The sequence below is a fragment of the Ruegeria sp. AH3 genome, from assembly GCF_056536265.1.
The window spans coordinates 54955-166878 of sequence record NZ_JBQFJL010000003.1; the positions used below are offsets into that span (position 1 = coordinate 54955).

General features: G+C 55.5%; 112 protein-coding genes and 3 pseudogenes (1 of these 115 only partly in view). 44 read left to right on the forward strand and 71 right to left on the reverse strand.

Annotated features, from left to right (window positions below; translation table 11 throughout):
* The 3 genes in view from ACR3EM_RS21605 to ACR3EM_RS21615 are tightly spaced (each overlapping or abutting the next) and all read right to left on the reverse strand, a layout consistent with a single transcriptional unit that may run on beyond the window.
* Window positions 1–89, reverse strand: partial view of a sensor histidine kinase gene (locus ACR3EM_RS21605; RefSeq protein WP_480473041.1) — the start only. The gene continues 1513 nt to the left of window position 1, outside the view; only the first 89 of its 1602 coding nucleotides appear in the window; the start codon lies at window positions 87–89; its stop codon lies off the left edge, out of view.
* On the reverse strand, window positions 86–877 hold the full coding sequence (locus ACR3EM_RS21610) for an ABC transporter permease (protein WP_480473043.1): 792 nt from the start codon (window positions 875–877) through the stop codon (window positions 86–88). The genes ACR3EM_RS21605 and ACR3EM_RS21610 overlap by 4 nt, the downstream gene beginning before the upstream one ends.
* Window positions 874–1620, reverse strand: a complete 747-nt coding sequence (locus ACR3EM_RS21615; RefSeq protein ID WP_480473045.1) for an ABC transporter ATP-binding protein — start codon at window positions 1618–1620, stop codon at window positions 874–876. The genes ACR3EM_RS21610 and ACR3EM_RS21615 overlap by 4 nt, the downstream gene beginning before the upstream one ends.
* A gap of 181 nt (window positions 1621–1801) precedes the next feature.
* Here ACR3EM_RS21615 and ACR3EM_RS21620 point away from each other — a divergent pair, with 181 nt between their 5' ends.
* The 4 genes from ACR3EM_RS21620 to ACR3EM_RS21635 all read left to right on the forward strand — a co-directional run bounded on the left by ACR3EM_RS21620 (window position 1802) and on the right by ACR3EM_RS21635 (window position 4279).
* Window positions 1802–2239 carry a thiosulfate oxidation carrier protein SoxY gene (locus ACR3EM_RS21620; protein WP_480473047.1) on the forward strand — a complete coding sequence of 146 codons (438 nt, stop codon included), beginning with the start codon at window positions 1802–1804 and terminating at the stop codon, window positions 2237–2239.
* A gap of 15 nt (window positions 2240–2254) precedes the next feature.
* Entirely contained in the window at window positions 2255–2584 is a 330-nt protein-coding gene (gene soxZ, locus ACR3EM_RS21625; protein WP_480473049.1) for a thiosulfate oxidation carrier complex protein SoxZ, read from the forward strand.
* Between the two features lie 78 nt (window positions 2585–2662).
* Complete coding sequence (locus ACR3EM_RS21630; protein WP_480473051.1) at window positions 2663–2986, forward strand: c-type cytochrome; 324 nt, start codon at window positions 2663–2665, stop codon at window positions 2984–2986.
* 24 nt (window positions 2987–3010) lie between these two features.
* The gene (locus ACR3EM_RS21635) at window positions 3011–4279 is read left to right on the forward strand and encodes an FCSD flavin-binding domain-containing protein (protein WP_480473053.1); all 1269 of its coding nucleotides are present in this window, start codon (window positions 3011–3013) and stop codon (window positions 4277–4279) included.
* Window positions 4280–4341: 62 nt separating this feature from the next.
* On the opposite strand, the gene ACR3EM_RS21640 is transcribed toward ACR3EM_RS21635, so the two are convergent.
* On the reverse strand, window positions 4342–4503 hold the full coding sequence (locus ACR3EM_RS21640) for a hypothetical protein (protein ID WP_480473349.1): 162 nt from the start codon (window positions 4501–4503) through the stop codon (window positions 4342–4344).
* 235 nt (window positions 4504–4738) lie between these two features.
* Here ACR3EM_RS21640 and ACR3EM_RS21645 point away from each other — a divergent pair, with 235 nt between their 5' ends.
* A complete protein-coding gene (locus ACR3EM_RS21645; RefSeq protein ID WP_480473336.1) occupies window positions 4739–5380 on the forward strand; it encodes an IS6 family transposase in 642 nt (213 codons plus the stop codon).
* Window positions 5381–5743: 363 nt separating this feature from the next.
* Here ACR3EM_RS21645 and ACR3EM_RS21650 read toward each other — a convergent pair whose 3' ends face one another.
* A complete protein-coding gene (locus tag ACR3EM_RS21650; RefSeq protein ID WP_480473055.1) occupies window positions 5744–6712 on the reverse strand; it encodes a DMT family transporter in 969 nt (322 codons plus the stop codon).
* A gap of 9 nt (window positions 6713–6721) precedes the next feature.
* Window positions 6722–7336, reverse strand: a complete 615-nt coding sequence (locus tag ACR3EM_RS21655) for a nitroreductase family protein (RefSeq protein ID WP_480473057.1) — start codon at window positions 7334–7336, stop codon at window positions 6722–6724.
* 156 nt (window positions 7337–7492) lie between these two features.
* Here ACR3EM_RS21655 and ACR3EM_RS21660 point away from each other — a divergent pair, with 156 nt between their 5' ends.
* A complete protein-coding gene (locus ACR3EM_RS21660; RefSeq protein WP_480473059.1) occupies window positions 7493–8374 on the forward strand; it encodes a LysR family transcriptional regulator in 882 nt (293 codons plus the stop codon).
* Window positions 8375–8536: 162 nt separating this feature from the next.
* Here the strand turns inward: ACR3EM_RS21660 and ACR3EM_RS21665 are convergent, their stop codons facing one another.
* The 3 genes and pseudogenes from ACR3EM_RS21665 to ACR3EM_RS21675 all read right to left on the reverse strand — a co-directional run.
* Entirely contained in the window at window positions 8537–9160 is a 624-nt protein-coding gene (locus tag ACR3EM_RS21665) for a LysE family translocator (RefSeq protein ID WP_480473061.1), read from the reverse strand.
* A 106-nt stretch (window positions 9161–9266) separates the two neighbouring features.
* Window positions 9267–9692 carry a hypothetical protein gene (locus ACR3EM_RS21670; protein WP_480473063.1) on the reverse strand — a complete coding sequence of 142 codons (426 nt, stop codon included), beginning with the start codon at window positions 9690–9692 and terminating at the stop codon, window positions 9267–9269.
* Window positions 9693–9716: 24 nt separating this feature from the next.
* Window positions 9717–9911 (reverse strand): annotated as a pseudogene (locus ACR3EM_RS21675) (TetR/AcrR family transcriptional regulator); the annotation flags it as partial.
* 182 nt (window positions 9912–10093) lie between these two features.
* Here ACR3EM_RS21675 and ACR3EM_RS21680 point away from each other — a divergent pair.
* Both ACR3EM_RS21680 and ACR3EM_RS21685 read left to right on the forward strand, forming a co-directional pair.
* Window positions 10094–10492 (forward strand): hypothetical protein, encoded by a 399-nt coding sequence (locus ACR3EM_RS21680; protein ID WP_480473065.1) that lies wholly within the window; start codon window positions 10094–10096, stop codon window positions 10490–10492.
* 201 nt (window positions 10493–10693) lie between these two features.
* Window positions 10694–11458, forward strand: a complete 765-nt coding sequence (locus tag ACR3EM_RS21685; protein ID WP_480473067.1) for an SDR family oxidoreductase — start codon at window positions 10694–10696, stop codon at window positions 11456–11458.
* A gap of 225 nt (window positions 11459–11683) precedes the next feature.
* On the opposite strand, the gene ACR3EM_RS21690 is transcribed toward ACR3EM_RS21685, so the two are convergent.
* Window positions 11684–12298 (reverse strand): LysE family translocator, encoded by a 615-nt coding sequence (locus ACR3EM_RS21690; RefSeq protein ID WP_480473069.1) that lies wholly within the window; start codon window positions 12296–12298, stop codon window positions 11684–11686.
* Between the two features lie 301 nt (window positions 12299–12599).
* On the opposite strand from ACR3EM_RS21690, the gene ACR3EM_RS21695 reads away from it, so the two are divergent.
* The gene (locus ACR3EM_RS21695; RefSeq protein ID WP_480473071.1) at window positions 12600–13379 is read left to right on the forward strand and encodes a VOC family protein; all 780 of its coding nucleotides are present in this window, start codon (window positions 12600–12602) and stop codon (window positions 13377–13379) included.
* Window positions 13380–14110: 731 nt separating this feature from the next.
* On the opposite strand, the gene ACR3EM_RS21700 is transcribed toward ACR3EM_RS21695, so the two are convergent.
* Window positions 14111–15202, reverse strand: a complete 1092-nt coding sequence (locus tag ACR3EM_RS21700) for an aminomethyl transferase family protein (RefSeq protein WP_480473073.1) — start codon at window positions 15200–15202, stop codon at window positions 14111–14113.
* A gap of 12 nt (window positions 15203–15214) precedes the next feature.
* The gene (locus ACR3EM_RS21705) at window positions 15215–16768 is read right to left on the reverse strand and encodes a trimethylamine methyltransferase family protein (protein ID WP_480473075.1); all 1554 of its coding nucleotides are present in this window, start codon (window positions 16766–16768) and stop codon (window positions 15215–15217) included.
* Between the two features lie 116 nt (window positions 16769–16884).
* On the opposite strand from ACR3EM_RS21705, the gene ACR3EM_RS21710 reads away from it, so the two are divergent.
* A complete protein-coding gene (locus ACR3EM_RS21710) occupies window positions 16885–17757 on the forward strand; it encodes a LysR substrate-binding domain-containing protein (RefSeq protein WP_480473077.1) in 873 nt (290 codons plus the stop codon).
* 72 nt (window positions 17758–17829) lie between these two features.
* Window positions 17830–18369 carry a dihydrofolate reductase family protein gene (locus ACR3EM_RS21715; protein WP_480473079.1) on the forward strand — a complete coding sequence of 180 codons (540 nt, stop codon included), beginning with the start codon at window positions 17830–17832 and terminating at the stop codon, window positions 18367–18369.
* Between the two features lie 425 nt (window positions 18370–18794).
* Here ACR3EM_RS21715 and ACR3EM_RS21720 read toward each other — a convergent pair whose 3' ends face one another.
* The 6 genes from ACR3EM_RS21720 to ACR3EM_RS21745 all read right to left on the reverse strand — a co-directional run bounded on the left by ACR3EM_RS21720 (window position 18795) and on the right by ACR3EM_RS21745 (window position 26134).
* Entirely contained in the window at window positions 18795–19265 is a 471-nt protein-coding gene (locus ACR3EM_RS21720; protein ID WP_480473081.1) for a hypothetical protein, read from the reverse strand.
* Between the two features lie 53 nt (window positions 19266–19318).
* A complete protein-coding gene (locus tag ACR3EM_RS21725; RefSeq protein ID WP_480473083.1) occupies window positions 19319–21718 on the reverse strand; it encodes a trimethylamine N-oxide demethylase in 2400 nt (799 codons plus the stop codon).
* Complete coding sequence (locus ACR3EM_RS21730) at window positions 21715–22086, reverse strand: cupin domain-containing protein (protein WP_480473085.1); 372 nt, start codon at window positions 22084–22086, stop codon at window positions 21715–21717. Before ACR3EM_RS21730 ends, ACR3EM_RS21725 begins: the two co-directional genes overlap by 4 nt.
* 1 nt (window position 22087) lies before the next feature.
* The gene (locus ACR3EM_RS21735) at window positions 22088–24070 is read right to left on the reverse strand and encodes an ABC transporter permease (RefSeq protein WP_480473087.1); all 1983 of its coding nucleotides are present in this window, start codon (window positions 24068–24070) and stop codon (window positions 22088–22090) included.
* Window positions 24070–25098, reverse strand: a complete 1029-nt coding sequence (locus ACR3EM_RS21740; RefSeq protein WP_480473089.1) for a quaternary amine ABC transporter ATP-binding protein — start codon at window positions 25096–25098, stop codon at window positions 24070–24072. Before ACR3EM_RS21740 ends, ACR3EM_RS21735 begins: the two co-directional genes overlap by 1 nt.
* Before the next feature lie 82 nt (window positions 25099–25180).
* Window positions 25181–26134: an ABC transporter substrate-binding protein gene (locus ACR3EM_RS21745; RefSeq protein ID WP_480473091.1), complete on the reverse strand. Its 954-nt coding sequence runs from the start codon at window positions 26132–26134 to the stop codon at window positions 25181–25183.
* A gap of 238 nt (window positions 26135–26372) precedes the next feature.
* Between ACR3EM_RS21745 and ACR3EM_RS21750 the strand changes: the two genes are divergently transcribed.
* The 5 genes from ACR3EM_RS21750 to ACR3EM_RS21770 all read left to right on the forward strand — a co-directional run bounded on the left by ACR3EM_RS21750 (window position 26373) and on the right by ACR3EM_RS21770 (window position 30962).
* Window positions 26373–27308 carry a LysR substrate-binding domain-containing protein gene (locus tag ACR3EM_RS21750; RefSeq protein ID WP_480473093.1) on the forward strand — a complete coding sequence of 312 codons (936 nt, stop codon included), beginning with the start codon at window positions 26373–26375 and terminating at the stop codon, window positions 27306–27308.
* Between the two features lie 174 nt (window positions 27309–27482).
* Window positions 27483–29159, forward strand: a complete 1677-nt coding sequence (locus ACR3EM_RS21755; RefSeq protein ID WP_480473095.1) for a formate--tetrahydrofolate ligase — start codon at window positions 27483–27485, stop codon at window positions 29157–29159.
* 93 nt (window positions 29160–29252) lie between these two features.
* A complete protein-coding gene (locus ACR3EM_RS21760) occupies window positions 29253–29522 on the forward strand; it encodes a chorismate mutase (RefSeq protein WP_480473097.1) in 270 nt (89 codons plus the stop codon).
* Between the two features lie 52 nt (window positions 29523–29574).
* Window positions 29575–30465, forward strand: a complete 891-nt coding sequence (folD, locus tag ACR3EM_RS21765; protein WP_480473099.1) for a bifunctional methylenetetrahydrofolate dehydrogenase/methenyltetrahydrofolate cyclohydrolase FolD — start codon at window positions 29575–29577, stop codon at window positions 30463–30465.
* Entirely contained in the window at window positions 30462–30962 is a 501-nt protein-coding gene (locus ACR3EM_RS21770; RefSeq protein ID WP_480473101.1) for a hypothetical protein, read from the forward strand. Before folD ends, ACR3EM_RS21770 begins: the two co-directional genes overlap by 4 nt.
* On the opposite strand, the gene ACR3EM_RS21775 is transcribed toward ACR3EM_RS21770, so the two are convergent.
* Window positions 30925–31770, reverse strand: coding sequence for an EamA family transporter (locus ACR3EM_RS21775; protein ID WP_480473103.1), 846 nt, complete (start codon window positions 31768–31770; stop codon window positions 30925–30927). The genes ACR3EM_RS21770 and ACR3EM_RS21775 overlap by 38 nt on opposite strands.
* A 141-nt stretch (window positions 31771–31911) precedes the next feature.
* On the opposite strand from ACR3EM_RS21775, the gene ACR3EM_RS21780 reads away from it, so the two are divergent.
* On the forward strand, window positions 31912–32346 hold the full coding sequence (locus ACR3EM_RS21780; protein WP_480473105.1) for a group II truncated hemoglobin: 435 nt from the start codon (window positions 31912–31914) through the stop codon (window positions 32344–32346).
* On the opposite strand, the gene ACR3EM_RS21785 is transcribed toward ACR3EM_RS21780, so the two are convergent.
* From ACR3EM_RS21785 to ACR3EM_RS21815, 7 genes are all read right to left on the reverse strand, one after another.
* On the reverse strand, window positions 32347–33057 hold the full coding sequence (locus tag ACR3EM_RS21785; RefSeq protein ID WP_480473107.1) for a type 1 glutamine amidotransferase: 711 nt from the start codon (window positions 33055–33057) through the stop codon (window positions 32347–32349). It lies immediately after the preceding gene.
* Between the two features lie 64 nt (window positions 33058–33121).
* Complete coding sequence (gene glnT, locus ACR3EM_RS21790; protein ID WP_480473109.1) at window positions 33122–34450, reverse strand: type III glutamate--ammonia ligase; 1329 nt, start codon at window positions 34448–34450, stop codon at window positions 33122–33124.
* Window positions 34451–34530: 80 nt separating this feature from the next.
* Window positions 34531–35859, reverse strand: a complete 1329-nt coding sequence (locus ACR3EM_RS21795; RefSeq protein WP_170694336.1) for an FMN-binding glutamate synthase family protein — start codon at window positions 35857–35859, stop codon at window positions 34531–34533.
* Between the two features lie 20 nt (window positions 35860–35879).
* On the reverse strand, window positions 35880–36563 hold the full coding sequence (locus ACR3EM_RS21800) for a protein GlxC (protein ID WP_480473111.1): 684 nt from the start codon (window positions 36561–36563) through the stop codon (window positions 35880–35882).
* A gap of 1 nt (window position 36564) precedes the next feature.
* The gene (locus ACR3EM_RS21805) at window positions 36565–37494 is read right to left on the reverse strand and encodes a class II glutamine amidotransferase (protein ID WP_170694317.1); all 930 of its coding nucleotides are present in this window, start codon (window positions 37492–37494) and stop codon (window positions 36565–36567) included.
* A 146-nt stretch (window positions 37495–37640) separates the two neighbouring features.
* Window positions 37641–37856, reverse strand: a complete 216-nt coding sequence (locus ACR3EM_RS21810; protein WP_010437786.1) for a hypothetical protein — start codon at window positions 37854–37856, stop codon at window positions 37641–37643.
* Between the two features lie 12 nt (window positions 37857–37868).
* The gene (locus ACR3EM_RS21815) at window positions 37869–39242 is read right to left on the reverse strand and encodes an ammonium transporter (RefSeq protein WP_480473113.1); all 1374 of its coding nucleotides are present in this window, start codon (window positions 39240–39242) and stop codon (window positions 37869–37871) included.
* Between the two features lie 341 nt (window positions 39243–39583).
* On the opposite strand from ACR3EM_RS21815, the gene ACR3EM_RS21820 reads away from it, so the two are divergent.
* Genes ACR3EM_RS21820 through ACR3EM_RS21840 form a run of 5 tightly spaced genes read left to right on the forward strand, consistent with a single transcriptional unit; the run spans window position 39584 to window position 43935 of the window.
* Entirely contained in the window at window positions 39584–40729 is a 1146-nt protein-coding gene (locus ACR3EM_RS21820) for an aminomethyl transferase family protein (RefSeq protein ID WP_480473115.1), read from the forward strand.
* Window positions 40730–40784: 55 nt separating this feature from the next.
* Window positions 40785–41381, forward strand: coding sequence for a dimethylamine monooxygenase subunit DmmA family protein (locus tag ACR3EM_RS21825; RefSeq protein ID WP_480473117.1), 597 nt, complete (start codon window positions 40785–40787; stop codon window positions 41379–41381).
* Window positions 41378–42340 carry a PDR/VanB family oxidoreductase gene (locus ACR3EM_RS21830; protein WP_480473119.1) on the forward strand — a complete coding sequence of 321 codons (963 nt, stop codon included), beginning with the start codon at window positions 41378–41380 and terminating at the stop codon, window positions 42338–42340. The genes ACR3EM_RS21825 and ACR3EM_RS21830 overlap by 4 nt, the downstream gene beginning before the upstream one ends.
* A 12-nt stretch (window positions 42341–42352) precedes the next feature.
* Window positions 42353–43420: a heme-dependent oxidative N-demethylase family protein gene (locus ACR3EM_RS21835; protein WP_353013980.1), complete on the forward strand. Its 1068-nt coding sequence runs from the start codon at window positions 42353–42355 to the stop codon at window positions 43418–43420.
* A gap of 17 nt (window positions 43421–43437) precedes the next feature.
* Window positions 43438–43935 (forward strand): GNAT family N-acetyltransferase, encoded by a 498-nt coding sequence (locus ACR3EM_RS21840; RefSeq protein ID WP_480473121.1) that lies wholly within the window; start codon window positions 43438–43440, stop codon window positions 43933–43935.
* Here the strand turns inward: ACR3EM_RS21840 and ACR3EM_RS21845 are convergent.
* Both ACR3EM_RS21845 and ACR3EM_RS21850 read right to left on the reverse strand, forming a co-directional pair.
* Complete coding sequence (locus tag ACR3EM_RS21845; RefSeq protein ID WP_480473340.1) at window positions 43913–44542, reverse strand: helix-turn-helix domain-containing protein; 630 nt, start codon at window positions 44540–44542, stop codon at window positions 43913–43915. The genes ACR3EM_RS21840 and ACR3EM_RS21845 overlap by 23 nt on opposite strands.
* 31 nt (window positions 44543–44573) lie before the next feature.
* Window positions 44574–44759 (reverse strand): hypothetical protein, encoded by a 186-nt coding sequence (locus ACR3EM_RS21850; RefSeq protein WP_170712893.1) that lies wholly within the window; start codon window positions 44757–44759, stop codon window positions 44574–44576.
* Between the two features lie 58 nt (window positions 44760–44817).
* Between ACR3EM_RS21850 and ACR3EM_RS21855 the strand changes: the two genes are divergently transcribed.
* Window positions 44818–45687 carry a GlxA family transcriptional regulator gene (locus ACR3EM_RS21855; protein WP_480473342.1) on the forward strand — a complete coding sequence of 290 codons (870 nt, stop codon included), beginning with the start codon at window positions 44818–44820 and terminating at the stop codon, window positions 45685–45687.
* A 9-nt stretch (window positions 45688–45696) separates the two neighbouring features.
* On the opposite strand, the gene ACR3EM_RS21860 is transcribed toward ACR3EM_RS21855, so the two are convergent.
* The 12 genes from ACR3EM_RS21860 to ACR3EM_RS21915 form a co-directional block, all read right to left on the reverse strand.
* Complete coding sequence (locus ACR3EM_RS21860) at window positions 45697–46257, reverse strand: sarcosine oxidase subunit gamma (protein WP_480473123.1); 561 nt, start codon at window positions 46255–46257, stop codon at window positions 45697–45699.
* Entirely contained in the window at window positions 46250–49195 is a 2946-nt protein-coding gene (locus ACR3EM_RS21865; protein ID WP_480473125.1) for a sarcosine oxidase subunit alpha family protein, read from the reverse strand. Before ACR3EM_RS21865 ends, ACR3EM_RS21860 begins: the two co-directional genes overlap by 8 nt.
* A complete protein-coding gene (locus tag ACR3EM_RS21870) occupies window positions 49192–49479 on the reverse strand; it encodes a sarcosine oxidase subunit delta (RefSeq protein ID WP_480473127.1) in 288 nt (95 codons plus the stop codon). The genes ACR3EM_RS21865 and ACR3EM_RS21870 overlap by 4 nt, the downstream gene beginning before the upstream one ends.
* Before the next feature lie 13 nt (window positions 49480–49492).
* Entirely contained in the window at window positions 49493–50743 is a 1251-nt protein-coding gene (locus ACR3EM_RS21875; protein ID WP_480473129.1) for a sarcosine oxidase subunit beta family protein, read from the reverse strand.
* Between the two features lie 109 nt (window positions 50744–50852).
* Entirely contained in the window at window positions 50853–52136 is a 1284-nt protein-coding gene (locus tag ACR3EM_RS21880) for a glycerate kinase type-2 family protein (protein ID WP_480473131.1), read from the reverse strand.
* 7 nt (window positions 52137–52143) lie between these two features.
* Window positions 52144–53121, reverse strand: a complete 978-nt coding sequence (locus ACR3EM_RS21885) for an HpcH/HpaI aldolase/citrate lyase family protein (RefSeq protein ID WP_480473133.1) — start codon at window positions 53119–53121, stop codon at window positions 52144–52146.
* A gap of 18 nt (window positions 53122–53139) precedes the next feature.
* On the reverse strand, window positions 53140–54435 hold the full coding sequence (glyA, locus tag ACR3EM_RS21890) for a serine hydroxymethyltransferase (RefSeq protein ID WP_480473135.1): 1296 nt from the start codon (window positions 54433–54435) through the stop codon (window positions 53140–53142).
* A 21-nt stretch (window positions 54436–54456) separates the two neighbouring features.
* Window positions 54457–57087 (reverse strand): phosphoenolpyruvate carboxylase, encoded by a 2631-nt coding sequence (locus ACR3EM_RS21895; protein ID WP_480473137.1) that lies wholly within the window; start codon window positions 57085–57087, stop codon window positions 54457–54459.
* The gene (locus ACR3EM_RS21900; RefSeq protein WP_480473139.1) at window positions 57087–58058 is read right to left on the reverse strand and encodes a 2-hydroxyacid dehydrogenase; all 972 of its coding nucleotides are present in this window, start codon (window positions 58056–58058) and stop codon (window positions 57087–57089) included. The genes ACR3EM_RS21895 and ACR3EM_RS21900 overlap by 1 nt, the downstream gene beginning before the upstream one ends.
* On the reverse strand, window positions 58058–58948 hold the full coding sequence (sucD, locus tag ACR3EM_RS21905) for a succinate--CoA ligase subunit alpha (RefSeq protein WP_480473141.1): 891 nt from the start codon (window positions 58946–58948) through the stop codon (window positions 58058–58060). Before sucD ends, ACR3EM_RS21900 begins: the two co-directional genes overlap by 1 nt.
* Window positions 58948–60144 carry a malate--CoA ligase subunit beta gene (locus ACR3EM_RS21910; protein ID WP_480473143.1) on the reverse strand — a complete coding sequence of 399 codons (1197 nt, stop codon included), beginning with the start codon at window positions 60142–60144 and terminating at the stop codon, window positions 58948–58950. Before ACR3EM_RS21910 ends, sucD begins: the two co-directional genes overlap by 1 nt.
* 28 nt (window positions 60145–60172) lie before the next feature.
* On the reverse strand, window positions 60173–61414 hold the full coding sequence (locus ACR3EM_RS21915) for a pyridoxal-phosphate-dependent aminotransferase family protein (RefSeq protein ID WP_480473145.1): 1242 nt from the start codon (window positions 61412–61414) through the stop codon (window positions 60173–60175).
* A gap of 218 nt (window positions 61415–61632) precedes the next feature.
* Here ACR3EM_RS21915 and ACR3EM_RS21920 point away from each other — a divergent pair, with 218 nt between their 5' ends.
* Window positions 61633–62262, forward strand: coding sequence for a response regulator transcription factor (locus ACR3EM_RS21920; RefSeq protein ID WP_480473147.1), 630 nt, complete (start codon window positions 61633–61635; stop codon window positions 62260–62262).
* Between the two features lie 137 nt (window positions 62263–62399).
* On the opposite strand, the pseudogene ACR3EM_RS21925 reads toward ACR3EM_RS21920, so the two are convergent.
* Window positions 62400–63760 (reverse strand): annotated as a pseudogene (locus ACR3EM_RS21925) (ISNCY family transposase).
* A 247-nt stretch (window positions 63761–64007) separates the two neighbouring features.
* Between ACR3EM_RS21925 and ACR3EM_RS21930 the strand changes: the two are divergent.
* From ACR3EM_RS21930 to ACR3EM_RS21940, 3 genes are all read left to right on the forward strand, one after another.
* Complete coding sequence (locus ACR3EM_RS21930; RefSeq protein WP_480473149.1) at window positions 64008–64709, forward strand: IS6 family transposase; 702 nt, start codon at window positions 64008–64010, stop codon at window positions 64707–64709.
* Between the two features lie 54 nt (window positions 64710–64763).
* Window positions 64764–65063 carry a hypothetical protein gene (locus tag ACR3EM_RS21935; protein WP_480473151.1) on the forward strand — a complete coding sequence of 100 codons (300 nt, stop codon included), beginning with the start codon at window positions 64764–64766 and terminating at the stop codon, window positions 65061–65063.
* Between the two features lie 295 nt (window positions 65064–65358).
* Complete coding sequence (locus ACR3EM_RS21940; RefSeq protein WP_480473153.1) at window positions 65359–67101, forward strand: adenylate/guanylate cyclase domain-containing protein; 1743 nt, start codon at window positions 65359–65361, stop codon at window positions 67099–67101.
* A gap of 1 nt (window position 67102) precedes the next feature.
* On the opposite strand, the gene ACR3EM_RS21945 is transcribed toward ACR3EM_RS21940, so the two are convergent.
* A complete protein-coding gene (locus ACR3EM_RS21945; protein ID WP_480473155.1) occupies window positions 67103–67327 on the reverse strand; it encodes a hypothetical protein in 225 nt (74 codons plus the stop codon).
* A 102-nt stretch (window positions 67328–67429) separates the two neighbouring features.
* On the opposite strand from ACR3EM_RS21945, the gene ACR3EM_RS21950 reads away from it, so the two are divergent.
* Window positions 67430–68326 (forward strand): LysR substrate-binding domain-containing protein, encoded by an 897-nt coding sequence (locus tag ACR3EM_RS21950; RefSeq protein ID WP_480473157.1) that lies wholly within the window; start codon window positions 67430–67432, stop codon window positions 68324–68326.
* 211 nt (window positions 68327–68537) lie between these two features.
* On the opposite strand, the gene ACR3EM_RS21955 is transcribed toward ACR3EM_RS21950, so the two are convergent.
* Window positions 68538–69005, reverse strand: a complete 468-nt coding sequence (locus tag ACR3EM_RS21955) for a hypothetical protein (protein ID WP_480473159.1) — start codon at window positions 69003–69005, stop codon at window positions 68538–68540.
* Between the two features lie 71 nt (window positions 69006–69076).
* Between ACR3EM_RS21955 and ACR3EM_RS21960 the strand changes: the two genes are divergently transcribed.
* Complete coding sequence (locus ACR3EM_RS21960; protein WP_480473161.1) at window positions 69077–69550, forward strand: DUF6714 family protein; 474 nt, start codon at window positions 69077–69079, stop codon at window positions 69548–69550.
* A 237-nt stretch (window positions 69551–69787) separates the two neighbouring features.
* Here the strand turns inward: ACR3EM_RS21960 and ACR3EM_RS21965 are convergent, their stop codons facing one another.
* Window positions 69788–70066: a DUF4242 domain-containing protein gene (locus ACR3EM_RS21965; protein WP_480473163.1), complete on the reverse strand. Its 279-nt coding sequence runs from the start codon at window positions 70064–70066 to the stop codon at window positions 69788–69790.
* A 101-nt stretch (window positions 70067–70167) separates the two neighbouring features.
* Here ACR3EM_RS21965 and ACR3EM_RS21970 point away from each other — a divergent pair, with 101 nt between their 5' ends.
* Entirely contained in the window at window positions 70168–71151 is a 984-nt protein-coding gene (locus tag ACR3EM_RS21970; RefSeq protein WP_480473165.1) for a LysR substrate-binding domain-containing protein, read from the forward strand.
* A gap of 302 nt (window positions 71152–71453) precedes the next feature.
* On the opposite strand, the gene ACR3EM_RS21975 is transcribed toward ACR3EM_RS21970, so the two are convergent.
* The 6 genes from ACR3EM_RS21975 to ACR3EM_RS22000 all read right to left on the reverse strand — a co-directional run bounded on the left by ACR3EM_RS21975 (window position 71454) and on the right by ACR3EM_RS22000 (window position 78025).
* Window positions 71454–73223: an adenylate/guanylate cyclase domain-containing protein gene (locus tag ACR3EM_RS21975; protein ID WP_480473167.1), complete on the reverse strand. Its 1770-nt coding sequence runs from the start codon at window positions 73221–73223 to the stop codon at window positions 71454–71456.
* 271 nt (window positions 73224–73494) lie between these two features.
* Window positions 73495–74880, reverse strand: coding sequence for a cytochrome-c peroxidase (locus ACR3EM_RS21980; protein ID WP_480473169.1), 1386 nt, complete (start codon window positions 74878–74880; stop codon window positions 73495–73497).
* Between the two features lie 140 nt (window positions 74881–75020).
* Window positions 75021–75338 carry a hypothetical protein gene (locus ACR3EM_RS21985; protein WP_480473171.1) on the reverse strand — a complete coding sequence of 106 codons (318 nt, stop codon included), beginning with the start codon at window positions 75336–75338 and terminating at the stop codon, window positions 75021–75023.
* A 27-nt stretch (window positions 75339–75365) separates the two neighbouring features.
* Entirely contained in the window at window positions 75366–75974 is a 609-nt protein-coding gene (locus ACR3EM_RS21990) for a GNAT family N-acetyltransferase (protein ID WP_480473173.1), read from the reverse strand.
* A 61-nt stretch (window positions 75975–76035) separates the two neighbouring features.
* Window positions 76036–76713: a hypothetical protein gene (locus ACR3EM_RS21995; RefSeq protein ID WP_480473175.1), complete on the reverse strand. Its 678-nt coding sequence runs from the start codon at window positions 76711–76713 to the stop codon at window positions 76036–76038.
* 322 nt (window positions 76714–77035) lie between these two features.
* Window positions 77036–78025 (reverse strand): homocysteine S-methyltransferase family protein, encoded by a 990-nt coding sequence (locus ACR3EM_RS22000; protein ID WP_480473177.1) that lies wholly within the window; start codon window positions 78023–78025, stop codon window positions 77036–77038.
* 149 nt (window positions 78026–78174) lie between these two features.
* On the opposite strand from ACR3EM_RS22000, the gene ACR3EM_RS22005 reads away from it, so the two are divergent.
* Window positions 78175–79761 (forward strand): winged helix-turn-helix domain-containing protein, encoded by a 1587-nt coding sequence (locus ACR3EM_RS22005; protein WP_480473179.1) that lies wholly within the window; start codon window positions 78175–78177, stop codon window positions 79759–79761.
* Here ACR3EM_RS22005 and ACR3EM_RS22010 read toward each other — a convergent pair.
* Complete coding sequence (locus ACR3EM_RS22010; RefSeq protein WP_480473181.1) at window positions 79703–80731, reverse strand: MFS transporter; 1029 nt, start codon at window positions 80729–80731, stop codon at window positions 79703–79705. The genes ACR3EM_RS22005 and ACR3EM_RS22010 overlap by 59 nt on opposite strands.
* A 308-nt stretch (window positions 80732–81039) precedes the next feature.
* Complete coding sequence (locus ACR3EM_RS22015; RefSeq protein WP_480473183.1) at window positions 81040–81933, reverse strand: LysR family transcriptional regulator; 894 nt, start codon at window positions 81931–81933, stop codon at window positions 81040–81042.
* Between the two features lie 229 nt (window positions 81934–82162).
* On the opposite strand from ACR3EM_RS22015, the gene ACR3EM_RS22020 reads away from it, so the two are divergent.
* Window positions 82163–82453 carry a DUF1330 domain-containing protein gene (locus tag ACR3EM_RS22020; RefSeq protein ID WP_480473185.1) on the forward strand — a complete coding sequence of 97 codons (291 nt, stop codon included), beginning with the start codon at window positions 82163–82165 and terminating at the stop codon, window positions 82451–82453.
* Between the two features lie 53 nt (window positions 82454–82506).
* Window positions 82507–83346, forward strand: coding sequence for an MOSC domain-containing protein (locus ACR3EM_RS22025; RefSeq protein WP_480473187.1), 840 nt, complete (start codon window positions 82507–82509; stop codon window positions 83344–83346).
* Between the two features lie 205 nt (window positions 83347–83551).
* On the opposite strand, the gene ACR3EM_RS22030 is transcribed toward ACR3EM_RS22025, so the two are convergent.
* Together ACR3EM_RS22030 and ACR3EM_RS22035 are read right to left on the reverse strand one after the other, a co-directional pair.
* Window positions 83552–83848 carry an AzlD domain-containing protein gene (locus ACR3EM_RS22030; RefSeq protein WP_480473189.1) on the reverse strand — a complete coding sequence of 99 codons (297 nt, stop codon included), beginning with the start codon at window positions 83846–83848 and terminating at the stop codon, window positions 83552–83554.
* Complete coding sequence (locus ACR3EM_RS22035) at window positions 83845–84525, reverse strand: AzlC family ABC transporter permease (protein ID WP_480473191.1); 681 nt, start codon at window positions 84523–84525, stop codon at window positions 83845–83847. Before ACR3EM_RS22035 ends, ACR3EM_RS22030 begins: the two co-directional genes overlap by 4 nt.
* Before the next feature lie 266 nt (window positions 84526–84791).
* Here ACR3EM_RS22035 and ACR3EM_RS22040 point away from each other — a divergent pair, with 266 nt between their 5' ends.
* Complete coding sequence (locus ACR3EM_RS22040) at window positions 84792–85244, forward strand: Lrp/AsnC family transcriptional regulator (protein WP_480473193.1); 453 nt, start codon at window positions 84792–84794, stop codon at window positions 85242–85244.
* Between the two features lie 258 nt (window positions 85245–85502).
* Here ACR3EM_RS22040 and ACR3EM_RS22045 read toward each other — a convergent pair whose 3' ends face one another.
* From ACR3EM_RS22045 to ACR3EM_RS22080, 8 genes are all read right to left on the reverse strand, one after another.
* A complete protein-coding gene (locus tag ACR3EM_RS22045) occupies window positions 85503–85790 on the reverse strand; it encodes a hypothetical protein (RefSeq protein ID WP_480473194.1) in 288 nt (95 codons plus the stop codon).
* Window positions 85791–85911: 121 nt separating this feature from the next.
* Window positions 85912–86862, reverse strand: coding sequence for a DMT family transporter (locus ACR3EM_RS22050; RefSeq protein WP_480473196.1), 951 nt, complete (start codon window positions 86860–86862; stop codon window positions 85912–85914).
* Window positions 86863–86990: 128 nt separating this feature from the next.
* Window positions 86991–87734, reverse strand: coding sequence for an alpha/beta fold hydrolase (locus tag ACR3EM_RS22055; protein ID WP_480473198.1), 744 nt, complete (start codon window positions 87732–87734; stop codon window positions 86991–86993).
* A 211-nt stretch (window positions 87735–87945) separates the two neighbouring features.
* On the reverse strand, window positions 87946–88482 hold the full coding sequence (locus ACR3EM_RS22060; protein WP_480473200.1) for an AAA family ATPase: 537 nt from the start codon (window positions 88480–88482) through the stop codon (window positions 87946–87948).
* A 31-nt stretch (window positions 88483–88513) separates the two neighbouring features.
* Window positions 88514–88894, reverse strand: coding sequence for a GFA family protein (locus ACR3EM_RS22065; protein ID WP_480473202.1), 381 nt, complete (start codon window positions 88892–88894; stop codon window positions 88514–88516).
* On the reverse strand, window positions 88887–89456 hold the full coding sequence (locus tag ACR3EM_RS22070) for a DUF2087 domain-containing protein (RefSeq protein ID WP_480473204.1): 570 nt from the start codon (window positions 89454–89456) through the stop codon (window positions 88887–88889). The genes ACR3EM_RS22065 and ACR3EM_RS22070 overlap by 8 nt, the downstream gene beginning before the upstream one ends.
* Before the next feature lie 228 nt (window positions 89457–89684).
* Complete coding sequence (locus tag ACR3EM_RS22075; RefSeq protein WP_480473206.1) at window positions 89685–90101, reverse strand: VOC family protein; 417 nt, start codon at window positions 90099–90101, stop codon at window positions 89685–89687.
* Window positions 90102–90172: 71 nt separating this feature from the next.
* On the reverse strand, window positions 90173–91423 hold the full coding sequence (locus ACR3EM_RS22080) for an MFS transporter (RefSeq protein ID WP_480473208.1): 1251 nt from the start codon (window positions 91421–91423) through the stop codon (window positions 90173–90175).
* 119 nt (window positions 91424–91542) lie between these two features.
* Here ACR3EM_RS22080 and ACR3EM_RS22085 point away from each other — a divergent pair, with 119 nt between their 5' ends.
* Window positions 91543–92307: an AraC family transcriptional regulator gene (locus ACR3EM_RS22085; RefSeq protein ID WP_480473210.1), complete on the forward strand. Its 765-nt coding sequence runs from the start codon at window positions 91543–91545 to the stop codon at window positions 92305–92307.
* Between the two features lie 310 nt (window positions 92308–92617).
* Complete coding sequence (locus ACR3EM_RS22090) at window positions 92618–94801, forward strand: esterase-like activity of phytase family protein (protein WP_480473212.1); 2184 nt, start codon at window positions 92618–92620, stop codon at window positions 94799–94801.
* A 415-nt stretch (window positions 94802–95216) separates the two neighbouring features.
* Here ACR3EM_RS22090 and ACR3EM_RS22095 read toward each other — a convergent pair whose 3' ends face one another.
* The 5 genes from ACR3EM_RS22095 to ACR3EM_RS22115 all read right to left on the reverse strand — a co-directional run bounded on the left by ACR3EM_RS22095 (window position 95217) and on the right by ACR3EM_RS22115 (window position 101030).
* Window positions 95217–95816, reverse strand: coding sequence for an outer membrane protein (locus ACR3EM_RS22095; RefSeq protein WP_480473214.1), 600 nt, complete (start codon window positions 95814–95816; stop codon window positions 95217–95219).
* A gap of 223 nt (window positions 95817–96039) precedes the next feature.
* Window positions 96040–97284 carry a DUF3179 domain-containing (seleno)protein gene (locus ACR3EM_RS22100; protein WP_171724059.1) on the reverse strand — a complete coding sequence of 415 codons (1245 nt, stop codon included), beginning with the start codon at window positions 97282–97284 and terminating at the stop codon, window positions 96040–96042.
* A 59-nt stretch (window positions 97285–97343) separates the two neighbouring features.
* The gene (locus tag ACR3EM_RS22105; RefSeq protein ID WP_171724060.1) at window positions 97344–99011 is read right to left on the reverse strand and encodes a sulfatase-like hydrolase/transferase; all 1668 of its coding nucleotides are present in this window, start codon (window positions 99009–99011) and stop codon (window positions 97344–97346) included.
* A gap of 101 nt (window positions 99012–99112) precedes the next feature.
* Window positions 99113–100750, reverse strand: a complete 1638-nt coding sequence (locus ACR3EM_RS22110; RefSeq protein WP_480473216.1) for a sulfatase-like hydrolase/transferase — start codon at window positions 100748–100750, stop codon at window positions 99113–99115.
* 1 nt (window position 100751) lies between these two features.
* Window positions 100752–101030, reverse strand: coding sequence for a hypothetical protein (locus ACR3EM_RS22115; RefSeq protein WP_480473218.1), 279 nt, complete (start codon window positions 101028–101030; stop codon window positions 100752–100754).
* A gap of 122 nt (window positions 101031–101152) precedes the next feature.
* Between ACR3EM_RS22115 and ACR3EM_RS22120 the strand changes: the two genes are divergently transcribed.
* From ACR3EM_RS22120 to ACR3EM_RS22135, 4 genes are all read left to right on the forward strand, one after another.
* The gene (locus ACR3EM_RS22120; protein WP_480473220.1) at window positions 101153–102469 is read left to right on the forward strand and encodes a tetratricopeptide repeat protein; all 1317 of its coding nucleotides are present in this window, start codon (window positions 101153–101155) and stop codon (window positions 102467–102469) included.
* Window positions 102470–102753: 284 nt separating this feature from the next.
* Complete coding sequence (locus ACR3EM_RS22125; RefSeq protein ID WP_480473222.1) at window positions 102754–103350, forward strand: DUF6088 family protein; 597 nt, start codon at window positions 102754–102756, stop codon at window positions 103348–103350.
* A 2-nt stretch (window positions 103351–103352) separates the two neighbouring features.
* Entirely contained in the window at window positions 103353–103997 is a 645-nt protein-coding gene (locus ACR3EM_RS22130; RefSeq protein ID WP_480473224.1) for a nucleotidyl transferase AbiEii/AbiGii toxin family protein, read from the forward strand.
* The gene (locus tag ACR3EM_RS22135) at window positions 103879–104556 is read left to right on the forward strand and encodes an IS6 family transposase (protein WP_480473345.1); all 678 of its coding nucleotides are present in this window, start codon (window positions 103879–103881) and stop codon (window positions 104554–104556) included. The genes ACR3EM_RS22130 and ACR3EM_RS22135 overlap by 119 nt, the downstream gene beginning before the upstream one ends.
* Window positions 104557–104585: 29 nt before the next feature.
* On the opposite strand, the gene ACR3EM_RS22140 is transcribed toward ACR3EM_RS22135, so the two are convergent.
* From ACR3EM_RS22140 to ACR3EM_RS22150, 3 genes are read right to left on the reverse strand one after another with little or no spacing between them, the layout of a single operon-like run.
* Complete coding sequence (locus ACR3EM_RS22140) at window positions 104586–104975, reverse strand: hypothetical protein (RefSeq protein ID WP_480473226.1); 390 nt, start codon at window positions 104973–104975, stop codon at window positions 104586–104588.
* A 40-nt stretch (window positions 104976–105015) separates the two neighbouring features.
* Window positions 105016–106026 carry a DUF1254 domain-containing protein gene (locus ACR3EM_RS22145; protein ID WP_480473228.1) on the reverse strand — a complete coding sequence of 337 codons (1011 nt, stop codon included), beginning with the start codon at window positions 106024–106026 and terminating at the stop codon, window positions 105016–105018.
* A 17-nt stretch (window positions 106027–106043) separates the two neighbouring features.
* Window positions 106044–107099, reverse strand: a complete 1056-nt coding sequence (locus ACR3EM_RS22150) for a DUF1214 domain-containing protein (protein WP_480473230.1) — start codon at window positions 107097–107099, stop codon at window positions 106044–106046.
* Between the two features lie 477 nt (window positions 107100–107576).
* Between ACR3EM_RS22150 and ACR3EM_RS22155 the strand changes: the two genes are divergently transcribed.
* The 3 genes from ACR3EM_RS22155 (at window position 107577) to ACR3EM_RS22165 (ending at window position 110894) form a co-directional block, all read left to right on the forward strand.
* Window positions 107577–108650: an AraC family transcriptional regulator gene (locus ACR3EM_RS22155; RefSeq protein WP_480473232.1), complete on the forward strand. Its 1074-nt coding sequence runs from the start codon at window positions 107577–107579 to the stop codon at window positions 108648–108650.
* Window positions 108651–108795: 145 nt separating this feature from the next.
* Entirely contained in the window at window positions 108796–109464 is a 669-nt protein-coding gene (locus ACR3EM_RS22160; protein ID WP_480473234.1) for an outer membrane protein, read from the forward strand.
* Between the two features lie 254 nt (window positions 109465–109718).
* Window positions 109719–110894, forward strand: coding sequence for an alpha/beta hydrolase (locus ACR3EM_RS22165; protein ID WP_480473236.1), 1176 nt, complete (start codon window positions 109719–109721; stop codon window positions 110892–110894).
* Between the two features lie 347 nt (window positions 110895–111241).
* Here the strand turns inward: ACR3EM_RS22165 and ACR3EM_RS22170 are convergent, their stop codons facing one another.
* Window positions 111242–111565 (reverse strand): hypothetical protein, encoded by a 324-nt coding sequence (locus ACR3EM_RS22170; protein WP_480473238.1) that lies wholly within the window; start codon window positions 111563–111565, stop codon window positions 111242–111244.
* Window positions 111566–111600: 35 nt separating this feature from the next.
* On the opposite strand from ACR3EM_RS22170, the pseudogene ACR3EM_RS22175 reads away from it, so the two are divergent.
* A pseudogene (locus tag ACR3EM_RS22175) lies at window positions 111601–111786 on the forward strand (integrase); the annotation flags it as partial.
* Window positions 111787–111924 lie beyond the last annotated feature (138 nt).

Consider the following 111924-nt stretch of genomic DNA (forward strand, 5'->3'; position numbering starts at 1 on the left):
AGGGTTCCCGATCCCAAAACCACGGCGCCAATCCCCAGACGGGTTTTCAGCAACAGGCTGCGATGGGTGGTTTTGGCCGGTCCCGTCATAACTTCCGCTTCATCAAGCCGCGTGCGGGGTCATATCCCCAGACAGCGATCAGGCACAGAATGGCGGTCGATGTCAGCACCCAAAGCAATGCGCCCCAGTTGATCTGCAGGTAAAGCAGAAACCGGATCAGCTCGACCACGTGGGTGAACGGATTCAGCGCGCAGATATCGCGCAAAAGCGGTGAGCTTTCGGCCATTTTCCAAAGCGGATAAAGCGCGGAGGACAGAAAGAACATCGGGAAGATGACAAAATTCATTACGCCGGCAAAGTTCTCTAGCTGTTTGATGAAACTGGACAGCACCAGCCCCAGCGCGCCCAGCATGAGCCCGCCCAGTATGAGGCCGGGCAAGACCGCAATGTAACCGGGCAGGGGCAGGACGATACCGAAAAGCGCGGCCAGCGCCAGAAAGGTATAGACCTGTAGAATTGAGATTGCCGTTGATCCCAGCAGGCGGCAGAACAACAGCCACCAGCGCGGGAAAGAACTGGTCAGCAACAGGCGCATCGACCCCATCTCGCGGTCATAAACAAGGCTGAGCGAGCTTTGCATGCCGTTGAACAGCAGAACCATCGCACACAGGCCGGGGACGATATAGGTCTCGTAGGTGATGTAGGTCTGATAGGGCGGGATTATCGAAAGCCCCAGTGCGGCGCGGAAGCCTGCGGCAAAGATCAGCAGCCACACCATGGGCCGGACCAGCGCGGCCAGAAAGCGTTCGCGCTGATGGATGAAGCGCAGAAATTCGCGCCCGATGATCGCGCGCGCGACGCCCCAGAACCCGCTCATGCCGGAACCTCGGTCTGCGACAGGAACCAGTCGGACAGGGTCGCTTGTCCGCGCAGGTTGCCCGTTTGCCCTGCGGCCAGAATGCGGCCGCGATGCAAGACCAGCAATTGGTCGTCGTCGCGTACCTCATCGGTCAGGTGGGTCGCCCAAAGAACACACAGACCCTGCGCCGCCAGATCGTGAACCTGATCGGTAATGGATTGCCGGGCCGCTGCGTCCAGGCCGACCGTTGGTTCATCCAGCAACAAGACGTCGGGATCATGCAGCAGGGCACGGGCCAGTTCCATCCGGCGGCGATGCCCGCCATTCAGGGCCCGGACCTTTTCATCGGCCCGCTCGCGCATGTTCAGACGGTCCAGCGCGGCGTCGATGCGTGCAGGCACCTCGGCTCGGGGCAATCCGTGAAGTGCCGCAAAATAGCTCATGTTCTGGCGCACCGTCAGGCTGAGGTCGAGGGTCGGTTGTTGAAACACCACACCCAGCCGCGCCAAAGCCTTGCGCGGCGCCCGGCGCAGGTTGTGGCCCGCTACGCTGATCTCGCCCTGAGGGGCGACCAGCAGGCGGGTCAGCAGCGAGACCAGCGTCGATTTTCCGGCCCCGTTCGGACCCAGAAGCGCGCAAAAAGTACCGGGCATCACATCAAAGGAGACTGCGTCCAGCGCAGTCTTTGCGCCGTAAAGAAAGCTCAGATCGTGGACGGCGAGGCCGGGGCTGGCCCCCTCTGGTGACTTTGCATGCGGCATCTAACCCTCGGTCCTGACTTTGTAATCTGAACAGCAGCTTGCATGTTCGCCGCGGTTTTCTCAACTGCACATGCGGGGGCAGAACCACGACTTAAGTATGCGAAGGCTCACGAACTTGTTATGTAGGGGCAGAGCGGCGTCAGGGCTAATATCTCTGACGTATCAGACAGAAAGGCCCGCCATGACCCTGACCCGGCGCGACGCGATGCAGGTAAGCCTTTGGGCTTTGCTGTGCCTTGCTGAACCGGTCAGGGCGCAACAGATGGTCGCTGTGCCGGCTTCTGCAACGCTGGAGGACCTTATCGCAGCTTTTGCAGGCGACGGGCCGATTGAGGACAACGGCGTGGTCCTGACCTTGCCCGCTGTCGCCGAAGACGGCTATCGGGTTTCCGTTTCCATCGACGCGCTCGGCGCGCAGGATGTTCTGCTGGTTGCACCCGGCAACCCGGTTCTGCCGGTGCTCAAGGCCACGTTCGGCCCTCTGGCGGGGTCCCAGACGATTTCAACCCGGATGCGTCTGGCCCAGACACAGGACGTTCTGGCCCTTGCGCGTATGCCGGATGGCGATGTGCACCGTGGCCATCAACCGGTCTCGGTCGTCGTTGGCGGTTGCGCCTGAGCGCGGGAGGGGACCATGGCGTCAGGTGTCAAAACCCGCATAAAACTGCCCAAAGCGGCCCGGGCGGGCGAGGTAATTACGATCAAGACACTGATCACCCACCGTATGGAATCCGGCCAACGTGTCGACCCGGATGGCGACCCCATTCCGCGTTCGATCATTCATCGGTTCCTGTGCACGTTCGAAGGCGAAACCGTTATCGACCTTGAGATCGGGCCCGGCATTTCGACAAACCCGTTCTTCGAGTTTCAGGCCCTCGTTCCCGGCCCGGGTGTGTTTACCTTCGCTTGGTATGACGACGATGGCGCGATCTACACCGACAACCGCGCAATCACGGTGGTTTAGAAATGCCGACGAAAGTGTCGGTTCTGATAAAGGCCTGAATTTGCAAGCGTTGGGTGTTGCTGGGGTTTTGGGATGGAGATGAAATACCTCAACCTGCTTATCTGCGGATCTGTTCTGCATTTGCCCGGTCTTGCTGTATTGGCCGAGGGCACAGTCGCGGCGGGGGAGGCCGATCTGGAATTGGGCGCGTATCTGTCGGCGGAATGCGTGACCTGCCATCAGAACACCGGGCAAACCGATGGAATTCCGAAGATTTCGGGGATGAACCCGAAGGACTTCGTGGCGGCCATGCTGGCCTACAAACAGGACGAACGCGAGCATCCCATCATGCAGATGATGGCCGGGCGGCTGAGCAACGACGAAATAGCGGCGCTGGCCGCGTATTTTGGAGCGATTGATTAACGACGCAGAGTGGGAGGGAGACCAATGACATTGGATCGGCGTAAATTTCTGGGCACTGGTGTCGCCGCCACGGGCGTATTGTCGGCCCCTGCCGTGCTGTCAGAGGGCAGCGGAAAGCCCCGCGTGGTTGTGATCGGCGGCGGGGCCGGCGGTGCAACTGCGGCGCGCTATATCGCCAAAGACAGCGAAGGTGCGATTTCGGTCACGCTGATCGAGCCTTCGAAGGTCTATTTCAGCTGTTTCTTTTCCAACCTTTATATCGGCGGCCTGAACGCGATCGACGATATCGGTCACACCTACGGGGCGCTTGCCGCCAATTACGGGATCAACGTGATCCATGACTGGGCCATCGGTGTGGATCGCGCCGAAAAAACAGTGGCGCTGGCCGGGCGCGCGGTTCTTCCCTACGACAAGCTGATCATCGCTCCGGGCATTGATTTTGTTGAAGGCGCAGTGGAAGGATGGGATGTTTCTGCGCAGAACAGGATGCCTCATGCTTATAAGGCGGGATCGCAGTCCGAGCTTTTGCGCGCGCAGATTGAAAACATGCCCCAAGGCGGCATTTACGCAATGGTCGCGCCGCCCAATCCCTACCGTTGTCCGCCCGGACCGTATGAGCGTATTTCGATGGTGGCCCATGTGCTGAAAACCATCAACCCCAGCGCCAAGATCGTTATTGCGGACCCAAAACCGAAATTCTCGAAAATGGCGTTGTTCGAAGAGGGCTGGGCCACGCATTATCCGGGCATGATCGACTGGATCGGAGAAGATTTCGGCGGCGGTAATGTCTCGGTCGATCCGGACCAGATGACACTGACGATTGATGGCGAAGAAATTGCCGTGAACGTCTGCAACGTCATCCCCGCGATGAAAGCAGGGCATATCGCCGAACTCGCAGGCGTGACCGAGGGCAGATGGGCCCCGGTGAACGCGGCTGATATGTCATCAAAGCTTGATCCGGATGTTTATGTTCTGGGCGATGCCAGCCAACAGGGCGACATGCCGAAATCCGGGTTTTCGGCAAATTCGCAGGCGAAGGTGTGCGCCAATGCGGCCCGCGGGGCTTTGACCGGCTCACGGGTTTTTCCGCCCCGCTACGCCAACACATGCTGGTCGCTGATCGCGGTCAATGACGGGGTCAAGGTAGGGGCGACCTATGAAGCGACCGAAGAGAAAATAGCACGCGTCGATGGCTTCATCAGTCAAACCGGAGAATCTGCCGAAACACGTCAGTTAACGTACGAGGAATCGGTTAACTGGTATGCTGCGATCTCAGAGGACATGTTTCACTAGCTGGCTTTGTCGCAGAATTTCGACCCTTTTCAATCGTGTAGGGATGCGATATTGGGGCGCAATCACAGGGCGGGGGTCTGGCGGAAGCGGTCCCCTTTCTGAATGACTTCGATCTTGTAGCCATCGGGATCGGTGGCGAAGAAGAACCGGGCGACAAGCGCTCCTCCGGGGGCGAAGTCGACAAGGTCGCAGACGTAATGTTCCTTTGATGGGTTCTGTCGCAAGGTTCTCGTGCAATATTTTGCGAAAATGAACTGTTTACACGATTGCTGTGGAGCTAAGCGGCCAGTTCTGCCAATTGGCGAAACGGACAGACTCCGGGCATGAACTGACGGCTCTGTTGCAAACTTTTGACTGTTGACGCCCATAAGTGCGTCGAGTGAATGGAAATCGAAATAATGAAGTCGAAAGTTTGTTTTTATGATCTCTTTCAAAGGCGCGCGGTAACCGAAAGATGTAATCCTCTTCGCTGTGTTCTTCTATGTCCGATACGGTGTGTCATATCGCGATCTAGAAGAGATCATGCATGAGCGAGGCGTTGCAGTGGATCACACGACGCTGAATCGCTGGGTGACGCGGTATGCAGGCGCAATCGCTGAAGCGGCGCGTCGTCGAAAGGGACCGTGCGACCGCTCCTGGAGAATGGACGAGACTTACATCAAGGTGAAAGGCAATTGGGTCTATCTCTATCGGGCCGTCGACAAGCAAGGCAAGACGCTTGATTTTATGCTTTCCCAGCGTCGAAACAAACCCGCGGCCACCATGTTCTTCGCCCGAATGCTGGAGGTCAACGGCCTTCCGAGAAAGATTGTCATCGACAAAAGTGGAGCTAACACCGCTGGCCTCAAAGCCATCAACAAGATGCTGAAAGGTTTTGGTTGCCCGGTCCCAATTGAAATGGTCAGGCGGAAATACTTGAACAACATCGTGGAACAGGACCATCGTTTCATCAAAAGACGAACCCGCCCGATGCTCGGCTTCAAGTCTTTTGCTTCGGCATCAGCGACTCTGGCGGGCATCGAGGTTGCGCACATGATCCGTAAAGGTCAGTTCACGCCCGGACTCCGTCCGTTTCGTCAATTCGCAGAACTGGCTGCCTAACTTTGGTATAATCGCCAAGACAATTTGGCGCGTTCAGAACTTTGCAACAGAGCCCCAATCAGGGCTGTCGCAATTGCGATCCAGATCAAAACAGCTGGGTCGAACAGAGTATAGGGCTCGAAAGTTGCGACCTGAGGGCTATTGGGATCAACAAACCATCGGACATGCGCTTGTGCCGCCATCGGGGCCATCAGCAGGCCCAATAACCCAACAAAGCCAAATGTTGGGAAATTTGGTTTCTTCCGGTCAGGACAGGTCGGACACTGGTGGGCGGGCCGCTGGATCGTGGCAAAAAGACGATGTTGAACACTTGGCATTTCGCGATCCTTTCGTTTCCCAGGAAAGCAGTTGATTTCGATTGGCTTAACTCGGCGCGGCAGGCCGAATGTCCCGTCTCATATACCCGAACCATCGGGTGAAGTCCGACTGGAGGATGACTGTAGCTGCGATCGCCATCAATATACCAGGCCAGGTTGCCAGGGGTGGCAGGGTATTTCCCGCAAACAATCCGATCACAAGCACCAAAGTCGGATTGAGGAATGTGTAGGACATCACACGGGTTGGGCCGATTTGCGTTGTGCTCCACTGAAATAGGAAAAAAGTTACAATAGTGGTAAAGACGGACAAATAGGTGATACCTGCCAGTGTGCCGATCGGTATCTCTGCCCAGGACACACTGCCAAGACTGGGCAATGACACTAACAAAAGCCAGATCGATCCAGTGGCCAATATCCAGAAGGTCATCCGGGCCATAGGCTCGCCATTGTGCAGGACTTTGACTAGTGTGGTATATCCAGCGAGCGCAATTGTGCCTGCAAGAAACAGGAGATCTCCCGCTCCGGTTTCAAGTGCCATAAATGCGGAGAGATCACCCCGGAAAATCACCCAAATTGCGCCAATCGCGCCGAGGGGAAGCGCAATTCGTGCGCTTCGTGTTATCCGTTCTCGCAACAGGATCGTTGTGATGCCTGCGGTAATGACGGGACTTATCGAAAAGATTGCCGCCGTGTTCAGCGGTGTAGTCATTTTCAGAGATGCAAACATGCACCAAAAGAACGTGACCAGCAGAAGGCTGAGCAGACTGTAGCGCAATAGGTCGCGCAGGCTGGGACGGACGATGCCGAAGCGCCACGCCACCAGCGGAGCGAATAGCAGTGTCGCAAGGGCGAACCGCACAAAGGTCAGCACAACACTATCCAGACTGTCTGTGATGGCGGAAACTACCGGAAACGACGTGGCCACCAAGAACGTCGCTACCAGCATCAAGCCGTGGACATGCAGATCAGCTCTGACTACCGTTGGTTTAACTAATGCGTTTGGGTCGAATGACATAGCAACCTCCTATTCTGCTGCGAATGCGGTAAAGCTGGCGGGGTAGGGGCCAGGGTAGGAGATCTGCTCAAGCGGGTACCGGTTGCTCGGCACCTCGCGCACACGCAGATCGTGCGGAAGGCGACTGGTCTCGGCGGCACGGCCGATAGTGATCCCGACCTCAAGTCGAAACCGGTCTGGCAAACCCAAAACTGTGGTCGCGTGTTCAAAATCGAGGCCCGCCATGGCATGGGCGGCATATCCGAGAGCAGTTGCCTGAAGCGCGATTTGCATCCAGGCGGACCCAGCATCGAAGCTGTGGTATTTCGAGATCATCTCGGGCCGATTTTCTTCGGCGGGCATCACCTTGTCCGAGATCAGAAAGATCAGTGCCGACGCAGATCCGGCCCATTGCCGGTTTTCTGCGTCCAGCACCGACAGGAAATCCGTCCAATGTTTGTCGGTGCGATGGGCATACAGAAATCGCCAGGGCTGGACGTTGAATGCCGAGGGTGCCCAACGGCCTGCTTCAAGGATGGTCAGAAGATCGGCATTGGGCATGGGTTTTGCTTCATATGCGCGTGGGGACCAGCGATCCAGGAAGAGCGGTTCGATTGGATGGTGGGCGGTTCTGAATGTTTGCATTTCGGGACTCCTAGTCATCTACTCGGACGTTCTGTCCTGCCGTGGATGCGTGGCCAAAATCGCCTACGCAGCTTGATGCCCTATGAAATACAGTGATGCATGAAAGTAGAGAATACGGCTATCGATGAACTCTTACTTCACTTACAGTAAATAATCATGGACCGTATGACCGCCCTTACCGTGTTTCGAACCGTGGTCGAGCTTGGCAGTTTCGCAGCTGCGGCGCGCAAGCTGAACTTGTCCCCTGCTTCGATCAGTAAGAATGTCGTTGAGTTGGAGGGGCATCTTTCGGCGCGTCTGATCAATCGCACGACCCGACGCATGAGTCTGACCGAGGCCGGCACGCTGTATTTCGAGCGTGTCGTGCAAGTCCTGGATGATTTGAATGAGGCCGACGCAACACTTCAGGCCATTCAGGATACGCCATCGGGCGTTTTGCGTGTGAGCGCACCAGTTACGGTGACGCTGATCGGCCTGTCGGAAAAAATCCCGAAGTTTCTCAACCGATATCCCGAACTGACGCTGGACCTGAGGTTGGATGACCGGCGGGTCAACCTGGTTGAAGAAGGGTTTGATATTGCCCTGCGCGGGAGTGACGATCTTGAAGATTCGGGACTGATTGCGCGAAAGCTGATGATCATGGATCACGTCGTCTGCGCGGCACCATCTTACTTCGAACAGCACGGTCGTCTAACCCGGCCCGAGGATCTGGCGCTGCACAATTGCGTCCAGTTCACCTTGTCGGACCATGCCGTTCAATGGACTTTCATACAGGGCAGGCGAACTGTCAAAGTCCCCGTTCGGGGCCGCTACAAGGTGTCCTCCAGCCTTGCGGTCCGGGATGCTTTGCGTGCCGGGTTCGGTCTGAGTCTTGTTCCACGTATGTATGTCGCTGAAGATCTGGCCGCAGGAAGGCTGTGCACGGCTCTGGAAGACTGGACGCCGAACGAGACGGGCCTTTACGCTGTCTACCCGTCCCGACGCTACGTGATGTCGAAGGTTCGGGTGTTTCTCGATTTTCTTGTTGAAGAACTTTAGGGATAGATGCGCCCGCATCTGGACGGCCTTCTTTTGGTCGTATCCCAATGGTCTTCGTGATTGCAGCGAATGGCCGCAAAGCGGGCTACAGGCGTTATAGTTGGCGACAGATCGCACCTATCAGTTTTCTAACCGCGTCTCTAATAACCCATAGACTTATGGCTACTTCGACGCTGATGCGAGCGCCGCTCCTATTCCGACAAACGCGCCACCGGTGATCCTGTTGAACCACCGTCCGCTTCGGGCAAGCCAGGGCGCAATGCGCTGCGCAAATCCTGCCAGTAGAAGCTCATAGACAACCTCAACGAGTACGAACGTTCCGCCAAATACAGCGAGCTGTAGCAGGAAGGGCGATCCCGCGACCATGAACTGTGGAAGGAACGCAGCAAAGAACAAGAGGCCCTTTGGGTTAGAAACGGCGACGAGGAATCCCTGCTGGAACATCCTGTAGGTTCCAAGATCATTCGTTCTTGTCAAACTGGTCGCTGCACCAAAATCGGGGGGTGCGGAGCGCCAAACCCGAATACCAAGATAGACGAGATATGCGGCACCGATCCATTTTGCGACGAGAAAAGCGCGCTCCGATGCAGCGAGCAAGGTGCCAAAGCCAGCCAGAGAAATTGCGATCAGAAGGAAGAACCCAAGCGCTCCGCCCAAAACGGTGGAAACAGTCGGGCGGAAGCCATAGCAGGCCCCATGTGTCAGCGACAACAACCCATTTGGACCAGGGGTCAGGGACAATCCAACCGCAGCAGCCAAATAAACCAGCCATAGTTCGTACGTCATTTCATGCCTCCAAATCCGCCAAAGTGTCCTTGTTCTAACCAATCGACTCGCGCAACCGGTGTCCTTGGCGTTTGATTCACCAATACACGCTGGAATGTGCCTGAGTTCATTTTTCGTCCTCTCGCTTGAGCAAGCCCCGCAAAAAAATTCTTGCATGGTCTTGCTTGAATTTTTCCACATTCATGGGATCAATTTCGCTGAAAATCAGGCTCCAGATACCTGCAAATATTGCTGGCGCAATAATGGTTCGCGGATCCAAAGCTGAAGCCTGTTGGCTGAGCACGCCACTCTCCACCCCGGCGCTGATCAGGCGGCGCAAGGTCGCTTCACCTTTTGAAAAAATCTCACGATGGTAGAAGGCAACAATGTCTGAGTGATTGTGACCTTCGGCCACCATGACCTTAAAAATGTAGCGCGCGTCACCCGCGACAAGCTGATCGTATAACCGGTCGATGACCTTCTCAAAGAGTTCCTCATAGGGCCCTTCAAACTCGACGATAGCCTGAGCCGCTTCGTCAAGTGCGCGTTCCATGGTGTCGCGCGCCACTGACTCAAAGATGTCCATCTTGGAATTGAAGTATAGATATACCGTTGTCCGGGAAATCCCGGCACGACGCGCAATTCCCTGAAAAGTGCTCCCCGCAAGACCCTTTTCACGAAGTTCTTCCAGTGCAGCCTGGCATATCTCACCGGGTCGGTGCTCTTTCCGACGACGGTGCTTGGTTTTTGCTGTGTGTTCCGAAATCTCAATTACCTCCTATTGCCAACTACAAGTTACTGACGTAAGTGTCATTAAAAATCTGAACAGCGTGTATTGTCGTCAATTTGGGCTAGCTGGAACTTCCAGGATGCCCGGAGTTGCATCACGCAATCAGTGCAGCAGGGCATGGTGAGGTCTTTGGCTTTGTCATCCCTCTAGGTAGGAAACGAATTATGTCGGTTCTCAACATTCAACGCATGCTTGCGGGTGTTTTTCTGGGACTGGGTGGTTGGGCACTGATCTTCCCCGGTACTGTCGAGCAGCTTGTTTTCAAACCAAATTACTTTGTGGGTAACGAAACGAGCCGACTATTGTTGGCGTGCTTTGGTGCACAAGCTGTTCTGGCAGGCACCATCATGGCCCTTGCGCGGTTTACGCCTACCACCTTCCTGGTATTTGGATTGGTGGGCTCGATCCCGTTCTTCATCTTCAACTATTATTTTGTCTTTGTAGTTGAGATGTTCACCCATTGGATGCTGCTCGACTTTGTTGGCAACGTGTCGATTTTTGCCTTGTGTATGTATGGATACTGGAAGTCGCTACAGGAGGTGCGCCGGTCCCACTCACACTGATCTGACCTAATGGTATCGGGGATTTCGACGAGCCACTTAGGAGACCAAATACCTATCGAGATGTGCTGAAAGCATGAGTGCAATCGAGTGCAGCATGACGATGAGCCTGGAATACTGGTAGTCTGGAGCAGGCGCGCCTGACCGGCCTAAGTACAAATGATCGGAAGAAACATGCCCAGATTGCACAGTAAGACAGCCATTGTGACAGGTGGTGCGCGCGGCATTGGAGCCGCAATTGCTCGTGCTTTTTGTGACGAGGGAGCGAAGGTCATCCTGACCGACAAGGACGTCGATCTTGGTCAAAAGACGGCCGAAGAAATAGGCGCGGAGTTCGCAAAACTGGACGTGTCTTCCGAGATGGACTGGGAGGCTATCGAAGCACAAATTCCAGTTCTGGATGTGCTTGTGAACAACGCGGGTATCACCGGATTTGAAGGATCCTTAGACGGACAACCTCCTGCACATGATCCCGAGAACGCAACACTTTCAGACTGGCGAGCGGTTCATGCGACCAACAGTGACGGGACGTTTCTAGGATGCCGTTACGCTATTCGCGCCATGCGCCCAGCGAAAACCGGATCTATCATCAATATCTCTTCACGCTCTGGCATCATCGGTGTGCCTATGGCGGCAGCATATGCCGCTTCAAAGGCTGCTATCCGAAATCACACGAAATCGGTCGCACTGTATTGTGCAAGTCAGGGCCTTGCCATCCGCTGCAATTCTATCCATCCGGCGGCAATCAAGACGCCAATGTGGGAGCCACTGTTAGGCGAAGGTGCAGACCGCGCAAAACGAGAAGCAGCAATCGTTGCTGATACTCCGATGCGGCGATTTGGAGAAGCGTCAGAAGTAGCTGCACTGGCTGTTATGCTTGCATCCGACGAAGCCCCTTACATGACCGGAGCTGAGCTTAACATTGATGGAGGTATCCTTGCAGGGTCTGTGGCCATTCCTGACGAGTGAAGGCAGGAAGGAGTTAGCGCAATCGAGCGGTAATCTGGACTTTTTTAGCACGGAGGCGCAGGTGGGCTTTGGTATTGCTGCGACGGATAGGCATGCTGGCAGCTAGACCAGTGTCCGGTTCGGATCACCAACAAGCGCTGACCAGCGAAGCAGAGAATGACACCTCTGAACCCATGCTAATCTCTAGACAAGGCAAAGCAACTGACTTCTGTTCCAAAGATTCGTTTACCGATCAACACGGGCCAAAGCGAGACCGATACCCGACCCAACAAAAAGAACACCAGTTAGCCTGTGACGCCATCGTCCGAGCTTAACTATTGCAGGTCGCGCCATCTGCGCAGAAGCGGCCCACACAAGATCACCGAGCATGATGATGGCTACATAGATCACGGCGGTAAAAAGCAAAGCAGAAGAACCTGATCCGATAGCCACAAACTGAGGCAGGAATGCCGCGTTGAATATTAAGGTCTTTGGATTGATCGTGGCGAGTAGGAGACCCTGCCAGAAGAGTGCTGTCAGCGGCTCACGGCTGGCACTTTGTTTATCCAGGTCCGCGACGCCCTGACACCATACGGTCACGCCGAGATAGACCAGATAAGCCACTCCGATCCATTTCAGCCAAAGAAATGCGAAAGCAGCAAACTCAAGGAGCGCGGCCAGTCCAAGGACGACGATTAAAAGCTGCAAAGCCACGCCAATAGTTGTGCCAAACACTGTCATTGCGCCGAAGCGAAATCCGTAAGCCAGTGTGTTTGCAACAATCAATGCTACGTTCGGCCCAGGAATAGCGACCAGGAGAGCGGTAGCTCCAACCAGTGCGAATATCAGACTCGGCTCCATCGAACATTCCTTGTTTGAGAGCAGCTTTAGCGGTCATTATCCAATGGCCAACTTCAACCCGAAAAGCTGGAACTGCAAAGCACGGAATATTAGGCTTGGATCGGGTCGCGAGCAACAAAGAACACAAAAAGCGGCGAAGGGCTGTTGAAGGTTAATCCCACAGAAAGCCAGGCCGCAGTGAATGGGGGCTTTCCATTAGTAGCATGGGTTTCAGAAACACGCGATCACGGCTGTTGACTTGGGTCAAATCGACCGCAGGCCAGTACTGTATTATTTGCGGGGATCATAGGAGCTCACCGCCATGACATGTAACCAGGTCGGCCGATTCGTTTGGCATGATCTCTTCACGGGCGACCGATCACGCTCAATGGACTTCTATCGAGACCTTGCCTCCTGGAGCTTTTTGACCGAGCACGCGATGGATTTTGCCTGGGGCGGCGGAGAGAAGGACTTTGTGCTCGCCTTAGCACAAGAAGAGGTTGGCGCAGGCATTGCCGAGACACCGCAACACTACGACGACGGGTGGATCGCCTATGTAGAGGTCGAAGATGTAGATCAATCCGCGTCGTCAGTTGAGAAACTCGGTGGAACCGTTGAGAGACCGCCATTCGAAGTGCCGGGCGTTGGTCGCAACTGTCTTTTGAGGGACCCTTTAGGAGCCTTGGTTGGTATCTGCCAGTCCCGACACTCCTATCCGGTGCAGGAGCGGCAATTTGGAATAGACGGGTATCTATCGAGTTCCGCAGATTTCCCTGGTGAATTCTATTCGGAGTTGTTCGGATGGGTTTCCGGGTACGACAGCGAACTACAACGAACAACCACCATTTCGCTACTGTCCGGCGATGAAATTGCCGAGCAGTTGCGCGGGTTGCCTCAGGAACAAGAAGATGCCTACTGGATTCCGAGCATCAAAGTTGAAGATGTCACCGCCGCCTGTCGTGACGTGGAACGATTGGGTGGAAAACTGGCCAAGATCGACACGAATGATCCGGATCACACACGCTGTCGGGTCTTTTACGATCCGAATGGTGCGCTATTCTTTCTTGTTAACGCATCACTCCGGACACGGAACGATCATTAAGAGCAAGGGCTGAAAGCTACCCTTGCTTGATCGATTCCTTAAAAAGGGAACCTATGGTGCGAAGGAGGCGGGTGTTCAGCCTCCGGTGGAAGGCCGACGTCCTTCCTCAGGTGAGCCGGCAGCTCGGCTTTTCTGAATAGAACAGGCTGTTCTGCGCTTGGTCGCCGGGCGAAGATAGCCGCTAGCCTTAGTAGGAGGCCACGCGACCGGTTGATTGGAATGTAAAGTGATAAGCTTGGCATTGTTCTCTCCATGAAATGTTGGAAAGCCGCCACATGAGGAAAACACAAAAAAAGGCCGCTCACGAGGCGGCCTTCAGATCGGAAACCTGTCAGACCGCTTTAACGGGCTACTGCGCCTGCCGCGCGAAGCATTGAGGTCTGACAATTCAGCATATCTGATCTCTCCTGTATCAGGGTTTCCGGTTCGTCCAGTTACCAGAGGAGCGGTCTTAATTCAACAACCCATACATGTATTGGTCGAATTCCGCCTGGTTGGGAGAACGTACTTTCGTTCGGAGTAAACCACGCATTGCTCTGTTTGCATCCAGTGGCGACGGCGGCGACATTTGTCATTCTTCAAATTCTGCGTTCGCAGCGAATGGCATGTGTTGATTGCAAGCGCCGCAGTTTGACTAAAAGTAATGGGTTGGTTTGCGCCGACGGACGACATTGGCACTAATTAGGAACGGCCCTCATGGGCCGGCTCTACAGCAACTAGCAACGATCCCTTTATTCGCGGGTGCGCAGTTTCTGTGGATCGTAGATAGGGCTTGCTGCGATGGTTGCTTTTGTGTTCAGGCCGTCGCCTGAGACTGCCAGTGTTGTTCCAACGGCCAGTCCTGGAACAACATGCGCAAGTGCAAGGGATTTTCCCATTCGGTGTGAATAGCAGGGGCTGTTGATCACGCCGACAGGTTCACCATCCAGTGACAGCGTTTCACCACCGGCCACAATGTCGGGGTGATTTATATCCAGGCACACATTGTTTACTTTTTCGGCCCCTTTTGCCGCCACGACGGCCGCTTTTCCGCGATAATCGGCCTTGGTTGTGCTGACGGTGAAGCCGAGGCCGACCTCCCATGGGGTATTCTCTGCGGTCATGTCATAGCCGTAAAACAACAGCCCGGCTTCGATACGTACTTTGTCCAGAGCAGTAAAGGAACATGGCATGACGCCCTCCTGCACGAGCTTGTCCCAGATACCCGTTATCACTGTCCCTTCCGCGAAAATCTCGTAGCCGCGTTCGCCGGAGTAACCCGTGCGCGAGATGCGGCAGGGATAACCAAATAGTTTCGCAGGCGCGTGTTCGAAATAAGCCAGTTCGGCCAGGTCGATATCCGTGTGGGCATTCAGGATCTCCAGAGAAGCAGGCCCCTGCACTGAAAGGTCATGCAGATCGTCGGTAAAGTCGATCTGAACGTCACGCCCTGCCGCCGAGGCTTCCAGCAGCGCCATGGTATCGCCGGAGCCGTGCACGATCATCCATTCGTTGCCACCATTGTTCGACACGATCGCATCGTCGGCGATCCCGCCGTCATCGTTCAGAACGCACAGGTAGACAGCATTGCCCGGTCCGACTTTGGTCAGATCGCGCGTGGTCAGATGATCCAGCACCACCTGGGCATCGAGGCCTCGAACGAACACTTTCTTCAGGGGAGACATGTCGAACATACCGGCCCGTTCTCGGACCGCATTGTGCTCATCATTGGGATTGGTGTTATAGGTCCAGGCCGTACCCATGCCGTTCCAGTCCTCCAACCCGGAGCCAAGCGCGGTGTGGCGCGATGCAAGGGCGGATGTGCGGCTAAGTTCTTCGGTCATGGGTCTTCCTTTCTAGTACCATTCGTCCGGCATCCGTGCTTTGCGTTCAGACACGAAGTCTTCAAGCGTTGCTTTTGTGCTGGGGTTCATGTCGGGCTGTTGATAGTCGTCCAACATCTGGCGCCACCGCGTCTTGGCGCGTTGGTCTGACGTGAGCGCGCCGTTCTCCGTCCAGGTCTCGAAAGGGCCGGCATCCGGGATTTGCGGTTCAAAATTCGCCGATCTGTAGTGGCGCAGCGTGTGGCTGGTGGAGAGGAAATTCTCGCCCGGGCCGGTTTCGAGATAGGCATCGCGGCCAAAGGCTTCATCGCCCGTGTCAAAACCCTGCAACAGTTTCAGCATCGCGCCGCAGTGATCTACGTCCATGATGAACTTCTCGTAGGACATGACCAATCCACCTTCGAGCCAGCCCGCCGCATGCCAGACTTGATGCGCGCCGGACAGAAGGGTGGACCACATGGCCCCCGTACTGTCCTGCATCGCTTGCCCGTCCGGAGCGTTGGACGCGGTGATTTGCCCGCCGCCCGAGCGCACCGGAACGCCAAGTCTATGCCCCAGTTGCGACAGCGCCATGGTGACCATGTTGGCTTCCGCCGACCCAAAGGTCAGCGCGCCCGTGCGCAGGTTCATGCTGGAATGAAACGACCCCATGACCACCGGGCACCCGGGCCGGACAAGCTGTGCCAGGGCGATGCCGACCATGGCTTCGGCGAGCGTTTGGGCTGCCACTGCCGCAGGAGAGAGCGGCCCCATGGCCCCAGCGAAAATCGCTGGAGAGACGCACGCGCATTGGTTTGCTTTGGCATAGATGCGGAGCGCGGAGGACATGGTGTCATCGAACACCAGCGGAGAGTTGACGTTGATATTGGCCTGCATCACGGCGTTGCGTTCCATAAAGTCGCGTCCAAAGACCAACCGCGCCATGTCGATGCTGTCTTGTGCGCGTTCTGGCGCAGTGACGGACCCCATAAAAGGTTTGGTCGTCAGGGTGAGGTGCGCCAGCAACATGTCCAAATGCCGCTTATTCACGGGCACATCCGTTGGTTCGACCACCGTGCCGCCGGAATGATGCAGGGCAGGGGAACTGTATGTGAGTTTTACAAAGTTGTGGAAGTCTTCGAGCGTCGCGTATCGCCTTCCATTGCTCAGATCGCTAACAAAGGGAGACCCGTAACCCGGCATCAGAACAATATTGTCGCCACCAAGGGTCACGGTTCTGGCCGGATCCCGGCTGTGCAATTTGAACTCCAACGGGGCCGTTGAGCAAAGTGCGCGCGCATGTCCGGGCTCAAACCTGACTCGCTCACCATCGACTTGGGCACCGGACGCGGCAAACAATTCGAGCGCCACATGATCGCCCCGGAATTCGACGCCTATCTTTGTAAGAATCCAATCCGCCTGGTCTTCGATCCTTGCCAAGGCCGCGTCATTTAGCAATTCGTATGCAGGTATCTTTCGCGTCGAGAACGGAGCGCCTGGAGAAATCGTGTCACCACATGAGGGTCGATCACGACGGAAGCGGCTGCGGCGCACTGCCGGTTTCGAGATGTCCGTGGTGGTGTTCAAAGCACCCAAACGCGAAACTCCGTTTCATTTGTTCCCTGAAATGATTGGCGTTTTTTGCCCAGTTGGAAATCGAAATTTTCTGGCCATCGCGTTCAAAAATTTTGTACTAGTTTGGTATGCGCCGACACTTTCGCCATCATGACCTGCTTAGGTTGTTCGCCGAGATTGCCCGGCATTCCAGTTTCTCAGACGCTGCCGCAGCGCTGAACATGACCAAGGGTGCGATTAGCTATCAGATCAAGACGCTTGAAGCTGATCTGGGGATGGCCCTGTTCCGCCGCACTACACGCGGCGTTACTTTGACGGATGAAGGGGTGAAGCTTCTGGCGGCTTGCCAGACCCGTTATCAGGAAATCGAAGCTGATATTCTGGAGATTAAGGGGCGCGTATCGCGATCCCTGATTGTTGGAGTGTCGACCTATTTCGCGGCGCGGTGGCTGTCCCCACGTCTGATGACCTTTATGCAACGCCACCCGGATGTGCAGCTGCGCATTCAGCCGATGATCGAATTCTCTGATCACGAGATGCCGGATGTTGATCTGGCGATCAGATGGGGAAACGGCGAGTTCAGTCACGGCAGTGTGACGCCCTTCATGCCGATGCCGCCCTATCCCGTAGGAAACGCCTCCACAGCCCAAATGGTTGAGGAATTGGGAATGGACGAGGCCATATCAAGACTCACCTTGCTCAGAGATCGCGATGACAGCAACGCCTGGTCCGATTGGCTGACCGCCGCACATCTGCCCCAGCAATCGCGGCAGGATGTGTTGATCGTTCCTGACCCCAATGTCCGGGTGCAAGCCGTCATCGACGGGCAGGGGATTGCCTTGATGGATGACCTTGTGTCGGCTGATTTGGAGGCCCAACGGCTATTCCGGTTGTCCGAAATTGAGCTGCCCAACTACGGGTACTTTCTGGTTAAGCCGAACGGTACCGTTGCAACGGAGGCCGTGGCTGCATTCTCGGCCTGGCTGAGAGTCCAATCCTGACCACATTCGACTTGAACGTCACTGACTCTATATTTGTACACCAGATAAATTAAGTCTCGCGGAGAAACCGATATGACAACCGGACACATCATGATGGCCATGAGCCTCGACGGTTTCGTTGCAAGAAAAGACCATTCGCTCGATTGGCTGAACAAGCAGCGCTCTGAAAACGAAGACCACGGGTTCATCAAGTTTATGAACAGCGTGGATACTCTTGTTATGGGGACCGGATCACTGCGAACTGTCCTTGGATTTGATGAATGGCCATATGAGAAACCTGTCGTGGTACTCAGCCGGTCCATGACGAAACAGGACATACCTGAGCATCTACACGACAAAATTGAGTTCTCCACTGCTAGCCCCGAAGAGTTATGGGGGATATTTCACCAGCGCGGTTACAAACGCGTATATGTCGATGGCGGTGCGATCATTCGGTCGTTCCTTCAGGCCGGATTTGTACAAGACATGAAGATAACTGTGGTTCCTATACTACTGGGCGATGGCATTCGCACTTTCGGTGAAATGAACGGCGATGTTGATCTTGAACTGATCTCTGCCACTACCTTTCCATCGGGTATGGTCGATCTGGTTTACGAAGTGAAAAGTGCATGACCAAAACACCGACTGTCGGGTGACCAAAAGTCAGAGGAACGTCTGTCGAAACAGCTTATCCTGCAAACTGCCCTGCCCATTGTTCAAAAGCAGGGAGCCGATGCGCTTTCGTTTCGGCTATTGGCGGGTAAGCTAAAGGTCACGCCGATGGCGGTAGCTTACCATTCTTGCAGCAAGCGTAAGCTGCTGGCCGACCTGGTTGAATTAGCCTTTGCGAACACGCTTCAGGGCATCGTTGACGAAGGAGCAAGCGCGAAAGCGCGGAGCATATTAAGTGCCTACTATCTTCGGGCCATGTAGAAAGCGAACCTGCTGGGCGCAGTTCTGGATGATATCACTCTCATCAGCAAAGACCTGATGGACGCCACAGTTAAACTGCGGGCGTGCACGCAGGAAATCGACGATGGTGACGAGAACGATGTACTTTATTTGTGGTTTACAAAACCCATTCCAACTAAAGTTTGGTTTTGCTGGCTCTTGTCCTTCTTCGACACGCGGTATGTGCCCCGCTCTGTGATCAGTTCCCGAAAGTTGTAGCTGTCGGGGTGGTTCGCAGGGTCGGAAACTGAAGGGCTACTACCTTCGCGACAACTTATGACTTCAAGCCAAGCGTCGCGAAAAAATAGGTCAGCGCTATCGTTTCGATACGAAAATGACCAAAAGCATGAAATGCCCCTGGTGCCAACCAAGCCCACAAAGGTTTCACAGATTGCGCCTTCGGGAGCGGCAGCAGTGGTTTCGTAGCTTTCCAGCATAGTAATCCGATCACATTCGTCCGCCAAACCGGGTGTTGAACACAACGCCAGTAAAGCGACCATGGTGATTTGAAAGAACGGCAATCTGAAAATGCCCGTTTTGGACAGAATCTCAAAGTCGAATGACGAGTACTTTCTCAAGGCTGGCAAAGATCGGACATGATGAACTCGAATGTCGTCACCGTACTTAGCTGCTATTCTGCAGCGTCCGGAACCGTCGCCTCTGCGTATATACCTTTCACACGTTCCTTTGTCGGATCAAAATGCGGGAATGGAACGATCTTGGCTTTCAACCGTTTTTGCTGCCCGTCCAACTGCCCAATTTCAATGTCTGACCCAATGGTGGCATGGGTAACCGAAACCCGGCCCAATGCGATTACTTTGCCAAGAACGGGTGATTTCATTGCGCTGGTAATCTCGCCAACCTGCGCTTTTCCAACGCGCACGCAATCGCCCGGCGAGGGAACAGTGCCGCCTTCGATCTCGAAACCAACCAGTTTGCGGTGCGGGTGTGTCTTGCGTTCCTCGATCGCAGCCCGTCCAATGAAATCGTCGGTTTTTGACTTCAGCGGTACAGTAAAGCCAATGCCTGCCTCAAACGGGTCCGTCTGATCGTCGAATTCCGACCCAGCAAAGATCAATCCACCTTCGATCCGCAACATGTCGAGTGCCGCAAGCCCGAGCGGTGCGATGCCATATTTCTCACCGACGTCCCAAACGCGATCAAAGATTTCCGACGCGTCTTTGGGGTGGCAGAAGATTTCGTATCCAAGTTCACCGGAATAACCGGTCCGGGATATAACCACTGACGTCCCCTGCACATCGCCCACACGTGCGACAGTAAACCGGAACCATAGCAGTTCTTCGATCGTTGGTTGCTGAGGTGGCGTCCAGAAGATCTTGGAAAGAATGTCGCGGCCGTGACGCCCCTGCACCGCGATGTTGTGCAACTGGTCCGTCGAGTTACGCACCCAGACATTCATATTGCGTTTGAGCGCCTGTTCCTGCAGCCACAATCCGCTGGTGTCATTCCCGCCAATCCAGCGAAAGTTTGTTTCACCCAAACGATAGACGGTGCCATCGTCAATCATCCCGCCGTGTTCATAGCACATGGCCGTATAGACGACCTGACCAACACTCAGCTTTTTCATGTTGCGAGTCACACAAAGTTGCATCAGCTCTTCTGCGTCAGGCCCGACAACCTCGTATTTCCGCAGGGGGCTTAGGTCCATGACCGCGACCTTGTCCCGACAGGCCCAGTATTCAGCAATGGCACCATGATTGGTCATCGTGTTGGGCAGCCAATAGCCATTGTATTCTATGAAATCACGGGAGTGCCGTGCAAAGCAGTCGTGAAATGCTGTTTTCTTGGTTTCTTCCACATCCGCCTCCGCAGATTTTCTGTAGCCATAGGATCGCTTGAAATCCTCGGTCGCCTTGTAGGTTCGCACCTGAATATCTGTTGGATTCCAACCATTTGCCGGATCAATGTCGCAGGGGCAGCCGGTGCTGACGCAGACCAGATCCGTCAGTGCGCGCAGCAGCACGAAATCACCGGGCCGCGACCACGGGTCATCCATGCCTATTGCGTTGGTCTCGTCCAGCATTGTGTTGAAGAAGAAGTTGATCGCCGGCCAACCTCCGCGCGGCTTGATACCATACTGATCCAGATCCTTGTTGATATTGTCCGAACAATTCACGTGACCGGGATAGCCAAGGTCTTCGTAATACCGCGCGGTACAGGCAAGGCCGAACGTGTCGTGCCGTCCGCATGTATCCTGCACGATCTCAACCAGCGGTTCCTGATCCACTGACCAGTATTTCGAGAATATACCTGGTTGCGGATACAAGCTGCCCATCAGGCTGCGCGTTGTGGTGGGATCAATCTCGCGTTCGATCCCCTGATCTAATGCACGACGGCTGAACGCCTGAAAGTCTGAGCATTCGCGGCCCCTGATATCCACGATCTGGATGAACTCTCCGGCTTTGACCTCATAAGATTTGGCATTGCCAGGCTGAATGTTGATGTCTCTGAGAGGGTCGGCCAACGGATCGGGCGGGCCCACGTCCGGTTTTTCCAAGCCGGGAGCGGCACGCTGAATGTACAGGATAATGTCGGTCGGTGGGTTGTTGTCTTCCGGTCGCATCGCTTCACCGGGGGCAGAGACGATCAGAAGACCGTCGCATTCCGCCACGAAGTGCGCCATGTCACCGGGGCGTGATCCATCCGAGAAAGCCCTGATCGCATCCCCGCGTCCGATGTCGAAACCTGCAACCTCTAAGGCGCGCAACACTTTCTTGCCCGAAGCCGAGCCATTCGCCAGAGTTGCAATCAGCCCTTCTGGTCGACCGTGCCCCTGCACGCCAAGCATGGCAGCGTCCGAGCTTCGATCGGGGGCAAAGAATACCATCTCGGACGGTTGCATCCCATCGCGATCCAGCAAAGTGATCTTGTCGCCCTTCGACACCGGAACCGCACGCGACCCGGCTCCAGGGACGGGATGGCGTTCCGTTCCATGAGGCAGGATCGGAAGGCCGGGGGCCAGAACCCCGCTGCGTTCATACGGTACCTCAAAAACCGGCTTCACATTCATATTACACCTTCCTGAATGGATTCGGTTGCACCGCGGTGCGTCACCACCAAAAGGCATCCCGATTTGGTGTGTGAAAAATGGCTGGAACCTGCGGCAAGACTTACGAAGTCACCGCTGCGATAGCTGAATCCATCGTGATCGGTCAGGTCACCCTCAAGGACAAAGAACTCTTCCGGGCCATGATGGACATGCGGGTTCGAGCGCGTGCCTGGCTCCATTTTCATCAGATAGCTGCCTTGCCCGGTATCCTGGTCAAAGCTGACATTCTTCCACCAAACTTGTTCGTCGGGCAGGTCTGTCATCTGCATCCTGACAAAGCCGTTGTCGTCGAAACGGGCAACACTGCGTCTGTTTTTTAGCTGTGCCATCTCAGTCGAGCCCCAGTCGCTTTTTACGTTTTTCCGCCCAGCTGCTGATGGCCATGTCAAAGGTCAGCGCCATCAGCGACACGTTCAGGCCAAGGACAAAGTTTTTGCCCAACTCGGTACCTGCCAGCGTGCGTTGCAATTCCTGTCCCAGGTCCTGTGTGCCGATGAAGGCCGCGATGATGACCATGAAAAAGGCAAACATGATCGCCTGATTAAATCCGACGGCCATTGTTGGCAGCGCCAGCGGAAATTGAACCGACATCAGCTTTTGGCGCCGCGTGGACCCGGACATGTCCGCCGCTTCTGTCATTTCCGGGGGCACGCTGCTGAGGCCAATAATGGTGTACCGGATCAATGGCACAGCGGCGAAGATCAGGATCGAGAACACGACGGCCACATCATTGACGCCGAACAGCATGATTGCTGGGATCAGATAGATGAAACTGGGGAAAGTCTGAGCGGTGTCGCAGGCTAAAAGGATGCTCTTGGACCAGCGGGTGGATCGGGCCGCGACAACTCCCAGGGGGATACCGATCAGTGTCGCCAGCGCGACCGCCGAAATCACCGTGTAGAGCGTGATAACGGAGCGATCCCACCAGCCCGAGAAAGCCACGATCGTAAAGAAGACTGCAGCATAGATGCCGGGGCGGCGTCCGCCGATCCAATAGGCAAAGGCAACGACCAGCAGGATGAAGGCGGGGGTAGGGATCGCCAGCAACGTGTCTCGGAACGGGATCAGAACCTTGACGTTCAGGAACCAGCGCAACCATTCGGTCGTTCCCTTGATGGCATCAATCGCCAGAATCGACTTTATTACCACGTCAATTTCCTTGCCTTGGCTCAGGTGCTGCTTGCGGCCAACTTCGGCAAGGATCGGGAAGACCTGCGAGAGCAGGATAAACCCGACAAACAGACCCAGCGCGACCAGCGAGATCTGGTGCCGCTTCCACCATGGGGTGCCGCGTTCGAAATGAACGGGCTGTTTGACGACCCAAGCCTTTGACATCCGATCGAGCATGACCGCCAGAAGAACGATGGTCACACCAATCTCAAAAGAACGCCCGAGTTTGAAACTGCCCATCATCGCTAACAGCTTGGCGCCAAGGCCGGGCATGCCGATGAATGCGGTCAGCACCACCATGGCCAGACACAACATGATCACTTGGTTAACTCCAACCAAAATCTCGGTGCGCGCGGCGGGAACATAGACATGTCGCAGCATCTGCCAGCGGGTGCAGCCCGACATCTGACCCGCTTCGATCACTTCGGGACTGACCTTTTTAAGGCCCAGTGTTGTCATCAGGATCATCGGCGGGATGGCGAAGGTAATCGTTGCCACGGCACCGGCTGTTGGCCCGACTTTGAAGAAGATCACCGCAGGCAGCAGGTAAGTAAAGAAGGGCAAGGTTTGCAACACGGACAAGATGGGCTTCAGTATCCGCTCGAACCAGCCGTATTTCCACGCGGCGATACCCAGAACCAGACCCAGCAGGAACGCCAAGGGTGCCGCGACAACAATCACGGACATGGTTTGCATGGCGATTTTCCACTGTCCGATTGCGGCTGTCCAGATGAAGGTGCCCGCACCAAGGGCTGCCAACTTCCATCCCCCGACGGCATAACCGACAACAGCTGCAACAGCTGCAATCGCAGACCATGGGATTGGTCCCAGATTAGGCCAGCGGCGCTTGCCTTCCAAAAGGTTGGCCGATGTGTCCAACAAAAACTCCAGCGGGCCTTCGGCGATGAAGCGAGTCACATAGATCAGGCCAAGGTCGTTCTGGATGAAGTTGAAGATCGCATCCAGAAGCTGTGCTGTGGGTGGGATGGCCGCTTCGGGAATGCGGTTCAGCCATTCGGGCAAAACACCGACGACCTTGACAAGGATCAGTGCAAAGGCCACGGCCAGCAATGCCGTAAGCACGCGGGTACGCCCCCATGGCTTGTGCGAGGCCTCGTGCAGATCAGTGGATAGCGTCGCCATCATTCGGCTCCGAGCAAGACATTCAAAGCGGCGTCGCGTTCCAGAACACCGGTGACAATGCCCTTGTCATCGGCAACCGGCAGAAGGATGCGGTTGTCATTAACGAGAACCCGCGCCAATTCGTGGATGGTCGAGCCGCCATTGACGGGCGCTCCTTCAAGAGCATGTCCATTGATCGGTTTCGCCAGCCCTTTTGCGTGTACGACACGGGCTTTGTCGATGTCTTCGGTAAATTTTGCCACGTATTCGGTGGCCGGGTTCATGACGATCTGATCAGGTGTATCGCATTGTTCAACCGCACCGTTGCGCATGATTGCGATGCGATCTGCGAGGCGTAGCGCTTCGTCGAAATCGTGAGTAATAAAGACGATGGTCTTACCCAGCATCTCTTGCAGCCGCAGGAATTCATCCTGCATTTCGCGGCGGATCAATGGATCAAGGGCCGAGAACGGCTCGTCCAGAAACCAGATATCCGGCTCAATCGCCAAGGACCGGGCGATGCCGACCCGCTGCTGTTGCCCACCGCTAAGCTCGCGTGGGAAGTATTCTTCGCGGCCCTCAAGCCCGACCAGCTTGATGACTTCCAGTGCACGTTCACGGCGGTCATGGCGATCCTGACCGCGCATTTCCAGCGGGAAGGCCACGTTATCCAGGACCGTGCGGTGCGGCAGCAGGCCGAAGGACTGGAATACCATGCCCATCTTGTTGCGTCGCAATTCGATCAGGTCACGCTCGCTCAGGCCCATGATATCCTGACCATCAACCTTGATCGTACCGCCGGTGATGTCGTGCAGGCGCGAGAAGCACCGCACCAGAGTTGATTTGCCTGATCCGGATAGTCCCATGATGACCAGCATTTCGCCCCGGCCAACCTCAATCGAGACGTCCTTGACCCCGGCGATGTAGCCATCTGCGCGAATCTCGTCGAAGCTACGGCCAGCCGGCATGGAATTCAGATAGCTCTCGGGCGAAGGTCCAAATAATTTCCAGACATTTTGGGCTGAGATTACAGGCGCTGTGGCGGACATGGCTGCCTTTCTTTCTTGTTAAGCACGGCCTTGCTCCAATGAGGTCAGTAAGGCCGCGCCAGTTTCGTTGCGTGTGACCGGATTATCCGCTGCAGGCGCTGATCCAGGGATCAACAACAGCGCGGTTCGCATCCAGCCATTCGGCTGCTGCTTCTTCCGGTTCCAGCTCGTCCGTATCGACCAGCTTGGCCATCTCCGCGATCTGCGGATTGGTGAAGGAAATTTCAGTCAATACACAGTAGGCAGCGGGCCATTTGTCTTTCATACCATCCCAAGCGGCCTTTTTCAGGTAACCGGTAGCCGGATTGCCGCAATCATACAGCGCATCCGGGTTCGGACCTTTGGATGGGTCTTTGTCGCATCCATCTTCCCAGGCCGGAAACTCGACAAACTCACCGGGCCAGACGGCTTCGGCGAAGTTGGGTGTCCAGTTGAAGACCAGAACCGGTTTCTTGTCCGCCTCTGCGGCGCCGATCTCGGCCCATAGGGCTGCAGCCGAACCCGCGTTGATCACGGTGAAATTCAGATCGAGCGCTTCGGCACGCTCTTTACCATGTTTCAACCAGTCTACCGGACCGTCCAGATATCGGCCTTTGTCGCCGGTTTCGGCTGTCGCAAACAGATGCGCACAATCGTTCAATGCTTCCCAGTCCGGCAGGCCGGGGCAGGACTCTTTGGTCCACATTGGATACCACCAGTCCTCGCGGGTGACAGCATCGTGGTCGCCCGCATCATGCAGACCGCCCTTTTCCAGAGCCGCGCGGAAGGATGCGCCAAATGCGCCTTCCCAGACTTCCATCTCAAGCGTGACGTCGCCCAGACGCACCGATTCATAGACCGCCTGACTGTCGGTCGTGACGTATTCGACATTATCGCCGATCTCTTCGAGTAGTTGGCCTGTTACGTAAGACATCACGATCTGGCTGGACCAGTTGTGAATTGGGATGACGATCGGGTCGCTGCTGTCTTCTGCGATCGCACCGGTGCCCGCTACCGCTGCCAAGGTTGCAGCAGAAAGTAGGTTTGAAAGTTTCATGATTGCTCCCTGAGTGACGTTCGATTTTTGGATTGTGGGCTCTTCCGGCCCCGAATTTGCGTATTCTGCCTAAATTTGCGCGAAACGCAGAACAGAAATTTGAGAGGCGTTGCCCATAAAATCTTGAGGCTAATCCGGTTTTTTACTATCTTAACAGTCAGTTGCCTAATCGTTTTCAGCCGACGCGGGCAAATGCTCTTTGATTGCAATCAGCTTTAGATTGGGACTCCGCCGTCAGATGCCGAAGAAAGCACCAGTTACCGGGAAGGTTCTTCCGCCGCTCGACTACCTTTTGGCTTTTGAAGCGGCCGCCAAGGCCCAGAGCTTTGCGCAGGCCAGCAAGGTGCTCAACATTTCAGAAACGGCAATCAGTCGCAAAGTGCGTCTATTGGAACAACATTATGACGTGCCCTTGTTTGTCAGAGGCCATCGGTCGGTCTCGTTGACGCAGCAAGGTGCCATATTGTTGGCAACCGTGGAAAAATCACTGGATCTAATGCGGGAGGTCAGCCGGGATATGCTGGCCAAACATCAGGCCAACACGGTTTCGATCTCTGCGACCAACTCCGTTGCCTCGCTCTGGTTGATGCCGCAGCTACGCAAATTCAACAAATCCAATGGCCGCATCCGTATATCGCTGGTGTCTTCGGACAGCGACGCAGAGTGCCTGTCTGATTCTATGGATCTGACGATATTGCGCGGGGAAGGGGATTGGCCCGGATATGAGGCGCAGCTTTTGTTCGGGGAAACCGTTTTCCCGGTATGTAGCCCTGATTATCTCAAAAGTAATCCGAAGGCGGCAGTACTATCCGCGCTGCCGGAATTGGATCTGATTGAGGTGACCAGCAGCCACGCAGAATGGATGACTTGGCATACCTGGCTTGGCAGCAATGAAATTTCTACCTCATTGATGGAACGCGCTGTGGCCTTCAACACCTATCCTCTCTCTATACAAGCAGCTGTTGATGGTTTGGGCGTCGCACTGGGTTGGGCCCATCTTGTTGACCCCCTGCTTGAAAGCGGTGCGTTGGTCAGACCAATCCAGGACATATCGGTGCGAACACAGTCGGGATATTTTCTTCTGAAGAGCCCAACGCAAAAATCATTTCCCGAGCGACGTATCGTCGAGGATTGGTTGTTAGGGCTCAGCGCAGGGCGCAAACGTTACGCGTGATCCGATGGTGCCATCGCGCGATAATTGTTCTTTCCTTCAATGTCTCTGAAATTCAAAGGTTGACCGAAGGGAAAAAATATTTACCGTAATGAAAGTATCTGATTCCGCCCCGGGTCGCATATGCGGACGGGTCTGAATTCGTTCGGCCTACTTTTGCAGGGAGTCCAAAGCCCAATGAGCTACAAATCCGACATTGAGATTGCCCGCGAGGCGAACAAAAAACCGATTCAGGAAATCGGCGCGAAGCTGGGTATCTCCAGCGATGATCTGCTGCCTTACGGCCATGACAAGGCAAAGGTCAGCCAGGACTTCATCAACTCGGTCCAGGGCCGCGAAGACGGCAAGCTGATCCTGGTTACCGCGATCAACCCGACCCCTGCGGGTGAAGGTAAAACCACCACCACCGTGGGTCTGGGCGACGGCCTGAACCGCATCGGCAAGAACGCGATGATCTGTATCCGCGAAGCTTCGCTTGGCCCGAACTTCGGCATGAAGGGCGGCGCTGCAGGTGGCGGTTACGCGCAGGTTGTTCCGATGGAGGAAATGAACCTGCACTTCACAGGTGACTTCCACGCTATCACCTCGGCCCACTCGCTGCTATCGGCGATGATCGACAACCACATCTACTGGGGCAACGAGCAGGAAATCGACACCCGCCGCGTTGCATGGCGCCGCGTGGTCGACATGAATGACCGCGCTCTACGTCAAATCACTGCCAGCTTGGGTGGTGTATCTAACGGCTTCCCGCGTGAGGCAGGTTTTGACATCACTGTGGCGTCCGAAGTCATGGCAATCCTCTGCTTGGCAAACGACTTGAAAGATCTGGAAAAGCGTCTGGGCGATATCATCGTTGCTTACCGCCGCGACAAGACACCGGTTTACTGCCGCGACATCAAGGCCGAAGGCGCAATGACCGTGCTGCTGAAAGATGCTATGCAGCCGAACCTGGTGCAGACACTGGAAAATAACCCAGCCTTCGTGCATGGCGGTCCTTTTGCGAACATCGCGCATGGCTGTAACTCGGTCATCGCGACCAAGACCGCGCTGAAAGTAGCCGACTATGTCGTGACCGAAGCTGGCTTTGGTGCTGATCTCGGTGCTGAGAAGTTCATGAACATCAAGTGCCGCAAGGCAGGCATCGCTCCATCGGCTGTTGTTCTGGTTGCCACTGTGCGTGCGATGAAAATGAATGGCGGCGTGGCCAAGGCTGATCTGGGCGCTGAGAATGTTGATGCGGTCAAATCGGGCTGTGCGAACCTGGGTCGCCACATCGAGAACGTCAAATCCTTCGGTGTTCCGGTTGTCGTTGCGATCAACCACTTCGTCACCGATACCGATGACGAAGTTCAGGCGGTCAAGGACTACTGTGGCGAGCATGGCGTAGAAGCGATCCTGTCGCGTCACTGGGAGCTGGGCTCGGATGGCTCTGCGCCTCTGGCCGAAAAAGTTGTCGAAATCGTCGAAAATGGTGCCGCGAACTTCTCGCCGATCTACCCCGACGAAATGCCGCTGTTCGCGAAGATCGAAACCATCGCCAAGCGTATCTATCGTGCCGACGAAGTTCTGGCCGACAACAAGATCCGCAATCAGCTGCGCGAATGGGAAGAAGCCGGATATGGCAACCTGCCGGTCTGCATGGCGAAAACGCAGTACTCGTTCTCGACCGACCCGACTCTGCGCGGCGCACCCACCGGTCACTCGGTTCCGGTGCGTGAGGTCCGCCTGAGCGCCGGTGCCGGTTTCATCGTGGTTGTCTGCGGTGAGATCATGACCATGCCCGGACTGCCGCGCAAACCTGCAGCCGAAACCATCTGCCTTAACGACGCAGGTGAGATCGAGGGCTTGTTCTAAGCCCCCAAATAAGACATCTCGTGGTCCGGGGAATTCCCGGGCCATGAGGAGACCACGATACCCACTCTGGCACCTCCAAAAGACTGCAATTCGATGCAGGAGTTGCGGGCTCAGATAGACCAGTTGGACCGCCAACTGATCGAGATGCTGGTGACGCGCGCAGGTTACATCGATCGCGCATCTGAACTGAAGCCGAACGCGGGTCTGCCCGCCCGTATCCCCGAGCGGGTCGAAGAGGTGGTGCGAAAGGTGCGCGCGGCTTCGGATGGGGCGGGAATGGACCCGGATTTGGCCGAACAGCTGTGGCGTATTTTGATTGACTGGTCGATTGCACGGGAAGAGCGTGTGCTTGGCCCCGACTGAAGACCCGGGCGCTTTCGGCGCCCGATCCGTTTTTGAAAGAAGGGATCAAAGGATGGTAGCGCAGGTTATCGACGGTAAGGCTTTTGCGGCCAAGGTTCGCGCTCAGGTGGCCGATCAGGTGGCAAAGCTGAAGGAAGAAAACGGTATCACGCCTGGTTTGGCTGTGGTGCTGGTGGGTGAAGACCCGGCGAGCCAGGTTTATGTCCGCTCGAAGGGAAAGATGACCGTTGAAGTCGGCATGAACTCTTATGAGCATAAGTTAGATGCCGACACCTCGGAAGAGGACCTGCTGGCCCTGATCGACAAACTGAACAACGACCCTGCCGTCCACGGCATTCTTGTACAGCTGCCGCTGCCGAAGCATCTGAACGAGGATCTGGTGATCAATTCGATCGACCCGGCCAAGGATGTCGATGGGTTCCACATCTCGAACGTGGGCTTGCTGGGCACTGGCCAGAAGTCGATGGTCCCCTGTACTCCTCTGGGCTGTCTGATGATGCTGCGCGACTACCACGGCTCGCTGTCGGGCATGGATGCGGTTGTCATTGGTCGTTCGAACATCGTGGGCAAACCGATGGCGCAGCTGCTGCTGGGTGACAGCTGCACTGTGACCATCGCGCATAGCCGCACCAAGGACCTGCCGGATGTGGTTCGCCGTGCCGATATCGTCGTGGCGGCTGTCGGACGGCCCGAGATGGTGCCGGGCGACTGGATCAAGGAAGGTGCGACCGTGATTGATGTCGGCATCAACCGCATTGAGCGCGACGGCAAGAACAAGCTGGTCGGCGATGTCGATTATGCCAGCGCCGACGAACGCGCGGGCGCGATCACCCCGGTTCCGGGCGGCGTGGGTCCGATGACGATCGCCTGCCTCCTCGCGAACACACTCACTGCATGCTGTCGCGCTAACAAACTCCCAGAATTTGAAGGCCTAACAGCGTGAGCCTCGCTGCTGGCGCTTCAACCGGCAGAATGTCTGCCTGCGCCAGCGCGCACCAATATTGGTATAATGCGGGCCGTGCCGCGCGCATGGTGATCGTGTCCATTGGTCATTCGGCGTCGAATGCTGCGCGCGTCCGCGCGTTGGTAGCCCGCGCGGCACAAACTGGCATGGCGTTGGATCAGCAATTCTGGGGCAAGGATATGTCGCAGGATAAGTGCCGAACTCAGGTCAAGCAATTGAACGCGGCGGTGGATGTATATGCTGTCTTGTTGCTGCCTGACGCGCCTACACATATTGATATTCTCAACCTGCGAAGTGAATTGCAGGGACACAAAGATCTCAGTCGACCTGGCGCATGGCATCATCCCGGACCAGTTCGCCCGGGCGAAGTTGATTGCGTGTTATACAGCGCGATTGTGGCCCATCAGGCTCATGGTATTGCAATGGGCAAGCGGATGCTCAAATCGCAAGATAGCCAATTCCGAAAAAAGCTATGAGGCAACCAAGCCATTGAGAGATTGACATTTTCTCTCTCAGGATCGCCCAGGCCAGGACAACCGTCAATAACCCGAAGATCGAGGCCGCGACGGATGCATATTGGGCATTGGGCAACCCCCCGGCAGATACGACGCACAAAAGCGCCACCGCGTCGAGCGTGCCCATCAGGCACAACAGGGGAAGGGCCCGCGTGCCCGGCCAAAGCGACTTGCGGGATGCAAGGGCAATTGCGGCCAGGACCGGGATGGCGGTCAAGCGTCCAATCAGCGAAACGGTGAACTCATTACCAAGTTCGGCTGCATATTGTCCCAAAGCGAATGTCGCAGCAAACCCAATTGCAGCAAGAATTGAAAAGGCAATTGTCGGCCTGGCTGCAGGATATTCTGCTCCGTCACCCTTGGATCGTGCTGAGACAATGGACACGCCGACACCAATGGCGATGATTGCCAGCCAATGCCATATGCTGACTTCGGAACCGCGCCATATTGCAAGGGTGACTGACAAAACGGGATAGCTGGCGACAAGCGGGGCGACCAGACGTACAGGCCCGCGCTGAAACGCAGCATACATGCTGAGGCCAGCCAGCAGGTAAAAGCCGCCCGACGCAACTGCATAGGACACTGCCTCGACGGGCATGGGGGCAAACCCGGACCAGATCGCCACAAGTCCGAACTGAAGCACAGCCCCGGCAACCAGCACGGCCATCAACGCGGCGATGACGCTCACGGACTGGCTGACATATCGCACGGCAAGATCGTGAAAGCCCCAACATAATGCGGCCAGCAGACCCAGTACAAGGGCGCTCATCCGGTCGCCTCATGTATCTGGTCATGCCCACACATTACGTGCCCATCTTGCGATATCAACCGCGCCAACATGTCACTGGTGATAAACTTATTTTCCTGTTATGCAATATTTATTGACGGCTACAACTCGGGAAAGAGACGTATGTCATCTGCATTGGATCAAATCGGCGGTGAAGATCGACTTCGGGCTCTGGTCGAACGGTTCTACGACCGCATGGAGACCGATCCGGCCGTACATTCATTGCACAGGTTGCATTTTCGCGGACACGGGTTGTCTCATACGAGACAGGCACAGTTTGAATTTCTGAGCGGGTTCCTGGGCGGTCGGGCCTATTATCGTGAGCGATTTGGTCATATGGACCTGCGTGAAATTCATGCGCATGTGCCGATACGCGAGGCCGATGCCGAGCTTTGGCTGGATACGTTTGACGCCGCGTTGGCGGATTGCGGAATGGACGGTCCGGTGGTGGACAAAATGCGCAAAACTCTGCGCCGTGCCGCGTTGATGCTGGTCAACGATGTCCCAGACTGGAGAGTCGAAGCCGACAGCGGAAAGAACCTTGAGGTTCGTGGCTGATCAGATCTGTCGCAATCTGTCATAGAGGCTGGATGTGATCTTGAATTGTTCCGCAGCAATATTGTCGCTATCAGAGATCATCGTCTGCACCGCGTCTGCGGACCCAAGCCAATTCACAGCGCATTGATGATTTGCCGGATCGGTCATCCACGATTGGATCGTGCCCTGAACAAGTTCGGGGTGAAACTGCACGCCCCAGGCGCTATCTGAGACCCGCAAAGCCTGTACTGCGCAAGCATCAGATTGCGCCAGAACCGATGAGTTGGGCGGTAGGTCAATGGCCTCAACCCCATGCCATTGTAGCACCCGGAATTGATCGGGCAGGGGCTCGAACAGCGGATCACTGCGCGTGTTGTCAGTCAAATTAATAAAAAGCACACCGATCTCAGGCTTCTGCATAGGTACACATTTCCCTCCTAACGCATCAACCAGAAGTTGGTGGCCTAGACATATCCCAAAGTACGGTCGCTTGAGGTCTTGAATCCAGGTCCTGATCGCTTGTTTTTCGGGCACGAGCCACGGGTGCGCCTCGGTTTCCCAGACGTCCATCGGGCCGCCCAGAACCAGAAGCAAATCAAAATCGTCGAGTTGCGGGATTGGTTGGCCATCATACAGATGCACGACTTTGGCCGTATCACCGCATGATGAAATGTGCTCCAGAAACGCTCCGGGACCTTCGCCCGATGAATGCTGGAAAATAAGCACATTCATTGGGCGCCGGCCTCCATCCGAGCGTCGGTATTGGGGCTGCAGCGGTTTGCAGCCCCAAGGTTTCTTAGATATCGAGCGTGTGGTCTTTTTCCCAGCGCGAGAAATGGCTGACGAAGGAATTCCATTCCTGGTGTTTCATTTTGAGGAATGCGCTTGAGAATTCCTGACCCATCATGGCTTTCAGCTCGGTATCGTTGTCATATTCGCGCAACCCGTCGAGCATGTTCAGCGGTAGTTTGGGGGCGTCAGTGACGGTATGGCCTTCGGCATACATATCGATGTCCCAGCGACGTCCCGGATCGGCCTTGGAGCGGATGCCGGACAGACCTGCAGCGATAATGACCGCCTGCAGCAGATAGGGGTTGGTGGCCCCGTCGGCCAGGCGCAGCTCAAACCGGCCAGGTCCCGGAACTCGGACCATGTGAGTGCGGTTGTTGCCGGTCCATGTCACGGTATTGGGGGCCCAGGTCGCGCCCGACATTGTACGCGGAGCGTTGATGCGCTTGTAACTGTTCACTGTCGGGTTGGTGATCGCCGCAAGCGCGCTTGCATGTTTCATGATACCGCCAAGGAAGTACTTGCCCAGTTCGCCAAGTCCCACCTCGCCGGTCGGACCGTCGCCTTCGCCGGCAAAGACGTTGGTTTTGGCGTCCGCTCCGGGTGCATCCCAGACCGAGATATGAGCATGGCAGCCATTACCGGTCAGCCCTTCGACAGGCTTCGGCATGAAGGTGGCCCGCAGCCCATGCTTTTCGGCCACTGACTTGGTCATGAACTTGAAGAACGAGTGCTTGTCGGCGGTTTTCAGAACGTCATCGAACTCCCAGTTCATTTCGAACTGGCCATTGGCGTCTTCGTGGTCGTTCTGATAGGGCCCCCAACCGAGTTCCAGCATATAATCGCAGATCTCACGCACCACATCATAGCGGCGCATCACCGCCTGCTGGTCATAGCAGGGCTTTTCGGCGGTATCGAACGGATCACTGATCTGCTCACCATCGGGGGTCAATAGGAAAAACTCTGCCTCGATTCCGGTTTTGACATGCATCCCCATCTCGGCGGCCTCGCTAATCAAGCGGCGCAGCACATTTCGTGGGGCTTGGGCGACATCCTTGCCTTCCATGACGCAGTTGCCTGCAACCCAGGCGACTTCAGGCTTCCATGGTAGCTGAATAACCGATGACGGGTCCGGCACCGCCAGCATGTCAGGATGCGCGGGGGTCATATCCAGCCAGGTGGCGAACCCGGCAAAACCTGCGCCGTCTTCCTGCATCTCGGCAATCGCCTGCGCGGGCACCAGCTTGGCCCGCTGCCCACCGAACAGGTCGGTGAACGAGATCATGAAGTATTTGACGCCTTTTTCTTTTGCGAAAGCTGCGAGATCTGTCGTCACGATGGCTTTCCTTTCCCTGTTGAATTTTTAATTTCCAAAGCAAAAACGCGGCCCCCGTTAAGGAGCCGCGCAGTATCAGTTCAGAACCCTTCCTTGCCCGGGTACCAGCTTGTCCCGGCCAACGGGACACGCGCCATTGCGGCGGCCTCCATCGTCAGAGCACACAAATCCTCGGGTTCAAGGTTGTGGAGGTGATTATGACCACAGGCACGCGCGATGGTCTGCGCCTCAAGCGTCATTACCTTGAGATAGTTGCGCAGACGGCGTCCGGCCTCGACCGGGTTCAGACGGGCCGCCAAGTCGGGATCCTGTGTGGTGATACCTGCGGGGTCCTGACCTTCGTGCCAGTCGTCGTAGGCCCCGGTGGTGGTGCCCAACTTTTGGTACTCGGATTCCCATTTCGGGTCGTTGTCACCAAGCGCCACGAGCGCGGCGGTGCCAATGGCCACTGCGTCGGCGCCTAGGGCCATCGCCTTTGCCACATCGGCCCCGGTGCGGATGCCGCCCGAGATCACCAATTGCACCTCGCGATGCACGCCCAAATCCTGCAGCGCTTGCACGGCAGGGCGAATGCAGGACAGCGTCGGTAGACCTACATGCTCGATGAACACGTCCTGCGTCGCGGCAGTGCCGCCTTGCATACCGTCCATCACCACCACATCGGCACCGGCCTTTACCGCCAGTGCCGTATCATAATAGGGGCGGGTCGCGCCAACCTTGACATAGATGGGCACCTGCCAGCCGGTAATCTCGCGCAGTTCGAGGATCTTGATTTCCAGATCATCCGGGCCGGTCCAGTCGGGATGGCGACAGGCCGAGCGCTGGTCGATGCCTTTGGGTAGGGTTCGCATTTCCGCGACGCGGTCGCTGATCTTCTGACCCAGCAACATGCCACCACCGCCGGGTTTTGCGCCCTGACCAACAACGACCTCAATCGCGTCGGCCTTGCGCAGATCATCGGGATTCATCCCATAGCGCGAGGGCAGATACTGATAGACCAGTTTGCTGGAATGGCCGCGTTCCTCGGGCGTCATGCCGCCGTCGCCGGTGGTGGTCGACGTGCCCGCCGCTGATGCGCCGCGGCCAAGGGCCTCTTTCGCAGGGCCGGACAGAGCGCCAAAGCTCATACCCGCAATGGTGATCGGAATGTCCAGTTCAATCGGCTTTTTTGCAAAGCGCGTGCCCAACGTTACCGAGGTGTCGCAGCGCTCGCGGTAACCTTCGAGCGGATAGCGACTGATGCTGGCGCCCAGAAACAACAGATCATCGAAATGCGGTACCTTGCGTTTGGCGCCGCCACCGCGGATATCATAAATACCGGTGGCCGCAGCGCGGCGGATTTCCGCATTGATCGGATTGGTGAATGTCGCCGACTGAATCGGCAGGGTGCGGGGGATCTGATCGTCCATGTCTTTCATACCCTTGTTCCTCAGTAAGCAGCGGCGTTGTCGACGTCGAAGTTATAAAGCTGACGGGCGGAACCGTAGCGTTTGAATTCTTCGGGGCTGGCATTCGCGCCCGCGCGGTCCAGCAGGTCCTTCAGGATATCCAGATGCTCGGGGCGCATCTCTTTCTCGATGCAATCGGCGCCCAGGCTCTTGACCGAGCCGCGCACGAACAGCTGCGCCTCATAAAGCGAGTCTCCTAGCGCATCACCCGCATCACCGCAGACCACAAGATTACCGGCCTGCGCCATGAAGGCCGACATATGACCGATATTACCATGCACCACGATGTCGATGCCTTTCATCGAGATGCCGCAACGCGAGCTGGCATTGCCCTTGATGACCAGCAAACCGCCATGGCCGGTGGCGCCAGCATATTGGCTGGCGTCGCCTTCGACAACGACCTGACCGGACATCATATTCTCGGCTACGCCGGGCCCGACCGAGCCTTCGACCTTGACCGTCGCCTGTTGGTTCATTCCCGCGCAGTAATAACCAGTTGAGCCCTTGACCGTCACTTCGATAGGCGCATCCAGCCCGACGGCAATCGCGTGGCTGCCTTTGGGGTTCACGACTTCCCAATGGGTCTGGTTGGTCTCGGTGGATTGCGACTGCAAGGTGGCGTTCAACCGACGAAGGCCGTCTGCTTCAAGATCATAAGTTTGCATGTTATGCGGCCTTTTCGTTGGTCGAGGGGCTGTCATTGTGGGACCAGAAGTAAACCGTCGCTGGCTCCGGCTCCCAGACGCGGGCCTCTTCGATACCCGGCAGGTTCACCAGCGCCCGGTATTCGCTGCCAAAGGCCACGTATTGATCGGTTTCGGCCATCACCGCAGGCTTACAGGCGATCGGATCGCGGACCACGCCGAACCCATCCTTGGTGCCGACGACAAAGGTGAAGAAGCCATCCAGATCCTCAAGGCTGCTTTCCAGCGCCTCACCCAAGGTGGCCCCGTTCATCATCTTCCAGGTCAGATAGGCGGCTCCAACCTCGGTATCATTCTCAGTTTGGATCACTACACCTTCACGGCGCAGTTTGCGGCGCAATGAATTGTGGTTCGACAGCGAGCCGTTATGAACCAGACACTGATCTGGCCCAGTGTTGAACGGGTGCGCGCCCATCGTCGTCACGGCAGACTCTGTAGCCATGCGAGTGTGGCCAATGCCATGTGTGCCGCTCATACTGCTGATGTCAAAGCGCGCGGCCACGTCTTTGGGGAGGCCTACTTCCTTGTAGATCTCCAGCATCTCACCCCGGCTCATGATCCGGACTGAAGGCCGGATTTCTGCCAACGCGACCCGTGCCGCTTCAAACTGCCCGGCCGGAACGTCCAGCACAGTGTGCGTGTCATTATCAGTCTGGCTTACCACCACGCCCAAGTGCTGCCCCAGCTCTTCGGCTAGACCGGCAAAGTCGTCCTTGGGATTGGGCGACTGCAGTGTCACCTTGGTCTTACCACCTGATTCCTCGCCATAAATCGCTATACCCGCGCTGTCGGGGCCGCGATCCGTCATCGTGATCAGCATGTCTGTCAGCATATTGCCCAGTTGGGGCGCAAGAGACTGGTCTTTGAGGAATAATCCAACAATTCCGCACATGGCTGGCAGATCTCCTTGTGTGTTTCGCTATGATTCTACGGTACCAACAATTCAAACGGATATCAATAATCACAGGAAATAAATTTTCCTGAGAGGCAATGGACAAGAAATTAGATTTATGCCCATTGCCAGCTTTCAAAGCCGGATCAGTATCGTTCCAGCTGTGCTTTCACTTTTTCTTCGTCGCCAGTGTGGCGGGCCTTCTCGAGGTGTTCACCTTCTCGGACAAATTGGATGCGATGCCAGCCGATCCAGAATACGACGCCCACGATGACCATAAGGACTTCGTAACCTTGGAAGGGATAGATCGGTCCGACTTCGGCCAGATCAACAGCCCAGCTTGTATATCCATTAGTAGACATTCTTTTTCTCCCTTACTCAGCGGCTACGCCACGGGCAGCCAATTCTTCTTTGTCGGCTGCAATGATCGCGGCTTTGGCGTCTTCATAGGCATGGTGTTCAGCGTAATCGAGGCCCTGAAGTTCGACTTCTTCCGGAATTCGAAGCACACCTGCGGCCGACTGGATTTTTGCAAGAATCCAACCTGGCAAGAAGCCAAGAACAAAGAACATGATGACAGCACCTGTGATCTGACCGACCGGGTTAATCGTCGCGTAACCTTCATATGGCGAAGAAGGCACGCCCCACAGGACAAAGCCAGAAATCACCAGGCCAACGAATCCTGCATAACCATGCACGGCAACGGCACCAACGGCATCATCCAGCTTGAACCGACGCTCGACCCAATAGTGCAACTTGTACACGATCACGACACCGATCGCGGCGATGATCATTGCCTGCACCGGGTGATAAAGATCGTTACCCGCAGATGCAGTGATAATACCGGCCAGTCCGCCCGAGAACGTCCAAAACGCGTCACCTTTGGAAACAACATACGCTGCCATCAACCCGCCAGACAGAGACATCAGGAAGTTGAAGGTAATCGCGGACAGCGTGGTCGGCGCCAGATAGATGTTGGTCGCGGTCCACGTAACACCCGTTATCTGACCGTCGATTGCCTCCGGAGATATCGCCGGAACATTGCATGCGGCATAGAAGCCCCAGAAACCAGTGTAGATCAGGAATATCCCGATGGTCAGCAGCCATGGGTTATGCGGCGGAATGTCCCGCGGCGTACCGTCTTTGGCAAATTTGCCTAGGCGGGGACCCAGAACCATGATCACCCCTAATGCGTAACCACCTGCGATAGCATGAATAACCCCGGAAGCATAAGCATCGTGGTACCCAAGAACGCGCACCATCCAACCGCCGTAGTGCCAACCCCACGCAGCGTCGATGATCCACCAGACTGAACCAATCATCACGGCATGGACCCACAAGGCCGAAGATCTAATCCGCTCGATCACAGAGCCAGATACAATCGAGGCTGCCGTCCACGAGAACAGCAGGAATGCCGCCCAGAAGACGCCGGTGATTCTGTCACCCAGATTGGTCGCCATGGTGTCGGCCCATGGCAGATTTGCAGCGCCCGCTTCGGTATCCAAACCACCCCAGAACGGAAAGTTTGGAAAGGCCCAGTAAATCCACCATCCAAAGAAGAAGAACGTGACCGTCACCAGTGGGATGATCATGATGTTTTTCATCAATGTGTGCATATGGTTACGAGCCCGGCTGGCGCCGACCTCGTACATGCAAAAGCCCACATGGATGAGGAACATGAAAACGACCGTTACCCAGTAGTAGAACTCGGTAAAGACCGTCGTGAGTGCATTTAGATTACCATCCACTTCGTAGTCTCCCTGTTGTTGCAGCAGGAGGTCTTTCTGCGAAGAATTTCCTGCTGGGAATAATTGTGCACTCAGGGGACAATTTCATTCGCGACCTGTCAATAGATATGTGGGGCAAACATCTTTGAGGCCAGTAATTCGCGCATGTTTCTTAATGCCAAATAAGTGGCTATGGCATTGATAAATAATCACTTATGAAACACTCGCGCACCCTACCCAGGGTGCAAAAATTGCAGGCAAATATTCCCAACAGGAAAAAAATCTGCACAGAGGTGTTGATTTTCGATCCGACTTCGGCCTCAATATGGTCAACAAAAAGCAATCAACGGGAGAGCTGAACAATGGCCATTCTTTGGAGGACGTCCGCCCTTGCGCAGCGCCATGCCGAGATCGGCGGCGAGCTGGAAGACTGGAACGGTATGGGAACCGCGTGGTTCTATGACCACAGCCCGGAACGCGCCAAAGCAGATTACGAAGCGATCCGCACCAAGGCAGGGCTGATGGATGTGTCAGGTCTGAAGAAGGTTCATGTGGTCGGCGAAGATGCGGCTTATGTCATTGACCGAGTCACTACGCGGAATGTGGAAAAAATCATGCCGGGCCGGTCGACTTATGCTTCGATCCTGAATTCCGAAGGTAAGTTTGTCGACGATTGCATCATCTACCGCCTGTCGGTGAACACCTGGCTTGTCGTACACGGCACCGGAACGGGGATGGAACAGCTGACATCGGTAGCCGCCGGTAAGAATTGTTCCGTCATTTTTGACGATGACTTGCACGACATGTCGTTGCAGGGACCGGTGGCAGTGGATTTCCTGGCCAAACACATTCCGGGAATTCGGGAACTGGCCTATTTTGGCATCATGCAGACCAAGCTCTATGGCTGCCCCGTGATGATCTCGCGGACCGGTTATACCGGTGAACGTGGGTACGAGATTTTCTGCCAGGCCAAGCACGCGGTGCACTTGTGGGACAACATTCTGGCTGAGGGTAAGGACATGGGCATTGTTCCGGTCCAGTTCTCGACGCTCGATTTGCTGCGCACCGAAAGCTATCTGCTGTTTTATCCCGGGGACAACTCGGAAACCTATCCATTCGACGACGAAACCTGCGGCGATACCCTGTGGGAACTGGGTCTAGAATTCACAGTTTCTCCGGGCAAGACCGGATTTATCGGCGCTGAGAACCACTATTCCTCGCAAGGCAAAGAGCGGTTCAAGATCTATGGTGTCAAACTGGATGGCACCACCCCGGCGGATGAGGGTGCTGACCTGCTGCAAAACGGTGAAAAGGTCGGTGTTGTCACCTTTGGCATGTATTCCGAAATCAATGGGCACAATGTGGGTATCGCACGGATGCCGGTCGCCTGTGCCTCGCCCGGCACCGAGCTGACAGTGCGCAACGGCGATGGGACAGAAATAGCGGCGACTGCGGAAGAGATGCCGTTCTACGATCAGGACAAATCGATCAGAACCGCAAAAGGCTGAGTTTCAGGGGGCGCTACGGACACACCGTGGCGCCCTTTTCCTATTTGAGGGCACAATGTCAAAGTTCGAATTTCCCAAGTCAATCGCAAGCCGCCCGGTCTGGGGCACGCTAGAGGTTCGCTCAGGTGAACATCATCTAATGATCGCCGAGGCCGAAGGGGCCGAAGCCGTTCTTGACATAGCGACACCTGATCTGATGGCTAAAACCCACCTGATCTACATCCCGAAAGGCGCGGATTATTCGGAAAAGCTGCAGGCGCTGAACCCTGCACAATTCTACGAAGGTCCGTCTTATGCAGCCGCGCTGCATCGTATTCGCCGCGTGTTGGAGGACGCGCATATGGGGTTGCAGGTCTATCTGACCGGTACCGAGGGCATGATGGGGCAGGCCATGAACGAGGTGATGGCTGTCGGTCTTCCGCATACTGCGATTCAGACCGAACATCGCGGCTCGGTCGCGCGCCGGATGCAATGCGTGCATTGCAAAGGCGTCACAGAAGATGTCGAGGTCGATCCGTTTATCTGCGCGCACTGTGGGCTAAATCTGTTTGTACGCGACCACTATTCCCGCCGTCTTGCCGCTTATCAGGGTGTCCGCGTTGATGCCGAGGACCATGGTAATGTGCCTGAGCCGAAGGGGATTTACGAATGAGTGGTGCCGAGAAAATTCAGGTCAAAGTGACCGAAATCACCCCATTGAACGAATTGGTGACGCGATTCCGGTTCGAACGCGTTGATGGTGGTCAGTTGCCGACCTTTTCGGGCGGAGCGCATACGGTTGTCGAAATGCAGGTCGGTGGTATCACGCGGCTTAACCCGTATTCCCTGATGTCCGACCCGTTTGATCAGTCGTCTTATACCGTCTCGGTCCGGCGCGACGATCAGGGCAGGGGTGGCTCGTTGTTCATGCACCGCCAGGTCAAACTGGGCGATGAAATGACCATTAGCTATCCGGTCAACCTGTTCTCGCTTGATCTGCGGGCCCGCAAGCACCTGTTTCTGGCCGGTGGCATCGGTATCACCCCGTTTCTGGCGCAGATCAAACAGCTAGAACTTCTGCACGGTCATTGGGAACTGCATTATGCGTGCCGTAACAATGCGTTGGCATCTTATGCCGATCAACTGACAGACAGGCATCCAAACGAAACACATCTGTACTATGACGACCAAAATCAACAGATCGATCTGAAAAACCTGCTGAGCGGGCAGCCTTTGGGCACGCATGTCTATGTCTGCGGCCCCAAAGGCATGATCGATTGGGTGCGCGAAACTGCTGCCGCCGAAGGCTGGCCCGAGGATTGCGTGCATTATGAAGAGTTTCTGGCCCCGCAGCCCGGCAAACCGTTCGAAGCGCGCTTGGCGACATCGGACAAGGTCATTCATGTGGGTGAGAACGAAAGCCTGCTGGAAGCCATAGAACGCGAAGGCGTGGATGCACCCTATCTGTGCCGCGGCGGGGCCTGTGGCCAATGCGAAACCGTTGTGCTGGATCACGACGGCAATTTCGTTCATCGCGATCATTGGCTGACTGACGAAGAAAAAGCCGCAGGCAAGAAGATCATGCCCTGCGTATCGCGCTTCGAGGGCAAGTCCCTCGTGCTGGACCGCTGAGAGGAGGCCCACATGACCATTCAATTCAACGACGAGTCCTTCCGTGACGACTATACGTTCCACAACTCGGAATGGGCGATCAAACGCTTTCCTTTCCCGTTTCACGAAGACAGTTACATGTATTCCGTCAACATGGAACAGCACCGGGGCGGACCCGAGGGCTCGGTTTATGAAATGCGGTTCGATGTAGACGAACACTATGTATCCGAGATGAAAGACCGGGCCATCGTTCTGGATCAGGACCCTCTGCGCTGTCAGTCCCTGCCACACATGACATTGGCGGGTTGGGACCTGCTCGAGCTGATCATGGTCAGCAAGTCAGAGGATTATCCCGACCTGTTCGAATTGCACCGCAACGGCAATCAGTGGCGTTGGATCAACAAGCCACTGGGCATTGATCACAGTTTCACCTTCATGGATGAAACCACGCTGCCGTACGGGCCGATGGAATATATCACGCGTCAGGCACAGGGTGATTTCGCGGTGCTGGATCAGCGGGACGAGATGCTGTGGATGGACGCCGGGATGGTAACGACCCAAGCCGATTGGAGCCTGGATTTCGACATCGGCATGAACTTTTTCGAATGGCATGCGCCAGTTCCGAAAGCCCATGAGATGGGAATTTTCAAGCGCGCACTGAAATTCCTGCTGAACATTCAGCAAGGGGCTCCGGCGCGTCGTCTGAACTGGACGATGACGGTGAATCCATTGCTGGATACCAGCCCGGAGAACTATCACAAATGGGGTATTCAGAAGACAACGTTGACGCCTGAGAACATCGCTCACAAGCAGCATCTTCGGGTTGAGCTACAGACCTTCTTCCGGTTGCCACGGTCAAACGCGCTGGTATTTCCGATTCGCTGTTATCTGTGCAGTTTTCAGGATCTGATGACGGTACCGAAATGGGGTCGCCGCCTGCATCGTGTTATCCGCGATCTTCCGGTTGAGTTGGCCACCTACAAAGGGTTTATCGACAACCGTCCAATGATGCTGGACTACCTCAGCCAGTTTGACGACGGTCTTCCAACCTCACCGGGTGTATGGCCGGATCTGGAAACGGAACCGCCTTTGTCAAAGTAACGGGTATCGCGGCGGTCATGACTGGTCCGGACAAGACAATTTGGCAGGTACTCGGCAACGACTCAGCTTTGTATGACGTATTAGCCTTACTGCGTTCTTCGTTCCGATACATGGATGGCCGGATCGACCCGCCGTCCTCCGTTCATCGGCTGACCGTGGAGGGTATGCAGGCACATTGTCATGCCGGAGGTGAGATTTGGGCTATTGGCCGTCCGCTAACTGGCTGCATGTTCCTTATGCCAAAGTCTGGCAGGCTGTATATGGGAAAACTGGCGGTGCACGAGCGGATGCGCGGGCAGGGCCAGTGTTCGGTGATGGTAGACCACGCCGTACGTCGGGCCGCGGCCCTTGAATTGTCCGAGCTGGAGCTGGAAACCCGTGTCGAACTTACTGAAAATCATCGCGTGTTTTCACGCCTTGGTTTCACGATCGTAAGTATGGGAACGCACGAAGGTTACGACAAACCCACTGATTTCCTGATGCGCAAGCCAGTCAATTTGTCTGCGGATAGCTAATCACAGAAATGTATCTTGCCGGCAGGCTGACCAGTTTCTCTGGTCCATGCGGGGCATCCGCGTCAAAGAATAGGGTATCGCCGGGCTTCAATGGATAATTCTTATCTCCGTGGCGATAATCGACTTCGCCCTCCAACATGTAAATTGTTTCAATCCCACCGTGCTGGAACGTCGGAAAGACATCGGATTCTGCGGTAAGCGTGATCAAATACGGCTCGACAATCACACCGGACCCGTTAGCGCCGATATGACCCAAAAGATTGTATTGATGATTGGCGCGGGTTCCTTCGCGCTCAAGCTCTACACCCTCGCCCGCTTTTGTGTGAACGGCTTCCCGGCGTTCCTCGAACTGGCGGAAGAAGCTGGTCAGGGGAACCGAAAGTGCGTCGGCGAGTAATTGCAGCGTCGTCAGAGAGGGCGACGTGTTGCCGTTCTCTATCTTCGACAACATGCCAATTGATAATCCTGTCAGTTGGGCCAGTTCAGCGACGGTGATGTTTTGCTGTTTACGAAAGGCTCGGACCTCGCGGCCGATTGCTACTTCGAGCACCTTTTCACGTTCACTCGTTCGAACGGAATGCGGATCCTGAGTCAGATTTCCCACCATTTCTGTGTCGCGTTTTTTCAATGTTTCGCCTTCAATGTCTTGCTACACTTGTCCGAACCAACGGTGCAAGCAGCTGCGCCGTTTCAGCCAATCCAATTCGGGCTATCATAGCACCTATTTTTCCTGATAGTAAAATAATCATGCTGGTAGAAAAATGTAACGAGATTGGATTCTTGTTGTTCGACGGATTTCCGATGGCCTGCTTGACTTCGGTCATTGAACCTTTGAGAGCGGCAAATGAGATAGCGGGACAAGAGGCATTTTGCTGGTCATTGGTGACAGAAGACGGGGGCAAAGTCAGATCTAGCGCCAATGTCCGGTTCGAGGCCGAGCGCGACCTGTCCGACTGCCAGTCGATTGATATTCTATTCCTGCTCAGCAGCCCGACTTCAAAGTTTCAGAACCCGACTCAGGGTGATGGAGCATTACGCATGTTTGCGCGTCACGGAACCATTCTGGGCGGGATCAGCGCGGGCGTGTTTCCGCTGGTCCGCTCAGGCGTCATGAATGGTCATCCGGTGTCGGTTCACTGGTGCTACGAGGCGGCCTTTGAGGCCGAGTTTCCGGACATGGACGCCCGGCGCGAGGTTATTGTAACGGATAACTCACGCTACACCGCGGCGGGGGCCGCGGCCGCGTTCGATCTGGCGCTGCACCTGATCGAGTATCGTCTGGGTGGTGATGTCGCGCATGAGGTGGCCTGCTGGTTCCAGCACCCATTGATGCGGGGCGAAGGCGTGCGCCAACAGGTTCCAGACACCAGCAGGCCCGACACAGGTGAAAAGCTGCCGCCACTTGTGGCAAAATGCGTTGAGCTATACGCCAGCCGGATTGGCGATCCGTTGTCGATTGCCGAACTGTCAAAGCAGGCCGGTGTCACGCCGCGCCAAATCGAACGCGCCTTCAAACAGGCGACAGGTCAAAGCCCCAGCCACTATTTCCGCGCCATGCGCATGAAAGCGGCACGTCAGATGGTTGTCTATACCAAAGACCCCATTGCCGACATCGCAGCCGCTATCGGCTTTAGCTCGGTCACACCATTGGTGACACATTACCGATCTGCCTTCGGGCTAAGCCCCAGCGAAGACCGCCGCCGCATCAACCGCTTCCGAGTCGAAGACAACGCACCGCTGCCTTCAAGCTGAGCGAGACGCTCAAAGAGCGGATTTCATCGCTACCACAATCGCATGATGCATAGACCCTGCCGAAGAACGGGGACCATAAAGGCTGAACAATGCGGTGGACCTGCACAGAACGAAGCACCCGAGATGATGGATCGAAGTACGGGCCGTCTCGCCCGCACCCATCTTGCGGCAATCCAGATTACATAGCAGCTCCAGAACCGCCAGAATGTCTGCGCCCTCCAGATCGAACCGGGTCCAGGCATCGGTCTGTTCTGAAACGGACGCGGTGTCGCCGACACAGTCTTTCGTCTGATGCGCCAGTTCTTCATGAGTATCGAACGGGGCTTCGACCATCCACTGATCCGGTCCGGTCCAGAATGCCGAGACAACGTCACCACCGAACTTACCAACATCGGGTGCTGACGCACCGATTAGTCTTGCAAGCGCTTTGCGGGCTTCTGCTTCGAGGCCAGCGCGCGCGGCGACCGAGGCCAACGCAACACCAGGCACCTCGGTACATGTGACGGTTCCAACCGTATCGACATGGGGCTCAGATCCGCCCAAGGCGGTTATTGCAACAAGATCATGCACGAAGCCGTTCTCCCTCAGGGTCGACAAAATGAGCCGAGACAATCTCGACCTCGACGGTCAGATCGGTCAGCGGCGAGACAAGGCGCATTTTCTCGCCCTGACGGTCACCACCATTCTTCAGAAAGCCCAGGCCGATGTGACTATCCAGCGAAGGCGAGAACGCGGCCGACGTAACATAGCCCTGATCATGCGCGGCATCGACCGGGCCGGATGCATCCATGAGATGCGCGCCAGCGGTGATTTTGTCCGCGCTGTTCACGGGTTTGACGCCGACCATGTTCAACGCATCAGCCTCGTTCAGCCCCTCACGTTCGGACAGGGTCGAACCGATACTATCTTTCTTCTTGGACACCATCCGGCCCATGCCAAGGTTCAGCGCTGTGGTGGTCCCGTTGAGTTCATTCCCTGCGGCGTGCCCTTTTTCGATCCGCATGACGCCGAGAGCCTCGGTGCCGTATGGAACTACATCGAACTCTTCACCGTCCTGCATCAGACGCCGCATCAACGCATCGCCATAGCGCGAGGGAACCGCAATTTCGAACGCCAGCTCGCCCGAGAACGAAATCCGGAACAGACGCGCCCGCAGGCCACCGCAAACGGTGATATTCGCGCAGGCCATGAACGGAAAACCTTCATTCGAAATGTCAAATTCCGGGTCCACGATCTTCTGCAGCAGTTTGCGCGAGTTGGGACCAGCAACGGCATATTGCGCCCAGGCTTCGGTGGTCGAGATTAGTTGGACGTCCATGTCAGGGAACAGGCACTGCCGGACGAACTCCATATGATGATAGACTTTGACCGCATTGGCCGTGGTCGTTGTCACCACGAAATGATCCTCGGCCAGACGTCCGGCGGTGCCGTCATCCATGGCGATCCCGTCTTCGCGCAGCATCAGGCCATAGCGGGTTTTGCCCACAGCCAGTTTGGCAAAGCCATTGCAGTAGATGCGGTTCAGGAAGTCCGCAGCTTCGGTGCCTTGCACGTCGATTTTTCCAAGCGTCGTACAGTCGCACACGCCGACCGAGGCGCGGGTTTGTCGCACTTCGCGGTCGACGGATTCACGCCAATGCGTCTCGCCGGGCAGGGGAAACCACTGGGCGCGCAACCAGTTGCCAACCTCAACAAAGACCGCGCCCCGTTCCTTGGCCCAATAATGTGAAGGTGTGAGGCGGGTTGGATGGAATTCCTGCCCTTTCATGCGCCCGGCAAGCGTGCCGATAGGCACCGGTGTATAGGGTGGGCGGAAGATTGTCGTTCCCGTCTTGGGGATGGATTTACCGGCCAATTCCGCCATGATCGCCAGACCGCCCATATTCGAAGTCTTGCCCTGATCGGTTGCCATGCCCAGCGTGGTATAGCGTTTCAGGTGTTCGACCGATCGGAACCCTTCCTGATGGCTGAGCTTCACATCCTTGACCGTCACATCGTTCTGTTGATCCAGCCATGCGCGCGCGCAGCCCGGAACATACCAATACGGCGTTTGCGAGACTGGAGCATCCTCGGCCTTGGGTAAGTTGGGCAGCGCGCCGCTGAGTTCCAGCGCTTCAGCCGCCGCCTGGGCACCGGATTGCAACGCGCCATGGGTCGACATCGTTCCGTTTGCAGCACCCGCGACCGCAAGGCCAGGCGGTAGGTCTGCGCCGGGAACGAAGGCCGCTAGATCCTCGTTCCAGATCGGGCGTCCCCGCTGATGGCAGGTCAGATGCACGTTCGGGTTCCAGCCGCCGGACACGCCAAGCGCACCGCAGTCCAATGTGCGCTTAGACCCGTCGGCCAGTTTGACCTCGACAAAGCTCAGACCCAGACGGCCCTTGGTATCAACGACCTGAGCACCTGCGAGCACTTCGTATTCGTAGTTGATCGGCGCATCCGGTCGAACATCCACCACAGCCGCGATCTTGACGCCCTTGGAATGCAGATCGGCGGCGGTCCGATGGCCGTCGTCATTGTTGGTAAAGATCGCAACACGCTGCGCTGCCGTGGATGCGAACCGGTTGGCATAAGTCCGCAACGCGCTGGCCAGTATGACACCGGGGCGGTCGTTGTTTTCGAATGCGATGGGTCGTTCGGTCGCGCCTGCACACAGTAGGGCGCGTTTGGAATAGATACGCCACAGGATTTGCCGGGGCTTGCCCGAAGGCAAGTTGGCTAGGTGGTCGCCAGTACGTTCAACCGCGCCATAAATGCCGTGATCAAAGGCCCCGATGACAGTTGTACGCGGCATCAGGCGGACGTTCGGCATTGCGGACAATTCAGCTACCGTCTGCGCAACCCATTCATCCGCAGGGCCGTCGTTCAGCGAGAAGGTCTCACTGTTCAACCGCCCGCCAAGCGCGAAATCCTCGTCAGCCAGGATAACGTCCGACCCGGCCCGGCCAGCGGTCAAGGCGGCAGCCAAACCGGACGGACCGGCGCCAATGATCAGCAGGTCACAATGCCTGAACCCCTTGTCGTATTCGTCCGGGTCCTCTTGCATCGAAAGCGAGCCCAGACCGGCGGCGCGGCGGATCATCGGCTCGTACAACTTTTCCCAGAACGCAGCCGGCCACATAAAGGTCTTGTAATAAAAACCAGCCGACAGGAAATTCGAAAACCTGTCATTGATTGCCAGCGCGTCGAACTTCAGGCTGGGCCAACGGTTTTGCGATCGGGCCTCAAGCCCGTCAAACATCTCGATCGTTGTGGCGCGGGTGTTGGGCTCCTGACGGTTGCCCGAGCGCAGTTCGACGATCGCATTGGGTTCTTCCGATCCGGCGGTCAGCACACCGCGGGGGCGGTGATACTTGAACGACCGCCCCATCAGGCGTACGCCATTGGCCAGCAGGGCCGAGGCCAGTGTATCGCCAGGATGAGCAGCGTAGCTGCGGTTGTCGAACTTGAAATTCAGGGTTTTGGTGCGGTCGATCTGACCGCCGCTCAGCCGGTTGTCTTGAGTCATTTTGAACGTCCCTTTGCCCGGGCCACGTCTCGGGCCAATTCCACGCCTGTGATCTCATGCGTCACGGTATTGCGTGTCACGACCAGCCAAGACCGGTCACCGCCTTCGTGAAACCACAGCTCGCGATGCAGACCGGCGGGATTGTCGCGCAGATAGGCATAATCGTGAAACGCCGTCACCGCATCGTCGCCCTGCCAGTCGGGGCGGTCAATCAGCGACGCGTCGCCCAGATAGACAAATTCGGAACTGTCACGCGGGCCCAGCAAGGGATGATGGATGATCATGGTGCTGGTCCTCTCAGTGCAGGTTGGGCTGATTGCCCATGCCTTTTTCGTCAATCATGTGCCCGGTGCGGAACCGGTCAAAGCGATAGGCGGTTGCGGTCGGGTGTGGCGCATCACGCGCTAGAAGATGCGCAAAGCAATAGCCTGAGGCCGGGGTTGCCTTGAACCCGCCATAGCACCAGCCGCCGTTGAAATAGAGCCCGTCAATTCCGGTCCGGTCGATTATGGGCGAACCATCCATCGACATGTCCATAATGCCGCCCCACATCCGCAGCAGACGCGCCCGGCCGATCATCGGCATCAGCGCCATGCCGCCTTCGCAGACATCCTCGACCACTGGCAGATTGCCGCGCTGTGCGTAGGAGTTATACCCGTCCAGATCGCCGCCAAAGACCAGTCCGCCTTTGTCGGACTGGCTGACATAGAAATGCCCCGCGCCAAAGGTGATGACACCGGGTAGAACCGGTTTCAGACCTTCCGAGACAAAGGCCTGCAAGACATGGCTTTCGATCGGCAGGCGCATCCCCGCCATGCCCATCAACCGCCCCGAATTGCCTGCAACGGCACAGCCGACCTTGCCCGCGCCGATAAACCCTTTCGAGGTCTCGACACCCAGACATGTGCCGTCTTCGATCCGAAACCCGGTCACTTCGCAGTTCTGGATGATATCGACGCCGAAACTGTTGGCTGAGCGCGCATATCCCCAGGCCACGGCATCGTGACGCACGGTGCCGCCGCGCCGCTGCGCCAGACCACCTTTGATCGGGAACCGCGCATCGTTGAAATTCAGAAACGGATATTCCCGGCGTACCTGATCGGCATCCAGCAATTCGGCATCCGCGCCGTTCAAGATCATCGCATTGCCCCGCCGGGTAAAGGCGTCACGCTGTGCATCCGAATGGATCAGGTTGATGATTCCACGCTGGCTAACCATCGCGTTGTAGTTAACGTCCTGTTCCAGACCTTCCCACAGTTTCAGCGAAAACTCGTAGAACGGTTCATTCCCATCCAGCAGATAGTTTGAGCGGATGATCGTCGTGTTGCGCCCCACATTGCCGCCACCGATCCAGCCCTTTTCGATCACCGCGACCTTTCGGTGCCCATAAATCTTGGCAAGATAATGCGCCGTCGCCAAACCATGACCACCGCCGCCTATAATCACTATGTCATAATGCGGCTTGGGTTCTGGGTCGCGCCACGCCGGTTTCCAGCCTTTGTGGCCGGTAAGCGCCTCTTTGATGACTTTGAAGCCAGAATATCGCATGGATCGGACCTTTTTCGCCAGATTCCACGCAAATCATCTGAATTGATACTCTCAAATCCGACATCGATAGCTTTAAATCAGACCTGAAGGCCGGCGAATTCACAACGCCTTACGTGTCAGTACCAAGCAGCAAGACCTGGATGTCCGCAACATTGGTCCCGGTCGCGCCGGTTATCAGAAGGTCACCTGACAACGTCAGCGCCTTGTGACTGTCGTTGTTTGCCAAAAGGGCGGCAGGGTCATGCCCCGAAGCGCGGATTCGGCCGAACGTCCCAGCATCCACAATCGCACCAGCCGCCGGGGTGGGGCCATCGCGCCCATCCGTGCCGCCGCTGAGGAATACCCAGTTGCCGGGTATTGATCGTCCCTCCGCCAGTTGGGCCACCCGCAGTGCCAATTCCTGATTGCGCCCTCCGTGCCCGGAGCCTTGCAAACGCACAGTAGTCTCACCACCAAACAGCAGAGCGACTGGACGCTCAACAGTTGCGGACGGGATTGCTTGCAAAATCTTGTCTGCGGCATCTGACACGTCACCGATCAACGCGTCAGACGCAATTTCGGCGCGGCAGGTCTGCGATGCACATGCATGTGCCGCTTCAAGGCTGATCGTGTTCGATCCGATCAGGTGATTGGTTGCCTCAGGCGCTATGGCCTGTTTAGGAGTGCTTTGTTCCAGATGGGCGCGGGCAGATTTTGGTAACCGATGCCAGATACCGGCCTCGATGCAGGTTCTGCGGGCGTCGGCGCGGCTTCCGATTGGAAGGGCGGTCGGTCCGCTGGCAACAGCGCGCAGATCATCTCCGATCACATCCGACAGGATATAGGCCGTGACCGGGGCAGGCGAGCCGTGTCGCAAGAACCCTCCGCCCTTAACTCGGCTCAGGTGCTGACGCACAAGATTCATCCGCACGATGTCGAGCCCGGAGGACAGCAAAACCTCGTTGACCATGATTTTGTCTGACAGGGTCAACCCTTTGACAGGCGCGGGAACCAAGGCCGATCCCCCGCCCGAGATCAGCGCAATGATCTGATCTTCCTCACGTGCTGCCTTGAGCAGTGCGATGATCTGTCTCCCGGCTTTCAGTCCTCGTTCGTCCGGGACGGGGTGCGCGCAATTCAATACGGTCGCTCCGTCCACATCGGTCTGGTTTTCGGCATGTGTCACGGCTAGGGCGATGTGGTCGCCCTGAACATGTAGCAATGCCTCTGCCATCATGGCAGGCGCAGCTTTTCCAACAGCGATAAGGATGCTGCGCCCGCCCTGTTTTGGTGCGGGAAGCGGTGCCGTTCGCAATTGTCTGCGCAGCGAATCTGCCGGATCTGCGGCGGTGACCGCCGCAGCGAAGATGGCTGCGGCGCTATCCCACAGATTTATTGAGGATTGCCCGGTCATAGTTCGCTCATGCGGCAGCGATCTGACCCGCCTTTTCGACCAATACTTCCGCCTGACGGATCGAGGCATAGTCAATCAGGCGACCATCCAAAGACACGGCGCCTTTGCCGGACGCTTCGGCCTCGGCCATTGCTACAAGAATGCGCTGAGCCTTGTTCACTTCGGCATCCGAAGGAGACATAACCTCGTTCGCCAACGCAATCTGGCTGGGGTGAATTGCCCATTTGCCTTCACATCCCAGAACAGCCGCCCGCTTGGCCGCCGCGCGATAGCCGTCGGGGTCCTGAAAATCACCAAAGGGGCCATCAATCGGGCGAAGGCCATTGGCACGGGCTGCAACAACCATTCGGGCCAGCGCATAGTGCCACATGTCGCCCCAATGGGACAGGCGGCCACCGTCCGCATCTGCGTCGGTCAGAACGGAATAGTCAGGGTTCACGCCACCGATGATGGTCGTCCGCGCCCGGGTCGAGGCTGCATAATCCGCAACACCAAAATGCAGACTTTCATTTCGTTTCGAGGCCGCAGCGATTTCGCTGACATTCTGCATCCCCAGCGCGGTTTCGATGATGTGTTCGAACCCGATACGCTTCTTGTAGCCCTTGGCGTCCTCGATCTGGGTCACCAGCATGTCTACCGCATAAACATCAGCTGCAGTGCCGACCTTGGGAATCATGATGAGGTCCAGCCGCTCTCCGGCCTGTTCGACCACTTCCACCACATCGCGATACATGTAATGGGTATCAAGCCCGTTGATCCGCACCGACATGGTCTTGTTGCACCAGTCAATATCGTTCAGTGCCTGAATGATGTTCTTACGGGCCTGTTCCTTTTCGTCAGGTGCGACGGCATCTTCGAGATCAAGGAAGATGACATCCACGTCCGATTGTGCGGCCTTTTCGAACATGCCGGGCTGGCTGCCCGGTACGGCCAATTCGCTGCGGTTCAGGCGGGCAGGGGCTTGGTCAATGGAATGAAAGCTCATGGGTTAGGGTCCTTCGTCTTACAGGTTCGGGTAGATTGGGAATCTGGCGCAGAGGTCGGCGACCTCGGCTTTGACCTTTGCCTCGACGGCGGCGTTGCCGTCTTCACCATTGGCGGCCAGACCGTCGACAACTTCGATGATCCAGTCAGCGATCTGGCGGAACTCGGTCTCGCCAAAGCCGCGGGTGGTCCCGGCGGGGGAGCCCAGGCGGATGCCCGAGGTGATGGTCGGCTTCTCGGGATCAAACGGCACGCCATTCTTGTTGCAGGTGATATGCGCCCGGCCCAAAGCCTTTTCGGTCGCGTTGCCCTTGACGCCTTTGGGGCGCAGGTCGACCAGCACCACATGGGTGTCGGTGCCGTGGGTCACAGTGTCCAGTCCGCCCTTGATCAGCTGATCCGACAGCGCCTGTGCGTTGGTCACGACCTGCTTGATATAGTCCTTGAACTCGGGGCGCAGCGCCTCGCCAAAGGCCACTGCCTTGCCGGCGATCACATGCATCAGCGGGCCGCCCTGAATGCCGGGGAAGATCGCCGAGTTCACTTTCTTAGCGATATCTTCATCATTGGTCAGGATCATACCCCCACGCGGACCGCGCAGGGTCTTGTGGGTGGTGGTCGTCGCCACATGCGCATGCGGGAAGGGCGAGGGGTGTTCGCCCGCCGCCACCAGACCGGCGAAATGCGCCATGTCCACGTGCAGATAGGCACCGACCATATCGGCAATCTCGCGCATGCGGGCAAAGTCGATCTGGCGCGGGATGGCCGAGCCGCCCGCGATGATCAGCTTGGGGTTACGTTCCTTCGCCAGCGCCTCGACCTGATCATAATCCAGCATGTTGTCCTGCTTGCGGACGCCGTACTGTACCGCGTGGAACCACTTGCCCGACTGGTTGGGCTTTGCGCCGTGGGTCAGGTGGCCACCTGCGTCAAGCGACATGCCCAGAATGGTGTCGCCGGGCTGGATCAGCGCCTGAAACACACCCTGGTTGGCCTGGCTCCCTGAGTTGGGCTGAACGTTGGCGAACTCACAGCCGAACAGCTGCTTGGCGCGGTCAATCGCCAGATCCTCGGCGATATCGACGAACTGGCAACCGCCATAGTAGCGGCGACCGGAATAGCCCTCGGCGTATTTGTTGGTCATCACCGAGCCCTGCGCCTCCATCACGGCGGCAGAGACGATGTTTTCCGAGGCGATCAGCTCGATCTCGTCGCGCTGACGGCCCAGCTCGGACGTGATCGAACCAAACAGCTCGGGGTCACGATCCGCTAGGGACTGGGTGAAGAAACCTTGGGTGCGTTGCGGGGCGTTCACGTTGAAACCTCCTGAAAAGGGTTAGCCGGTCCAGCCGAGGCCAGCGGAAATGGCATTCATGGATTGCAGCAAAGGCACAGGAACCGATCCTGCCTGCGGCTCGCTTCGGGCCTTTCGCAGCAGCTCGACTTGCAGCGCGTGAATGCGGGCCAGTTCGGCCCGTTTACGATCAAACCGCTCGCACAGACGAGGAAAACGGTGACCGATGGCCTGACCGCCGGTCAGAAACTGCACTGCGCTGCAGGCACTGTCGTATTCCACTTTGATAGCACGCGAGATGCGTTGGCGAGTCTCCGCATCGGGGACCAATTCGCCGTATTGTGCGGCGATATCCATATCCGCCTGATAGAGCGATTTTTCCATCTCATCGACGGCGAGGCGGAACAGGCGAGAGTCATTAAACATGTCCTGCAGCACTTCATCACCGCGCGCGCCACGGAATTTACGAAAGCTGGTCATAGCGGCGCCAAACCCGTACCAACCGGTGATCAGGTGACGGTTCTGCGACCATGCAAAAACCCATGGTATGGCCCGTAGGTCATCCAGACTGGCAGCACCGAACCGGCGGGTCGGGCGGGAGCCGATTTTCAGGCGGGCAAGTTCTTCGACTGGGCTGGCTTGCTGGAAATAGTCCAGAAAGCCCGGCATCTGAAGAAGCGAGACATAGGCCATCTGAGACAGTTCCGACAGGGCATCCAGCGCGTCGTCGAACTCGGGCCGGGCAGGGGTTTGGCCGGGGTTGGCTGTATGGCGCAGCGTGCTTGAAAGCAGCAATTCCAGATGCGCCGCAGCCGTACCGCGGTTGGCATATTTGGTCGAAACAACCTCGCCCTGTTCGGTCACGCGCAACCGCCCAGCAATTGTTCCACTGGGTTGCGCGGCGATGGCGCGTCCGGTAGGTGCGCCACCCCGGCTGACCGAGCCGCCGCGACCATGGAAAAATGTGGCCTTGAAGCCTTGAGAGGCCAGTGCCGACACGATCCGGCGTTGGGCACGCTCAAGTTCCCATGTTGAGCAGAAATAGCCGCCATCCTTACCGCTGTCCGAATATCCCAGCATAACCTCGATCACGTTACCGTCGGTTTTGAGGCTGCGGCGGGCAAGCGGAACGCCCAGAACACCCAGCAGGATCGCCGGGGCGTTGCGCAGATCGGCAATCGTCTCAAACAGCGGAACCACCGAAATATCCAGTGTTTCGGACCCGAACCCGGCATAACGGGCCAGCAGGTAGACGCCGAGAATATCATCGGCAGAACGGGTCATGGACAGGATGAACGGGCCGATTGCCTTGGGATCTGGCCCTGATCGCACGCTGTGGACCAGCGCCAGAAGGGCGAGCAATTCCTGTGCCAGATCGCTCAGTGCGTCGCGGCTTTGATAAGGCAGGTTCTGATCCGCCAGTTCGGTTCGCAAACGGGCAGACCATTCGGCCGTGCCATAGTCTGGAGCCTGGCTGGATTGTGACCAGATTTCGGCCAGAACATCGGTTGTGACGGTCGAATTCTGACGGATATCCAACGTTGTGGTTCGGAACCCAAAAACCGTCGCAGCTCGGCGCAGGGGGCGGATATGTCGTCGCGCCAGAATATCGGCATTGACCGCGCATAATGCGTTATCAAGCGCATCAAGATCGCTCACGAATTGTGAGATGTGATCATAGCCGCCATCTGTTAACCGATGGCGAATGGCATTTAGAGCTTGCCGAAACGGTTCGTTCCGATTGCGGCCAGCGTCCGGAAACCGGTCGATTATTTCTTGTATTCGCGCCCTGTTGAGCTCGGGCAGCGGCAATATGAGTGCACTTATACTTAACCTGCTTGCAGCCCGATCAAGGGCCTGACGGTAAAGGTCAAGAACCGTTTCACGCCCGCGTTGCAAGGCCAGCGCGGTCATCTCGGTCGTGACATTCGGATTGCCGTCCCGATCACCGCCGATCCAGCTGTGAAAGCGGATATCGGGTGTTTCGTTCAGTGTCTGGCCCAGCACATGCAGGCAGGCCTGATCAAATCGATCCATTACCTGCGGGACGGCGTCAAAGATTGCATCCCGGAAGAATTGCAACCCCCATTCGATTTCATCGTGCAGGCTTGGGCGTGTCAGGCGAAGTTCACCCGTCAGCCACAGAAGATCGACTTCACCCTCCAGGCCATTCAGCAATTCGGCGCGTTCGGTCGGGGTCCAGCGTTGGGTTTCAAGACCGACGAGGTTGCGGTAAATCCGACGGTGGATTTCCAGTACAGTGACCCGTTTGGCCTCGGTCGGATGCGCGGTCAGGGTGGGACCGACACTCAGATCAGCGGTCAGCTTTTCCGTCTGGCGATCCGTCAGGGACAGGTCAGACAATACCTCGGCGAATCCGCCCTCGACCGCTTCTGCCCCGCTTTGGGTCTCGATCAGGCGACGGTCCCGGACTTCTGCGTTTTCATCAATGATGCGCAACAGTTGGAACCAGATCGACAGGGCTTGTAAGTATGGCGTTGCTTCAGGCCCGGTGGGGATGGGTTGCAACGGCGTGGCCTCGGCCCAGGCCGCCACGTGGGGCGCCCGTTTCAGCAAAATGTTCCGCCACAACACCCGTAATTCCGAGCGCAACCCTTCGGCGTAGTTTGAGGGGACTTGGGTGGGCGGAGTATTTCGGGCCAGCGCTTGCATCAGATCACCTGATCCCGCGGAGTGCGGCCCGCAAAAAAATCGCCGAGATTGTCGAGGACGCGGAACCCCATGGCTTCGCGGGATTCGCGCGTGGCGCTGCCCAGATGGGGCAACATCACCAGACTGTCGCATTGCAACAGGTCGGGGCTGATGCGGGGTTCGCCATCGAATACATCCAGCGCGGCCCCTCCGATCGTGTCGAACATCAACGACTGGACCAGCGCGTGCTCGTCCACCACCTCACCGCGTGCGGTATTAATCAGGAAGGCGCCGGGTTTCATCAGGTCAAGACGGCGGCCGTTGATCAGGTGCCGGTTCGCAACCCCTCCGGGACAGTGCAACGAGACAAAATCGCAGTGCGGTAGCAATTCGTCCACTGTCTCGACTTGCGTGGCGTCGAACTGCTTCAGCACATCAGGCGAAACGGTACTGCGGTTCTGCACCATAATTTTCATGCCAAAGCCGTGATGGGCGCGGCGGGCCATTTCCTGACCGATGCGGCCAAACCCGATGATGCCCAGCGTCTTGCCGCTGACCTTGGTGCCAACCAGATGGGTCGGGCGCCAGCCGGTCCAGCCGCCCGCGCGCAACTCACGCTCGCCTTCGCCAGCGCGACGGGCAACCATCAGCAGCAGTGTCATGGCCAGATCGGCCGTACATTCGGACAGGACATCCGGTGTATTGGTCACGGTCATCCCAAGATTGCGCGCCGATGGTTCGCAGATATGGCTATATCCCACGCCATAATTGGCGAGGATTTTGGTCTGCGCTGCGGGAACGTCCAACGCCTCGGCGCTGAGCGTGTCCGTAACCGTGGGCAGAACCGCGTCATAGCTTTTCAGCGCATCGCGGATTTCGGCCGGGGACATTGGTTTGTCCCCGGTATTGAACACAGCGTTGTAGTTCTCGGTCAACTGGGCTTCGACCGCAGCAGGCCAACGACGGGTGACAAGAACCGAAGGCTTAACCATCACGCAGCCTTTCCCATGACACGGGCGATCGTTTCACCGATGACGGCAGGGTTTTCGGCAACGGTCACACCGGCGGCGGACAGAATCTCGACCTTCTCGCTGGCGCTTTCGCCAAAGGCCGAGATGATTGCACCCGCGTGGCCCATGGTCCTGCCCTTCGGGGCAGTCAGACCAGCGACATAGGCGATAACCGGTTTCGAGATGTGGTCGCGGATGTATTCCGCCGCCTCGGCCTCTTGCGGGCCACCGATCTCACCGATCATGGCGATGACCTCGGTGTCTTCGTCCTGCTCGAACCGCTCGAGAATATCCCGGAAGGACGAGCCGTTGATCGGGTCGCCGCCGATGCCGACACTGGTCGAAACACCGATGCCGCGTTCCTTCAGCTGTGCCGCAGCCTCATAGCCCAGCGTGCCCGACCGTCCGATGATGCCAACATTACCCGGCAGGTAGATATGGCCCGGCATGATCCCCAGCAACGCTTTGCCGGGGCTGATGGTTCCGGCGCAGTTCGGGCCGGTCAGCACCATACGCTTTTCCTTCGGATAGCGATACATGTAGCGTTTGACGCGGATCATATCCTGGGCCGGAATGCCGTCGGTGATACAAACGCAATAGCGGATACCCGCATCTGCGGCTTCCATGATCGAATCCGCTGCAAACGGGGGCGGGACAAACACAAGGCTCGCATCCGCGCCGGTGGCTTCAACAGCCTGCTTGACGGTGTCAAAGACGGGCACACCTTCGACGGTTTCGCCACCTTTTCCGGGAACGACGCCGGCGACTACATTGGTGCCATATTCCAGCATATCCTTGGTATGAAAGCGCGCCATGCGTCCGGTGATGCCCTGAACGATCACGCGAGAGTCGCGGTCGAGAAGAATGCTCATTATACAGCCCTCACCTTGGTGTTTTGGGTCAGATCGTTCTGCCATGCGCCCACCGCCCGTTCAGCGGCTTCCATCAGCGTAGTGGCTCTGATGATCGGCAGGCCGGATTTGGCGAGGATCTTCTGACCCTCTTCAACGTTGGTCCCGGCAAGTCGCACAATGACAGGGATGTTGATCTCCAACTCGCGCAACGCCTGTACGACGCCTTCGGCGACCCAGTCGCAGCGGTTGATACCGGCAAAAATGTTTACCAACACCGCCTGAACGTTCTTGTCGGACAGAACCAGTCGGAAAGCCTTGGCGACACGTTCCGGCGAGGCGCCGCCGCCAATGTCGAGGAAGTTCGCAGGCTCGCCGCCCGCCAGCTTGATGGTGTCCATCGTGGCCATGGCCAGACCTGCACCGTTCACGATGCAGCCGATATTGCCTTCAAGGCCCACATAAGACAGCCCCCGGTCCGCCGCACGGCTTTCGCGCGGGTCTTCCTGACTTTTGTCGCGCAATTCGGAAATCTGGGGGTGACGGAACAATGCGTTGTCGTCAAAGCTCATCTTCGCATCCAGCGCCAGAACCCGATCGTCGCCAGTGACGACCAGCGGGTTAATCTCGACCATGGTCGCGTCCAGCTCACTGAAGGCGGCATAGCAACCCTGCAACGTGCGAACCATTTGCTGCACAAGACGGGGTTCAAGGCCCAGATTGAAAGCAATCTCGCGGGCCTGGAATTCCTGCAACCCAACGGCGGGCTCCACGATCGAGCGCACGATGCTGTCAGGGCGTTCGGCGGAAATCTCTTCAATTTCCATTCCACCTTCCGACGAGGCTACGATCATGACCCGCTGGCTGGAACGGTCCAGAACGAAACCCAGATAAATCTCGCGATCGATCGGGACGGCGGATTCGACATATACACGATAGATTCCTTTGCCTTCCGGTCCGGTCTGGTGGGTCACCAGCTTACGGCCGAACATCTCATCGCAGGCCTTATGTATCTCATTCTCGCTGTTACACAGCTTGACGCCGCCCGCCTTGCCGCGGCCGCCTGCGTGGACTTGTGCTTTGACAATCCACTTGTCTCCGCCAAGCTCTCGGGCGCGATAGGCTGCCTGTTCAGGGCTATAGGCTAACGCGCCGGACGGTATGGCAACACCGAAGTTCGAAAGAACTTCCTTCGCCTGATACTCATGAATATCCATCTGCATTCCTCCCGTTTATGCAGTGCGTTCAAGCAGCGATCGACGTGCCGTAACGGCTTTCGAGCAATGCCTCGATCTCTTCGAAATCGATGGTGCCGCCCAGTTCGCGCATGGCTTCGGCGAATAGACGGATGATCTGGCTGATCGCCTGGCGGTTCAGCTGGTTGAGGATGCCGATCCGGACCTGCACCGGGGCGCTCAGCGTCGGCCAGATACCGAACCCACGCGCCCGGCAATTCTGGACCAGCTCCATCTCGCGCCCGGCCAGATCCGGTGGCAGGTTGAGGACCAGAAGGCTGGGCATGTCCGAAGTCACTTCGCATCCCATTGCGGTTACGGCATCGCGCAGCACCTTTTCATGTGTGCGGTACGAAGCTGACCGCTTTGCCAATCCTTCAGTCAGCGTCAGACGAAGGGATTCATGGAAGGCTGCCACAGCGTAGCCGGAATGGGTCCGATGATAGGTACCTTTCTCGACGTCCTGCCCATCGACGATTCCCCAATGACGGGCCTCGAAAATGGGATTGTGGACATAGCTATAGGCACCTGTTGATTTAAGGCTGTCGATATATTCATCGGAAAAGCTGACCGGCGCATAGGTCAATGGCAAGCAGCACAGGCCCTTTTGCGGGCACGAGGCCCAGCCAGCGATGCCCGGATAATCGTCGATCCGGAAATCCTCGATACCCAAAGACGAAACGGCATCGATCAGACCCATTGCGCCGTGACGTTCACAGGCATCCGAGAACCCGCGCAGATCATTGATACGACCCGAACCCGTTTCCCAATGCGCCATGAACGCCCATTTGGGCTTGTGCTCGGCCAGTGCGGCCTCGACCATTTCACTGGTCACCGATTGGCCATGCGGCACGTCGATGGCGGTGACACTGGCGGCCTGCGGGTCCAGAGGGTTGGCGGCATGCTCTTCCGGCGTGGCCGCCTTGATGCGAAGGGTCAGCGTGTCGATGCCTGAAAATGTGCCGTTGTTAAATGCAACAACCTTGTCGCCGGGCATGACGGCCGAGAACATGGTGTCCAGAGCGCTCCAGCCGGTGCCTGCGACTGCGAATGTATATGTATTCGAAGTGCCCCAGATCTCGCGCAGCATGTGCTTGCATTCGACCATGCCGCGCAGAACGTCGCCCTGCATGTGATCCGCAACTCCGGCGTTGGAGAAGGCCTGAAGAACGCGAGCGTCGGTGTTGCCCGGTCCCGGACCAGCAGCCAGCGTCTCGGGGATTTCGAGCGTGGGGTAAATCTGGAAAGTCATTCGATCCTCCTTGATCGTCGGGGTGGCCGACCACGCCCAAATATCGTGTTGTGGATCAGAAAAGCGTTGCTTGCTTCATCGCGCAACGTAACTTACTACTGCTTTAGGCCTTCTAATAAGATGGGAAGAAACCTACCCGTTTTGGCAAGAATGCCGATGTATACCAAGAATAGACCTATACTAATGGGTAGTTAATTGGAAATTTGGATGTAAAAACAATGTCAGACCCATCAGAGCAACCGATTGACGTAATGCTTGCCGACAACAATCCACTGGTGTTGTCGGCCATGTCAGAGATTTTTGAACGCGATCCACGATTCTCTCTGGTTGCCACATCTGCAACCGCCGAAGGCTTCCTGGGCGCGGTCATGAGAGTACCGGTAAAGGTCTGCGTAATTGCCTGGAATTTGCCGGTCCTGGGTGCAGCCAAACTGATCGAAGTTTTGCGTGAGCAAGAAAACGCGCCCCGTTTTGTCGTCTACGGCGATGAGACAGGAGATGTTCCGCGCCTTGCAATGCAGGCTGGCGCAGCGGGGTTCGCATCCCGGTCTGGTGAGGTCGAAGGATTGTTGGAAACCTGCGCGGACGTGGCTGCGGGAAAAATGGTGTTTCCGTTCGTCGATGTTCGTAAGATGCAGAGAAACCCGATCCATACCCTGTCACGTAAAGAGCGCATCATACTTGAAGCGCTGGCCAAGGGCTTATCGAACCGCGATCTTTCGAAAGAGCTGCAAATCTCAACCAACACTGTCAAGTTTCACCTGTCCAATATATATGAAAAGCTCTCAGTCAAAAATCGGGCTCAAGCGATTGCATTCTTCTACTCTTCTGGCGCAGCCTCAGATTAATTGAATTGCGCCAATAGCCGGGCGTGTACTATCAAACACGCGATATGTTGCAACCAAGTAGAAATGTCCCTGGGTCTGCAAAGTAGAAATGTCCCGGTTGCCGGGAAACGGTAGTGCAGCCTGGCAGGGTGGAGACCTCAAACATCGGAGCCCTGGCTGGCTGCGCGGTCCTTTTTCGCCACTCTTGCGAGCTTTGAATTCCAGCCGTTGTTGCGCCGACCTGTTGGGTTGTAGCGTGTGGCCTGAGTGCCGACGCGGCGCTTCTTCGGGGGTGCTTTGTCCTGCTCTTGCTTGATGTGCTCCAGCACTGCGCTCAGCCGCTTGTTCCCGATGATCGCCGCGTGGCTCACACGTTGATCTTTGTCGTAAGCGGAGTAGGGCAGTGGAACACCCTTTGACCGGAATTCCAGCGTACCGTCCTGGAATTCATAGCTGTCCACATATTTGCCAACGAGGCCACGGGTGAGGTCGTTCTCTTCAAGCGTGATCCGCTTGCGGTCGTAACGCAGCACCAGGTTCCGGTCGACGTAGCGCTCGTCGCGCCAGCACAGGATGTCCCGCAGACGGTCGGGCTCGACATTCAGGGCCCGGTGCAGATTGTCCGGACGTCGCGGCGATTTGGCAAACCTGGCATTATAGCATTGCATGAACCCCGGCAGGAATTCGTTTGCAGCTTCCATGTCCGAGATGCCAGCGAGCCGCAATTCCTTCACCAGCCGATCCTGGAGCGTGCGGTTGGCACGCTCAACACGGCCCTTGGCCTGGCTGCTGTTGGCGCAGAGGATCTCGATGTTCAACTCATTCAAAGCGCGACCAAACTGGGTCATGCCATGGCCCGACTTCGCACCTTGCTGCGCCACCCGAAACACGGTGTGCTTGTCGGAATAGAAAGCTACAGGGCGACCGTGCTCGGCCAGGTAGCCTTCAAGTGCTTCGAAATAGCTGAAGGTGCTTTCCGACTTCACGAACCGTAGCTGCATCAACGTGCTGGTCGCATCGTCGATGAAGACAAGCAGCGTGCAGGGCGGGGCGCGATCTTCGAACCAGCGGTGGTCAGATCCGTCGATCTGGATGAGCTCGCCAAAGGATTCCCGGCGCAAACGCGGCTGGTGGAACGTCCTGCGCTGTTTGCGAGATAACCAGATTCCGTCTGCCTGCATCCATTTGCGCAGCGTCTCGCGCGAGACTTTCAGATCGTGATGTTCCAACAACATCTCAGCTGCCAGTGTCGGACCAAAGTCAGTGTATCGTTCTTTGACGAGTGCCAGGCAAACTCTCGAACGGCCGGATCAATACGATTGTTGGATCTACGGTCGCGCGCCTTGTGACGCAGCGCAGCCGGACCATCAGTCTGGAAAACCCTGAGCAAACGGTGAACTTGTCTGCGGCTCAAGTTCAGAACATTCGCGGCAGAAACCACCGTCATGCGGCCTTGGGAAACCTGACTCAGTACTTCAATACGATTAAGCTCGCGCTCGCTCATGACAACCAATCCCACCGTCACACTCCAATCCTGCCTGCTCGACAGAGAAGTGTGACACTTCTACTTTGCTAATGTGGGACATTTTAACTTTGCTGCTTCACGATATCTGGGTGTAAGCTAAATTATGTTAAATCGAGGTTGAGCGGTGGCGGATCCCGAGACCCCGCACATCGCAAACCCCGGGCTAACTGCCATTTGAGGTGATGTCACGTTAACTTGCCGTTTGGTTGTTCATGTCCGTAATTGGACGTAGGTGACATCGATGAAGTCATCGCTAATCAGCTACAAGCGCCATCGGTTTCCTCCTCAGATCATCGCGCACGCGGTTTGGTTGTACGTTCGCTTCAATCTGAGCCTGCGGGAAGTTGAAGAGATGATGTTGCAGCGCGGGATTGATGCGTCTTACGAAACTGTCCGGCGTTGGGTCATCAAGTTCGGGCCGACGATAGCTCAAAACTTGCGTCAAAGACAGGGTCGTCCAGGTGATGTCTGGCATCTGGATGAAGTTGCCGTGAGAATTTCAGGTCGCAAGTATTGGCTTTGGCGCGCGGTCGATCAGCATGGTGTTGTTTTGGAGGAAATCCTTCAACCGAAACGGGACAAACGGGCGGCAAAACGGCTGTTGCGCCGCCTGATAAAGCGTCTTGGTTTCATTCCCAAGCGGATCATTACGGACAAACTGCGCTCCTATGGCGCTGCCAAGCGAGAAGTCGCGCCGGGGTTGGCTCATTGGTCGCACAAGGGCTTGAACAATCGAGCCGAAAATAGCCATCTCCCATTCCGAAAGCGGGAACGGACGATGCAGAGATTTCGGTCCCCAGAAGGTTTGCAGAGGTTCGTGGCCACCCATTCAGCCATTCGGAATTGCTTCTGTGCCCCCGCTCGTCGTCGTTCAGCCTTAACAATTCGATATCACCGCCTCGAGGCATTTGACGCCTGGAATGCCGCTACTCGAGCCGCTTGAAATCCGAGCATCAGCATTCCTTGGTGCGCCGGAAGTTAATGTGACAACACCGCCATGGGTTATGACCTGCCGGACAAGCAGGAGTTGGATACTAAGATCCTGGAAAGCTGCGATGTACTCGCCTGCGACGTCGAGGCTCAATGTCGCATTGGGGGCGAGCTGCAGCATTTGGGTTCTAATAGGAATGCCATATTGGAACTTGGTTCGCTCACCTCAGCGCCGCATGCCTTCCAGCGGGATCCAACGGCCATTACTGTTTGCGACCTGACCGGAACCGGAGCTCAGGACACTGCCATCGCGGTGCATGCCTATGCCGCCATCAAAGCGGCCGGTCTTGGTACACTGATCGGATAAATCGCGGAAAAAATACTGATGATGCACACCATGGGCGACGATTGTCTGTGCAACCATTATGACCTTAAGTCCATCATCGGTGATCACGTCCAACAAGCGGCCCAAACCAGATTCTCGGCACACATTTCAAATTCTACGGTCGCAGCCCGCATTCCGGTCATTCGCTGCGTTTGTGTACGCCGGTGCCGGACGAGCGCTCTCAACGAGCGCAATTCTTCCGATCAATAGATGTGACCATTCAGTTACCGATGGCCTAATACCACGCTGGTCGTTATGCAGAGTAAGGGAGGCAACTTTGGAGCGACAGCTTGCGGCAATTCTGGTCGCCGATATGGTCGGCTATACTCGTCGAATGGAGCGAGACGAAGCCGGCACGCTTGCGGCGTTAACCGCTCACATAGATGGTACAGTTGCACCACTGATCAATCGTCACCACGGGCGGATTGTCAAACTAATGGGTGATGGCCTTTTGGCCAGCTTCACTAGTGCTTCAGACGCGGTTTCTTGCGCCGTTGAATGGCAACAATCACCCTTGGAAGAGCCAGACCCGTTACTTTTCCGCATTGGCATCAATCTTGGTGACATCCTCAAGCAAGAGGATGATGTCTTTGGCTCCGGTGTTAACCTTGCTTCGCGTTTAGAGCAACTTGCCCCGCCGGGAGGTGTGCTCGTCTCGGACGCTGTCTATCGCGTGGTTGGCAACCGCATTTCGGTCGTGTGGGAGGATGCAGGCACACATATCATCAAGAACATCGCTGAGCCTGTTAGGGCCTGGCGCATTGGAGGGGCGGAGCAAGCACAGCCTGACGCGAAGCCAGCAGCTACACCCCGCAAAGCCACCATCGCAGTCTTACCACTGCACAGTTTAAGTGACGACCCGGAGCAGGCATTCTTCAGCGATGGCATCGCGGAAGACATTATCACCGGGTTGTCTCGATTTCGTACTCTCCAGGTTGTCTCCAGAAACGCATCTTTCCGTTTCAAAACACAGGAAACCGATCCGGCAGAGATCGCAGCAGAATTGGGAGCTGATTATCTCGTAACAGGCAGCGTTCGAAAGGCCGGTAGTCGGGTAAGAATTTCCGTACAGCTCGCGGAAGCAAGTACGGGCTCGCAGCTATGGTCAGAACGATATGATCGCGAGTTGGAAGACATCCTGTCCGTTCAGGACGAGGTGGCCCGCAACATCGTTGCGGTCCTTCCGGGACGTGTTCAACACAACGTTGCCGACCGATCATCGCAAAAACCAGCAGATGAGATGAAGGCCTACGAGCTGATGCTTCGAAGCAAAGCTCTTCGAGATGGCCTAAATGCCAGGGATACGGCTAAAGCACGAGCTTTGCTGGAACGGGCCATTGCGCTCGATCCGTCCATTGCTCGGTCTTACATGTACCTCTCAGACACCTATGTTATCGATCTTTGGTTAGGATTGGCGGGCTCTGACGCTTCCGATCACATCCTGCATATCGCTCGCAAGGGTGCTGCACTGGACAACCGGGACGTCTACATTCAAGACCAACTGGGTTTTGCTTATCTTTGCGCAGGCCTTTGGGACGAAGCAAATGCACAGTTCGAAAAGACGTTATCGCAGATCGAAAACGAAGCGGAGTCCATGGCGTGGTGCGGTTATGCTTTTCTGTTGCTGGGGAGACACGAAAAGGCGAGAGAGGTCGTGTCGCAAGCGATGCGATTAGATCCGTTGCATCCCCCTTCGATCGATTGGATCATGGGGCAGATAGAGTTCTTCTGCGGAAACTACGAGGAAGCAATCGGCTTTTTGATGGGAGAGGCACGGCTCAACTCGTTAGCTGCGGCATTCGTGGCAGCATCTTACGCGCATCTTGGCCGGCAATCCGAGGCTTCGGCTGCATTGCAGGAATTTATCGCGGAGCGCCATGACGAATTTAGGAGTCGAGGCATCGAAGTGCCCAAAGATAATCTCTCCACTCTTGCGCGTGGTTATGAATCTATGTGGCGGCATCGAGACGATTTCGAAGTTCTGGCAACCGGTCTGCATAAAGCTGGTTTGCCTGTCTGACTCACTTAATCAAAGGTCCGCGTAAGGCGTTATGCCAATCAATCTCGGCGTCTGAGATTCCTGAATCTTGCCGTTCAACCCTGCTCATTCTGGTTGGGTCTATTCGCTTTGCAAACAGCGAACGGAGCGACGCTTTGACTTTTTCGCACAAGGCGTACACACTTTTGACTCCTGAGGCCGGGACTTCACGATGTGATACAAAATCACGAGTATAGGCGTACTTCATGGATCTCTCCTTTATTAGTCATGCACCTACTCTCATAGAAAGCTTGGCATCCCACAAACGCCGTTTCTTGACATTTATTGTTCCAAAAAGTCACAATCAATCATGCCAAGAAACTTACCTCCCCTAAATCCGTTGCGTGCCTTTGAGGCCGCCGGGAGGTTGGGTAGCTTTACCCGTGCAGCGGAGGAATTGAACGTATCGCACTCCGCAATTTCCCGTCACATTCGCGGGTTGGAAAAGCGGCTTAACGTGCATTTGTTTCGGACGCAAAAGTCTGGTGTTGCCCTTACCGAACAGGGACAAATTTACTTGGGACAGATCACACCTGCACTTGACCAAATTGCCATCGCAACTGACGCTCTGACTTCCGCGCCCAAAGGTGTTGTTACCATGACGACAGAGAGCGCCGTCGCGCAAAAATGGTTGGTTCCACGGCTACCACGTCTGAAAGCCGCGCATCCAGAGATAGACTTACGTCTATCGATCACAACAGAGGTCATGGATATTGAGGCGCACGATTTCGATCTGGGCCTAAGATATCTGCGCACCCCCCCAGACGAAAGGTACGACCTGTTGTTCCCATCTCTGGTCAGAGCTTTTGCCGCGCCAAACTTTGCGCCAATTAAAGGTTCTGAGGCCGACCTTAAAGTTCTGGCAACCGGCCCATTGATTGAAGAGGCAACATTCCGTCTTTGGCCAGAATGGTTCTCGAAATCTGGTTTGAAAGAAGTTCCAACTCTTGATCTGCCTCACCCATTAGGAGCACTCCTGTCAATCCAGTCAGCCGTCGCCGGCCTGGGGGCGGTTCTGATGGACAAGCACCTTTGTCAAACAGAAGTTGAGACAGGTGCGTTGGTGAGCCTTAACGTCGTAGAAATTCCCTTTGGTGGATATTACCTCGCCACCAACCAGCGCGCGGGACGGCGGCGAGCTGTCCGTGTTGTTCGAGAGTGGTTGCAACAGGAGGCGCAATCCCCGGAAGGTGTGGCTACTGCTTAATTTTGCTATGCGCAGAATGAAGTCGCCGCCACTGTGACGGCGGACAATCGGTCACCGAGTAGCTTTCTTTCTTCAAAACCTGATAAGCGAAAGGCTGACAGGCACAAGCGGCACTGAAAAACATACCCAAGTACTTAATCCAGATCCTCGGCAAGATCGCAGATGGTCTGCTACGTTGTAAATTGCAGTGGTGACCAAAAAAAGTTTGAATTCATTGCGGTGGGCGCAGGTGTTTGGGTATATATTGTTCTTCGCAGATGACGGGTTCCCCGACCCTTTCAAAGCGATACCCGGTGGCGTGGAAGCAAATGCGACCGCCGCGGCGGTCATTCAGTTCGATGGTCCAGGCAAATTCGGAATAGTCCATTCCATGGATCCGAACTGGTTCTTTGGACCGGGTAATCCGGTCGATTGGCAGCGGTGTAACGGTCGATTTCGGAAACGAAAAGGAAACGGACAGATCGGAAACGCCCTCGAAACACAGATTGACCTGGGAAACGGAGAAACTGAATTGCCCATTGTCCTGCCTGATCCATTCCTCAATATGATCAATGTCGAGTTTTAGCTCACTCACCCAGTCATCGTTGTCTGGGTCAGGCGAAATCAATTTTAGGGCATAAATGGAATTGTCGTGGAATTCATGACTGACGTCCTGGAAGAGCTTTTGTCCGTTATCCATCGCAATCACTCGAATCCGAATTGTTGCTGATACACTCGATTTCGGGGTTTCAGCCAGTTTAATGTGGCACCATGCCAAAGGTAACGACAACAACGGAAGATCTTGCGACCCAGATCATTGCTGCATTTGACGGCCTTGATCCACCTGCTGATGATGAACTTCTTCACCCCGAATGTATGGATGACGTGGATATTCTTGAATTCTACGGCGGGGTCAAATGGCATGAGATGACCGATCAAATGATCGTTTACGGTTACGCTGCCCCCACTGCCTTCAGCGCCAAGGCATTTCAGTACTATTTGCCTGCATATCTGCTTTGGGCTCTGCGAAATTCAGACAGTCCGGAATATGCCAGTGAAAGCATCCTACTTGCACTCGACCCCGGCACATCGAAAGAACTGCTGCATGAGTTCAGGAAGTCCAAGTTCAACCAATTGACGCCTGCACAGAATGAGGCCGTGTTGAGTTTTTTGAACTATTTCAGCGACCATCCTGAGCTTGGTGAATTTGCAGAAGCCGCTTTGGTCAACTACTGGATTGAATAAGGCGTGTGGTCACCGGTTCGATGATTTTTATGCATTTGATGTGGCTCTTCGCAGCGCTTTTTGTCCTAACCGGTTTTCCGCCATTCGCAAGATTTGCGAAACCAAGGCTGATACAAATTCACCATTGCTCAACCAAATCGGGACTATGATTGCGCTACGCTACTTTTACTAAAAGAAGATCGGTAATTCGCGCGCGGTGACCAACTAGGGCTGGTCACCGTGCGCGTGCCATGTGCATCAGTTGTTCGCGGTAAGCGGGTCGATGATTTGGTGAACCTCGGTTATCTTCCCCACCGGAATCCCCGACAACTCTGAATGCTTCTGAATCTCGGCTTCGCTTTCAGCCAGATAGATGCAAAATGTTTTGTCTCCGGCAACATAGGAATGTTGCCATTGAATTGACGGGCCGACGTCGACAAGTGCTTTATTTGAAGCACGCGACGCGGCGCAAAGCTCGGTCAACGAAAAATCTCCAATGCCAGGAATGTCCCGTTCGATTACAAATCTCTTCAACATTTCTCCACCTCCGTTTTACCGTGTACAGAGATTGTGGCACTCAGGCTTCAAGATTCCGAACCAAATTTTCTTTGCTGAACTAAAGAAAAACCGGCGTAGTAGTGCAGAAATTTGCGCCGTCGAAAGAAAATCTTTATCAAACTTCTATGTCTACGCACCTCAAGTCTCTTCAAGCTATCGAAGTAGCCCTTCGAACTGGTTCGCTCAAAGCAGCCGCCAGCGAATTGGGGATCACCCCAGCTGCGGTTGGTCAAAGGATCCGGGCACTGGAAGACTACCTTGGAACAGACCTTTTGGTCCGTGGTCGGTCGGGTTTACACCCAACACCCGAACTGTCAGGGGCACTGACGGATCTTCGTACTGCATTTTCGGCACTTGAACGCGTATCAACTGCGCTCGATTTTCAGCGTGTTAGCGAAATTCACATCGTTGCCGACCCGGATTGGTCCGAATTGTGGCTGGCACCTCGGTTACCGAAATTTAGAGAAGACCATCCAAACATTCTTTTTTGCATCAACGGAGCGGGGGACGTTCCGATGCGGCTGGGGGCGCCAGATATCCGCGTTGAATACGGCGGACGTGAAAAAGGGGAGCCGCTCTTTTTTGACTATCTCGTCCCTGTATGCAGCCCAGACAACTTACGCAGAATAGCTGATTACGACACCGAGCACGAAATGGAAGGGATGCCGCTACTTCATTTGGAAGAGCACAGAAGTAAAGAAGACAGGCCAGGATTTCGTGAATGGTTTCAGACTTTCGGAATGCGGCGTACTGGTGCTGACCGAGGACCGTATTACAAGCGAGCGGAGATGGCCCTTGAAGCAGTGAGAGAAGATGTGGGCTTTCTCCTTTGCGGCGCTTCTTTGATAGAGAACGATCTGGAAGAAGGGTCCTTGGTGCTTCCCTATCCTGTTGAAAAAGGGCTTTCAGCGCCAAACCCATTTCGGATTCACCTGCGAGAGCAAACGTTGCAGCGTCCCCAATTGCGCCGTTTCGTAGATTGGCTCAAGCGCGAAGCCACCGAAACCCAAGAGCGGATTAATGGCTACAAGAACAAAAGTAAGGGTTTACAGATCAACAGTTAACCCCGCTCGTATGCAAATGAACTCGACCCCCGCATTGGAGTCAGAAGCTGACCTGAAACCAATGCCTAATCGACAATTCACCTTCAGGTCGGGCGAAAACGGCCCATTCCGGACATTCACCAACTGGTCGACCTGCTGCGGCGCGGCCCGTGGAACCTGCCATTCGCTGCAAATGCAAAATCTCGACGTCTGCGAACCACAGGATGCGGACAGAGCAGCCATTGGCTGCGCGGGGTAACCTCTGGTTCTGTAAAGAAACAAGAAGCGGTCACTCAAGAATTATCCGCCGACCAACGCGGAATCTAAGTAAGGTTGCAACCCGACTTCACAATCCCATCAATCAGAAGGGCATTGTGCTTGGGTTGGCGGTAAAGAGAGAGGCGCCCAGAAACGATACTGTCCAAAAAAGTTGGTGCGAAACTGGCCAATGCCTCGGCATGGACAATTCCATCATCTGGCCGACCAAGATGGGCCGCACTGGCAATTAGCAAAGCCCGCCGAATTGGAGCTCGCGGGGTGAATTGTACAGCAAGTTTGCCCCACTCCTGAACCTTTTCGAAATCTCCTTCTGCGAAATGAGATTGAGCCAAAGCAAGATATGCATCGCCGACCCAGACATCTGCGTCTCTCGGGGACAGGCGCAGCGCTAGCTTTGCATGCATTTTTGCTTCATCGGTACGCCCAACAAGAGACTCGTGCCAGGCCATAAAAAAAATGTTCAGCGCGAAATTCGGATTGAGTTCGAACGCACGTTGAAAATCCGCGGTCGCCTCATCATAGGCCTGCTGGAAATGCCTGATCATGCCCCGAATTGTAAGGGCGCGAGGATCCAATCGATCGCGCTGGAACAAAGCATCGGCAGCTTTTTGAGCCAGTTTCAGCATGTCTTCAGGTTTCTCATCGACCTGAAAGAGATAGCGCATCGTGTGTGCGTAAGCCTGAATCCAATGCGCCAGCGCATTGCGAGGGTCAATATCCAGGGCTCGCTGTGCCGTGGTCACAACAGCTTCGTATCCCTCGTTACTCGAAAAACCGCCTTCATGGAAAAGCGCCATTGCTCTAAGCGCAAGATCGTAGGAACTGAACTGAATGTTTCGCTCTCTACTGGCCCGTTCGAGCTCGGCCTGAGTTATTTGCGGTGCAATAGCGCCAACCACGCTGCTGGTGATCTCATCCTGCAATTCAAATATATCTTCAACGCTACGGTCGTAGCGTTCTGCCCAAATGTGTGTGCCTGTCTCGCACTCGATTAACTGAGCTGTGATGCGCACACGGTTCGCAGCACGTCGGAGGCTTCCCTCCAACATGTAGCGGACCGAAAGTTCGCGCGCGATATCGTTATGAGTTATCGTTTTATTCTTAAACGAAAAAGATGAGTTTCGCGCGATCACGAATAGTTCGGGAAACCTGGAAAGCTCGGTAATTACGTCCTCGCCGACACCATCGCAAAAATACTCCTGCTCCGGGTCTGCTGACATATTCTGAAATGGCAGCACTGCGATCGAAGGTTTGTCGGAAGAAAACTTCCCCGTTAGCGACAGAGTGGATTCAGCTTTGTCAAACGGACTGATCTTGTAACAGCGCAAAGCTTCGGGAATGTTCTTCAATTCCAGTTCGCCTAAGTCAACAAATGAAAGATCAGTCTTTCCCCGCGCGTGGCGATATACGTCGTCGGACACTATTACGCCACCTGGTTCTGCGAGAGCTTCCAGTCGAGAGGCGACATTTATCCCGTCGCCATAGATATCATCCTCGCCAAGGATCACGTCGCCGACGTGAAGACCAATTCGAAAGTCAATTCTACTTTTAATAGGCACGTCCGCGTTCGCTGTAGTCAGGGAGTTTTGTATGGCCACTGCGGCTTCTACCGCGTTCACGACACTGTCGAAAATCACAAGTAGACCATCACCTGTAAGTTTGACAATTTCACCACTAAAGCGACTTATTTCGGGTTCGAAATACAGCCGACGGCGGATTCTCAGTTGTTCGACTGTCCCCGGTTCGTCGGCTGCCATTAACCGCGAGTATCCGACCATATCAGCGGCGAGAATTGCTGCAAGCCTGCGTGCCATCGAAAACCTTCATTGGTAATTTGTTGTCGGGACTAAATCATACAATTGTCCCGATACCTAAAGTTTCAGACGTCGGGCACACCATAGCAGAAAATTTTGACCACTCTGAACTCGAAGCAGCCGTTCGAGACGGACTTAGGGAATGACCGCAACGCTGACTTATCTGTCATTCGGCATTGGATCGCGAACTGCGATTAATGGTTTTTTGAGCGGAGCCAAAAGCAGAGCGGCACCGACGAATGGAATGTGCCGCTCAGAATCTCGCAACGCCTCAGTGACGAGTTGGGTGAATTTGGGCTCGTGGTTGCGGTTGCAAACCGGACGGCAGATCGGTCGGGACCATCTCACCTCGGTTCAGGACAGTTGGATCGGTAAGGCTATGAAGGAACGCGACAAGCTGGCGGACTTCTTCATCGTTCAAGACAACAGGATCCAACGAATTTGCCGCGACAATGCGGTCGCGCAATGCGGGTGAACTCATCACCCATCCGTCCCGCAGATCGAAAGCATCACGGCGTGTATCTTCCAGTGGTCCGAATTCAAGCGCCGAACCGCGAGAAACAAGGCGCTGCACGTGGTCAAGATTTGGCAGAGACACATCCATGGGATCGAAGTCGGCAAAGCTTTCCTTGGGATCAATATGGTGCCGCACCATGTCTTCAAGCGAAGCAAACGCGCCGCTGTGGCCCCACGGTCCGGTCAAAAACACATTGCGCAAGGATGGCGTCCGAAAGGCAAACAGATCTGCGGGATCACCAGTCACTCGGAACCTGCCTTCATCTTCTGTCCGGCCCGGTAAACCGGTCTTTTGCAGATAGGTCATATCTCCTCCATGCCCTTTGCCCGGTCCGATTTGCGGGACGGCGATGGCATGGAACCGATGATCGGTCAGTAACGGGCCGCTATGGCAGTTTGCGCAACCTGCAGCGCCGTAGAAAAGTCTAAGACCAGCTTGCGCATCCGGCGTTAGCAGCGACAAATTCCCAGTTCGCAAAACCGTATCGAAAGGGCTTTCATCAGATCGGAACGCAGTCGTTTGGAACGCCGCCAGTGCTTCTGCGATATGAGAATAATCAACATCCTCGGCACCCGTGATCTCGGGAAATGCAGCGCGGATCATCTCTAGGTACTCAGCAACATTCGCAACCCTCTGCGCTAGGTTTTCCCAGATCTGTGGCCTATCTTCGTGATGGGCGGCGTTGGCGATCTGGTTCTCGCCGTACTGCCCGGCCATTTCAATCGGGGAAGTCACGGGGAAGAATGCCTGTGCCGCCAAGGGGCCGGATAGGTCCTTGGGTAAATCCGACCCTGCGGGATTACGGATGGTGCCTGTGGGATCGGCTGGGTTCAACGCTTCCACACGCCCGTCGTGAAACAGCGAGACATAGCTTCGCGCGCCTATGTTCCAAAGCGGCTGCGCGTTGCGGGGCACCCGCCCAGTGACCGGGTCAACGGCCACGCGCTTTGGTCCTGCTCCTGAGCCACCTTCTCCGATGCCAAGTGCCAAGCCGTCGCCCGATCCGAGCGCGGGATCATGGCAGGTACCACATGATATGTTGCGATTGCCCGACAGGATCGGATCAAAAAAGAGGTTGCGTCCGAGCTCCACGAGGGGTGGCTCGGGCGCACCGTCATAAAGAAAGTCTAGGTCCGTCAACGGCGAGGGAAGGGAAATAGCAGTCTGAGTCTCTTCGCTAGATGCTGAAGCCAGAACTGCAATAAACAGGCCGCCAGCAAGCGCGGCAAATACCAAGAGGGATTGAGGTCGATTGTTCACTTTTGATACCTCACAAAAATTCAACACGGTTGGGAAAAGAGCCAGATGCTGACGATGGCCAGCCCCAATCCAGCCAATTGCGGCAACCCAAGGCGCTCGCCAAAAAGAAGCACGCCAAGTACAGAAAGCGCGATGACCTGACTCATGTTGGACATGACTGCACCTTGCCCAAGCCCGTGCGCTAGCAGTCGAAAATAGGCCAAATTGCCAAGCCCAAGTACGACAATGGCGATCAGCAGGACAAAACCGGCACCCGTGTCAGCAAACTGTTTGAGCAGTACGCTGCCCAAAGTGAAGCTGGCACCGGCCGCAGAAAGAACGAACCAATAGGACGTCATTGTTGTTTCCTTCGGAACGTTGCTGCTTCACGCAACGTGGACTGTGAGGGATTTCATCAACAGAAGTACATTGCCTGTGTAGTAGGGCGGACTTGGATGCAGACGCACGGGTTCACTTGCAACGCGATCGTACCCTAGCCGTTCATAAAGCCGCACTGCTCCGGTGTTCTGCGCATAGACCTGAATACTCATCTTTTCGAATCCGTTTGCGCGCCCCTGATCTTCGGCTGCCGCCAACAATCGCGTACCAATGCCTTGGTCCCGTCCTTCGGCGAATACGGCCAAGGCGTTGATGAACCATGTGTTCTCCGACTGCTTTTCGAGTGCAACAAATGGTGCTATCGGTGCCGGTAGATCATCAGGATTATCCGCTGGCACTTCGGTAATTGCGTAGCTCAACACCATGCCAACAGGATATCCATGTGGCTCAGCGATCAACGCATTCGTGTAGGAAAACCCACCGATCTTGCGCTTGGCTCGTTCGATGCCGATCTCGAGGGGCGTTTGCCCTTCGACACAGGCGCGGGTCCAGAGCCAGTTCGGGATGCCTTCACCCGCAAGATTGATCAGCTTGGCCATGCTTTCAGCGTCCGAAGGTTCTGCCTGGCGAATAGGAGGAGGTGTCTGGATATTCATTTCTAAGCCTCAAAGGAGAGATAGGGGCGAGCCAGTAAGTGGCTCGCCAACTGATCGAAGTTTATGTTGACGGGGCAAAGTGCGCTTCAGAGATTGGTCCTACCGGCACACCGGAATCCCACTCCAGGTGGTCATGCTCGTCGATGGGCAACGGTCGCTCGTCTCCTTTTTCGTAAGCTGCGTCTTGTGCGCCAGCCGCAGCCTCAACAGGCTGTTCGAACGCATATGTTGCACTCAGTCCCCAGAAATCGGTGAAGCCCAGCGTCGTTTGGATCAGGCCACCATCAATTCCCGCATAGTCGCCGGTTGTCCCGGTCACCGGACGCAGGTTGGGCTGACCGATATCTGCAATTTCGGTGCCTTGGGTGACGACCGTTGCGCCGTCGTCGAACGCAAAGGTCTGACGGCTGATGATCCAGACACCGGTGGTGGCATTCCCACCTTCGCCGACGAAGTACCCATCACAAGTCCATGTGCCAAGAACGAGATCCGGGAATGCTGGGCTGCCGTCCTCGAGAACGCCTACCGTCCCATCGGCAAGCGTGCCTTCCGGGTAGATGTAACCTTGGCTGACAAAGGCATTGCCATGAGCGGGCATTCCGTTTTCATGGACGGGCTGGGCCGCCATGAAGATGCGTGTGTGGTCCTCTGCCACGTCAAAGGCCGACAGCATCTCGGCATTTGCAAACCCGGGCGCAAGGGCGATCGCTGTGGCGATCAGAAGGTTGTTCGGTTTCATTTTAGTCTCCTTTTAAATAGCGGTTGAGGTTGGAAATGGGCGCACGTAACGCCTGTGGCGCCGTCCGGTTTCTGCACCGGTCGGTCGTTCTTGATTCACGCGAGATCTTCAGAGCCGCGGAAATTCTAGGTTGGGCATTTCCCGCCGACCTTGCGGCGGCAACCCGATGTCAGACCGCAGGTGATCATCCAGATAGTCGACCAAGGATCCCATCTGACGTTGACGCCAACGCGCTCGCAGCGCTTTGCGTACTTGAAGAATGGCCGACGATAAGCCACCGCGCCGACACGGGGGCAACGCCCAAGAGGTCGTAAAGGTCGTATCAGCTGGCATGTTTCTTTCCTTCGATGCGATTTTGACTGCGATTTGCGTGATCCGATGTGCCAAGCGCTTCGCAGATGGCCGCGATATGCCGATGGTCAGTGCCACAGCAGCCACCGACTACCGTCAAGTTGGGCAATAGGACGTCGAGGCCCGCATAGAGCGCACCAAGTTCAATTGGGTCTCCATCATCAAGCGTATCAGCTGAGTCGAGCTCTTCATGGCTCAGGCGCGAAGCGTTCGCCCGGATTCCCCTGATGCGCGCCGTCCAATCCCCGTGAAGGACGTGCGCGAAGTGATCCGGATGCGCACAATTAATCATGTAGTAGGCCGGTGCCGCGTCCGTGGCAGCATCAACCCGCGCGATGGCATCCTTCAACGTCTCACCGGAGGGAAGTTTGCCGTCGGTTTCCACCGTAAAGGCGATTGCAAGCGGCATGGCCTTCGCCTTGGCCGCTCGGGCGATGCCGATGGCCTCTTCGGAGTAGGTCACGGTTATGGCAGACACCATGTCCGCCCCAAACTCATAGAACCAGCCGATCTGAACGCCGTGGTAGGCTTCCGCCTGATCCTCGGTCAGCAGGCGTGCGGGCGCGTATCCATCATCTTGCGGGCCGATTACCCCGTTTATGACGAATGGGCTCGTTTCAGGTTGCTCTAGCCGTTCCCGCAAGGCCCTGAGCGCGCAAACGGCTTCACGATGCACTGCGCGAAGTTCGTCATGCGATACACCAAGTTCAGCCGCCCATCGGGCACTGGCACGCCAGGTTGGCGTGTCCATTAGAAATCCACGCTGCTCGGCAAGGGCGATCCGTGCGTGACGTTCCATATAGGCGTCCATCGTCGCCACACCTTTATCGGTGTCGAGCGCAGTAAAGGCAGCGAACAAAGGCAAATCGATGCCTTCGTGAAAGATCAGGGTCGTCTCAAGTCCGCCATCAGTGATCATCTGTGTACCGTTCAATTGCGGCAAAGCACTGCGGTATTTCATGGTCTACTCTCCAAAACGCATCGTTGAATCGCGACAAGGTGTTGAGAGTGGACCTACGCTGCGTTGACACGCAGAGCTTGAGAGAAGTCTGAGAATTTCCTGAGATCGTGCTTTTATTCGGTAAGAAGTTAGAGGATTCTAGCCCGGCCATGAGAATCATGATCGCTGATACCGAGATCGACTTTGATCAGATGACGACCCTCAGGGGCGGTCACACGGCGGCGCTTACCCGTCAAACTCTCGGTATATTGCGCGCGCTGCACGCGGCGGGCGGAGAAATCGTAAGCAAGGACGAATTGATCGAGCAAGTCTGGAACGGGCGTATCATCACGGATGCAACACTCTCGACGGCGATCAAAGAGGCACGGCGTGCCGTCGGGGACTCAGGCAATGTTCAAAGAGTGATCAAGACCGTGCATGGGGTCGGATTTCGGCTGTCCGAAGTCGCCAAACCCATCGCCTGTGGCGCGAATGCGCGATCGCAGTTGCCCTGCATGATCGTCTTGCCTTTTCGCAGCCTCAGTGCGCAAGAAGACGACCAACAAATCGCCGACGGGTTCAGCGAAGAAATCACTTCAAACCTGACACGGTTCCGTAATCTGCGCGTCTTGTCGCAACTCACCGGCCTGCACATTCATGAAAACCGGATGGATCACGCAAGTATTGCTGAATATTATGGCGTCGATTTTATCCTGGAAGGCAGTTTGCGCCGATCCTCTGAGCGACTGCGGGTGACCATTCAAGTCAGCGACGCCTATTCGGGTGAGATTGCCCTGATCGAGCAATTTGACCGAACCGCGCAGCCGCAGGACATCTTTGAATTGCAGAACGAGATTGGACTGTTGACCGCCGGTCGCGTCGGGTCCCAGCACGGTGATCTCGGCTACCGCATCCGGCAGCGAGCGGTCACTGGGCAATCGAAAACCTGGGACGTCTACGCGGCGGTCGCAAAGTTCTATGAGTTCTATAAAACCTACGACCCGCAGCTACACTTGGAACTTCGCAATACTTTGCCAATGCTGCTGCAAGTCGATCAAGGCTCGTCCGACGGTTGGGCCGCGTATGCGCATGTTCTGCTGGAAGAACGGCGGTATCACCTGAACGAACGTCCCGGTATCGACGCCCCACACCAGGCCTTGGCAGCAGCGCAGCGGGGGGTCGCTTGCGATCCTCAAAGCGGGTTCGCCCGTATGGTGTTGGCGCTTTGCCAGTTCCACACACACGATCTTCCGGGCTTTCGAGCGTCCGCAGACACGGCCCTCAAACTTAATCCGGGACATGCCGATATCCTCGCCGAAATCGGGCATTGCCATGCCTTTTTGGGTGATTTTGACCGCGCAATTCCTTTGCTTGATCAAGCGATTGACCTAAGCCCCATTCACCCCGGCTGGTATCACTATGCCCATGCCTGGCGATTTGCCCTTGGCGATTTCTGGCAGGCCGCGCTTCTGGAGATCGAAAAAGTCCCGATGGACGGATTCCCCTGGTACCATGCACACCTCGCATGGTTTCACGCGGAACTAGGCAATCTGAGAGAGGCGGAGGCCGCACGCGACGCACTGCTGGGGATATTGCCGGACTTCGAAGATCACGTTCCCGAAGAAATGGTCTTTAATCATTTCACAGGGCCATTGGTCGACAAGGCTTTTGAAGGATGGCGCAAGGCAGGGCTCATAGTCAATCTTCCCGACGAAAAGGCGATCGTGACAATGCCGCAAACGCAGCAACAAGAATAGTCGCGGCAAGCAGAGTGTATCCTCCGAGCGAAATGATCAGCGCCCCTGCGACGCCACCGAAGGCAAAACCCAAAAGGTAAATTGCCATTGCCTCTGTCGCCCGCGCGCCCGCCAGGCCAAGGTAAAGCGGAAAGAACAGAAACAACGCAAAACCGTTTGCAAGGATCATGAGTCCCAGTGCGAGCATGTCGGATGTCACGTAGCTTGCAGCGCCGGAAATCCCCGCCGCCAACAAGGACACGTCGCGCACAATTCTTGTCCCAAACACTGGAACCACTCCAGCGATCCACGATCCAACGGCGCTCGCTACCAAACTCCCCAAGAGCCAGTATGACATCGCCTCGGCCGAACCGATGGTTTGTCCAAAAAGCTCCAGAAACGTCCAATAGGCCCCCATCATCACGAAAAACGGGACCATTCGAAGTGTGGTGCCGGAAAGAACCATCTCGGATCGGATTGGCAGGCGCGATTTGGAAACTTCACATCGCGGTACAAAGAGGATGACTGCAAGAACCGTCAAAACCGGAAATGGACCAACCCGAAGCAACGGCTCAACAAGGTAGACGCAAAGGGACAAACCAAGCCCGATAGTCAGAGCGACACTCAACTGACGCACCCGTCGTGGGTCCTGGGACACGCAACTAAGTGCCCCCCGACTGAGAGCGCCTAGTGCCAGACCAAGAGCCCCACATGCTACCGTCGCCACGAATACAGAAAGGTGGGCTCCGGCCGAGAGGGTCACTAGCGCGAGAAACGCCAATACCGTTGAAAACCGCTCATTCAGAAAAGGTATGAAGCCAGCACATGTGCTGGCAGCGGAGAGCAAGAGCAAACTTGCATGAAGTCCCGAGGCAGTGTCGGTGAGTACGTGAGCCCGAGCCAAACTACCTACCCAAATTGGAACAGTATTTAACAGAACCGCCCCAAATACGATGACCAACAACTCAGGGCGCACAATGGTTTTCCGCATGGTTTCTCCCGATCAGCACGCCAGCGGTATTAGACCTCAGAATAACTACTTGAAACTGCGTTCTTTGCTGTCTGAAACAGATTGTAATTTGCTACAAAACGTATTGACGGTAGTTAAGTCCTGAATTCCAAAACCTGACAAGCACGCTATCGTTGTTTTGCCTATTAATTTCGGCACAACGCCGGTGAGCGCGTCTATCTCGGTCAAGTGTCTTCTATCGATCAAACCCTCGGCGATTGCGCGGCTCAGAGCGCCGTAGCGGTGTGAGTTCGCAAAGATGGCCAAACATCTCCGTAGCCATTCTCGTATCAACAGTCTGTTTGTTGCTCCAAGTTTCGGGCTTGGTCGCAATGATCTTTGATGGCACTTTTTAGCGCTGCGACATTGGGCGACAATCTACCCTTCGGCCACGCCAGCTTTGTTCGCAACGTGTTGCTCCCTTCCGGCAGATGCGTGACCCGCAGCCTACGAGCCGATGGAAAGGTATCAATGACGCTGTACGGAACGAGTGCCGCACCCATTCCAGCCAGTACGCAGCCCAGCATGGCATGATAAGAACCCATTTGGATTGTGCGCTCAGCAACATCTGCTTGTTGCGCATACCATTGCTCAAGAAGCTTGCGGTGGGGGCATCCATGCTCAAAAACCAATACTGTTCGAGGGCAGCCATTCTTACCTCCAATCGGTGCATGTGTATCCGACGTCACAAGGACCGGCGTTTCCGTGAAAGCTGTCATCTGGTCAAATCGCTTCTCCGGAACAGGCTCCGCGACAAAGGCAGCGTCGATCTCACCTTGCATCAAAGCATCGAGAAGCATGACAGGATTGCCCGTCTGCATCTCCAGAATCACACTGGGAAAACGTTCGGAGAACGTAGCAAGCGGTCCAGGGAGGCGAACCGCCGCGGTGCTTTCCATCGATCCGATACGCAGGACGCCTGTTGGCTTGTCCGAATGCAGTGCGTCCTCTGCTTCTTCAGCCAGCGCCAGAAGTCGCTCGGCATACTCCATCAGAATCTTGCCAGCCGGGGTAAGAACCATCTTACGACCTTGTCGGATAAAGAGCGTCGTCTCCAATCGACCCTCAAGTTGCTGGATGCGACTTGTAACTGCGGATTGCACGCGACCCAGACGCTCTGCAGCGCGTGTTACGCCGCCCTCGTGCACGACCGCGCGAAGAACCCGCAAATCGGAAAGCTCCATCTATCCATCTCCGAAATCGATCTTTTAGATCAAAATAACTCGTTTTTGTCGATGGCGCCACTGCATTAAAACGCACTGAAAGCCACATCTCGAGTTTCAGGAGAACGAAATGGACAACCAAGACCCCGCACATGTCCTGGAAAGCCAAATCCACATTTCACCCAATGCAGACGTTGCCATGATCGCCCCTGCAAGCGACATAATACATTAAATCAAAAGAGGAACAAAAATGCCAAAAGGGTATTGGATTGTGCGGGTAGCCGTACACAACAACAGTGAATATCCCGAGTATCTTGAAGCCGCGCTAGAGGCTTTTGAAAAGTTCGATGCAAAATTCCACGTGCGTGGAGGTCGATACGTCGCCCTTGAAGGTGCCTCACGTGACCGAAATGTGGTGGTTGAGTTCAAGGACTTCGACACGGCATTGGCATGCTATAACTCTCCCGAATACAGCGCTGCGCGCGCCATTAGGCAGGCAAATGCAGATGCAGATTTTCTGATCGCGGAAGGTGTTTCCTGATGCTGGCTCGGAGTTTTTCGTCGTTTGCGATCTAAGTTTGGATATCTTCAGCTATGAAAAAGACAACTTTCCCATCCTCTATCCGGTCCTCCGAAAACAAGTCTTTTTCGGATTGTTTGGCCCAAATTCTGGGCGCTGATTTGAACGAAATTCCCGCTGCGCCCGATGACCTTGGGCTAGAGAAAATCGGTTACTGGCTGGCCGCTCAAAACCTTGCTCTTATCCCTGTCCGCGCGCCCGAGTGTTTTCAATGGGCCGGATGGTGGATCGGGCGACTTGAGGGCGGTGATGGGTATGTTGCGATGGCGGGTACGCCATCCGGTGTGGCCTGGGTGCCAGAAGGAATCATGAGTGGATGTGGAGATGTCTTGGAGGGTTGGGTCATCGCCCCCCCTGCATTGGCTCTGCCCAGCCGCGATGAAAAGCAAGGGACCATCGAAGCAATTTTCCGGTTTGCAGACTCCGGCGCACCCGGAGAATTGCTGTCATCGGCGCGCCTTATTGCAGGCGTCGGCATTGACGGCGACCGCTACGCACTCGGAAAGGGACACTTCCAGAGCGAAGGCCGTTGGGGTCAGGCTCTCACGCTCATTGAAGCAGAAGCAATAGAGTTTTTGGCATCGGAACACGATGTCGAGATGTCAGCCGTGGACGCTCGAAGGAACATTGTGACGCGCGGTATCGATCTCAATGCCTTAATGGGTCAACGCTTTCGGGTTGGCGGCATCCTGTGCCAGGGATCTCGGCTGGCGGAACCGTGCGCATGGCTGCAAAGAACGACGCCGCCCGGCATGCTCCGAGGTCTTGTTCATCGTGGCGGCTTAAGAGCCGACATCCTGGAGGATGGAGAGATAAGACAGGGCGGCAGCATTAAGCCCGAAACCTGTAGTTGAAGTGAGTGACAATCAGCTGGGCGAAGGGAACAATTGATGCCAGTTGAGTCATAACTAGTCTGGGCAATTTGCCAATTTTGAAGTACCCGTAGCAACTAATAAGTCAGTAAAGTTCGTGCCGAAACGAGCGGCCCAATGCGGACCTTGGCCAAAAGTTCATCGCGAGGCTTTCTCGCAGCCTTCGTCTGAAAGGTTGGTTCATACTTCAGCCGATAAAGACACCGACGCCATTGAAAGCCAACACGCCAAACAACATCGCGATGACAACGTTGTTTGTGAAATAGGTTGCTGCAAGAGCCGCTACCGCCGAGATCCAACCAACCACAGACTCATTTGCAAGCGACACCGCAACCAGACTGACAAGGATCAACCCAGGAAGCTCTTTCAGGATCCAGGAATGCTTGGATCGTCGAATCCATTGGCCGGCAACGAGCCCTGATATTCTGACCATTATCGTCGCTATCGCCAGAAATCCGATAAAATACAAATGAACCGAGGTCATGGGTGCTCCTCCTGCAGAACTTTCTGCAGATAAATTGCGACTAATCCTGCGAAGGCACCGGCCAAAATTCCAAACGCGGAAGAGACGCCAATACTGCAGGTTCCCAAGGCGAATACTGCCGAGGTCAACCAGGGTAGCAACTGTGACTTTCTTTGCCATAGCCCATAAGTCATCGCTATGAATGCAGCCGTGAATGCAAAGCCAATTCCGTAGCGCTCTAGGCCAGGCAGCGCGTTTCCGACCGCAGCGCCCATCGTGGTGGACAAGACCCATACACCTATCATGACGAGGCCAGAACCATAAAGAAATGCCGCTCCAACATCGGGTGATCTTTCCCGTTGCGCCATCGTCAGTGCCCAGTTTTCATCACTGACCAGATGGATGGCGAGTAGTTTTTGTTTGATGGAAAGACCGTCCAGAACCTCTGACAGGGACGCAACAATTGCAACATAGCGCAGATTGAGCGCCGCCCCCGCGATGATTGCTGCAATAACCGAGCCGGTTGTGGAAAGCTGTTCGACGGCGACGATCTGCGATGATCCTGCATATACGGAAGCACTGAGTACGCCCACACTCCACCAAGTGAAACCTGCTTGTGCAGCCAGAATCCCGAATGCGAATCCGTAGAAAGATGCAGCCAGTGCAAGCGGCAGAATTGCAATCGCACCGCGTTTCATGTGCGAACGTCTGCAGCGGTGCAAAGCTTGGTTAGCCATAGCCGTAAAAGTACAAAAAAAGCACGTTTATCCCGGTTTCGAACTTTAGGTGGATTGTGTTTCGTTCCAACAATCATCCCGTTTGCCTCCTTCGTTTTGGCAAACAAGACCTAACAATTGCCGAAGCGGCGAACTCGCAAAACGCACTGCCATCGCACTAAAATCTCGCATCCACTCGCGATCTCTGCGAGATTTCCGCAGTAGAGCCGTTTATTGGGTGTCGAATTATGGAAGAAGTTGATGAATTCGACAGGCGCATTCTTGCGCTTATGAAGGTGGACAGTCGTCGGACCGGCGATCAGCTTTCCGGCGATGTCGGCTTATCTTCGGCCGCTTGTCTGCGTCGCGTGCAGCGGTTGCGAAAAATTGGCGCGATCGAGCGCGAAGTTGCAATTGTTTCGCCAAAGCTAGAAGATCGCCCCCTGGTCATTGTAGTCCTGCTTTCAATCGAAGGGCACAATCCAAAAACAATGGATGAATTCTGTCGCGACCTTCGAAAAAGCCCGACAGTGAACAGAATGCTATGGGTTACGGGCGACGACGATATCGTCCTTATCCTGCATTGCTCTTCCATGACGGAATTTGACGAGTTCGCAACGGCCTATATGAATGACAGTCCTGTATCCGGCTACAAAACACTGGTTTCGATGCGCGAGTACAACGTATGGGACAAGCGGTGACAGGGTAGTCTTGGCCACACCGCCTGATGCCTACCGTTAAAAAACCAAAAACAGTTCTCAAGGCATGCTGCGCCTGAATGCGATCAGACAGATCAGTGTTGTGCAGCAAACCCATTGCCTTTGGCGCAAGCGGTGTAGCGGTATGCGTGCAGTTTAATTTTAGGAACTAAGCCGTCTATAGACTCAAACCCGTAAGCCAAGAATCCTCCAAAATTGGAACTCGTTGCTTTAACGCCCACCATTCCAGACAACGACCAGCTAGGTCGATGACTCAAATGTGCCGCCATAAAACACTTTAATGTCTGTTTTCTGCGCATTGCCGACTTTAGCGCGGACCGCAGCATCCGTCGATTTTGGGCTCAGCGCTGATCTTGGAGAAAACGCAGCATAAGCCCCTGCCCTGATTTCCACGACATACCCCACGGCCCAGAGCCGACCTTGAGCACTGTGTTCAAATGCTGCGATCGCAACCCGCTTTGCGGCCGTTCGCTGCACTGCCAAAATTTGTGTCTGTTCCAACTCACAGTCTGCGGACTTTGCCGCCATTCGTTTGTCTTCGCTGAATGTCCGCTACTTAAAAATAGACCCGACGCTTGGCCGGGCCTGTTGGTGACGACGGGGATCGTCACTCCTTAATGTGCTTGTAAAAAGTATTCCAGAAAGCGCCTCATTCTACTTTTTGGGGCTTGTGCCTGGCAAAGCGGGAAAAAAGCCGACCGTCGGTTACAGCAAAGCCAAGAGCAATGATGGCAAACCCGACCCAAGCTTCCGGCTCCATCTTTTCACCTAGAAACGTGACACCAAGACCGATAGCGAACGGTGGGATCAGCAGCGTAACCAAAAGAAGATTGGCGGCTCCGGCGCGCGCAAGGATTGCGAAATAAAGTACATAGGCCAGCGCTGTTGATAGAGCGGCCATCCCAATAAGCGCTGCCCATACACCAGCAGACAGAGCGAAGCTTGGAGGGCCATCCATCACAAGAACAATAGGGATCATAAGCACTGTGCTGCCGATCAGCATACCAAGTGCATTTACAAGTGGTGGTTGGCCCGAAAGAGCTGTTCTGCCCCAGACCCCAGCAAAAGCATAAGAGAGCGTCGCCCCAAGGATAGCCAGCTGTGCCAGATTGCTAGGATTAAACTCAGTTAATGCGCTTGGCCCCATAATGAAGGCCACCCCTATAATACCTAGGGCAGCACCTGCTATTTTCTTCGGAGTCAGCGGCTCATCCTTCAGAAGTAAGCCAGCCACGACCGCTGCAAACATTGCTGTTGTTGCGTTGAGGATTGAGGCCAACCCGCTGTCTATTTGCGTTTGCCCCCAGAAGATCAACGAAAATGGGATGGCATTGTTGAGCGCTCCCATAACGAGATAAGCTCCCCATACCTGAGGGGCACGTGGAACACTCAATCCTTTGAATAGGACGATGAGTGCCAGAATAGGGACTGCCCAGATCACCCTATGCAACGTTATTGTCAGCGGTGGCACTTCAGTTAGTGCAACCTCGCCGAAGAAGAACGACCCGCCCCAAACAGCCGCGAGCAGAAGCAGCATGACGCTTGCTGTAAAATCCATTGCTGGCATGGGGCGATTTGTCATGTCTTCTGGTTCCGTCACTAACTGTCACCTAACGGATTAGCTTACGTGACCCCGACACCGCGACCCGGTTCTTGCGGAAAACCATTACAAAGCCAGCTTTCATCTATCCAATTGTGAACGGCTGTATTCGTCTATCGGTGGAGTGCCTAAGCGATCATTTCTGCAAGCCTTTCGGGTTGATCAACGCTCGCCCAGTGTGTGGCCTTTTCGAGAACGATCCGATCCATCTTGTTTTCTTCCAGCCAACGGACGGTGCTGTACGGACAGTTGTCAGGATTGTAGAGATAAATCACATTTGCCGCGTTCTGCAAAAGCTCGCCGGGCACGCAGTCTGCTGAAAAATGTCGCGCGTCTGTCCCGAGTTGCCACAGCGCCAGAGTATCGGCCTTCGATACTTCACTACGATACCGTCGAATGATTGGTGCCGTTTTCGCCATTTCATCAAGCCGCTCAAGAAACGCCTCACGAAACGCAAACGGATCACTGGAGTCGGCAGCAGTTCCAGAAAAATAAGCATCCTCGGCAGTGATATTACCTTCTAATGAAATGATGGTTGTCAAAGGACAGCTTGCCCTTTTGACAGCCAGCGAAGCTATGATTGAAGCAACCGAATGAGCAACAATGATTTCGGCTCCGTGCTTGTTCGCCTCGTCGGCGACGGTTTGCGCAAGTGCTTCGAGAGTTGTTTTCTTTGCCAGAGGCTGAGCGCCAAATCCCGGAAGATTAATAGGTAGCAAACGATAGCTGTTGGCGAGGTGGGTGTCAGCCATACTTTCAAACATGCTCGCATTGTCACCAAAGCCTGCAACACAGAGAATGGCGGGCCTTTCATCGTTCGCTTGACTGGGGTGTTTGGTCATTTCGGATTCCAGAGCATCGTATGCAGACATTAACACTACTCCGCAGCAATCGACAATTTGGGCTCGATGCCGACATCGGAGCAGGTGCGGCAAGTCCCTTGCCCCATGTCATACTGCCACCGAGGACGGCCCTTAGCCGACCTTCGCCCATACAGATACTCGCTGCGGTGCAGCCCGTACTGCCGCCGTTCGCTGCGGGTGCAAAGTCGAGAGCTTGATGGGTTAGAAGCGGACCACTGGTTTAAGCTGCACCGCATATGCTCAGAACGAATTCAACGCGTTGTTGCACTGATACCCTTGGCAGCTCCGTTCTCAAGTAGCCAAGGGTATCTAGTGCGCACAAAATACGGTGATACTCCTGAACTGCTGCGCAGAAGTCGTGTCTGCGCTCACCATCCTGCGTGAAAAGCTCTTTCCATGGCGGAGCCACGAAAACTTGCTTCGCATATTGCCGCGTTTTTCCGAGTGTTTCTGATAGGTCCTGTCCGCCGGAACTCGCTAAAGCAACAGCTGCATCGACCAACCCGCGATCAAAAAAGACAGAACCTTCTAACTCACGCGCTGCGTGCAAGTCGCTCCTTGCAACCTCAATGGCACGCAATGCGAATGCGTGCATGTTGACCCACGGCAAAGCGTGACCCGATCGGGCCAATTCATCCGCAACAATCCGTCGACCGGGCTCTGTCACCGTGGCGTGTCCGCGCTCGCCGAGGGCCTGAAGTAACGTTGACTTCCCGCCACCAGAACAGCCTGTCAGCAAAATCAACTTTTGTCTCATCTCTGTTTCCGAAAACCAATTCTGCTTCGCGCTAACGTTCGTTTTGAGGGAGTCCGTCTGCGAACTCGTAATAGTCCCCTTTCTCGGACACGAAGATATGCATCGCGAGGGACGTATGCGTTGGACCATCGAATACGCCCATGGCGACAGCCGTCCAGTCATGGTGGATCGGATCCCAGAACAGTGTTGATCCACAGGTGCCGCAAAAGCCCCGTCGCGCCTTTTCAGAAGATTGGTACCAGCGCACTGCATCCTCGCCTTCGATCCGAAGTGCCGTACGGGGAATATCTATGGAGGCCTCAAAATGACCGGAATGCTTGCGACATTGCTGGCAGTGGCACGCGGTGGGGCGCGGCAGGTCACTTTCGACGACGATCTTTACGGCGCCGCAAAGGCAAGATCCTCTATGCATGGCCGACCTCCTCTGCTTTTGACGCACGGTTTCGGCGCCGCACGTTCAGTGCTTGAATGAGAGCTTTCGCCTCGACTGGCGGCTCCTGTTCGATGCGTCGGTAGTCGGTACCATCGTTTTGACGCGTCAGAAGCCCGGCAGAAATCATTGTTCGCCGCAGGGTTGCTGGATCTTTGAACGCGTGTTCGAGATTCAGACGCTCGTTGACTTCCTGCTCCATCATCAACTGTGCCGGTGGGAGCCTTGCCCAGAGCGCCCAGAGAGCAAGAGTTTGTACGCTGCGTCTTGACGGCCAGCGAAGGAGACATCCGCTGGCGTCGAATTGATGCAAGGCGCGCTCAACGGCTCTCGCATCAACAGTTTGCCCGTTGGTTGCGCGTGCAAGCCTTTGACCAGCGGCATGGACCGAGCGCATGTGTTGGACGTTTTGAAAACCTGCGGCACGCGCAGCCATATTCATGAGCACGAGGTGCGGCGGGCTTGCGTCACCGAGTTGCTTGGCGAGGGATCGCACAAACACGGTCAAGTCGTCCGCGTGTAACGGCAGAGAGATTTTAGGCATGGGGCTTCCACATCAAGCGCCAATGCTGGATCGTCGGTCGCTGGCTTAACGAAGCGGCGCTCTCAACTGTGTTAGTGAATGCATTGCCGTTCGATCTGTTTGGCAGGTTTAGCTCTCCCAGAGGAGCAGCGACGCCTCGGTTTCTGCCGACCGTGCAAAGTAGATAGCAAACGATGCGACCGAGGCCAAGCCCATCGTTGTATTGCCTGCCCAACCAGACAGTTTCCTTCATCCGTCTCTTCCTGGTTCGCTCTGATCGCTGGAGAATAACGCGATCTTGTTGCCTTGAGGATCGCGCAGGTAGCCGACAAAAAAGTTCGGTCCGTAGGCCTCTCTGAAGCCCGGCGCTCCATCGTCTCTTCCACCCGCCTCAAGTGCAGCGGCATGAAGATCACGAACCTGTTGTTGACTGCGCGCCTCGAACGCGACCATCGTGCCATTTCCTGTTGATGCGGGCTGCCTGTCAAAAGGAGATTTGACATAGAACTCAGGGAGGTTTGGCGCCTGCCCCGGCTTTGTAGGAAGCGCATAGCTCAGGTCACCGTGATAGTGTTCCAGCTGATATCCGAGATCTGGCAGAAACGCGGAGTAGAAGCGTTCAGCGCTCTTCATGTCATCGGCACCTATTGTGATGTAGGCAATCATAGTTAAGCATCCTTGTGATTTGTTCCCATTCGTCGCTTGGCGCGTTTAGTCGCGGCGGTTCGCGCATTTGATCATATTAACCAGTATCGCCGCGCATGTTCGGCCTTAGCCTCTTCGATGGTCATGCGATTTCTACCAAGCGGATCAATTGATGGAAGATCATTGGGTCGTGCTGAAGCGGGCAGAGTGCCGATGGCAAGAACGGCCGCACCGCCGGCAAGCGCCGCAGAAAGGCCAAACATGGCACCCCAGGATATGCCAGCGACGATCCCGGCCAAAACCGCTCCAAACGCGCCTACCCCGTCCAGCAAAGTGAACGCGAAACCCAGCGTCGTACTTTCGTTGCGATCCGAGTGATCAACTGCGGCTGCCAGCATTGTCGCTCGAACTGCGTCCAGCGAGGCAACCCCAAAGGCCATGATTGCAATCATGACCAAGAACGGGGGCTCGAACACCAGTAAACCGATAGCCAGGGCAGCAAACCCGTTTCCAGTCGCGAGTACCGGAAAGCGGCCGAGCTTGTCGGAAATTGATCCAACCAACGGCTGGGCGAGCGCCCCGGCCACAAGCATAGCTGCAAAGATAACCCCAATCTTTCCGGGTGCAAGTGCGTGAACCGTCGCCAAGTAGAGCGGGATCATGCTCATCAGACCAATCAGTGCCATGTTATTGAATGAGACCATGGCAACGAGGCGAACCCCATTTAGACTGCGCCATGTATTCAGAAGCAGCAATAGCTCCTTTCTACTGATACGCGAAGCTTCGGATAAAGGAACCGCCCGCGCGACCCACAAAAAGCAAACGCCAACACAGGCGGTTGGAAGTACCGAAAGCGCCAGAGCAACGCGCCAATCCACAACCGATAACAGCAACCCGATCAACAGTGGCGCGAACACCTCCGCAAAAGACCCTCCAACCGCATGTATTCCCAAAGCGCGGGCGCGCGTTGTCTTGTTGTCGCCGGTCAGTACTCCGGTTGCAATCGGATGCCAGGCCGCGTTGCCCATCCCAGCGAGTGCCAGAAGGATCGCAAGGCTCCAAAATCCTAGCGCCTGTGCTGCGAGCGCATATCCCACGACGACCCAGAAAAAGGTGCCGACAAGAAGACGACCACGGCTCGACACCCGATCTGCGATGAGGCCCGCAGGCAGATAGGCCAAAGCGCCACCAACGCTGAGCAGCGTGAACAGTAGACCGACCTCAGCGGGGGAAAGGTCCATGTGGAGGCCAGCGGCCGGCACGATCAACCATAGCGCTGCGATTGGCCAGTCGATGGCGAAGTGTCCTGCGGCAAACCAGGCCATCAGAGATCGTTCTGTCATAGTGCCTAACCCATTGAGTGCGAAACTTCAGGCACGGTGCCCGACTGATTGGCGATTGTTAGCGAAGGGTGATATGTCTGTCTGTCGACAGGGAGACGATTGTTATCGAGGATTCGTCAATGAAGGACAGCAAGCTGACAACATCTGATCGACCCCGCTATCTCGGGGAAACGATTGAGCCAGCGTCAGGCGAATGCTACGACTGGCATTCCCACGATTTTGGTCAACTCATCTCCGCGGCCTCAGGGTCGATGTATGTCGGAACCCCGGACCGGGTCCTGCTGCTCAGTCCGGCTATGGCGATCTGGATTCCCCCGGACAAAGAACATTGGATGCGCTATGGGGCGAACAACGTCATGCACTATGTCGATGTCAATCGCGAAGAGGCAGAGTGGCTTGGGCCAGATTGCCGGGTCGTGGCCATGACACCACTTCTGGATGCATTGTTTGTTGCGGCGATGCCAGAAGCTACAAGTACACGAACAGTTAAGCACAACACAGCGCTGCAGACCTTGCTTCGACACGAGCTACTCGCAGCGAAGGACGTGTCGCTCTCACTTGTTTTGCCGAAAGATGCGCGGCTACTCGGCGTCGCGCGTGATGCCCTCAACGACCCAGGCAGTATTCGCTCAGTCGAAGCTTGGTTGTCAGGCGTCTCCGCGAGCAGAAAGACCGTCGAACGACTGTTCATCGCAGAAACAGGCATGCCACCGTCGAAATGGTTGCGCCATGCACGGGTCTTGCATGCCGTATCACTGCTCGCGGCGGGTAAGAGCGTAACCTCGGTTGCCTTCGATATGGGATACGAATCTATGAGCGCGTTCAGCTATATGTTCCGACAAACTCTAGGCGTTAGTCCGAGGGAGGTTTTAAGGAGCCGGTAGGTTGTACCAGAAGGGCCAGATGTTTTCTGCGGCCCGTAGCGGTCATTGGAATTCGCTCCGATGCTGTGGCACGGCGCGTCAAACACGACATTGGCTACGAGCGCTAAATCGTAGTTATCCCGGACAGAATATGGTCCCAAAAAACCCGCTCTTGCGACACAGCCTTAGATCTGGTGGGGTTTGAATTGGCTAACGTATACGGCGGTGATCTACCTTTCTGCGGTTGTCATCAAATTGAATCCGAACCGTCACAAAACCGCAATGAATCGCGGCCATGCCACTCTCATCAAGTGAGAGAGGATACCAAACGATGTCATTGCGCTTTGCCTGCCTGACATCTGCCCTTGCCCTGACAGCCGGTCAGGCCGTGGCAGAAATGAATTTTAACCGAATTGCGTCTTTCCCCGTCGTCAAGAACATGGCCGAGGGCGCGGACACCGCACGCGAAACCTCGCCCGAGATCATCGCGGCAACCGCAGATGGCATGACACTGGTTTACACCGATAGCCCGCTGGGCGTGATCGGCATGGTCGACATTACCGATCCTGCGAACCCGGCTCCTTTGGGTGCGATGGAGGTGAGTGGCGAGCCGACCTCGGTCGGGATCGTTGGCGCGACCGCCTTTGTGGGTGTCAACACTTCAGAAAGCTATACCGCGCCATCGGGCAAGCTGATTTCAGTCGATATCGCGGGCAAGGCCGAAACCGGTGCCTGTGATCTGGGCGGTCAGCCCGACAGCGTCGCCATCTCGCCCGATGCCAGCTTTGTCGCCGTCGCGATCGAGAATGAGCGGGACGAAGACCTGAACGACGGTATCATCCCGCAGCTGCCCGCCGGGTCGCTGGCGCTGGTGCCGCTAAAAGATGGCGCGCTGGATTGTTCGGGTATGACCATGGCCTCTCTGACCGGTTTGGCCGATGTCGCCCCGACCGACCCCGAGCCTGAATTCGTTGACATAAACGCTCTGGGCGAAACCGTCGTCACTCTGCAGGAAAACAACCACATCGCTGTTGTTGGCAAGGACGGCACCGTCATCAGCCATTTCTCGGCCGGTAGCGTGGATCTGGAAGGCATCGACGCCACCGATGAGCGCGGTGCGCTGATCTTCACCGAAAACCAGCCGGGCCGCTTGCGTGAACCCGACGCGGTGAAATGGATCGACGATAACCACTTCGCCACCGCCAATGAAGGCGATTATAAGGGCGGCTCGCGCGGTTGGACGATCTTCCACAAAGACGGCACCGTTGTTTACGAAAACGGCGCCGATTTCGAGAAAGCTATCATCCAGATCGGCCACTACCCCGACAAACGCTCGGACAGCAAAGGGGTCGAGCCCGAGAGCGTGACCGCGGCCATCTTCAGCGGCGCACCGATGATCTTTGTGGGTGCCGAACGTGCCTCGGTCGTGGGGGTCTATGACGCCACCGATCCGGCACACCCTGTGCTGAAACAACTGCTGCCCTCGGGTGTTGGCCCGGAAGGCTATGTGGCGATCCCCGAGCGTAACCTGCTGATCTCGGCCAACGAAAAAGACCTGATCGAAGATGGTGGCCCCCGCGCGCATGTGTCCATTTTTGAGTATCAGGATGCCCCCGCAGCTTACCCTCACCTGACCTCGGAAGGTGCAGATGAACTGATTGGGTGGGGAGCTCTGTCCGGTCTGGTCGCGGATGAGGACGGCATGATCTATGCGGTCAACGACAGCTTCTACGGCTTCCAGCCCTCGATCTTCAAGATCGACCCCAGCCAGCAACCCGCCCGTATCGTGGACGTGATCCGCATCCACCGTCAGGACGGAAACCCGGCGCAGAAGCTTGATCTTGAGGGCATCACGCTGGACGGCAACGGTGGCTTCTACGTCGTCTCCGAAGGCCGCACCGACCGGGTCATCCCGCACGGGATCTATCATGTCTCGGCGAACGGCCTCATCAAAGACCGCAAGGGTGAAATCGGCCTGCCGCCGGAACTGATGGCAGTCGAAAAACGCTTTGGCTTCGAAGGCATCACCCGCGTCGGTGACACCTTGTGGATGGCCGTTCAGCGGGAATGGAAGGACGACCCTGAGAACCATGTGAAACTGGTGGCCTATAACCTTGAGAACAAGGAATGGGGTGCCGTGCACTATCCCAAAGCACAGCCCGAAACCGGATGGGTCGGCCTGTCGGAAATCGTGGCCTTCGGTGCTCATGTCTATGTCATCGAGCGCGACAACCAGCACGACCACCGTGCCGTGACCAAGAAGGTCTACCGCATCCCGCTGTCCGAAATGACCCCAGCCCCGCTGGGTGGCCCCCTGCCCGTAGTCAGCAAGCAAGAGGTCCGCGACCTGCTACCCGACCTGACCTCGACCGGCGGCTATGTTCTGGACAAGATCGAAGGTCTGGCCATCCTGCCCTCGGGTGAGGCGTTTGTGATGACCGACAATGACGGCGTCGACGACGCCTCGGGCGAGACGATGTTCTGGTCGATCGGGTCGGTGACGGCTGGGAACTAGGTCAAACAACAGAGATTGGAGAGCCCCGCGTAGAGACTACGCGGGGCTTCTTCATTCAATGGCCTCACCACGCTCCGGCCCTGAGCTGCCGTTGGCCTACATATTTCAATGCTGCGGTCGCAGCCCGCTTTGCAGCCATTCGCTGTAGTTGCGAAAGCCAGCCGAGGTGAATTCTCACTCTGCGGTTGAAAGTGGCATCGCGACTTAGACTTGCTTCATTCATCGCTTGATTTCTAGAGTGAGAACAAACCCCAACCAGCTATCGATGCTGGGGTTCAAGAACTGGTGCCAGACACGAAGACAAATCTGAGGACACAGCGAATATGATTCTCTAGAACTTTCTGCAGTCTACTCGCGCCAATCAAACGATGTTCGTAACATCACAACCCAGTCTCGAGTTCACCAATAAAGAATTCTAGAAACGATAAGTCGCGCCTAACACTGGCCCTGACTGATCAAATGTAAAATCGCTACCGTCGATCTCATGGTCAAACGAGATATAGCGATAGCCGCCGCGGATCAGCCATCTGTTGTTGATGGCATATTCGGCGGTCAACAGAACCTGCCATGTTTCACTGCCGCTGCGGAAACCTCCGTAGTCGACGAAACCGGTGCCGGACCATTTGTCCGAGAACCGGACGCGTGCTCTGGCGGCGATGACAGGGTCGGTCCAGCTGTCGTCGGCGGTTGTTGTCCTCCCCGGTGCCGCGCCAGGGAGAAGGGTGAACTCTGTATCAGTGCTGAACCACCGGAACCCTCCGGCGACATCCACCGAGATAGTTGGTGCTTCATACACTCGGTAGCCGACATAACCGCTTAGGTATTGCGTGGTAAATGATGTCTCGAGGCCCGAACTGGCGGGGCCGGGAGTGCTGTTGCTGAACGACAAATCTGTGTAGTTGTAATCTGCAAGTATAAGCCATCGTCCGTCGGTGGCCGAGAACGCTCCCATAAAGGCGAAATCTAGGTTTTCCAATGCATCAGAAAAACTGAGTGTACCGTCCAGTGTCCCCATGGGGGTGCTTAAGGATGTTTCTGTTTCCGGCATGAACAGATAAATCGTGGCCTCGTAGGACCAATCGGATTGTTGTGCCGCAGCCGTTGTGGCTGCCGATGCCGATAGCGTTGCCGCGCATAAGCAACTTTTCACCCATAGTGACGAAAACATTCTGTTCCTCCCGACAAACATACAAGTTTCAATAAATTGTCGTTGGTTTGAAATTGTGTGGTCCTGATTTTCATTCCGCAGCTTCTTCCGTCGCCATCGAACTGTTGCCGACGCGATTGATATCTGTGTTCGGGAAAAACTCGGACCAAACGTGCCAGAATACGCCTGCGCGCAGGGTTTCTACACGTTTTAGCTGACCCTGATCCGAGTGACCCCAGAAATCGCATTTGGCCACCGGTTGACCCGAGTCGTTATACCAAACGCCCAGGCTTTCATATTTCGGATCCAGGCTGACCACGACATCCCGTCCTCCGACTTTGGCGGTCACGATCCAGTTGTTCTCGATGATGAAATCGTCGGTCCAGCAAGCGACATCTTGACCAATCGTAATTCCCCAGACGTAGGTTTTGTTCGGCAACCGGTGGTCTGAACGATCCATGTTGTCCATCACAGGAGCGTCTTCCTGATGTTGGCGTCCGATGCCCCAGCCAAAGGTGATCTCGGTCATCATGTCCAGCAGACGCAGCAAAGGGTTCGTGGATGGTTTGTTCAGAAACACCTCACCTTCTGGATAGGCTTTCTGAAACCCGCGGAATGTCATTCGAAAGGTGGGCCAAGGCCTCATTTGCGCTTCGGGCCGGAGAGGGCAAGCAGGACCCTCGGAGTTGGGGTCGCGATCCGCCTCGCGAAAACCGTAGATATGCTGGATCGGATCGCCCGTGTCGTTGTCACGCAGTATCAAGTTGTTGCCATGCTGGGCCAGAACCTCAAGGTTCAGGCGCCGTCCTTCTATTCGCGGTGTGTACCCCTGACCCAGATTGGCCATCGCGCAGTAAGTCATGACCACATCCTCGCCCCCCAGCCCATCTACATCGCCCGCCAAATGAGGGCGCATGATCTGCGCATCCGGGTGCGCGCGCGCGTGACCATTGTGTTCGATGACGATGACTGGCGCTGTTGGACCGACATATTTTCGCGCTTCCTCGATAGAAAAATACTGGGCGTCGTTGAGCTGGTTTCTCAGGCCCAAATGCACCCACACATAGGGAAACCCATAAAGAAGCAAGGTCAGCGCAGCCGTTACAAGCCAAAGCCAGAAAGGGCCGCCCCCCAAAAGGAAATGTGCAAGGGTTGCCACTACAAATCCGCCCAGGCCAATGCCAATCAGGCGGTATTCATGCCGGATAAAGCGCACCATATTCTCGCGCTTTACTTTCAGCAGCATTTGCGAGACATCGCCAAGGTCGCGGAAATAGACAAACCCGATTCCGAGTGACACGATCAATCCCAGTGCGAAAATTATGCTACCAACCATGCTGAGATCCTCGATTTTGGTGATTACAGTCCTTCGCGGTTCATTACGAAAGAACAGGCCTACTTCTGGGGCGACGCGCGCTTGATCATGAAAGCTTCAACGGCTTGCTGTGTCTCGGGACGAATGTTCTCAATCCCCTCATAAGGCATGCCGTAGGCGGGCGGAGTATCGGGGTATTTCTCTTTCCGCGCCTTGTGGCGGCCCAGTATACGTACGAATTCCTGCCCACCCCAAGACCCGACTTCGGTTGAGACCGAGTATTCTTCGCGGGTGTCGCGGTAAAGATCGAAGAATTTTGCTAAAATTGCGCTCTCGCCGGGTCCCGGCAGTTTGAGCTTAAGCTGATCCTTAACGATCGCCTCGGGTTTCGCGACCGAATAGATGATCACGTGATCGCGTCGCGCTTTCGATTCATCCGCGAACAGTAGCGCCGCCGACTGATCGACACCATCGACCAGACGATCCCTTGGGATGAATCCATCCGCCCCGGCAAAGCGCGAGATCGTGGTATACAGGTCCGAAACATGAATGATGCTGTTTAACAACCCGTCAGCTTCAATCATGCCCGGCCAGCGGATGAAGGCGTCCACGCGCACGCCACCTTCAGTCGTGTCGCCTTTACCGCCCGCGTAAATCAGTGGGGTAAACCCGGATTGCGGCGCGTATTTGGTAAAATGCCCATTGTCGCCCATAACCACAACGATGGTGTTTTCGCTGAGCCCTAGATCATCCATGCGCGCAAACAGATCACCCAGCCACTGATCCAGTAGCTGCATCTTGTCGACATACAAGCCGCCATTCGCGCTTTCCGGCCCGTCACGGCCGGCGCGGGTATTGTCCAGCGGGATCATCGGCCAATATTGCAGGAAGAAGGGCGCGTCCCCAGTTGCAAGGCGTTCCAGTTCCTGAAGTGTTTTATCCTGAAACGCCTGGTTCATTTCGTCGTATTTTTCGGCGTTCCAGCGTTCTCCGGCTTCCATGCGGATTTCGCGAATGGCGCCGCCGGTCTCGCCCTCGATGACGGTCATCATCGCCGAGGCATCCGGTCGGAACCAGCCGTCCAGTGTGTATTTATCCTCATAGTCCCGGATCGCGACCGAGACCTGTTCTTTGATCGCATCATCATTAAAGATTGTCAGCTGGCCCTGCTGGTGGATGGCGTGCTGGGCATAGTCAAAACCCTGATTCATTGCCCAGCTTTCGGCAATATCGCCCATATGCCACTTGCCGACGTGGCTGGTTGCATATCCTGCCTGTTTCAAGACTTCGGCCAGCGTCACTTCATTATCGGGCAATCCAAAGCCAGCGATATCGACGGTCGTATCACCCATTCCCATACGCACGGGCAAGCGGCCGGTCATTTGTGCCACGCGAGTCGGGGTGCAGGACGGTTCAGTATACATCCGAACCATACGCAACGCTTCGTCCGAAAAGTCGTTGATGTTCGGAGTGTCGTACCCACGGACAGCGTTGAGCTCGGGTATACCCATATCGCCAAAGCCCATATCGTCAATCAGAACGCTGACGATATTTGGGGGTTGCCCATTGTTGCCGTCACGAAAAGCGGCCAAAGCCTGATCAACGGCAGCGTCATCCTGCACCCATTGTTCCGCGCGTTGGGCTTGCAGAATATAAAACTCAGCATCGTGTTGAATAGGGTCGTCCTGAGCCTGCAAAGGTGGGGCGGCAATGCCTGCACACAAAACCATAAGCCATTGTAGTTTCATTCCATCTCCCCCAGGGTTCGAAGCCGAGCTTCGGTTTTTGACTTCGATGTGATTACCATCAGTAACATCGATATATTCGAATAATTACTAAATTTGTGATCTCACTGCCAACTCGTGAATACGTCGCGGGTCAGTTCGGATTCCGGGCGCAGGTTTTCAATGCCTTCATAAGGTGTACCTTTGCCAATCTCTGAATGCGGATACTTGGCGATCATCTTCTGGTGACGCTTGATCATATCTTGAAAAGATGCCCCGGCCCAAAGCGAGTAGCCCACCAAAGGGTGTTCCTCTCGGGGGTCCCTATAAATATTATAAGTCGGAGCAGCCGCGCCGGGTTGACCGGGGGCAGGAAGATGCATCTTGAACTCCTGCTTGACGACCGAGCGCAAGACAGGTCCTTCGTAGATATAGACATAGTCGCGCCGCCCATTTCCCTCGCCGTTCAACAGCAAGGCCGTCTGGTCGATGCCGTCTATTACGCGGTCCCTTGGGATAAAGTCTGTGGCTCCGGCAATTCGCGCCATCGTGGTGAAGATATCTGAGACGTGAAAGATGTCACCGGCTGCGCTGTTGGCTTCGATCACACCGGGCCAGCGAATGAACGCATCGGTTCTTACGCCGCCTTCAAGATGCTGGGTTTTGCCACCGCGATAGATCAGCTGGTTCAGACCGGATGAGCCTTCGTAGTGATACATCAGGCCATTATCCGCCATCAAAACAACAATTGTGTTGTCCGCTTTGCCAGATTCTTCAAGCTTGGCCAAAAGATCTCCGATCCAACCATCAAGCAGTTGCAGCTTGTCGGCATGAAAACCGCCATTTCGTGAAATTGCCTGATCCGGGTAGACGAAGTTCAACGGGTAAAGCGGCCAGTATTGTAAGAAGAATGGCGCATCCTCGGAAGCGACGCGTTCAAGTTGCTCCAACACCTGCCGTTGATATCGTTCGTTCATCTCTTCATATTTGGTCTGCGTCCACACTTCACCGGCTGACATTTCTACTTCCTGGGCGGGTCCACCGGCTTCGGCCTCGACACCGGTGACAAGGCCGTATGGCTTGAACCGTTCATCCAGCAGGAACTGATTGTTCTGCCCCTCGGGCACATAGCCGAGCATGGTGTTGGACCGCATTGCCTCGGGGGTCATGAGGCTCAGCTGTACTTGCTGGTGGAGTGGAAATGCGGCCCAATCAAACCCCTGATTGTGGGGGTATGATTGTTCGATGTCGCCTTGGTGCCATTTGCCGACATGCGCCGTATTATAGCCGACCTGTTTCAGAATCTCCGGCAGTGTCACTTCACTGGCCGGAAGGCCCTCGCCAACCAAAGCCACCTTGACCTCTTCCACACCTGCGCGAATTGGGTGGCGCCCTGTCAACATGGCTGTGCGGGTCGGAGTGCAGGAGGGTTCGGTATACATGCGCATCAGCGACATACCTTCGGTGGCCAAATGATTGATGCTGGGTGTCTCAATCCCCATGACGTAGTTCATCTTGCGGTCGCCCATCTGACCGAAGCTGACGTCGTCGATTAGGACGTAGAGAAAATTCGGAGGCTTGCCACCATTGGTCGCACGAATTTCGGCCAGCTTGGCGTTGATTTCAACGTCTTGCGCATCCCATGCCTCACCAAACTGCGCGCGGAGGAATTCAAACTCACCGTCATGAACAATGGGGGTTTCCTGTGCAAGCACGGAGCCGACACCAATCAACGACGCCGGCAAGATGTATCTAAGTCTCATGTCAAACCTCCAAATCTTTATCCCGTACCGATTCCGCACCCGCGCCTTGAGCCTGCAGCTGTCCTTCTATACTGCCGCGCAGGTCCGAAATGCTTTCTGCCAGATCGGCAAGGTATCGCAACTGCAGAACTGACTCCGAATTTGGCGGCATCGCCAATTCCGCGAAAACCTCTTTGTAGTCGCGACACATCCGATCAAACTCTTGGTCTTTTTCTCGTAGGTCCCGTAGCAGACGACCCGCTTCGGGAAATTGGGATTCAAAGAATTCATCATCCGTCATTGGCAGCGCCCTATAGGCATTCATTCTCTATGCATGCATCCAACAGAATATGTATTGCACGTTTCAAGTCGCATGCTACGGTAACATCATGACGTCAAACCCTTATTGTGAAAGGATAGTTTTTGAACGTCAGCGTGGGAAATCAGGATCAGACTGGTACTCAACACTTCTCGAGCGAGCAGGTGCGTGTCGCTTTAAATAAGGTTCTGGGGTCGGATGAATTTAAAGGATCCGCCCGCATGCGATCATTCCTGTCTTACGTTGTGACAGAAACACTGGAGGGTCGTTCCGACGAGATACGCGCTAAGACCATTGCAATGGATATTTATGGCTACGAGGCGGATGAGCTATTGAAACGCGAAGGTGTCGTGCGTGTGGATGCCGGACGTGTTCGGCGAAAGCTCCAAGCTTATTATGAAAGTAAAGGGGCCGCTGACGAACTGGTAATCTCATTGCCTGTCGGAAGTTACGCACCACAATTTTTGTCGGGCTCCGATCGAAGCAGACAAAGCTTACGCGTAAGGCAACGGGTTACCTTGGTCGTTATCTCGCTTTCAATTCTAGTAGCCGGTATTCTAACCGGCGTTCTGATCGGCCGCAGTTTGCAATCTGTTGCTCCAAAAACTGGCAAAACTGCGATCTACGACGTGTCTCCAGCCCGCGTCGAAGCAATGAACCTAAGCAACGCAGGCCGGGATCTAATTTTCCCGGTTACAGATTTGGCACGCCTTCAACCTGCGTTGTTGATATTTCAAACAGCAATTGAACGAGACCCGTTGTTCTACGGGGGGTACGCAGGCGCTTCTCAGGTCGAAACCATGTTCGCCATCATGAAATCCGGCAGTCCAAGTTCAAATGAGTTTTTGCGCGCGGCCGACAAGAATAGTGCTTATGCTTTGGAAATGGCTCCGGATGCAGCATGGTCGCTTTCAGCTCGGGCCTGGTTTGAATTTGGGGTGGGCAATTATGAAAGCGCGGTTGGATTATCCCAAAGGGCCGTAGACTTGGCACCCGATGATTCACATGTTGCTGAATTCGACGCCCTGATCTCCCTTTACACGTCCGATTTTGATCGGGTTCTGTCGCAATCAGTGAGATATAGAGCACTGGCCCAAAACGGTGGAGGGCTAGTTTTTGACAACGCATTGGGTGCGGCTCAGTTCCACACGGGAGACTATGCTGCCGCAATCCGAACGTTTGATAAAACAATATCTCGCGGTGGGCCGTTCGGACCAATTTCCGCAGCTTACCTTATGGCAGCCCACTGGAGGAACGGAGAACAAGCTGAGGCACAGCGGCTTGCAAGAGTATTTTCGGACACTTGGCCAAGCTTCCCCCTCGAAAAACTAAAGGCTCGGGTGTTTGTAGACCCACAGCCAGTTCAAGAGCTGATCAGTGCAATGATAGCTGCAGGTTGGTCAGGACCCGCCAAGCCCTGACGATTTTCTATAGGGTTTGTAATAATTCGTTCAGAGGCATGCGCTTCCAAGAAGGAGGTGCGTTGGTTGTGAAGTGGACGAACCTCCAGACGAGATCAAAACAAAGTTCATCGATACCGAATGGGTGTGTGACGGACAGACAAAGGTCTGCTCTTGGCTCCCGATGAGATAATCTTTGCACTCCCAGCGAACTTCTGCTTCCCGCCCGACTTACACATCACCTCAGCTTTCTCCTAACTTGAATGTCAGAAAAAAGTACTATATTTTCTGACAAGGAGAAAACTATGATCACTTCATCGATTAAACAACGCATCATCGGAAAAGGCCGGGGGGCAATCTTTGCGCCACTGGACTTTTTGGATATCGGCTCCCGCGCAAGCGTGGATCAGGCATTGTCGCGTTTGGCGGATCAAGGGATGATCCGACGGTTAACGCGTGGGCTTTATGACTATCCGAGAAAGAGCGCCCGATTAGGGCTGTTGTCTCCGTCAGCCGATGACATTGCCAAAGCGATTGCACGCAAAGACAATCAGGTTCTACAGCCCTCCCCTGCCATGGCAGCCAACCAGTTGGGGCTGTCGACCCAAGTGCCGTCCAAGCCGACTTATATGACCGACGGCCCGACCCGCACCAAGACAGTTGGTCGACAAGTCATCCAGTTCCGAAATGCATCATCCAAAACGCTAGTTGGTGCAGGCCAGAAAACCGGCGCCATATTTCAGGCGTTACGCTATGTTGGCAAAAACCAGGTGGATAGCCGTGTTGTCGACACGCTGGCCCGCAATCTGGATGTTAAGGACCGCGCATTGCTCGCAAAACAAAGTAGATATGTACCGGCCTGGATGCACCCGGTAGTGCAGCAAATCGTGGCACGGGTCTGATCTTGGACCAGTTTGCCAACGATACTCCAAAGAACCGTGAAGAAGCGTTTCAGGAAACGGCCGCAAAGCTTGGTATGTCCAAGGCAATCGTTGAGAAGGATTTCTGGGTCTGCTGGTCGCTGAAACATCTATTCGCCCTGCCCTCTTTTGGCACTCACATGATCTTCAAGGGTGGGACATCGCTATCTAAGGCCTATGACATCATCCATCGGTTCTCGGAAGACGTGGATCTGTCACTCGACCGAGCGCAGCTTGGATTCGAGGGCGAACGTGACCCCGAGCACCCTGCCCTTTCCGGCAAAAAACAAAAGCAACTATTGCAGGAACTTCAGGATACGGCCACCAAAGTAGTCTCAGGACCGCTTCTGAAAGAAACCAAGATCAAGTTTGGCGCCGCGCTGGATCAGCACTTTTTCCTGTCGGTCGATCCTAATGATGCACGGTTCTGTCGCAAACTTTTTCTCCCCTGTCAGACTGAGTGTCGTTTTTGTAGCGCATACTCAGATAAGACAGGAGCAGACCGTGACCATCTCGTTCAAAGGTGCGCACTTTCCGAAAGACGTGATCTTGTACGCTGTTTTCTTCTATCTCCGTTACGGCGTTTCATATCGGGATCTGGAAGAAATCATGGCGGAACGTGGCGTTGAACTTGATCACGCGACCTTGAACCGCTGGGTGAGCCGTTACGCCGGTCTTGTCGCTGATGCTTCGCGGCACAAAAAGCGTCCTGCCGATCGTTCATGGCGCATGGATGAGACCTATGTGAAAGTGAAGGGTGAGTGGGTCTATCTCTACCGGGCCATCGATAAATACGGTAAGACCCTGGACTTCATGCTTTCGCAGCGCCGGAACAAAGCTGCAGCAACAAAGTTCTTCGCTCGTGCGCTTGAGGTAAACGGATTACCACGGAAGATTGTCATCGACAAAAGCGGGGCCAACACTGCTGGCATCAAAGCTATAAACAAGATGCTGAAAGGCTTTGGTTGTCCGATACCGATCGAGATGGTGAGGCAGAAATATCTCAACAACATCATTGAGCAAGACCATCGATTCATCAAACGGCGGATCAGGCCTATGATGGGTTTCAAGTCTTTCGATTCCGCCGCATCTGCCCTCGCGGGCATCGAGCTGGTCAACATGATCCGTAAAGGTCAATTCACACCCGGATTCTCGGCATTTCAGCAGTTTGCTAAACTGGCAGGGTAATCAACCCGCATGCGCCATCTCCTCAGCCTTCAGAGGAATTTGCGACAGAACCCGCCCCACGTTATGTCCCCGGTTCCGATTGGCGAGAACCACGCAGAGAACAGGATATCTCCGAACCCCTCCTGGCGTGTGCCCGGCACAACGTCTTCCTGCCAGATGTAAGGAATGATAGTTCGGGTAATCAGGTTAAGGTCATCGTTCAGTTGAAAGGGCACGACTGGTTGAAAGTTCAGCGTGGTGCGCGAGCCCTGATCAGAGACGCCCAGATTTTCATCATAGTTCAATTGAAACGGAACCGAGACGATTGCCGCAAGTGGGTTGGCCAGTTCCTGTGCCAGATCGGATGCCTCGTCTGCAACGGTTGTGGTTCCGGCACTGGCTGTAAAAAGCAGCCCCATAAGAGTATGGGATCGACGCATAGCCGTGTACTCCTTTTGAGATGCGGTTTGGGCGAGTGGCCTAGTTGATCGGCTCCAGCTTCGGGAAGGTCCAAGTGCCGTTCAGGATTGCACCCTCGGGCTCATAGAGGCGGATCGCGTAGTTCCAGCCCGGAGTAATCGGCAGACAATTCACGCGGCCATCGTCGCACCCGCCGAAATGCAACGTGACCGAGCCGTCTTCTGCTGCTTCGGCTGTGTAGCCGTTGTAGCTGTTTATGCCCAGATCATTGGCTTCCAGAAAGCCGTCACCGTTATAGACAGTCACCGACCAGAACGCCCGAACCGGCACATCCTTGACGGTTACCGCATGCGGTGTTTCGCCGTCATTCTGATCGACCGCGTCCAACAGATAGATCGCGGCCTCAGGCGGAAGACCGCCCCAGCCCGAGAAGGCGCCGACCAGAAACTGAACCGGATCAATATCGTCTTTTGTTCTGCCAAAGGCACGGGCTGAATCGGTGCCCAGCAAGGACAGGTCGTTTATCGCCTGACGCGCAGTGGCAAGCTGTTCGGTGTTCCAGTTCGGCGCGTCAAATGGACCCGTTCCACCGCCGCTGACGACAATTCCATCCTGTGCCGCTTGCGCGGCGGCAATATCATCCGGGTCGGTCACATCGACGAATGTGCGAAACGCGATGAAACCAAAGCGCGTACCAAGGTCTTCCTGTGTGATTTGATACGTGCCGGGCTCTGCCTCGGCATACATGAAGTGGTCCTGATTGATGACATGCATCGAGATATAACGGCCATCCGCTTCGGGCAATGTCACTTCGACGGGTTTGCTCAAATCCAGCAAGATGCCGGAGTAGAGCGTGTCCTGATTCATGCGGATAACCGGCTGGTTGTCCGGTGTGGTGGCTTCGCGCATATGCCCTAACTCGCCAACAGCGAGGCCGAGATTGGCTATGTTGGTGCGAAACATGTGATCTGTCTCGGCGCGCACAAGGGTGTCGACGGTCACATCGACCATGTCTTCGGCCCAAACGCCTGTCGGGAGTGTAAGCGCGACTGTCAGAAGAAGCTTTTTCATCGTAAGCATCCTGTTGTTCAGTTTGCGGGTTCTACGGAGGGGAAGACCCAGCTTCCGTCGATGACCTCTGGGCCCGGCTGATAAAGGCGCACGGCATAGTTCCAGCCATCCATGATCGGGAGACAGTTCATGCGTCCGTCGTCGCAGCCGCCGAAATGCACGGTCACACTGCCATCATCATTCTTGGTGCCTGAGACCGAATTGACCACATACGAGTCGAGGGAATTGAGTTCAAAAAACCCGTCTGCATTATAGAGGCTCACGGACCAGAACGCGTTCACTGGCACTTCCGCTGGGACCTGGATTTTGTATTCTCCAAGCGGCAGGCCGGGCTCGATATTCAGATAAAAGGCCTCGTCTTCGGGCAGTCCACCAAAGCCGACGGCGGTGCCAAGGAAATGGCGCAATGGGTCTACATGATCTGCCGTACCAAAAGTTCGGACGCTGTCTGTGGCGAACCTGCCCAGCTCAATTGCGGCTTGGCGCAGCGCCTCAAAGCTCTCCGTGTCGTAATTGGGCATCTCGAAAGGCGTCGCGGAGGCGGCATCAATGGTGAACCCGTCCTGAATTGCATTGACTGCCGCGACATCCTTGGGGCTCTCGGCATCCACCAGTATTCTCATGAAAACAAGTACGTAGGGGGTATGGAATGTATCCATGTCAAGCTGGAACACACCGCCACCGTCGAACACTTCATTGATGAAATGATCCTGATTGACCACCATCGTCGTCATGTATCGGTCGCCCACATCGGGCAGAGTCAGGGTTGCGCCTTGGCTGATATCAATAACCGCAACGCTGTAGAGTGTGTCGCGGTTCATCCGAATGGTGGGCTGATTGTCGATGGGGGTGGGTTCTTTGAAGTGAAAGAACTGATTTACGCCTCCGGCCAGGCCATTGTACGTCTTCAGTTCATTGTCTGTAGCAGCCCGAACAAAGTTGTTTATGGTAATGGGCACTTCGTATGTCTCAGCAAGTGCATCGACCGTGGTATCAAAGCTCTGAGCGGTCGCTGTGCTTCCAATCAGGACAGCTAAAGCAGCAAGTTTCCAGCGTTTGTGCGTGAGATTCATAGTTTGCCCGCTCCACTAGCCAATTACAGAAATGCATTGTTTGATGGTCCCGGCACCTGATCAAAAGCGCACTCTCGCGCCTCTCATTTTGTTGTTCTTAAAATGCTACAATCGGAGCCTTGGCCATCTCTCTCCAACAAACCACAAAGTTCGAATGTATGCCCTGACAGATTGGGGCGACCGCCTCCGAAAACTGGTCAAAAATGACAGGTAGCGATAGCACTTTGGCCAACAACTAGAGGCTCTCTATTAAAATTGACCCGGCGGCGGGCCTATCGTTCATGCAGTGGTGCCAGTTTGCTAGACTGCTCTCTGCAGTTGGCGTGGTTTAATTCCATTGAGCCTCTGCGAGCGGGCACCTGACTTTTTCATTCAAAAAAGTGTCTTCGGCTTTGACGCAGGTCAGGGACACAGAGCCGCGCTTGTCTATGCTTGACGTGCCCGGCCTTTCAATTGCGGTGTCTTAAGGGAGTTATGATGACAGGGCAGGACGCGCATGCTCGACACAGAACACCACCGCTTACACGCGGGCGGGTCATCGTCCCGCTTTTGCTTGCGTTTCAAGAATCCGGTCAATCTGTAGAAAGTCTCCTTGCGGAATTCGATCTATCCTTCTCGGAGTTGAGCGCTCCGAGTTGTTTCATTCCGCACGACACTGTCTATGCCGTGTTTGAAGCCGTCGCACAAAAGACATCCCCAGACTTTCCAGCACTTGTTGGTCAAACTTCAGATCCGACGATTGCATCCCCATTCGGACAGGCCTTTCGCGTCGCAAAATCGCTGGCTGATTTCATTGCCAGGTTCTGCGTTCATGCGGGAAACAACACAAATGCGGTCACCATGACACTTGATGTCTCTGGCGAGTTCGCCGTGCTGTCCGCCAAACGCAGATTCACGCCATGCTGTTCGCCCGCCTATATGGATGCGTTTCAGATCAGCCGATGGGCTACGTTGCTGCACGAAACTGCAGGTCAGCGTTGGGAAGCAAATAAGGTTCTTGTGCGTGTGAACCGTCCTGATCTTCTCCCGTCTTACTTCTACGGTATCCGGGCGATAGGTGCGGGCTCAGACGGGTATTCCATCCGCTTCCCAAGTGCTTGGCTTTTATTTGAACTGGTTAACCGAACCTCAACCGAGTACGTGTCGACCACTCAGGACGAAAAAAACCCAGTGCCTACAGATTTGCTGAGTTCGATCCAAAGCGTTGCCTACTCAATGGTCGGGCGCACGGACTTGTCGGTTACGACGCTCGCCAAGGCATGCGGTTTTCGAGGCGCGGTTCTCAACAGACGGCTTGCTGCCTATGGGACATCACTGTCTCGCATCGTTATCGAAGCTAAATGTGACCGGGCGAAGCGCCTGCTTTCAAAGTCTGAAATCTCAATGGGCGATATCGCGGCTCAGTTGGGGTATTCTGACGCGACGGCCATGACACGGGCCTTCAAGAAATGGACGGGTCAGACACCCTCAGAGTTTCGCACCCGTGAAATGAATGGCGTTGAGGCATCTGTTCCGATACTCGACCCGGTCGAATGCGATTGTGAAACGTAACAGGAATACGACGCGGCTCACGTTTTTGCCGCGCTTCAATCTTGGGATCAAAAAAGGGGAGCAGATCGTGGACTTCACACAAGTAAGGAGTATCGTGTGTAGCTTTCTAGTTGCGCCGACTACGCTGCTCTACGGATCTCCAGCAGTGGCTCAGGACTCTGGCTGGAGCTTTTACGGCAGCTTCTACATCTATGGCGCAGATACCGAGACAACCATTGGCCCCTTAGAGTCGGAACTGAGCTTCAGCGACGCACTTGATAATCTAGACCTCGCCTTTATGGGCACGGTTGAGGCGCGACACGGTCGATGGTCACTGATCGCAGACTACATGCGCACAGATCTGACATTTAAAGGCGACACCCCTGGCCCGGTGTTCAGCGGCGCAGAAACCAGCCTGAAGACACAGTTCTTCAGCGGGTATGCGGCGTACACGGTCTATCAGGACCAAGCTCTGGACGTCGATCTCGGGGGTGGGTTTCGTTGGTTTGATACCAGCAGCACAATCACTCTGGTCGGTGGCCCCAGCCCGGCACCAAGTGCAAGAACAAGTGACGATTGGGTAGATCCCCTAATTGCAGCCCGTATCCGGTATCAGATCAATGACCGCTGGTCAGCAATTGCCTTGGCTGACTACGGCGGATTTCGCTCAAATCGCGAAACGGCGCAACTTGTAGCTACAGTGGGGTATGCCATCACTCCAAAGTGGAATTTGCGCGCAGGTTATCGCTACATCATGGTCGACAAAGGTGAAGGTGATAGCAAGTTCAAGCTCTCACAATCCGGACCCGTGTTGGGTGTGACATACAGCTTCTGAGCAAGGGCATTATGCGAAAGGCGGCCATGCCGAACACAAACAGGTCTGAAGTGTCGAAATTGCACCAAGGCGCGAGCAGCGGTGCCGACATGCTTGGGACAGACAATTGCAGTTGGATGCGAACAGTCGGACAAAGGCAATTGAGGAAAGGAACGACGAGGCGACTGATTACCAGAGCTTTGCCTACGGCAACCGTGTGTTCGTTCTGTATCCTGGCTGCCTGCGGGCCAAATATCTATGACGAAATTGAACTGATGCCTTCACCAACGGTCTATGCCGAGGCTGCTTTTGACCCTTACAAGGACATCACGGCAGACAACTTCGTGCAGCGTTCGCAGCTATTCTACGCCACAGATCGGCTGCCCGCGGTTCCCGGCGACCCACAAGCCTATTACAACAATGAGCGCGGTCACATTCTGCGTACCGGCATTGCCGAAGTGCAAAGCAACCCCCCATTGGCGACGTTGGAAAAGCTTCGCCACGTTACTATGACGCGCGACCGCGCTAAGGACTACACGCTCAGCTTGTCTGACGTACAAGAGATTGGTGTCATGCCATTCAGCGTCACGCGCTACATGAACGATCCACCTTCGCAACAGGAGATGAAGGCAGCTGGACTTCGGTTTGCCCAACGGATTGACGATCACCTTGCAGCCTCTCGCAACAAAGACATTTTCATCTATGTCCATGGCTACAATGTCGATTTTGATTACTCGACCCTTGTTTCCAAAGAGTTGCAGCACTTTCTGGGCTATCAGGGCGCCTTCATCAGCTACAACTGGCCCGCTACACCCAATCGCCTGGCGTATTTTCGGGATCAGGAATCTGCATTGGCGACGCGCCGCAATTTGCGGTCTCTTGTCGAATACCTGTCGGCAAACACCAACGCCCGGCGCATTCACCTTATAGGATACAGCGCAGGCTCAAGGCTCGCATTTGAAGCCGCCTATCAGATTGCTCTGCAGCCTCGGTCAAAGCCACGGCTGGGACGGCTGATCCTGATCAGCAGCGATCTTGATCGCAGCTACTTCTTGCAATCGATTGAAGACGGCCTTCTGGATGCCGTTACAGATGTGACACTCTATCAATCGCAGACTGATTCAGCGCTGGCGATGTCACGGTTGGTCTTCGGTCGCGACCGTCTGGGTCAGGTTTCCGATGAAGCAATAAATGGGTCTCTGTTTCAGCGCCGACTTTCTGAGATGAAAACCCTACATATCATCGACGTGACCGAGGCCGAAGCGGCCGATACAGGAAACGGGCATTGGTATTTCCGATCTTCGCCATGGGCCAGCAGTGACCTGTTCATTTCTCTGCTTACAGACCGAGATCCTCAAGCGCGCGGGCTTGTGCGTGCTCCGGGCGAAGCTGTCTGGAGTTTTCCACCGAACTATCCGCAGACACTAAAACGGTATCGAAATGGCAGCTAATACTGGGATTCCAACGGATGAGAACCATTTGAACCAGATTTTGATTGTGTTCTATGAGCCTGACAACGCACCTAGAGTGCCAGCGCAAAGCTGACGTTCGAGCAACGCGCAGCATCGGTTTAAGCGGGCTCGTCCCAGACCTCGGAGCAGATGCAACATAAGCCCCTACCCTGTTTTCCGCGACATACTCAACGGCCCATAAAAGACATTGGTCGCACCGTCAGGATGCCGCGTTTGCAAACTGCTTTCTGGACATTCACTGCGCGAGAGTAATTTGGTGCCTGGATAACACGCACCTTGCCGGACCAAAGCGGTCAGACATAAGGTGTGACCGAACGTCAGCTTTTTTATTGATCAAGCCTGAGGCGCGAAATCACTATCGTCGCAACGAGGAGAATAGAGCCGCCGACTGTGAATGGCGCACCAACGGAAAACAGACCGACCAGCAATGCGCCCACAAATGGTGCGGTCAGCAGCGCCAACGTATTTGCGGCTTCGCTCAGTGCCGTTACCGACCCCATCCGGTCGGGCGAAACAGTATTTTGCAAGATGATGCGCACCGGGATCACGGCCATGGCGGACGTCAGTCCCAAAACAAGGAAGAGCAATATGAATGCCTGAAGGGGCATGGATGCGCTCAAGAGATCAAAGATCCCGAGCGTCAGGAGCATGCCGCCCCCGACAAACGTGCCGAACGCGATCCACCTTGGACCCTACGTCTTATGGCACGCACTCTATGCGGCGGACCAAGGTGGCACACATCTACAGGAAGACCGGTAACCTGCGAGCTGTTCAGTTGCTCCTCGGTCATGCCAAGATGGACAGCACTGTCCGCTATCTCGGGGTCGAGATCGAAGACGCTCTGGCGATCTCTGAAAGCGTGGAAATCTAAAAAGTGGGCTGCCTGCAATGGCGGCCCAAAGTTAAAGTTTTTCGAAGTCACCCGCGCTGCGCCGCAGTTCCTTGTAGCGGACATGGACGTGCACGAAATCTATCATCTCCCAAAGAGAAACCGATTTACCGCAGCGCA

What these genes read in the sequence shown, in the direction of transcription:
- ACR3EM_RS21610 (WP_480473043.1), bottom strand. Translation starts at nt 877, where the DNA reads ATGAGCGGGTTCTGGGGCGTCGCGCGCGCGATCATCGGGCGCGAATTT.
- ACR3EM_RS21615 (WP_480473045.1), bottom strand. Translation starts at nt 1,620, where the DNA reads ATGCCGCATGCAAAGTCACCAGAGGGGGCCAGCCCCGGCCTCGCCGTC.
- ACR3EM_RS21620 (WP_480473047.1), top strand. Translation starts at nt 1,802, where the DNA reads ATGACCCTGACCCGGCGCGACGCGATGCAGGTAAGCCTTTGGGCTTTG.
- soxZ (WP_480473049.1), top strand. Translation starts at nt 2,255, where the DNA reads ATGGCGTCAGGTGTCAAAACCCGCATAAAACTGCCCAAAGCGGCCCGG.
- ACR3EM_RS21630 (WP_480473051.1), top strand. Translation starts at nt 2,663, where the DNA reads ATGAAATACCTCAACCTGCTTATCTGCGGATCTGTTCTGCATTTGCCC.
- ACR3EM_RS21635 (WP_480473053.1), top strand. Translation starts at nt 3,011, where the DNA reads ATGACATTGGATCGGCGTAAATTTCTGGGCACTGGTGTCGCCGCCACG.
- ACR3EM_RS21650 (WP_480473055.1), bottom strand. Translation starts at nt 6,712, where the DNA reads ATGTCATTCGACCCAAACGCATTAGTTAAACCAACGGTAGTCAGAGCT.
- ACR3EM_RS21655 (WP_480473057.1), bottom strand. Translation starts at nt 7,336, where the DNA reads ATGCAAACATTCAGAACCGCCCACCATCCAATCGAACCGCTCTTCCTG.
- ACR3EM_RS21660 (WP_480473059.1), top strand. Translation starts at nt 7,493, where the DNA reads ATGGACCGTATGACCGCCCTTACCGTGTTTCGAACCGTGGTCGAGCTT.
- ACR3EM_RS21665 (WP_480473061.1), bottom strand. Translation starts at nt 9,160, where the DNA reads ATGACGTACGAACTATGGCTGGTTTATTTGGCTGCTGCGGTTGGATTG.
- ACR3EM_RS21670 (WP_480473063.1), bottom strand. Translation starts at nt 9,692, where the DNA reads ATGGAACGCGCACTTGACGAAGCGGCTCAGGCTATCGTCGAGTTTGAA.
- ACR3EM_RS21680 (WP_480473065.1), top strand. Translation starts at nt 10,094, where the DNA reads ATGTCGGTTCTCAACATTCAACGCATGCTTGCGGGTGTTTTTCTGGGA.
- ACR3EM_RS21690 (WP_480473069.1), bottom strand. Translation starts at nt 12,298, where the DNA reads ATGGAGCCGAGTCTGATATTCGCACTGGTTGGAGCTACCGCTCTCCTG.
- ACR3EM_RS21695 (WP_480473071.1), top strand. Translation starts at nt 12,600, where the DNA reads ATGACATGTAACCAGGTCGGCCGATTCGTTTGGCATGATCTCTTCACG.
- ACR3EM_RS21700 (WP_480473073.1), bottom strand. Translation starts at nt 15,202, where the DNA reads ATGACCGAAGAACTTAGCCGCACATCCGCCCTTGCATCGCGCCACACC.
- ACR3EM_RS21710 (WP_480473077.1), top strand. Translation starts at nt 16,885, where the DNA reads ATGCGCCGACACTTTCGCCATCATGACCTGCTTAGGTTGTTCGCCGAG.
- ACR3EM_RS21715 (WP_480473079.1), top strand. Translation starts at nt 17,830, where the DNA reads ATGACAACCGGACACATCATGATGGCCATGAGCCTCGACGGTTTCGTT.
- ACR3EM_RS21725 (WP_480473083.1), bottom strand. Translation starts at nt 21,718, where the DNA reads ATGAATGTGAAGCCGGTTTTTGAGGTACCGTATGAACGCAGCGGGGTT.
- ACR3EM_RS21730 (WP_480473085.1), bottom strand. Translation starts at nt 22,086, where the DNA reads ATGGCACAGCTAAAAAACAGACGCAGTGTTGCCCGTTTCGACGACAAC.
- ACR3EM_RS21735 (WP_480473087.1), bottom strand. Translation starts at nt 24,070, where the DNA reads ATGGCGACGCTATCCACTGATCTGCACGAGGCCTCGCACAAGCCATGG.
- ACR3EM_RS21740 (WP_480473089.1), bottom strand. Translation starts at nt 25,098, where the DNA reads ATGTCCGCCACAGCGCCTGTAATCTCAGCCCAAAATGTCTGGAAATTA.
- ACR3EM_RS21745 (WP_480473091.1), bottom strand. Translation starts at nt 26,134, where the DNA reads ATGAAACTTTCAAACCTACTTTCTGCTGCAACCTTGGCAGCGGTAGCG.
- ACR3EM_RS21750 (WP_480473093.1), top strand. Translation starts at nt 26,373, where the DNA reads ATGCCGAAGAAAGCACCAGTTACCGGGAAGGTTCTTCCGCCGCTCGAC.
- ACR3EM_RS21755 (WP_480473095.1), top strand. Translation starts at nt 27,483, where the DNA reads ATGAGCTACAAATCCGACATTGAGATTGCCCGCGAGGCGAACAAAAAA.
- ACR3EM_RS21760 (WP_480473097.1), top strand. Translation starts at nt 29,253, where the DNA reads ATGCAGGAGTTGCGGGCTCAGATAGACCAGTTGGACCGCCAACTGATC.
- folD (WP_480473099.1), top strand. Translation starts at nt 29,575, where the DNA reads ATGGTAGCGCAGGTTATCGACGGTAAGGCTTTTGCGGCCAAGGTTCGC.
- ACR3EM_RS21775 (WP_480473103.1), bottom strand. Translation starts at nt 31,770, where the DNA reads ATGAGCGCCCTTGTACTGGGTCTGCTGGCCGCATTATGTTGGGGCTTT.
- ACR3EM_RS21780 (WP_480473105.1), top strand. Translation starts at nt 31,912, where the DNA reads ATGTCATCTGCATTGGATCAAATCGGCGGTGAAGATCGACTTCGGGCT.
- ACR3EM_RS21785 (WP_480473107.1), bottom strand. Translation starts at nt 33,057, where the DNA reads ATGAATGTGCTTATTTTCCAGCATTCATCGGGCGAAGGTCCCGGAGCG.
- ACR3EM_RS21795 (WP_170694336.1), bottom strand. Translation starts at nt 35,859, where the DNA reads ATGGACGATCAGATCCCCCGCACCCTGCCGATTCAGTCGGCGACATTC.
- ACR3EM_RS21800 (WP_480473111.1), bottom strand. Translation starts at nt 36,563, where the DNA reads ATGCAAACTTATGATCTTGAAGCAGACGGCCTTCGTCGGTTGAACGCC.
- ACR3EM_RS21805 (WP_170694317.1), bottom strand. Translation starts at nt 37,494, where the DNA reads ATGTGCGGAATTGTTGGATTATTCCTCAAAGACCAGTCTCTTGCGCCC.
- ACR3EM_RS21810 (WP_010437786.1), bottom strand. Translation starts at nt 37,856, where the DNA reads ATGTCTACTAATGGATATACAAGCTGGGCTGTTGATCTGGCCGAAGTC.
- ACR3EM_RS21820 (WP_480473115.1), top strand. Translation starts at nt 39,584, where the DNA reads ATGGCCATTCTTTGGAGGACGTCCGCCCTTGCGCAGCGCCATGCCGAG.
- ACR3EM_RS21825 (WP_480473117.1), top strand. Translation starts at nt 40,785, where the DNA reads ATGTCAAAGTTCGAATTTCCCAAGTCAATCGCAAGCCGCCCGGTCTGG.
- ACR3EM_RS21830 (WP_480473119.1), top strand. Translation starts at nt 41,378, where the DNA reads ATGAGTGGTGCCGAGAAAATTCAGGTCAAAGTGACCGAAATCACCCCA.
- ACR3EM_RS21835 (WP_353013980.1), top strand. Translation starts at nt 42,353, where the DNA reads ATGACCATTCAATTCAACGACGAGTCCTTCCGTGACGACTATACGTTC.
- ACR3EM_RS21840 (WP_480473121.1), top strand. Translation starts at nt 43,438, where the DNA reads ATGACTGGTCCGGACAAGACAATTTGGCAGGTACTCGGCAACGACTCA.
- ACR3EM_RS21845 (WP_480473340.1), bottom strand. Translation starts at nt 44,542, where the DNA reads ATGGTGGGAAATCTGACTCAGGATCCGCATTCCGTTCGAACGAGTGAA.
- ACR3EM_RS21850 (WP_170712893.1), bottom strand. Translation starts at nt 44,759, where the DNA reads ATGACCGAAGTCAAGCAGGCCATCGGAAATCCGTCGAACAACAAGAAT.
- ACR3EM_RS21865 (WP_480473125.1), bottom strand. Translation starts at nt 49,195, where the DNA reads ATGACTCAAGACAACCGGCTGAGCGGCGGTCAGATCGACCGCACCAAA.
- ACR3EM_RS21870 (WP_480473127.1), bottom strand. Translation starts at nt 49,479, where the DNA reads ATGATCATCCATCATCCCTTGCTGGGCCCGCGTGACAGTTCCGAATTT.
- ACR3EM_RS21875 (WP_480473129.1), bottom strand. Translation starts at nt 50,743, where the DNA reads ATGCGATATTCTGGCTTCAAAGTCATCAAAGAGGCGCTTACCGGCCAC.
- ACR3EM_RS21880 (WP_480473131.1), bottom strand. Translation starts at nt 52,136, where the DNA reads ATGACCGGGCAATCCTCAATAAATCTGTGGGATAGCGCCGCAGCCATC.
- ACR3EM_RS21885 (WP_480473133.1), bottom strand. Translation starts at nt 53,121, where the DNA reads ATGAGCTTTCATTCCATTGACCAAGCCCCTGCCCGCCTGAACCGCAGC.
- ACR3EM_RS21895 (WP_480473137.1), bottom strand. Translation starts at nt 57,087, where the DNA reads ATGCAAGCGCTGGCCCGAAATACTCCGCCCACCCAAGTCCCCTCAAAC.
- ACR3EM_RS21900 (WP_480473139.1), bottom strand. Translation starts at nt 58,058, where the DNA reads ATGGTTAAGCCTTCGGTTCTTGTCACCCGTCGTTGGCCTGCTGCGGTC.
- sucD (WP_480473141.1), bottom strand. Translation starts at nt 58,948, where the DNA reads ATGAGCATTCTTCTCGACCGCGACTCTCGCGTGATCGTTCAGGGCATC.
- ACR3EM_RS21910 (WP_480473143.1), bottom strand. Translation starts at nt 60,144, where the DNA reads ATGGATATTCATGAGTATCAGGCGAAGGAAGTTCTTTCGAACTTCGGT.
- ACR3EM_RS21915 (WP_480473145.1), bottom strand. Translation starts at nt 61,414, where the DNA reads ATGACTTTCCAGATTTACCCCACGCTCGAAATCCCCGAGACGCTGGCT.
- ACR3EM_RS21920 (WP_480473147.1), top strand. Translation starts at nt 61,633, where the DNA reads ATGTCAGACCCATCAGAGCAACCGATTGACGTAATGCTTGCCGACAAC.
- ACR3EM_RS21930 (WP_480473149.1), top strand. Translation starts at nt 64,008, where the DNA reads ATGAAGTCATCGCTAATCAGCTACAAGCGCCATCGGTTTCCTCCTCAG.
- ACR3EM_RS21935 (WP_480473151.1), top strand. Translation starts at nt 64,764, where the DNA reads ATGGGTTATGACCTGCCGGACAAGCAGGAGTTGGATACTAAGATCCTG.
- ACR3EM_RS21945 (WP_480473155.1), bottom strand. Translation starts at nt 67,327, where the DNA reads ATGAAGTACGCCTATACTCGTGATTTTGTATCACATCGTGAAGTCCCG.
- ACR3EM_RS21950 (WP_480473157.1), top strand. Translation starts at nt 67,430, where the DNA reads ATGCCAAGAAACTTACCTCCCCTAAATCCGTTGCGTGCCTTTGAGGCC.
- ACR3EM_RS21955 (WP_480473159.1), bottom strand. Translation starts at nt 69,005, where the DNA reads ATGGATAACGGACAAAAGCTCTTCCAGGACGTCAGTCATGAATTCCAC.
- ACR3EM_RS21960 (WP_480473161.1), top strand. Translation starts at nt 69,077, where the DNA reads ATGCCAAAGGTAACGACAACAACGGAAGATCTTGCGACCCAGATCATT.
- ACR3EM_RS21965 (WP_480473163.1), bottom strand. Translation starts at nt 70,066, where the DNA reads ATGTTGAAGAGATTTGTAATCGAACGGGACATTCCTGGCATTGGAGAT.
- ACR3EM_RS21975 (WP_480473167.1), bottom strand. Translation starts at nt 73,223, where the DNA reads ATGGCACGCAGGCTTGCAGCAATTCTCGCCGCTGATATGGTCGGATAC.
- ACR3EM_RS21985 (WP_480473171.1), bottom strand. Translation starts at nt 75,338, where the DNA reads ATGACGTCCTATTGGTTCGTTCTTTCTGCGGCCGGTGCCAGCTTCACT.
- ACR3EM_RS21990 (WP_480473173.1), bottom strand. Translation starts at nt 75,974, where the DNA reads ATGAATATCCAGACACCTCCTCCTATTCGCCAGGCAGAACCTTCGGAC.
- ACR3EM_RS21995 (WP_480473175.1), bottom strand. Translation starts at nt 76,713, where the DNA reads ATGAAACCGAACAACCTTCTGATCGCCACAGCGATCGCCCTTGCGCCC.
- ACR3EM_RS22000 (WP_480473177.1), bottom strand. Translation starts at nt 78,025, where the DNA reads ATGAAATACCGCAGTGCTTTGCCGCAATTGAACGGTACACAGATGATC.
- ACR3EM_RS22005 (WP_480473179.1), top strand. Translation starts at nt 78,175, where the DNA reads ATGAGAATCATGATCGCTGATACCGAGATCGACTTTGATCAGATGACG.
- ACR3EM_RS22010 (WP_480473181.1), bottom strand. Translation starts at nt 80,731, where the DNA reads ATGCGGAAAACCATTGTGCGCCCTGAGTTGTTGGTCATCGTATTTGGG.
- ACR3EM_RS22015 (WP_480473183.1), bottom strand. Translation starts at nt 81,933, where the DNA reads ATGGAGCTTTCCGATTTGCGGGTTCTTCGCGCGGTCGTGCACGAGGGC.
- ACR3EM_RS22020 (WP_480473185.1), top strand. Translation starts at nt 82,163, where the DNA reads ATGCCAAAAGGGTATTGGATTGTGCGGGTAGCCGTACACAACAACAGT.
- ACR3EM_RS22025 (WP_480473187.1), top strand. Translation starts at nt 82,507, where the DNA reads ATGAAAAAGACAACTTTCCCATCCTCTATCCGGTCCTCCGAAAACAAG.
- ACR3EM_RS22030 (WP_480473189.1), bottom strand. Translation starts at nt 83,848, where the DNA reads ATGACCTCGGTTCATTTGTATTTTATCGGATTTCTGGCGATAGCGACG.
- ACR3EM_RS22035 (WP_480473191.1), bottom strand. Translation starts at nt 84,525, where the DNA reads ATGAAACGCGGTGCGATTGCAATTCTGCCGCTTGCACTGGCTGCATCT.
- ACR3EM_RS22040 (WP_480473193.1), top strand. Translation starts at nt 84,792, where the DNA reads ATGGAAGAAGTTGATGAATTCGACAGGCGCATTCTTGCGCTTATGAAG.
- ACR3EM_RS22045 (WP_480473194.1), bottom strand. Translation starts at nt 85,790, where the DNA reads ATGGCGGCAAAGTCCGCAGACTGTGAGTTGGAACAGACACAAATTTTG.
- ACR3EM_RS22055 (WP_480473198.1), bottom strand. Translation starts at nt 87,734, where the DNA reads ATGTCTGCATACGATGCTCTGGAATCCGAAATGACCAAACACCCCAGT.
- ACR3EM_RS22060 (WP_480473200.1), bottom strand. Translation starts at nt 88,482, where the DNA reads ATGAGACAAAAGTTGATTTTGCTGACAGGCTGTTCTGGTGGCGGGAAG.
- ACR3EM_RS22065 (WP_480473202.1), bottom strand. Translation starts at nt 88,894, where the DNA reads ATGCATAGAGGATCTTGCCTTTGCGGCGCCGTAAAGATCGTCGTCGAA.
- ACR3EM_RS22070 (WP_480473204.1), bottom strand. Translation starts at nt 89,456, where the DNA reads ATGCCTAAAATCTCTCTGCCGTTACACGCGGACGACTTGACCGTGTTT.
- ACR3EM_RS22075 (WP_480473206.1), bottom strand. Translation starts at nt 90,101, where the DNA reads ATGATTGCCTACATCACAATAGGTGCCGATGACATGAAGAGCGCTGAA.
- ACR3EM_RS22080 (WP_480473208.1), bottom strand. Translation starts at nt 91,423, where the DNA reads ATGACAGAACGATCTCTGATGGCCTGGTTTGCCGCAGGACACTTCGCC.
- ACR3EM_RS22085 (WP_480473210.1), top strand. Translation starts at nt 91,543, where the DNA reads ATGAAGGACAGCAAGCTGACAACATCTGATCGACCCCGCTATCTCGGG.
- ACR3EM_RS22090 (WP_480473212.1), top strand. Translation starts at nt 92,618, where the DNA reads ATGTCATTGCGCTTTGCCTGCCTGACATCTGCCCTTGCCCTGACAGCC.
- ACR3EM_RS22095 (WP_480473214.1), bottom strand. Translation starts at nt 95,816, where the DNA reads ATGGGGACACTGGACGGTACACTCAGTTTTTCTGATGCATTGGAAAAC.
- ACR3EM_RS22100 (WP_171724059.1), bottom strand. Translation starts at nt 97,284, where the DNA reads ATGGTTGGTAGCATAATTTTCGCACTGGGATTGATCGTGTCACTCGGA.
- ACR3EM_RS22105 (WP_171724060.1), bottom strand. Translation starts at nt 99,011, where the DNA reads ATGAAACTACAATGGCTTATGGTTTTGTGTGCAGGCATTGCCGCCCCA.
- ACR3EM_RS22110 (WP_480473216.1), bottom strand. Translation starts at nt 100,750, where the DNA reads ATGAGACTTAGATACATCTTGCCGGCGTCGTTGATTGGTGTCGGCTCC.
- ACR3EM_RS22115 (WP_480473218.1), bottom strand. Translation starts at nt 101,030, where the DNA reads ATGACGGATGATGAATTCTTTGAATCCCAATTTCCCGAAGCGGGTCGT.
- ACR3EM_RS22125 (WP_480473222.1), top strand. Translation starts at nt 102,754, where the DNA reads ATGATCACTTCATCGATTAAACAACGCATCATCGGAAAAGGCCGGGGG.
- ACR3EM_RS22140 (WP_480473226.1), bottom strand. Translation starts at nt 104,975, where the DNA reads ATGCGTCGATCCCATACTCTTATGGGGCTGCTTTTTACAGCCAGTGCC.
- ACR3EM_RS22145 (WP_480473228.1), bottom strand. Translation starts at nt 106,026, where the DNA reads ATGAAAAAGCTTCTTCTGACAGTCGCGCTTACACTCCCGACAGGCGTT.
- ACR3EM_RS22150 (WP_480473230.1), bottom strand. Translation starts at nt 107,099, where the DNA reads ATGAATCTCACGCACAAACGCTGGAAACTTGCTGCTTTAGCTGTCCTG.
- ACR3EM_RS22155 (WP_480473232.1), top strand. Translation starts at nt 107,577, where the DNA reads ATGACAGGGCAGGACGCGCATGCTCGACACAGAACACCACCGCTTACA.
- ACR3EM_RS22165 (WP_480473236.1), top strand. Translation starts at nt 109,719, where the DNA reads ATGCCTTCACCAACGGTCTATGCCGAGGCTGCTTTTGACCCTTACAAG.
- ACR3EM_RS22170 (WP_480473238.1), bottom strand. Translation starts at nt 111,565, where the DNA reads ATGCTCCTGACGCTCGGGATCTTTGATCTCTTGAGCGCATCCATGCCC.